Source organism: Paenibacillus sp. CFBP13512, assembly GCF_005233705.1.
Taxonomy (GTDB): domain Bacteria; phylum Bacillota; class Bacilli; order Paenibacillales; family Paenibacillaceae; genus Saccharibacillus; species Saccharibacillus nuruki.
The window spans coordinates 57,672-173,014 of sequence record NZ_QGAD01000009.1 but is presented as its reverse complement, the minus strand read 5'-3'; the positions used below and the strand labels follow the sequence as shown (position 1 = coordinate 173,014).

Genomic DNA, 115,343 nt, shown 5'->3' with positions numbered 1-115,343 from the left:
CAATGCACAGGATATTGTAGCGATGGCGTATATGTGTGAGCAAGAAGGTGCAGATGCGGTATCACTCGTAAATACCTTTTCGGCGATGAAGATTGATATTTATCAGCGACGCAGTGCTTTTCATAATATGTATGCAGGTCTATCTGGCCCTGCGATCAAGCCGATTGCTTTGCGGATGGTGCATCAAGTCTCCCATGCTGTATCGATTCCAGTCGTAGGGATGGGCGGTATTAGCTCTGTAGAAGATATCGTTGAATACATTATGGCTGGAGCGGAAGCTGTGCAGATCGGGACGTATAATTTTGTGAATTTGCATGCAGGCGAAGAATTAGTCGCAGGTCTTACCGCTTGGATGGAAAAAGAAAAGGTGCAATCGCTAGATGAGATTCGTGGAATAGTGTGATACTGTTTAGAAGTATTTTATAACTATAGTATTACAATTTACGATGTAGGAGGAGAGCAAATTGATATACATTTATTACATTTGGATGATGGCATCTGCTATTCTTTCTTCCTACGGAGTAATCGTGCATTGGCCAAGTAGTTCTTTGTCAAATGAGTTCTTATTATTTTATGATCTCGCCATATTGATTATATTTATGCCTGCTTTCTATATTTTATTTTTCTCTACGTTATTACAAGTTATTTTATATTTCAATTCGCATCCCAAAAGAGTGAAAATGTATATAGGTAGTGTATATATCCTTAATTTTGTAGTATTGATGATCATCTTAGGATACAAAGAATATGTGATTTCGGGTATATTTATTGTGTTTGTAGCTTCTACTATCGGGTTAGCTCATTTGTTTATCTCTGTTCTATTGAATCCTATATTGAAGCAGAAAATAATTTGAAAAAATGGTTTGTCGAAGTAGAATAGGTTATAAAAAAATGCCTTCTTATGAAAATATGAAAATTATTCTTGAAACGTTACATGAATACGTGTAGTATACATATATAATTTTATACAGATTGTGCGAGAAATCGGCAATCGACCTCATATAATATTGGGAATATGGCCCAAAAGTTTCTACCGGATCACCACTGTAATGATCTGACTATGAGTGAAGCATGTATTTGGCATTGCGATAACGTTCGCTTTGGATCAATACATTGTTATGCAGATCGTATTTTTATAATTGGACATGATGATTATAGATGATCGATACAGACAGACTTCACTTGAGAGCAATCACTCAAGGAGGTCTGTCTTTTTTTATTTCCCCCTCAAATCGCACTGTTATTCTAAAGGAGAGAAACCATATGAAAGCATTACAAGAACGAATTCGTCAGGAAGGACAGATTTTGTCCGAAAAAGTATTGAAAGTGGACTCATTTCTTAACCATCAGGTAGATACAGCATTAGCCGTTGAGATCGGCAAAGAATTTGCTCGGCTTTTCGCCCATGAGAAGATTACTAAAGTATTAACGATTGAAGCAAGCGGTATCCAATTTGCAATGGCAACAGGAATCGCTTTAGGTGTCCCTTTTGTATATGCCAAAAAGAAAAAAGCAATTACTCAAGGAGATGTGGTCTACGCGGCATCTGTACATTCTTTTACCAAGCAAGAAACGTATCAGGTCACGATTGTACAAAGTTATCTCAATAAAGAAGATCGCATCTTAATCGTTGATGATTTCTTAGCAACAGGAGCAGCACTAGTGGGCTTGGCTGATATCGTAGAAGCTTCAGGAGCGACACTGGTTGGTGTGGGTTGTGTGATTGAGAAGACGTTCCAGGAAGGACGAGGATTACTGGAAGAACGCCAGATTCCGATTCAATCGTTAGCACGTATTTCATCAATGTCCCCAGAGCATGTTGATTTTATTGATGAGACACCACTGGTACCTGATCTGGTAACGGTAGCCTCTAGAAATGAGGAGTCTTCATGTTAAGTAGACGCAAAATATTTACATTAGGGCTTCAGCACGTCATGGCGATGTATGCAGGAGCGATTGCTGTACCGCTTATTGTGGGTGGAGCACTTCATCTGACTGCTGAACAAATGGCATATCTGATCGCCGCCGATTTATTTACGTGCGGGATTGCTACATTATTACAAGTGCTGGGTACACGTTATTTTGGTAGTGGATTACCTGTTGTTTTGGGATGTACATTTACTGCTGTAGGCCCGATTATTGCGATTGCTTCAACCTCTAATCTCGCCACCGCCTATGGAGCGATTATTTTATCTGGACTGTTCGTGGTCTTGATCGCTCCACTGTATGGTCGATTGCTTCGCTTTTTCCCAAAAATCGTAACCGGTTCGGTAGTAACGATTATCGGATTGTCTTTGATTCCAGTTGCGATGAACAATGTAGCAGGCGGACAAGGAAGCAGTGACTTTGGTGCACCTCGCAATCTGATGCTGGCCCTGATAACGTTATTAGTGATTTTATTGGTGAATCGTTTGGCTAAAGGATTTTTACGCTCGATTTCGGTATTGGTTGGATTATTTGTTGGTACTGTGGTCGCTTACAGTATGGGCATGGTGCATTTCGGATCAGTCGGCGAAGCTTCGTGGGTACGGGTTGCTCAACCTTTCTACTTCGGCATACCGGAATTTAGCTTAACCGCGATTGTCACGATGGTGATTGTGAATATTGTAAGTATGGTGGAATCGACAGGAGTATATATTGCTGTTGGTAAAGCGATTGAACAGAAAGTGGAGCAAAAGCAGATCGTCAATGGACTACGTTCTGAAGGTCTTGCGATTATGCTAGGCGGATTTTTCAATGCTTTCCCTTATACAGCATTCTCTCAAAATGTAGGTCTGATATCGCTCACGAAAGTCAAAACACGTAATGTGATTTTTGCGGCATCGGGTATTATGATCGTACTTGGTTTATTGCCTAAATTAGCAGCACTCACGACGGTTATTCCAAATGCTGTATTAGGCGGAGCCATGATCGTGATGTTCGGATCGGTAGCGGCATCGGGGATCTCGATTCTGTCTGAAGTGAATCTGCGTAATGATCGTAATCTGATGATCGTGGCATGTAGTATTGCTGTCGGATTAGGTTCAGCAGTATTGCCAGATATGTTCGGACAACTGCCAAGCTTTGCACAGACATTATTGCAAAATGGAATCGTGACCGGTTCGATCACAGCAGTACTGCTAAATATTATTTTATCGCGCAAAGGCGAAATGTTTGACAACGCTGAAGAAGATGAAACAACCAGTGGAATGGCTTCAGATGCAGGAGATAGCACGCAGATGAAAACAGGAATTTCTTCACAAACCACCTAAACGATAAATATAACAAGATATCAACCGTTACTGTGCAAAAGGCAGTAACGGTTTTTTGTTGTTGTTCGGTCATCGTTGAAAATACATAGGTTCTCAGCTAACAGTTGGTCAAAGCAAGCAAATACAGTATAGTATCTGTAGCCATTATATTGTGAGCGGATGAGGTGAAGCAGATGAATAAAACAGAACGCATGTTAGCGATTGTATTGGAGCTTCAGCGTAGATCATGGATACGTGCGGAAGATTTGGCAGCTACTTTTGAAATGAGTGTCCGAACGATCTATCGGGATATGCAAGCACTGAGTGAAGCGGGTGTGCCGTTGCTGGGATCTCCGGGACAAGGATACTCGTTAAGCGAAGGGTACTTTTTGCCACCGATTCACTTTACCGCAGAAGAAGCAGTTACATTATTGCTAGGTACCGATTTTGTAGAACAGCAATTCGGACAACATTATCGTCATAATGCAGAGTCTGCTCGTCGTAAGATCGAATCGATTTTGCCAGAAAGAGTACGGGAACAATCAGACCCGATTCGTGAAGGAATTCGGTTATTAGGGCAACGTCAAACTTTATATACCGTCGATGATCGGCAATATGTAGAACCGATAGGACAAGCGATCGTACAAAAGCGTAAGTTGCAGTTCGGATATAGCAAACCACATCAGCAGTCTATTACAAGAACCGTCTGTCCTTATGGATTAGCGTTAAATATGAATCATTGGGTATTGGTAGCTTACTGTGAATTAAGGCAGGATATTCGCCATTTTCGGCTATCTCGTCTATCGAATTTGGTTGAATTAGATGAACATTTTGTGATGCCTGAAGATTTCAAATTGGCAGAATATCGACCACCAGATCATCGTCATATGGTCATACGTCTACAATTTGAATCTCATATGACAGAACGTATTCAGGAAGTCGGTCACTTTTATATGGAAACGATCGAACCGCAAGAGCAATATACTATAGTGACGATGCGTGTACGCCACTTTGAAGATGTGCTTTATTGGATATTAAGCTGGGGAGATTCGGTGACAGTGTTAGAACCTGAATCGCTGCGCCAACATATGATTGAAAAAATAAATAATATGCTAAAACGCTACTGACAATATGGTGTCAGTAGTATTTTTGTATAGTAGATACAAATGAGTCGCTTAGATCAATCGCTAAGCGCACAAGGAGGATATTAGATGAACACCCAAACCATATTGCAACAATTTGAACAAGAGGTAGAGCGGTATATTCAAGCGTTGGAACCGTACAGTATCGAACAACTAACCTTACAACCCGATCCACAGCAGTGGTCACTCGGGCAAATGTATAATCATTTGATACAATCTGCACAACGTATGCATCTGGCGAATATTGATACGTGTATCAAGCGTCAGCAAGCAGGAGAAGCCATCACAGAGACAACGTACAAAACACATGCAGGCGAACATATTATAGCAATGGGAAGCTTTCCACCGATTCGTGTTCAAGTGCCTGCTTCGCCTATGTACACACCTACACAACCGCATACCAAAGCTGAATTGCTAGAAGGATTAGAGCAAGTGCGATTACGCATAAGAGCAATAGAACCTTTGTTAGCGACAACCGATCCGCAGTATACAGTAGCTCATCCAAGATTCGGGCAATTAAATGCTACAGAATGGTTTGCGATTATTGAGATGCATTATCGTCATCACTGGCTTCAGAAAGATCGGTTAGATGAATTTCTAGGGATGACCGTATAAGCAAACAATCTTCATAGATGAATAGCAAAACAACACGACAGCATCAATTCACAGTCGTGTTGTTTACATTTTCCAGCAAAGGCACAACAAAGTCACGGAATACATCAAGTGGTGTGCGTTTTCGCTTAAAGCGGTCTGCGGAGACGGTGACGACTAATTCATAAGAAGGAACAACGACAATATATTGTCCACCGAATCCTAAAGCATAATAATAGGGAATATCGACTTTAGGCTGACTGTCCAATGTAAAAGAAGAGTGCCACCAATGCCAACCATAATGCGCTTTTTGCGGGCTATCTACAGCGATAAGCGGACTTGTAGCATGTCTTACAGTGGATGATTGAATCAAGGGCTGCCCGTTCACTTTGCCCTCATGCAAATACAATAGCCCAAATTGTAGCATAGCCGATGGAGGCAATTGCAATCCAAATCCACCTGTGTGTACACCTTGAGGATCAGTCTCCCAGACATATTGAGTAATACCCAGTGGTGTAAACAGATGCTGTTCAGCAAACGAAGCAACCGATTGACCGGAAGTCTGTGTCAGAATAGTCGCCAACAGTTGAGAACAACCGGAATTGTATTCCATCACAGTACCCGGCTCATGCACAAGTGGTTGAGAAAGCACAAAGTCGATCCAGTTGGACGTTTTGCTCATCGTGGGAAAAGAATGCTGTCCTCCAAATTCCGTCCAGTTGAACCCAGCAGACATCGTCAGTAACTGCTCAATCGTGATCTGAGCTTTACGTGGATCAGGGTCTGTATGCAGCTGTGGGAAAAAGGCAGAAATCGCTGTATCTGGAGCAGGCATAATCCCTTGGTCGATAGCGATACTGACCAAGCTAGAAAGAATACTTTTGGTACACGAATTGATTTTGAGTGGAATCTCTTTCTTGTCAGGTTCACGGTAGTAATCTAAAATCTGTACGCCATGTTGGACGATCAGACAACTATATAATTCACGCTCAACCAGTTGATTGACGAGCGGTGCAGTATCGATAAATGGCATAGAAAAGGACCCTCCTTTGAGATCATTGTTCTTCTCATCATAAAACAAAAATAAGCGTTGTGAAGCGATAACAGAATCGTTACGGCTTCACAACGCTTATTCTATCGTACTATTTGTTTATGAATAATCGAGTATACTTTATTAATTTTATCTGCTTAAAGTCTATTTATTGAGCAGTTTTATTCAACAGCTCCGCTTCAGCCATTGCCAGAATAAAAGCACCGATTCCTTTCGGATCATTACAGATAATCGGTTCGCTAATATAGTAAGCATACGTACCGTCACGCTTATCTTTGCCACCTAGACCAGCCACCTGACAGGTTTTGTTGAGGTTAATCAGACCTTCTTCTGTAATCGTGATAAATTCCTCGATAATCCCTTTGCGAATCTGCTCGGCTTTGACTTGATAGCGCTCGGGTAGATATCCTTTACGCAGACCTTTAGCAACGGCGTACAGAATCATACACGAAGCTGAAGCTTCTAGATAATTGCCTTTGGCATCAGGTAGATTCAGCACTTGATAAAAGACACCACTTGCCTGATCCTGCACCTTCATCAGTGCTTCCATCGTTTCGCTCAGCATCTGGATAATCGTTGCCCGATCTTCCTGATCTTCTGGCAAAATATCCAGTACATCCACCAGTGCCATCACAAACCAGCCCATCGAACGTCCCCAGAAGTTTTTGGATAGACCGGTTGTAGGATCACACCACGGTTGTTCCTTTTTCTCATCCCATGCGTGATAAAGCAGTCCTGTCTGCGCATCACGGGTATGCTGATAACATAATTTGAATTGTTGCGTAACATCGCTATAGTCTTTGATATCTGCAAATTCACGAATATACTCCGCGTAAAAAGGAGCACCCATATACAGTCCATCTAACCAGATCTGGTAAGGATAAATTTGCTTATGCCAGAAAGCCCCTTCACTGGTACGAGGATGCTTCATTAACTGTTGACGTAGCAAATCAGCAGCTTGGCGATATCGCTCTTCTCCTGTTTCACGATAAAGAGGAAATAATAACTTTCCATTATTCACATGATCGATATTGTATTCATCTACACGATAACTGCGAATACCGCCTGATTCTTCAATAAAGAAATCCATATTAGTACGAATATAATCTAAGTATTTGCGATCTTGAGTCAATGCATAGACTAATTCCATGCCTTTGAAAATAACACCATTATCATATTCCCATTTATGCTTCAATTCAGGATTACGCTTTATTACGGAATCACTCATTTGTGCCGCCCAATTCTGGATCGTATCTACATCATATACTGTGCTTGTCATTCCATCATTCACCTCGATCATCAATTTGTGTTCTATACGGTTTCCATATCCATCTACAAAGAGTATTCTCCGACAAAATGTTAACGTGAACAAAAATGATCTACAACCTTTTGATTCTTAAGGAAAAATATAATTGCTTTGATCTGCTTCATATAAAGAACGATAAACATGTAGCTAACATTATTTTACATCATTTATGAAAAGGCTTACAACATTTTTTTACAGCAGATCTTTTTGAATTGGTATATGATATGTCTTTCAAATAGAAAACGAGCCTGATGCAAGGTGTATTTTGCGAATAAAGATGAAGGTTTACAAAGAGGATATAATCATCTAAAATACGTTCAGACTCATTCACATTACCGCATAAAAGGAGTAAAACATGAACCCTATACAATATATTTTGCAACACTTTCCGTTTATGGTGCTGGATGGAGCGATGGCAACCGAATTAGAACGCAGAGGTGCTGACCTCAATAATAGTCTGTGGTCGGCTCAATTATTACTAGAAAATCCGGAATGGATTGCTGATGTACATCGTGAATATTTTGAGGTAGGTGCTGACTGTGCGATCACAGCTAGCTATCAAGCTACGATTGAAGGTTTTGTCCAAAAAGGATTAACAGAACAAGAAGCGATTCATCTTATTCAACAATCGGTTCAGCTTGCGGTAGAAGCACGTGATCAATTCTGGGCACATTATGTACAGAAATATCGTACCGAGCAACCGATCGAAGGTTCAGCAGATACGTTACAACCGACTGATGAATATGATCGTCCTAAGCCAATAGTTGCCGCTTCGGTAGGGCCTTATGGTGCTTTTCTAGCCGATGGTTCTGAATATCGAGGAGATTATGATCTGAATGAACAGCAATTGATCGATTTTCATCGTCCACGTATTCAGTTATTGATCGAAGCCGGTGCAGACATTCTAGCTTGCGAAACGATTCCGTGTCTGGTCGAAGCCCGTGCGATTGTCAAAGTATTGGAAGAGTTCCCGGGTTCGTATGCATGGATAAGCTTTAGTGCTAAAGACGGACAGCATATTAGTAGTGGCGAATCTATAGCTGACTGTGCGAAATGGTTACATGCTCATGAGCAAGTAGCAGCGATAGGAGTCAATTGTACAGCATTAGAATATATTCCTTCATTGATTGAGCAGATTGCGACAAGCACAGATAAGCCGATTGTGGTCTATCCGAATTCAGGTGAGCAGTATGATCCTGTAACCAAAACATGGCATGGTGCTTCTTGTGAGCAGAATTATGGACAACAAGCACAACAATGGTATGCCAAAGGCGCACGTCTAATCGGTGGTTGTTGTCGTACTACGCCGAATGATATTGCTCAAATTAAAGAAAGTATGTTGTATTAATCTATACTTATCTGTCAAAGGTTTGATATTTGGTCGCTATACCATGTCTCAAGTGATCTCTATATAGATAAGGTGATGAAAGGTCGGGGTACGATGGCATTAGAGCAAGAGCGAGTGGAAGAAACAGGTACAGAAGAAGGTACATTTCAGCGCAAAATGAAAAGTCGCCACCTTGTGATGCTGTCATTAGGTGGAGTAATCGGAACAGGGTTATTTCTAAGTTCGGGTTATACGATTAACCAGGCAGGACCGCTAGGAACGATTCTTGCTTATCTAGTCGGCGCTGTCATCGTATATCTAGTGATGCTTTGTCTAGGAGAACTATCGGTACATATGCCTGTCACAGGAGCTTTTCATGCGTATGCCGCCAAGTTTATCGGACCGGGTACAGGTTATATGGTCGCATGGATGTACTGGTTAACATGGACAGTCGCACTGGGGTCTGAATTTACAGCAGCAGGGTTATTGATGCAACGCTGGTTCCCGGATACCTCGGTATGGATGTGGAGTGGTGTATTTGCACTGCTTGTGTTTTTATTAAATGCCTTTTCGGTACGCTTTTTTGCAGAAGCCGAATTCTGGTTTTCAGGCATCAAAGTAGCGATTATTTTACTGTTTATTATACTGGGCGGAGCCGCTGTTTTTGGAGTGATTCCGATGCGAGAAGCAGGCGCAAGTGCACCGCTATTCAGCAATTTCACCAGTGATGGAGGTCTTTTCCCGAATGGCATTTTGCCGATCTTTATGGCGATGTTATCCGTTAACTTTGCTTTTTCCGGTACTGAACTGATCGGGATAGCCGCAGGGGAAAGTGTAGACCCTGACAAAACAATTCCGCGTGCGATTAAAGCTACGGTAGGAAGATTGATTATCTTTTTTGTAGGAACGATTTTTGTATTATCAGCATTGATCCCGTGGAGAGATGCAGGAGTCATTGAGAGCCCGTTTGTAGTTGTATTTGATCGAATAGGGATTCCTTATGCGGCAGACATTATGAATTTTGTCATTATTACAGCGCTACTGTCTGCGGCTAATTCAGGATTATATGCTTCTTCACGGATGTTATGGTCATTATCCAAAGAAAAAATGTTACCTTCATTATTCTCACGTCTCACTTCATCAGGGATTCCACTGAATGCGATGATTATTAGTATGGTGGGCGGTGGATTATCACTGTTATCGAGCGTTGTCGCACCAGATACAATCTATATTTTCTTGGTCTCGGTATCCGGATTTGCTGTCGTGGTGGTCTGGATGGGGATCGCTGCTTCTCAATTTATGTTCCGGAGGCAATTTATACGTGAAGGGCATCAGTTAAGTGAACTGAAGTACCGGACACCGCTGTATCCAATTGTGCCGATTGCTGCTTTTGTACTGTGTCTAGCTTCGTGTATCGGGATTGCATTTGACCCGAATCAAAGTCTTGCTTTTTATTGCGGAATTGCCTTTATGGTTCTGTGTTATGTAGCGTATTATATCCAGAATAGAAGAGGAAAAAAGGCAGTTTGAGTGATATACTGAAAACAGAAAGCAAGGCTAATGGAGCGGTACAAGAACAGCGAAGGGACTTACAATAATGAAAAATATTTTGTTTATTAATACAGGCGGTACTATCTCTTCTTCAGGCGAACAAGGTGGGGGACTTACACCCACTCAATCCGCAGAACATATCGTTGCCGCTGTACCTGAACTGAAAGATATTTGTACAATTGAAGCGATGACACTCATGAGCGTCGATAGTACCAATATTCAACCTGAAGAATGGGTGACTATCGCGCAGACGGTACATGAACATTTGCCTCATTATGATGGGATTGTGATTGCGCATGGTACCGATACGATGGCATATACAGCAAGTGCACTTAGCTTTATGTTAGGGGCACTGGATAAGCCTGTAGTCATTACAGGGTCTCAGGTGTCTGTACTGGCAGAGCATAGTGATTCACGGATCAATATCAAAGATGCGTTCCGTACAGCAGCTACCGCATTATCTGGCGTGTTTGTCGTGTTCAATGGCAAAATTATTAACGGCGCTCGTGCTTCCAAAGTCAGAACCAAAAGTTACAATGCATTTGAAAGTATTAACCATCCGTATATCGGCTATCTGGAAGAAGATACGATTGTATATAATGAGATTCCTGAGAGTATTCGTCCAACCGGGCATGTGTACAATGATCATTATTCACCGAATGTATTTCTAATCAAATTAATTCCGGGGATGCAACCAGATATTTTCGATGCGGTCAAAGCATTAGGTTATAAAGGTATTATTGTCGAAGGATTCGGAATGGGCGGTGTGCCGTTCAAAGAAATCAATCTGATCGACAAGATCGAAGAATTGGTCAAAAGTGGAATAAGTATCGTAGTTACCACTCAATGTCTATATGAAGGTGGCGACCTGACGATCTATGAAGTCGGGCAGAAAGTGCTCGAAAAAGGCGTTATTCCTTGCTACGATATGACGACAGAAGCACTGACCACCAAAATGATGTGGGTACTGGGTCAGACCAACACTCCAGCTGAAGTAGAGCGCATGATGGCGACCAATTATGTAGATGAAATTACAATTCCTCAATAATATCAATATGTATAAAAAATACCTGCTTCCTTCTATTAAAGGAAACAGGTATTTTCTATTCTATAATCTTCTCACTTTACATCTGTAACGCAAATCAGTCATCGTTACGTTGTTTCGCGCGCGCTTCTCCGCCTTTACGGCCTGCTTCTTCACGGCTCATTTTGCCATCGTTACCGTCGGAATCACTACGAGCTTCTCCACCCTTTTGCCCGATCTCTTGATAGAACTCTTTATCATGAGAATCTGAAGTAGCTTCTCCGCCTTTTTTACCGATTTCTTCATAGAACTCTTTGCCATGCGATTCCGAGGTGGCTTCTCCACCCTTTTGCCCAATCTCTTGATAAAATTCTTTGTCATGATTGTTAGAAGTGGCTTCTCCACCTTTGCGACCTGCTTCTTCACGACTCATGTTGTTGTTGTCGTTGTTGCTCTTGTTGTTTGCCATTTTCTAATTCACTCCTCTGAAATTTTTTAAGATATATGGTGCTACGATATTATATTAACCAGCTTATTTAATGTTAAACATTGCATTTTATTCTTTTTATTGGTAAATAAATAAATGGATATCATCAGCTTACTTGGTGACTATATACGACTAGAAATGCGGTGATATCAAGCTTTTATACATTATTATTAACCGTTTTTTTTGCACTGGTTTCAGTTTTTCTTCAAAAAAATAAAAAAATAATTCTTAAATTATATTTTCGGTGGAAACCAGATGTGACGAAGGTCAACCCAACCCTGACTATTGAATGTAACACCACGAACAGAAGGTAAATAGGTCGTCTGAAAAGGCTTTTCGTATAAAATATGCAATTGATATTCAGAAATTAATCGATCTTCAATGTGCTGAAAATATTGAGTACGTATTAACGGATCCGGTTGACGCTGAATCTGTTCTAACAGTGTCTCAATATCAATAACCGTATGATGTTCTACATGACCTGCTAACGTGCGATATAGATCGAATAGTCGCAATTGTTCATCTTGATCCCGTGTCAGTGAGAAGACAATTAGATCAGATTCCATCCGCACACTGCCTTTAAATTGCTCAACAGGTGTAGACACGACAGTACATTGGTATCCTGCTTGCTGTAACGTATTTGCGATCCAGCGTGCATCTTTGCGATATTGTGGAATTGTCAAAATACGTAATGATGTAGTGGATATCTGCGCTATCGTTTCAGGATTCAGTTCCGGTAGAAGGGCGGTAGGATTAGCACTACTTTGCAGAGTCCAAAGATCATCAGACAAGGTAGAAGAACTATCGTTAGCGATTGGATGAGTGAGAGCTTCAGACTCTGTTTCACGTGCTAATTGTAGACACTGGCTAATATGAGCACGAATATGCGGATCACGAAGCAGTCCTTCTTTGCGCGTATTATACGTAACAAATTTGCGTACCGTGACCGGTGAATGCATCTGACTCCATGCACCTTGTTCTGAGGACGATCTGGATGTATGCTGATGCATCATATGAAAAGGAGATTGGCGATCCGGCTGTTCTAGTTGATCGGGTGCGACATTCCAAGGAATATGAATAATTTCTACCTGATCCAGATGCGCTCGACCTTGGAAATGAGGCTTAAACACTTCCAGTACGCAGTTATCTTTACTCATTTCGATCATACGAAAAGGCCCTGTACCGCTTGGCTTTACACCAAATAATTCTTCTCCTCGTCGATTCAATCCGTTAGGCACGATAGCCGCTCGACTGGTGCATAAAAAAGGCAAAAACAATTCGCTTGGTTGCTTCAAAATGATCTGTACCGTATTGTTGTTGAGCGCTCGCACCGATTCTATTTGTTTGGCGATAAAGCGATATAACATCGGTTGCGAAGTCTGTCTTAATCGCTGAAAAGTATAGACCACATCATCGGCTGTCATCATTTGCCCATGATGGAACATGACTTCTTTGCGGAGAAAAAACGTCCATTCTGTCCGTAATTCGTTGACTTCCCAATCATGTGCCAGATGCGGAATAATCTGCTGTGTATGCGAAGCTTGCCGTACCAATCCATCAAAGATATGGCTAGAGACAAAAGACTCTGCCAGCAAATTCATATATAACGGATCAACGGTATGAATCTGTTGACGAATTGGCAAGCGCAACGTATCCACCTGACGATTACGTTGCATTTCTGAATGAGGGCCGAAATATCCAAACAACCAATCCTGCACTTTATTTTCCAATGTTGAAGATTGGGCATATTGACGGATCTCGGTTAAGGTCTGCTGAATATCTTTGCGCTGAATGGTCTGCATCATAGACTCAATCGCAATTTCTTCGGGTTGAATTAAAAAGGTAAGTGTCGATCGTCGTCCGCGTCCACGTTGTGAATTCCACTTGATCCAACCTTGCTCTGCCATCCGTGTGATCAAATTTAGAGCATTACGATGTGTACATTCAAAGGTTGTGGCTAGCTCATCTAATGTGATCTGTACTTCGATATGTTGACCATACTGCGAATGTAACAACAAAAACTGATGATGTAATTTCATAGGGATAACACTCCTTGGGTTACATGCTGAAAGTACGCTCCGTGAAAGGAATCGTCCTGCCGATCGCTGTTGTAGCCGGATTTTTTGAACAACCGCTCCAGCGGTCAAAATCCGTTTACAAAGGCGAGCGCTTCGCTTCTTACGTACGATTTCTTTCCCTCCGCTCCGAGCATGGAGACACTCTAATAATTGTACATTGGGGTGGGCAGGGGGGAACTTTTAAAAGCAATAGGGAGAATAATTACATTAAGAATAGTAAGCACATTATGAAGGAATAGGTACTTTTAGAGATTTAGGATTAGCATTTTATTTTTAGGATTTAAGTGTTTCTGAATATATATGGATGTACGAATGGGCGATTTATTTAGTCATTAATTTATAAGTAGAACGATATTGAAATAAAATAGGAAATTTTATAGAATTATTCTTCTCTTTATCTTCGTATTTTATCATCTACAATAAATATAACAACAGAGCTAACTCGTCTTAGAAAAAGGGCTAGAGGAATAGATGGATGATAGGAGCAACAAAAAACACATAACGAAACATTACAGAACATCATAGAACATAACGGGGTTGCTAGTAAGCTAACAAATGACAAACTGTGGAGCGCAAGGCTATTGCTCCAAAAAAGGAGATTTAACATGTATGAGAAATTGATTGTGGCGAAGCATCGGACTTGGATAGCATTACTTAGTGCTTTGGGGCTTGCTACAGTGCATCAGTATTTATTTTATGGACATCAGCTAGGGATTTCGTATCCAGTCTTTATTATTTTGTTTTACTTGTATATGTATACTTATGCAGGCAATAAGTTACGGCAAGGGACATGGTTTAGCCGTTTTTCGATGACGGTGATTATTTTGCTGTCTTTGACGTATGGATTATTTACGAATCCGGTCTTTATGGTGCTGAACGCATTGATGATACCCGGTCTGATCTTTCTTCATCTGGCGTATATGCTTAGTCATCGTCGATTAACATGGTATCAACCGATGCTGATTGTTGATGCACTGGATCATCTAATTCCGCAATCGGTAAGACATTGGGTCACCCCTTTTCGAATACTCAAAAATGTCGCTATAAGCAAAATGGAAAATGAAAAAAAGAAAATTATTACCAAGATCCTAATCGGTCTGGTGATCGCATTACCGTTACTTTTGATTATTATCAGTCTGCTAACATCCGCTGATCGCATTTTTGGTGATCTATTATCAACATTACCGAACTGGATCGATAGCTTGTCTTTTGGTGAAGGAAGTTTCCGTTTACTCTGGATTGTTATTGGTGGGTTTATCTTTTTCGGATATTTATGGGGGTTTGTTCAACCTTATCTGTATCCACCTGTAGCGAATTACAGACCACATCCTTTACCTGCTTCAGCCGCCACTCCAACAGGGGCAGTTCTATCGACACCGACCGTATACGGACCTCAACCGCTGTCTGCGTATCCTTCGGTTCAGCGTAAGCCTGTACGTATTGATCCTATAATTATGGCAACAATATTGATCTTGATTAATATCGTGTATGTGCTGTTTGTAGTGATCCAATTCTCGTATTTATTTGGTGCAGGACAAGGGCAGATTCCTGATGGAAGTTCGTATGCAGAATATGCTCGTAGTGGATTTGTCGAATTGGTGATGGTCACTTCGCTCAACTTTATAATTATGGTATGTGTACTGCTCTATATGGCAGAAAGTCATCGCATTTTGCGTCATATCAATAATAGTATGTTGTACATTTTGGTTATTTGCTCTGGAGTGATGTTATATTCAGCCTTTACTCGTCTTATTGTATATGAACAAGCGTATGGCTATACGTATATACGGTTTCTTGTTCATGCGTTTATGATCTTTCTCGGGGTACTGTTGTTGGTGGCTGGTCTGCGTATTTATTGGAAAAAGCTACCGCTTGCTAAATGCTATATCGTGCTTGCGCTTACTGCTTATGTCGTAGTCAATTATGTAGGCATGGATCGAATCATCGCTGTTCAGAATCTAGATCGGTATGAGCAGACAGGGCAGATTGATTTCGAATATCTAAATGGACTATCCAGTGATGCGATTCCTGTATTGTTACAGCGAGGAGCTACATTATTACCTGAGACGTATCAGACATTCCGTCAGGATAAAGCTTATTTATTTGAAAAAGAACAATCATGGCAATCCATTAATTGGGCAGACTATCGGGCGATACGTGCACTTCGTAACGATGTACATTCATAAATTTAATATAGAACAGAACAAAAGGAGCCGAATAACATGGTGACTCAAGCATTGATCGAATGGAATATAGATCCGACGTCGTTGCCACAGCAGAAATGGTTAACTGATCAACAACTTAATCTCGATCTATCGCATACAAAAGTCGATCTTACAGAAGAAGGATGGACAATTCAGATACGTATTACCGAATCGCTACCTGATTCATGGGATACTTATGCAGAAGTCCAGTTTCTTACTGATCCTGATGATCCGTTAGAAGAAGGGTTTACCTTTTTATTATGGGCAGGTTCATATGTTGCTGATGTGACGATTGTCGGTATAACACATTAATAGATCACGTCCAAAAAGCTCTCCAGAGAATAAGGAGAGCTTTTTGCTATGTCTGGTTCTAATGTTATATCAAAATATATATCTATAGTATAAGTCTAATTTTGGGCTTAAGGAGCACATAGTAGAACTGATTTAACTTTGCTGTTGAGTGGGAGCTAGTGCAATCTCACGAATATTAATACTTTGTGGCTGGCTAAATGCAAAATAGATCGTATCTGCAATCGTTTGAGGCATTAAGTTAAGTTTGGCTTTTTCGCCTGTGGTCTGATCGTTCCATTCAGTCTCAATCAATCCTGGAGAGATCGTTACAACACGTACATTGTGCGGAGCTACTTCTTCACGTACATTTTCACTAATTGAATGAACAGCAAATTTAGTCCCACCATAAGCGACATGATCTGCAAATGTTTTTTTACCTGCTATTGAGCTGATATTGATAATCGTACCTGACTTTTGTTCGATCATAGACGGTAGTACTGCCTGCATACCGTTAAGAAGTCCAATCACATTCGTATTGTACATTTCTTGCCATTCAGCAGGATCTTGAGTCGTAATATCTCCAAGCAACATCCGACCTGCATTATTCACTATTCCTTTGACAGGCCCAAAATGTTCTTCAGCTTCAGCAATCGCTTGATCGAGTGCCGGACGATCTGTAATATCAATAATCGCTTTCATCACCTGACGACCAGCAAAAGCTTTTAAACGGTCTTCTCGGCGAGAAAGTAACAACACATTATGTCCTTTAGCAATAAAAAGTTGAGCTGTGGCTTCTCCTATACTTGACGATGCACCTGTAATGACAACGAATCCTGTTTTCATAATTCAATAAACTCCTTTATTGATATGAGATAGTGGAAGGGAATACGTCAACATTATCATGTCTATGTAGGAAGCACAGTGAGAAAGCTTATACTTTGAAAAGAATATTTTAAAATAAATAATAATATCTTTTTAAGGTTTAAAAAGGGGATTTCAAGTCTTTCTCATCCGGTTTGTATGGTATAGTGTGCTTAAGTCATGAAGCAACATTGGCAGGAGGATTTGAAAATGTGGCAAGTATTTGATCCAGATGATGAGGTATTGAAGCAAGAGTTTTTTCTGGCAGATGAGGTTCCTTACAATCTGATTCATCATATTATCGATTCACCTGAGGCTATGCTGCTCAAAACAGAAGATCATCGGGCGATATTTGCTCAGTCACCCGGTCATAATGCATGGTTATGGATTTCTCCTATACCTGCAATACAAGCCAGACGTCTATTAATACAGGAATTAGTTCATCATTTATATCGCAATCAGCATCCTGTTCTCTGCGGAATTACTGGCGATCCAGCGGTTGCTGAATTATTCGCAGCATCGTATCAAGATGTGAATAAGATCTATAGTCGTTTTCATGCCAGTATTGAGTCACATAGTTGTACCAAAGTCAGATCGCTTAGTCATATTGCTGGTGAAATGATCAAGCCTGCTTTTGAGCATATAGATGTGATTGCACAATATATGTGCGAATTTGCAGATGAAGAATTCGGTGTTGAGATTGCAGCCAAAGATTATGCACATGCAGCGGCTCGTGCAGTAGGAAGTGGAAATACATACTTGTGGATAGTCGATGGGCAACCTGTGGCTACTGCAAGTATTGCGCATCGTTCTCCTCGTTATGCACGAATTAATGGTGTCTATACGCCACCTCATCATAGAGATCAAGGTTATGCCGAAGCGATTATTGCAGCGATATGCGGTGTACTGCATGAAGAGGGAAGACGAGCGATGTTATATACAGATCAGACGCAAGTTTCTTCGAATCAGACCTATGGTAATGTTGGCTTTGCGATCAAAGGAAAAGTGATTGATATTCGCTTTCGCGATGTGTTAGATCCTCCTTTAATCTCAAAATAAACATGCTTTTCTTATAGCAATAGTGTCAAATAACCTGCAACCCCTTCTTTTTAGAGGGCTACAGGTTATTTTCGGTAGGCATTATCCTGTTGGACTAGATCACAGCGATTGTGGTTCTAGCACAAGTTCATCCATTAATTTGCCTTTAAATACTTTCAGATACTGATATTCTCCGTTAATACATAGCTTCAATAATCCATTATCAAAGTCAGTATGCATGTCTTTGAAAAAGATACCTTCGATCACGATCGGTCGACCATATGTCTCATAGGCGATTTCATAGCCGCGTGTGGTCTGAACGACTTCTACATCTACACCTTCTTCATGCGTTTCTTCTAACTGCGCTTGCATCCGCTGTACGGCTACAATATGTAGATCAATCGCTCCCAACTTTTCCAATAGATCATTCACGATAGAACCTTTCATGATTTCTTGCCAGCGTGTCTGAGCAGATTGTCCAATAATCAATTGCGTCACATCATGCTTTTGAGCAGTTGAAGCAATAATATCAGCAGCTTCTTGTCCATGACTTTCTAAAAGGACAAATGTACCTCCTGCTTCTTCGGTCAATTTGCGCCATGCCTCTACATATTTCTCTTCTTGCTGATCCATCTCATCGATCGGGTGATCAATCACACTGAGTACACAGAGTGGAGACTGAATCAATTGAGATAAATGAATACCACGCCTGATCAATCGTTCTCCATTAGGCCCATAATACACACACACCATAATTTTTTCAGAGTTCAAGAAAGGCACACTCCTTTATTTCGTAGTTATGATCCATTAACCAGAATTGTTCAAAAGGAATAATAAGCGATGGTGTAATCTAACAAAAAAGCATGATTAATAAGCGCATCTGACGATGTCCACACATCAGGTGAATCTTGTAGTCGAATCCGCAGTTCAGTCAATGCTTCTAAAGCAACCTGACTACGTACACTTCCCCAATTCTGTTGCTGCTGATCGATATGAGAGAGTGCTTGATCTAGAGGGCATTTTTTGAGTGATGTAAATACTCGACTCCATTTCACCAGATCCAGATGCTGAACTTGATCTGTAAATGAATATTCCGCCCAGCCTGTAACTCCATGACTTGCGATTTTTAATAGCCCACAGTGTAGATAGCCATCCATTTCAGGTAAGGCTAGACGGCGATTATCATACTGAAATACTTCAATAGAATGAATAACATGGACAGATGTGTTGCTAGTGGATACCGCATGAGTAACAGGTGAAATGGCCGATAACAGACTCATCAAAAATCTACACTCCTTTAATATGATGTTTCTTTGCCTAATCCAATAACGATCCGTGTATCTGTCTATAACGGTATACTTGATGTCAGATATTGTTAGCAATCATAGTCCGCTCAGAGAAAGAAGTAAAATCAGACCTGAGTATTAAAAAGATCATATATCTGTGAAAACCACCATGTAATCGGATTCATTCTATTCATTCATACGGTAATGTCTTGTATACTCATCAATGCGCCAGTTTATCCATTTATCCTGTAAAATAAAGTAAAACAGCGCTAGATGAAGGAAATAGAACATTAGAACCCTACAATCGACTGGATTGCTCTATATCCGAATATAGCGAGCTTCAGTACTGCTTTACAAACGAAAAGAGCGGGCGTATGATTTCTTTCAAGTTCATTACAGCTTAATGGCTGAAAAGGGTATCAATAGACCTTTCAATCAGCGGGGGAACCATAAGAATAGACACTATGCTAGTGAGCTATTCAGGGGTGAATCAGAGCAGTTGGTGAAGACCGATAACTCTGTAGGGAGACTCTTACTTCCGAATCCGTCAGCTAACCTCGTAAGCTGCAATAAGAGAGACGACAATAATCAACTACGCCATGATAAGATGCCGCAGGCACTTGTCTTAGAAGCTGATGAAGAGGTCCTCTTCTAACGGCTTTTTTTTGTTGTCTACAATGGGTGGAGGAGCGCGAACAAGGATGGAATATGAGCAGGAATTTGTACTGGTATCACCGGCTACTGTAGCAGGGGAGCAATTTATGCAATTGTTAAAAGTGAAAAAGATTCCATTTGCAGTGATCGTGAACAGTCAAGCCGATCAACTTCGATATCAGAAAATGGGGATTGAACATGTGCTAGTGATCGACACACAGCGACAAGAGTTATGGCGGATTCCAGAGTTGAAGATTGGCAAAATTTATTTATTTGAACGCAGTCTACCGCTCTGTTGTCGTTATATCCAGATCTGCCGAACATGGTCATCACAGCAACTCTATGTTATTACAGAAGGCAACCAATCCCGATTGATTTATCGTGGACTGGGCGCCGATTACATTATTCATACGAATGGGAGCAGTGCTTCCTTTTTGTTATAAAAAAGTGCTGTAGATCGATCGCTCATTTTATTTTGCAATTTGCTGATGATATCTTGATAATGAAGAAGATAGGGAATCAAGGCGATGCGCAGAAATGGAGATGATCGTGATCGGTAAAACAGCATTAGTCGCAGGAGCCACAGGTCTAGTAGGCAAAAAGTTGCTGCGCCAGTTATTAGAAAGTACAGAATACACTCAAGTGATTGCTCTTGTCCGCCAACCTGTGCAACAACTGCAACATATGAAGTTGCAACAGGTTGTGGTGGATTACAATAAATTGCAAGATTATCGAGCGGATATGAAAGCAGATGATGTATTCTGTTGTCTGGGAACAACGATTAAGCAAGCAGGAACACAGAAGCAGATGATCGAAATTGATGTTATTTATCCATTTGCGGTAGCGCAGATTGCGTATGAGCAAGGAGCCAAACAGTTTATCGTTATCAGTTCTATGGGGGCCGATCCGAAGTCCAGTATCTTTTATACACGGATCAAAGGAGAACTGGAACAGCGATTACAACAGATTGGATATACCTCGTTGTCGTTGATTCGTCCATCTTTATTGCTTGGTAAGCGTAAAGATAGCCGTGCAGGCGAGCAATTTGGTACTGTCATCTCTCAGGCATTATCTTTCCTTATGGTGGGCCCTCTTCGTAAATATCGGGGAATAGAAGCAAGTGCAGTCGCTCTAGCGATGTATCGAATTGCACAGACCGCCAAACCCGGATCGCATGTGTATCTTTCAGATCGTTTGCAGCGGATTGCCGATGAATCACAGCCTACGACTGCTTCTACTAAAAAACGGAGTTGACGTCATCATTCGTACGTATTAGTTCAATTATAGAAATGGAGAATTATAATATGCCTCAATTAGAACCTAAGCAAGCAGCTTCAACGATCGAAAAATGGATTTCTTTTTACGATATGGATAATGCCAAAGCATGGGATAAAGACGATTATCCATTTATCCAATCTTCCTGCAAAGTGATGCATAGTGCAATTCAAGCGTTACGTGGTAAAGCTCCATCACAACCGAATGAGCGCCGTAAAATAGCGACTGGATTAGAAGAATGGTTAGATGACTCTTTTATGGATGATCCAAATGAATGGGAAAAAGAAAATAAAGCGTTTGTACAAGAAGCGTTAGAAGCGATTCAGTTTACGATTCAGTTTCTACAAAAATAATGAATAATGAGCAGACATACTCTATACCAGATGGGTATATCCCTTTATCCAGCAGTGAGATTGGCGAATTTTATATCGCTTTTGAACCTCAGTCGCATAGCTTTAATATCTATGTGCGTGCAGTAGAACCTTCTGCATCTCCAGCTATAGATCAGCCTGTATCTATGGTATTGATCGGCTATTTGAAAGTGACGTATTCGCAAGCATCCAAGCCTACCGAATCAGACGATGATTCTCATGAAATCATACAAGGGCTTGATGCTGTCTATATTAGTGATTTTCAGATTTATTTTAATTATCAAGATTTGAAATTAGCAGTTCCTGTTATTACGGTATTGCGAGATACGTTAGCGACTCAAGGCTACCGTTTACTTTCTGCTCATCTATTCAAAAGCGAACGTTCCTATGCTAAATTACGTCACACCTATATCGACCGCTGTGGAGCCACTATACGGCGGGAATATAGCGATTATTTGATCATCGAATGGCGACTCAATCCAGAAGAGCATTCTGAAAGGGGAACGTAATGAGCGATAATCATACAGACCTTATCCAGATCACTCTTTGCCGTGAAGAAGAAGCGCATATCATTTGCAATATGTATCCTTATTATCTGTATGATCTGTCAGAGATTTGGGAACGATTGCCGAATTCACAAGGTGTTTTTGACGAAGAAGAATATGCGACTCTTCATCAACAAAGCGATGTTTTTCTGATCTGGTGGCGACATCCAGGCGTTCTTTATCCGTGGATTATTCGTGTGAATGGCGTACCAGCCGGCTTTGCGTTAATAGCGACGGCTCCTTATTTACCAGATGGTTCTAAGGCGCAGTATTATTTAAATGAGTTTTTTGTGATGCGTCCATTTCGTGGACAAGGCGTTGCCCGGCAAGCCGCTAGTCACATTTTTGACCAATATAAAGGGGATTGGGAGCTACAGACCAATGCATCCTCACGAAATAGCCATGCTCAATCATTCTGGAATCATGTATTGTCACAATATACAGACAACCAGTACAGTCAGCAGGAAATCACCGACGAAGATCAGCAACAATTGCTGTCTTATTGCTTTAATAATCAATGAAAAAGTAGCCCTTTTTGACTTTTTTCAAATTGTTACTTTCTTTTCATGGACAAGATATAACGTTTTGTGTAACATAGGCATAATTCACTTTATTCATAAGGAGTATACCTATGGCACAAAAAGAAGGTTCAGGTTCATCAAGTACAGGCAGCGGCAAGATCGAACGCTTTTCAACAAGCGGGTTTATTTTAGCAGCAATTGGTAGTTCAGTAGGGTTAGGAAATATGTGGAAGTTCCCGTATATCACAGGTAAATACGGTGGAGCTGCCTTTTTCCTGATGTTTATCATTTGTCTGATTGTAGTAGGTCTACCGATTTTATTAGCAGAAATGGCTATTGGTCGAAGTGGACGGGGTAATGCTGCGGCTTCGCTTTTCAACATTACAGGGAAGAAGCATTGGAAATGGATTGGTACTGTTCCTGTCGTTACGTCATTTCTAATTATGTGTTATTACGGTGTTGTTGCAGGATGGACATTACATTATACCGTTTTATCTTTTAGCGGTAGTCTATCTGATGTGAATACTGATTTTACAGCAGCCTTTACGAATTTTGCAGGTGGATATGCACCGTTATTCTGGCAAGCGGTTGTGATGCTAATTACAGGTATTGTTATTGCTAAAGGGATATCGGGCGGAATTGAGAAGTACAACAAGATTCTGATTCCGGGATTTCTGGTGATTTTGCTCATCTTAATGTTCCGTTCATTGACGTTACCTGGCGCAGGAGCAGGGGTAGAATTTTTCTTAGCACCTGATTTTTCTAAATTAAGCCGAGCTTCGATCTTAACAGCATTAGGACATGCGTTCTTCTCTTTATCTCTAGGGATGGGTTGTATGTTAACGTATGGTTCTTATGTACGAAAAGAGCAGTCTTTAGGTAAAGCAGCGCTTGCGATCGGCGCAGGCGATTTATTCTATGCACTTTTAGCAGGATTGATTATTTTCCCAACCGTATTCTCTTATGGATTAAAACCAGATCAAGGTGTAGGGCTAGCATTTATGGCTTTACCTGCTGCTTTTGCACAAATGCCTTTAGGTGCTTTTTTTGGAGGTCTATTCTTCTTATTGCTCGCGATTGCGGCAATCACTTCGTGCTTCTCTATTCTCGAAGTACCTGTAGCTTATGCGATGGGACAATGGAATTGGTCTCGTAAAAAAGCAGCTATTCTCGTCTGTGTGTTTTCTTTTATACTAGGTGTACCTGCTGCATTATCTGTAGGCGGTGTGCTTAGCTTTATTTCACTAGATGGCAAAAGTATTTTTGATCTATTCGACTTTGTGACTTCATATATTTTGATGCCTGTGGGTGGATTTATTGTCACGATCTTTACAGGATATGCATGGAAACGTGCAGGAGAAGAAGCAGGAATATCTGGCTTCTGGTACGACACATGGATGTTTATTCTACGTTATGTGGCACCGATCTTAATTATCCTGATTTTCTTATATTCGGTAGGGATTATCCAACCAGAATAACCTGAATACAACAATCAAAGGAGCACTCTCATGACTATTTCTTCACAAGAAGCTTTTTCCAAAGCGTTAGTGCAATCTTTGATCGGAGAAAGAGGGCATTTGCCGATTGCACGTGCGTTATCAGATATCGATTTAGAACTATCAGGTCGATCTTTGGAGCATTCTCCATATACCATTTACCAGTTAATTAGTCATATGAATTACTGGCAAGACTTCATGTTAACTCATCTTAAAGGTGAAAAGCCTCAAATGCCTGCGAATGTTAGTGAAAGCTGGCCGACTGAAGTACAAGCAGTAGATGAAGCGACATGGCAAGATGTTTTGGATCGTTTTCTTCAAGGGATTGATTATGCGTGTGAATTAGCGCGTACAATGAATTTGGAACAACCATTAGTCTATTTCCCGGGCGAAACGGCTGCTGGATTGTTGCGTAATATTGCTTCTCATAATACGTATCATTTGGGTGAAATTGTATTGTTACGTCGCTTGTTTGGCGCATGGCCACCACCAGGTGGAGGATATCCAGCGTAAGATTTTATTTCTGATCATATTCATCATTTTATGTAAAATTTCGTTGGGTTACTTTTTGGGGTTAATTCAAGGTGGTGTTGTACAACTTGATTACGAATGAAAATATCTTTCTTACGCAACATGATAATATTTCCAGTGATTGGTGTAATAATACATGGGAAATACATTTGCAGTAGGAAAAGGATGTGTAATCATGGCAACACCACCGAAAAAGAAATCGATTCGTTATGATTGGCCGTATCATTTTGTGGCTTTGCCTCTTTTATTAATAACGTTCGTACTTACTGTAATCTACTGGGTAGAAGCGATTCGTTATGATGAGCATGTATTGTTATCATGGTTATTATTGATATTAATGGTGTGTTTATTTTTCGCTATTCCACGGATTCGAGTCTATGCGACCAAAACGCAGGATCGAATTGTACGCATTGAGGAGCAATTCCGCTATTTCCGTCTAACTGGAAAAGAATTGGATTCTCGTCTATCCAAATCTCAAATTATAGCGCTTCGTTATGCAAGTGATGAAGAATTTCCTGCCTTATGCGAACGTGCAGCCAGTCAGAATCTATCTGGTTCAGATATCGAAAATGCGATTACGAATTGGCGTCCAGATACGATGCGTATCTAACTTACACTGAATCAGATGCATATCCACATACGATATAGTTCTAAATCATATGAAATACAGACCAGAAGTCGCTCGATATAGAGCGGCTTTTTTTGTACATGCAAGTGAAGTATATATCTACAGTTTGGGGCTAGAAAAACACTAAAAAGCCAAGTACCTACACATAATGCAGGTACTTGACTTCGATTATAATGATATCTATTTAGCTAAAAATCGAATCGATATGCTCTATTTCTTGCGGTGTTAATTGGACTTCTAGTGTTTTGAGATTGTCTTTGACTTGATCTGAACGCTTCGCACCCGGAATGACTGCATCTATCGAATCGCGTGTCAGATACCATGCCAGTACAATATGAGCGACATCCACACCTTTAGACTGTGCAATCGGACGAAGTTGATCTACTTTTGCCAGATTTTCTATAAATGCATCCCCTGTAAAGAGTGGATCTTTGGCACGAATATCATCAAACTTGGTGTCTTTGGTATATTTACCACCCAGTAGACCGGAAGCGAGTGGGAAATAAGGAATAAACGTGATTCCATTTGCAGCCGTATACGGTAACAGATCTTTTTCAGCATCCCGATGGAATAAATTATAGTGACCTTGAAGGACGTCCACATCGCCGTTTGTGTTCGCTTCTTTCAACTGTTCTAACGAGAAGTTAGACACACCAATAGCTCGAATTTTGCCTTCGTCTTTTAGCTTTTTCAGTTCAGCTACAGCTTGATCTTTCGGTGTATGTTCGTCTGGAAAATGAATATAAAATAAGTCGATATAATCGGTTTGTAGGCGTTTGAGACTGTCTTCTACACTTGAACGTAGAAATTCAGGTGAGTTATCAATCACAACGTCACCGCTATCTGTGAATTTGTGAGCGCCTTTGGTCGCAATAATGACTTCGCTACGTTTACCTGTTTCTTGCAGCACTTCACCAATCAATTCTTCAGAGCGCTTAGGCCCATAAATGAATGCAGTGTCTAGAAAATTGATACCTTCTGCGATTGCAGTACGGATCATTTCTTTACCGACTTCTTCATCCAAATTAGGATAAAGATTATGTCCACCAACTGCATTTGTACCCAGTCCGATTGGATTTACCCATAGATCGCTTTTACCTAATTGTTGTTTTTCAGTCATGATTCATTCAGCTCCTTTGATCGCTTTGCTTGATTACTCTTTTTATTTTAACAGAATATCATGTGGAGTTAAAATATCGGAATAATTGGATTATGGTTTTAGGGACAGCGCTCCAGAAAATAATTTGTTCTTGCCGTCGCTGGTGAAGTCTAATCCCTTGAATGACTGACAAGCAGTCGGGATTTGACTTCAAAGGCGACTTTCAGAATAAATTATTTTCTTGCGCTCTGTGCTAGGAGGCATGGGGGTGGGTAATTTAAAACAGATGCTTTTGATTCCTCTTTTTGAAGGGGCGGGGCAGTAAGGAAAAGAGTAGATGAAAAGAATGGATATAGAAGTGAGTATATTTATAGATGGTATAAAGTAAAAATAAAAGTATGTATAGGGTAAGTTAGATAAATAGATTGTAAGAAGATAGTTGTGAAATATGTTCATTGATCCGTATAGAGAATGAAAATGTAGTGAGAAAAGAGGATGAGTGATCTATGAAAACGGCTAAGGTGTTGAGTTTGGTTTTATTTCTTGTGATGATTTGTAGCAATGTTTATGGGGCTGTGTTTGGGGATGTTTTGCTAGAAGGGCAAATGTTGTTGTCCTTGTTATGGGGTCGGTTGGTTTTGGTCGATTTTTATGTAGGGATGATTTTGTTTATTTCTTGGATGATTTTTCGCAAAGAATCGGGTTGGAGATTGCTTCTTTGGATCGTGTTATGTATTTGTTTGGGTAACTTCTCTACGTCGCTATATATTTATCTAGCATTGCGTCATAGTGGTGGGGATTGGAATCGATTCTTTTATGGCAAACGAGTGATAGGACACTAATAGGCAATGAAGTGAAATGCACAGCCAAATGGTAGAGCAACTGTAGAAAAAAAGCATATTCTACCGCCAAATTGCTAACGAAAAAGATCATTAAAAAAAGGGCAACTTCCTACGAATAGGAGGTTGCCCTTTTTGGGTTATACCATAATCATGTCTTCTTCTTTTTCTTATTTCAATGTGTAAGAGTTAGAAGCGTCCATGATGTCTGCATATGCCCAGTGGCTAGCAGGAACGTCTTTCCATGCTTTGTTGCCAGCTGTTAAGTTAGCTGTTTTTTCTAGAATTTTGTTCAAAATCGTTACAGCTTGAGCACGAGTCAACGGTTGATTTGGTTGGAAGCTAGATGGAGATACACCTTGCATCAATCCAGCAGTCGTTACACGCTTGATATCGTTCGCTGCCCAGTGTCCGTTAATATCGTTAGCAAATGAGCTTCCTGCGCCTGTCAGACCCTGCCAGCGGCTTACGATTGCAGCCATCTCCGCACGAGTGATCGGTTGAGCAGGAGCAAATTTACCGTTAGTTAGACCTTTCATCAATCCAGTGGATTGCATAGAAGCAATCGCTTGGTGTGCCCAGAACGTAGTAGATACATCTGAATAGCTTCCGTTGCCACTAGCTGATGCATTTGGTGCGCTAGCTTGTAAACGATACAATAGTGAAGCCATTTCAGCACGAGTAATACTGTTGTTCGGACGGAATGTTTGATCAGGGTAACCTTGGATATAAGCAGGTTTTACTACACCCGCTGTTGTATCTGTATTGACGTTATTATTGTCAGGTGTTGAATTGTTTGTTGTAGACGCTGCTAGATTCTGCATATCTACAATTGTAAACGTACTGAATTTGGTCACTGTAAATTGTAGACCTGTTTTGCCATTACCATAATCAACTACACTTGGTTGTACCAATTCACGATCGCCATCACTATGCTCGATAAAGATACGCAATTGATTTAACCATTGTTGTTTAGCTGTTGCATCTTGTGGAATCGCACTGTTCTCAATCGGCATGACCAATTGAACCGGTTGGTTTTGTAAATTCGTTTCGATCGTCATCGGACGACCTACTACAGAGATATCACCATTGCCTAAAGATTGTTTAACGATCTCTTCTTGTTTTGCACGATTCGCCACTGCATTTTGTTGTGCTACCGTTTTAAGAGGTACAAAGTGGAAGTAAAGATCGTTAGTGATATTGTTCAATGAAGTGGAAGCAACAGACAATTTCGCATCGTTAGTGCTGATTTCCAAGTTCATTGCTGCATTTTTCAAATCTTTTGCTGCTGTTAATGGTAATGTGATATCGGTTTGAGCCACTTCATCACTGCTATCTGGAACAACCAGACGAACGGTTTGTTGAGCTGCTTCTTTTAATTTCGTAATCGCTTCGATCACTTTATCGGTGGAGAAAGTAATCTGATCTTGTTTTTGACCACTTGCTTGTGTAGTACGGTTAACGACTGCTGTAGCAGGAATCGTTGTTTTGCCTTTACCATCATCTACGTTAAGGGTGATTTTTTGGGAGCCACCTGAAGATGACGTTTTATCATCGGATTCTTTAACGGTTACTGTTGCACTTGCAAATAATTCTTGTTGAGATACAGAGTAAGCACTGATGATCGCTGTACCTTTACCAATTGGAGTAACAACACCATCGGTTACTGTAGCTACACTTGGATTGCTGCTGATCCATAATACCGTAGAATCTGTAGCATTATCAGGAGTTACAGTCGCTTTCAATGTTTGAGCAGCGCCTTTTTTCTTGAACTCTAATGTTGATTTGTCTAACGTAACACTTGTTACTGGAAATACTTCTGCTTCATCCAAGAAGTCTAGTTTAGTCAATGTACCTGATTTTGCAGAACTTACATACCCTGTATGGTCTGGTAAGAATGCAACACCATAAGCAAAGTTTGTTTCACCCATCATTTCAAAATTCTGTGTTGCAACAGGAAGATTTTGAAGTAAAGAAGCTTTGGCTTTGTACAAGTAGGCATATCCCACATTTACATATAAATTACCAAATTGGCTAATCGTAATACCGCGAATGACTGTTGGATAAGATGCAACCAATTCAGGATTCAGATTGGCACCAGATAGACGAACAATATTAGAAGTCGATGTTTCGCTAAAATAATCATTTGTAGTAGTAGCAATATACAAACGATCTTGTTGATCTAAAGCAAGTCCAGTAATAGATGTAGCATTTTTCATACCTTGAGTAGAAATGAGATTAATAGGTTCACTGGATGGATTAAACACTTGACTAGGCGCAGTGTAATAAAGAGTGCTATATTCTTCTAAATCTGAAGTTGTATAAGGCAGTAATTCACTGTCTTGCAGATACTTATGATCTAGAACCCATACACGATTATCACCAGATTTGGAGTAGTACAGGTCTCCAGCTTTGTTTAATGTTACAGCAACGATATCATCGCCTTTAGAAAGGTAAGTCACTTTTAATGTTTTGGTAGAAACTTTGTAAAGTCCACGATCATAATCAGCATAATATACATCACCATTGAAATACGCTAATTCAAATGGACGATTAAGTTCAACTTGTGTAAGATCGGTCGGAATAGCTTTCACTGATACATAACGAGTCATTTGGTTTGCACTTAAACCAGAGCTATTTTGTACATTGTAATAAATAATGTATTCACCCACAACAGAAGTATCAATAGCATTTACAGGTTCACCATTTAACGTATAAGTGATCGTTGCTTGTAGATTACTATCTACTGCGTCGCTAATCGAGAATCCTGGATCAACATAAGCATCACCTTGAGTCAATTGAATATAAGAGTCACCAGTCAATGTGATAACAGGAGGAGCGACTTTTTTGAATGGTTGAATAGAACCACCAGTACTATAATATCCTTTACCATTCGGTAGAATAACCAGCCCTAATGCAGAATAAACATCACTTTGATAAGACTCGATGAGTGAATTATCTACAGGTAAATTTTGCAAATGATCAGAACTTATCTTTTTAAGTCCCATGCTACCCATGCCTAAAAATCCGTTAGTGCTATAAAATAAATTTCCTTTGGCATCTGTAGTGACTCCCAGAACACCATTATAATAATAATTAGAATTTGTATTATTTATGATTACATTTTGTCTTGCTTTTGTTGTCAGGTTTACTTTGATAAGGCTACTGTCAGAATTGAAATTGGAATTGGGATTGTAGCTGTTGTTTCCAATGTACATATTGTCATTGTTATCAATAGCCAACCCATACATAGTGCTATTATTATATGAATCGAAAGCCTCGGATACTTCATTAAGTGTTGTTGAATCTAATGGAAGATCTTTAAGATATTTTGCAGGTATTTTGTAAACATGCGTATCCATGTTTTTGGTATAGAATAGATCGCCTGCTTTATTTAAAGCAACACCGAAAAAATAATTTTGTGATTGACTTTGTGATAGAACTACATGTTCTACTACACCTGTAGTTGCTGATATACGATCAATCCCTTGTTGATAGGAGGATACATATACATATCCGTTGTGATAAGCCATACCATAAGGTCTTAGAATATTCGCTTTAGCAAGATCAAAATAACCACTAGCTGCTTTCACAATAACTGTACGAGTGACTTGCTCAGCAGAAAGATTTGCAGGATTAGTAACATTGTAATAAATGGTATACGTACCAGTAATATTGGTGTCTATACTAGAAACAGGAGTATCATTTAACGTATAGCTCATTTTTGCAACTAGATCAGGATAGTTAGCATCTGTAATCACTACACCAGGTTCTACAAAAGTATCACCTACACTTAATGTGATTGTAGAACTACCGACAAGTTCAATGGTTGGAGCTGTAGGTTGTAAAGGTGATTTTTGCATAGATCCACCACTACCAATGTAAGAATCGCCATTAGGAAGAAAAACTATTCCATATGCACTTACATAAGAGTTCGGATTTAAATTAACTAAACTACTTGATTGTAAAGGAGTAGTAGTCAAATCCTGTGAAGAAATGCGATACACTTTTTCATTACCTCCAGCTACATAAAGATTTCCAGATAGGTCGAAGGAAAAGCTTGTGAAGGAGGTAGCAAAATTTTCAATTACGACCTTAGCACTGTTTGTACCTGCTGGAATTTTTAAAATAGCTTTTGTCGAATAATCAGAGAAATATACATTATCTTTCGCATCAATAGCTAAACCATAAATATAATTATATTTTTCAGAAAAGAATACAGTACTCTTCTCACTAAAATCTGTATTAGTTAAAGGCAGTTGAGCTATATCTTGGTGAGACAACTTATAAATACGTGAGTCACTATCAATGGTATAAAACAAGTCCCCAGAAGAATTTAGAGCAACACCCATAAAAGAACGAGAAGTTTCTACAATAGGAGTTACTTTACCTGTATAAAGATCTACGCGAGATATGCCTTTACCACGTTGAGCGACATAAACATAATCTCCGTAATATGCCATACCATAAGCGTTAGAAAGAGTAACGCTTGATAAATCGATATATTTTTTGGAACTTGTAACAAGAACTGTGCGGATAACCTCATCAGCAGCTACATTATCACCATTAGTTACATTGTAGTGAATCTTGAATATACCTTCTATACTCGTATCAACTTTAGTTACAGGAGAACCGTTGTACTCGTAAGTGATATTAGCTGTTTTGAGATCAGGGTATACATCGTCTTGTACGGTTACACCTGGATCAGAAAAGGTACTCCCTACTTTAATTTGAATCTGTGCATCACCAATCAACGTAATCACAGGTTTATTGACTTGATTAGAAGTAACGCCAGTATTTGTACTTTCGACATGAGTGACAGGAGTGCCAGAAGAGTAAGTGTCATTGCTAACTGTGCTTGTGTTGCTACTTGTTGTACTGGTTGAATCGCTCTCAGCAAAAACATTTGTTGTTGCTGTCCCCGGCAATGCAATCAGTGCAGCTAAGCATAAAATCATCCATTTTTTCATGCTGTAAATATCCCCTTTGTTTTTAAATCATGTGACATGGATTTACTATATCGAACAGTACTGAACAATTTCTGAACATTAATTTTAAATAATCATAAGTTGATTTTTATACATTACATATATGTTAATAATTTACTGGAATATATCGTACAGATAAGGGTAAATTTAAATTATTTTCATTGATGAAAATAACTCTTGCTTATGTATCAATCATGTCCTAAAATGAGGTTGCAGATGTATGCAAGCGTTTGCAAAGAGGCGTATAAGTACATTTATAGATGTAGTGCATCTCTTTCAGCCATGCTACTTTTTACTGCATAACAGGAATTTGAAAATATTTTGATAGCGTTATCAGATTCCTATTTACTTTTCACCCAATACATAAGAAAATGGGTAAGAAGTAAAAAATATCTAATTTTGTTATTTACGTTCTTTTTATTGCTTTTTTATTACAGGTGTAATCAAAAAAAAGGGGCTGAGTACATGAAGCGTAAGTTGAAAAAAAGCAGCACAATGTCACTGATGATGGTTTTGTTATTTTCAGTTGTCATGAGTGCATGCGGAGGAACAACAAGTAATACGGCTACACCAGAACCCGCTGCAACAGGAACAGATACAACAGCTACAGCAACAACAGGCGCAGATATGATCAAAACAGCTAAAGTTCCAGCTGGATCTGAATTAGAGAAAGCCTTAAAAGGTGAATATAAAGGAACCAAAGTAACGATGTATGGTCCATTCGTAGATGCGGATGAGCAGAAATTCAATGCAAGTATCAAAGCATTTGAAGATCAGACTGGTATTGATATCGCTTATGAAGGTTCTAAAGAATTTGAAGCTACTATTAATGTACGTGTAAACGGTGGTAATGCACCGGATATCGCTGACTTCCCACAACCAGGATTGTTAGAAGGATTCGCTAACTCTGGTAAAGTGGTCGATATATCTAGCTTTATGGACGAAAGCTATTTGAAAGAGCAATACAAAGATAGCTGGCTAGATATGGCGAAAATGAAAGGTGAAGGCGGTAAAGAATTGACTGCGGGCGTATGGGCACGTAGTAGTGTGAAAAGCTTAGTCTGGTACAACAAAAAAGCGTTCGCAGATGCTGGTTATGAAGTACCTAAGACTTGGGACGAAATGATGGCATTAACAGAGCAAATCGCTAAAGATGGCGATCCTGCTTGGAGTATCGGTATTGAAAGTGGTACAGCAACAGGCTGGCCTGCAACAGACTGGATCGAAGATATTATGCTTCGTACAACCACTCCTGAAAACTATGACAAATGGTTAACAGGTGAATTGCCATTTACAGATCCAATTGTTAAAAATGCAGTGAAAAAAATGTCTGATATCTGGTTTAACAAAGATTATGTATATGGTGGACGTAGTTCAATCGTAACAACGAACTTCGGGGATTCTATTCAACCGTTGTTCACAGACCCTCCTAAAGCTTGGTTTAACCGTCAAGCAGGATTTATCGTATCCTTTATTCCTGAAGGCGTAACAGCAGATGAGTATGACTGGTTCCCGTTCCCATCGATCGATGAGCAATATGGTACACCTGCTATGATCTCTGGTGATATCTATGCTATGTTCAATGACCGCCCAGAAGTACGTGCAGTTATGGAATTCTTCACAACAGCAGAATCTCTACAAAGCTGGATTCAATCCGGTGGGGTAACACCTCCAATGAACGGTACTCCTGATGATTGGTTCGCTAATGATCAAGAACGTCGTATGTCTCAGTTTGTACAAGAAGCCAAAACAATCCGCTTTGACGGTTCTGACTTGATGCCAAGTTCTGTAGGCGCAGGAACGTTCTGGAAAGGTATGACGGATTATGTGAGTGGTACAGCTAGTCTAGATGAAGCGATGGCTGAAATTCAATCAGGCTTCAAAAAACAATAGTATTGCACTTCAGATACTATAGGTATGGATAGCAGGTATACATTGACATGAGTCAGAACGGGCCGATGCTATCGGTCCGATTTTGGCTTGATTAAGGGGGAAAGCCGATGGACGTGCGAGCCAATCAAGGGTCTATGTTGAAGTTGATTTTATTATCGATACTTGTGCCTGCTGTAAACTTAGGCTTGCATTTCTCGATCTTTTTATTTTTTAGAAGCTCGGATCTTCCACCAGTTTTAAATGCTGTGCTTGCTGTAATCTGGGGAATATTTGGGATCTATTCGATTTACTGGTCCCTGAACTGGGTGGTTGAGCAATACTCGGATAAATGGAAAGAACGTATAATTCCTTATGTATTTGTAGGACCTGCTGTATTGTTGCTAGGTTGGTTGCTCTTTTTACCGACACTACGCACATTATACTTAAGCTTTTTTAATGCTGATTCTACCCGCTTTGTAGGGCTGGCTAACTTTGGGGCTGTATTTACAGACCGACTATTGTTAACAGCGCTACGTAATAACTTGCTCTGGGTGGTATTCGGTACATTAGCATGCGTAATTTTGGGTATGTTGGTCGCTGTACTGGCTGACCGCAGTAGCTTTGAGCGTCTTGCCAAAGCAATTGTATTTATGCCAATGGCGATTTCATTCGTAGCCGCAGGCGTTATCTGGAAATTCATTTATTACTATCAACCAGGCGATGACCAGATCGGTCTACTTAACGCAATTATGGTGCAGTTAGGACTCCAGCCGCAGGGCTGGCTCAGTATGGTGCAACCCTGGAATAACCTCTTCTTGATTGTCATATTGGTCTGGATGCAGACCGGGTTTGCAATGGTTATCTTTTCCGCTTCGATCAAAGGAATACCGGAAGATATGTTGGAAGCGGCACGTATGGATGGTGCAGGCGAAGTGCGTATCTTTTTCAAAATCATGTTGCCTGTGATCTCCAGTACCGTTCTAGCAGTAACCACAACCATTATTGTATTCACACTGAAAATATTCGATGTCGTTATGATTATGACGGGCGGACAGTATGGAACAGAAGTGGTTGCGACTGAGTTCTACCGTCAATTATTTATGTATCAAAATGCAGGCTATGGTTCTACGCTTGCGATTGTGTTGCTGATTGCAGTTATTCCGGTTATTATCCTGAATCTGCGCCAGCTTCAGAAGGAGGGAAGCTTCTGATGGCTAAACGAAAACATAAAGCACCCAAACGCAAAGCGAGTTGGTTGGTTAATACGATTCTAGCGATTATCTGTATTATCTGGTTTATTCCTACGCTAGGGCTATTAATCTCATCTGTACGTCCAGCCGCCGATATTTTACAAACCGGATGGTGGACAGTATTCCCTCATCGCCAGTGGGCAACTGAAGAACAAGTCAAGCTTCCAAAAGATACCGACCTTCGTCAGCCGATTACAGTTAACGGACAGACATTCAGCGATGATCAGCTCAAAGCGGGTGTAATGCAAGGCGACAAACGTCTGGTCTGGGAAAATCGCCGTTCACGTACGGTCGATGTTCAGGACAAAAAATGGAGCGGAATGACGCTTAATTTCACCACTCAGAACTATGAAACGGTTCTAGGGGGGAAACAGTACAAAATCACGCAACCGGATGGCACGGTCAAAACCGAGCAAGGTAGCGGCATGGGTAGATCGTTCTGGAATACGATTGCTGTTGTTATTCCATCGACCGTGATTCCGATCTTTATCGCTTCTTTTGCCGCTTATGCGTTTGCCTGGTTGAAATTTAAAGGACGACGATTCTTTTTCGTTATTGTGATCGCATTGCTCGTCGTACCTTTACAAGTTGCTTTGATTCCTATTTTGCGCGATTATACAGCACTCGGACTGAACGGAACATACTTTGGTATATGGTTAGCCCATACTGCTTTCGGGTTACCGCTAATCACCTACTTTATGTATAATTCGATCAGTCAGCTTCCTCGTGATCTGTTTGAATCAGCTTATATGGATGGAGCAACTAACTTTACCATCTTCTCCAAATTGATTCTTCCATTATCTGTACCGGCACTGGCTTCGATCAGTATCTTCCAGTTCTTATGGGTATGGAATGATTATCTGGTGTCGCTTATCTTCCTCGGTTCTCAACCGGAAGTGCAAGTACTGTCAATGAATATTGCGAATATGGTTGGTTCGCGTGGTAGTGACTGGCATTTGTTAACGGCAGCTGCTTTTGTCTCCATGTTAACACCACTTGCTGTATTCTTTGCTCTACAGAAGTACTTTGTACGTGGTCTATTGGGTGGATCGATCAAAGGATAATAATCTTACAAAGAACAACTATAAAAACCACTTTCCTATCTACAGGGAAGTGGTTTTATGGTTGAGGATAAATATAGAAGAAACTGGTATTTCATAGCTGGGAATTGTATCATAAATAGACTACCATTTACAAAGGAGTAGAGCATCTATGGATACTGGATCGTTGGTCGTATCGACTGTATTGCTGGTTGTTGTATTGATTGCTGTATTGTCGATCGTGTATTATAGCTGGCGTAATGGTATCTCTCCATTGCCTGCTTCTGCATTGATCCGAAGCAAGATTGCTGAAGAAGTATTACGCTTATCCAAAATACAAGAATTGGATCGTCCACTATTCAAGTTAAAGACCGATGATCCAGTTGAGCGATATTCAACTATCCAACAACATATGGACTACAAAACACGTCCCAAAACTATTATCGAAACCGGGTCAGGTTGGGGAACATTAGCGATATTTCTAGCGAAGCATTGCCCTGAATATAAAGTCACAGGCATTGAGAACTCGTTTATACCGTTCTGGATTTCGAAGCTTTGGGCACGATTTGAAAAAGTATCGGTGAACTGGATTCGTGGCGATATGTATCAGTATCCGTATGAAGAAGCCAATATGATTATCTGCTATTTGTTTCCGGGAGCCATGAAGCGATTAAATCCTATTTTGCGTGAACGTGCCACAACCTATACATATATTATTAGCGTGTATTTTGCATTACCGGATTGGACACCTGAGAAAGTCGTTCAGTGCGTTGATATCCATCGCACCAAAATCTATATCTATAAAGTATAAGCAACCAAAAAACACATGTAGCTTAATGCCTACATGTGTTTTTTTGGATATATTTCGTTCAGTATGCTGTTGTATTAGTTGTGATCTTTGAAAATACCGAAAGGCTTACCGATTGGTAAAAAGGTTTTGCCGAAATGCGTATTCAATACCAATGCGCCTGTACCGTATAAAGATACAATGCCGATACCCATTTCTGCATAAGCCGCAAGCGTATGGAAAATATGAGGAGCTACACCAAACGCATCAAAAGTCAGCCCTAAAAATAATAGATCGATCAAGCAGAAAATAATAAACAATACTTTGTGTGTTTCCATAGCACCAATCGTCATAAAGAGAACAAACACTAGATAACCGGCAAAAGCAAAACCTAACTGTTTACCATCTACATCACTCGCAAGAGCTGTTCCGAATACACCCATTTTGATCATCCAGTTGCCTGCCATAGCGAACCAGAAGAAAGCAAATGCTCCAAATGCAGTCGTACCAAATGTATTGTTTCGCTTGGAATCTTGAATACAAGCGAATAATTGAGCGCAAGCACCTAGAAAGATCGCCCAGGGAATAGCATAACTTAGACCTGTAGTCAGACCTAGCTTTTGAGAAGAAGCTACCAGAGTAACAATAGCCAGACCGAATAGGCCGAGTGCGCTAGGATCAGCATTAATGATCTTAACTTGAGTTTGCGAAGAAGTTTGCATAAGGATTTTAGCCTCCAATAATTGTTAGGTATCTCTAACGTTTCGTCAGACATACCTCAAGCATTGTACCTGAAAAGACGCAGATAGAAAAGAAATATTATTATTTACATATAAATTGCAGTAAAGTGTATGTCACTACAATTTATTTATTCCAATTCGGGTAATGATTTGACTATTTCCGTTACTCAAAACTTGTTATACTGATACATAATTAAATATCATCGATTAAGGTGTGTGAATAAGACAGATGGATTTCAATCTGGATATGAAGACAGTATTCATTTCGCTTGTATTTGGACATATCTTTACAGTTATTTTGATCCGAGCGTATCGTCAGAATTATACAAAAGATCGTGCTGTGAATATGTTCTATGCCTCTAAGTGGGTACAAGCGATTGCATGGTTTATGTTACTTTTTCAAAATACAGCACCGGACTTTTTCTCAATAGTGGCAGCTAATTCATTGTTGTTTATCGGGGCTGCATTTGAGCCTGCATCATTTCTGGTATTGCAAAAAGCATTTTCTAGAAAAGTCCGCCATTTGTATATCGGATGGATGGTCATCATCATTATCGGTTTTGTATCTATATACCTCTTGAATGTGACAGAGACGACTCGCATTATTTACGCTTCTATAGCTACATCTCTATTTATCCTCTATCCCGCCTATCGTATGATTTCAGATCGCCAAGCGTCCTCGCTTCAACACTTAATGGGGTATTTGTATAGTATTGTTGCAATCAGTCTATGGTGTAGAGCTATTTCTGCTATTTATTTAGGGAATGAGGTTGGATTATTTACAACAGGCATGTATCAAACGTTTACGTTTCTTTCACTTTATTTAATTATGATCTTGGGAAATACCGGATTTGTGCTGTTATCCAAAGAACAGGCGGATGTTGAGCTGTTACGAATTGCTAGCTATGATGAGCTGACTGGTATTTTGAATCGGCGTACATTTATGATCCAAAGCAAAAACTGTATTCATACATTAGCCAAAAAACAACAATCGATTTCTTATCTTTTATTCGATATTGATCATTATAAAAATATTAATGATACATATGGTCATCATGTAGGAGATCGCGTATTACGAGATATGGCAATACTTATTGCAAATAGTTTAGAAGAGCAAGCTATATTTGGAAGATATGGTGGAGACGAATTTGCTATTCTTCTACCAGATACAGATGAACAACAATCGAGCCAAATAGCAGAACAGATACGTTCTACTATTGAAAATCATCGCTTTCATGCTTTACCGTTGTCCTATACGATTAGTATCGGTATTGTCACTGTACTCGCTACTTCAGATACTCATCTGAGTATGTTATATCAGCGCAGTGATTATGCATTATACCAAGCAAAGCATGCAGGACGTAACCGAATCGAACGAAGTGTTGTGACGATATAAGAAGATAGGAGATAATCGTTACTTGTGATCAACGAATACAGCATCGCTATAGTAGATAGTAGAAATAGATCGACAAAAAAGCGCCACAATCGCTGTTACGGATTGTAGCGCTTTTTGCTATTTATAGAAGCACAATAGATTATTTTTGCTGACTGTTATAGTAGTAGATATTTTTAGTGATATCTTTCATCGATTCGCCTGTAGCTTGTAGACGGTCGATAACTTCGGTAAAGGAACCTACAAGAGTAGCTTGTTCTTGAGAAGAAGTGGTAATTTGAGTGATCTCGTTTTCCATTTGACGAATAGATTCTTGTACATCACGTAGAGCGGTTTCGATATCGCCTGTAGCTTTTTTAGAGTTGACAGACAATTTACGTACTTCTGTAGCTACGACACCGAATCCTGCACCAAGTTCTCCTACACGAGCCGCTTCAATCGCAGCATTCAGACCAAGCAAGTTGGTTTGTTCTGAGATATCTTTGATCAAGATCGCTACTTCATTGATTTTGCTTGATTTTTCAACCGTTGTTTTGGTGTTTTGCAAAATTTGTTCGCTAGTTGCTTGCAATTGTTGAGCATGAGCAGCGATATGTTGTACCATGTCGACAAGATTTTCAGATACAGCAACGTTTTCTGTCATAACGCCTTGTAGATCTTCTTGCGTTCTTTGGTCATAACTGATTGTCATCACACCAACGATTTGACCATTATCATGAATAGGCACATTAATACCTTCTAAAGACACACCGAACATTTCTTTAGGAAAAGGAGTGATGGATGGATTCACTTTATCTTTAATTCCAGCAAAGTTTTCAAAGCCAGGAGCTAAAGGGCCATTAGAGACGAATCCTAGATCAATGCCTCCAAATTGTTCATAATAGAGAATTTTCTCATGATCATAAAGACAGATCGTAGCTCGCTCGCGTAAAAGTTTTCCGATGAACGGCAAAGCGGTTAATAGTGCATCCATTACTGGCATAATTCTAATCATCCTTTTCGTACTCAATTTTTGATAGTATCTATATGTATTACTATCGGATAGAAGCGCCTTATAGTAAAGGCTAATGTTTTTAAGGGACAACAACTAGAGACAGGTATGAGTGAAAAAAGCTCTATCATCATAGAGCTTCTATCTTTAAATAACTCTAGTAGGTGGATTAAAATAGGTAAATGAAGATTATTTTTTGAGAGGAACACTGTAGCGATAAAGGTTGTCTGTTATCAATTTCATGGAGGTACTTGCTGCTTGCAGACGTTCAATAACATCAGTAAAGGAGCCAACCAGAGAAGATTGTTCTTGAGAAGAAGTGGTAATTTGAGCAATTTCATTTTCCATATGACGAATTGATTGTTGTACATCACGCAGAGCGGTTTCGATATCACCGGTCGCTTGTTTGGCATTAACTGACAATTTTCGCACTTCAGTCGCAACAACGCCAAATCCAGCTCCAAGCTCGCCTACACGAGCCGCTTCAATCGCTGCGTTTAGACCAAGCAAGTTGGTTTGTTCTGAGATGTCTTTGATCAATGTAGCCACTTCGTTAATTTTGCCTGATTTTTCAACAGTGATTTTACTGTTTTGCAAAATTTGTTCACTGGTTGCTTGTAATTGCTGAGCATGAGCAGCAACATGTTGTACCATATCGACAAGACCATCAGCAGCAGAGACATTTTCTTGTAAAACAGAATCTAAGTTTTCTTGCGTCGTCTTATCGTAACTTACAGAAAGAACAGCGATAAGTGTACTGCCATCATAAATAGGTACGTTAATTCCTTCTAAAGGAACGCCAAACACTTCTTTAGGATAATAGCTGATTGAAGGATTAATTTTATCGGTTAAGGAAGCGTAATGATCGAATCCCGCTGGAAGAGCATCCCCTGTTTTGAATCCAAGATCGATTCCATCTAGTTCTTCATAATAAAGCATATGAGTCTCGTTATAGAGACAGATGGTTGCGCGTTCTCTCAAAATTTTACCGATGTAAGGAACAAACTTTAATAAGGAATCCGTCGTACTCATTCATTCATCACCCTTTGATCACAATTTTATAGTGTGCATACTTCTATAATATCGGAATTTCAGATCGTGAAATTAAGGCTGAAACGGCGAGAAAGTCTGATAAACCGTGCTAAATACGCAACTAAATTTAAAATTTTAACTTTTTCATACAGTAAAATATATTTATTTATATATATAGAAATAATTACATTGTTGGGACAATATAAAGACTGTTTTGCTTAGTTAATAAGGCTTCAAAACTGTTTTGTAAATAGCTTTTCTATTTTTTTCTAATCAGAGACTCTCTTGCTATACTGAGAAAAAGGTTATATTGAGATGTAAATAAAGGTTGGTAAGGATGGCACGATATCAAAAAGATGAAGGTGAGAAGACGATCATGAACAACGAGATAGAGCAGAACGCATTAATTACCGAAGTTATCGATCATATGGCTGCGATTCAACAGCGGTTTCAAGCTGAAGGGGAAGATGAAGAAAAGAAATGGATGATGATGCATACGTCTGACTCGGATGTCATCGATTTTTTAAAAGTAGCGACTGTACAGATGCTTCATGTGATTGATGCGATTGGAGAGTTAGAGCCTGTAAATGGGATTACTATTTCCAAGCAATATAGCATTCCTAGAGGCAGTGTATCCAAAATTACACGCCGATTAGCAGATATCTACATGATTCAGTTCGAGCCTGTACCAGATAATAAAAAAGAAGTGCTGTTTCGATTAACGCCTTTGGGCAAAAAAATATTTATATTACATCAACAATTACACCAGCATATCCATCACAATATGAGTCATTTTCTTCATCAATATAAGCTAGAAGATATCCGCTTTCTTGTATCTTTGATGAAAGATGTGATAAGCACTTCATGGGTTCAGATTGAAGAAAAGGCCATACAGATCAATGAACCAGCTCGCATACTTCCTTCTAAAGTGGAAACTTCGAGTGAGTCCGCAGAAAAGAATGATATTGTTGCGATGTTACAACAATTGGACGCCAAAAAATTAAACCGTGCCAAGCAGTTAATCCAGCTTGCCTTTTTTGAAGATTAAGATCAGGAGTAGACACAAAAATCCCTTTTACAGACCAGATATACGTCAGCAGAAAAGATGCTTGTATTCTGATCGTCTGTAAAAGGGAAATGGTTAAAGCGATGATGGATGATGCTATGATCTATACTTGGTAGGAGCTGTTGCTTGTTCTAAGGCTTCTAGATAAGCAAAAGCTTCTTCATTTGTTGTACCGCACATCTCTAAAGAAGCTGGTAATCCACCACATACGTCTGGACGCTCCGGTCGACCGAATAATCCGCAACGGCGCTCTGTAGTTAGTTGGGGACAAGGAACTCCAGCAGGTTTACCTTCCGGCATCCCCGGGATCGGTGAAGAAATAGAGATTGCGATACAACAGGCGGCACAGCCAACCCGACATTCCATAATGATTCACTCCAATATTTAATGCACACATGCGATATTTATTTCCAGACCTCTTGCGAGATTTGGATAACATGACGTAGTTTATCCCATTGTTGCTCTTCGGTTAATAAATTACCTTCTTCTGTTGAAGCAAATCCACATTGTGGACTCAAGCATAATTGATCTAGATTCACGAATTTGGATGCGGCATCAATCCGACGCTTAATCTCATCAGGATGTTCCAATTCTCCATATTTGGAAGTGACCAGACCCAGTACAATTTGTAGATTCGGACGTTTCACAAAGCGAAGCGCATCAAATGATCCTGAACGTTCGTCATCATATTCCATAAATAATCCATCCAGATCCAGTCCATCCAAAATGGTCTCGGCTGCGCCATCATAACCACCAGATGCTGCCCATGTCGAGCGGAAATTCCCCCGGCAAATATGCATTGTAATCATCATATCTGCTGGACGATTAGCAATCGATTCATTGATTAATTTAGCCGCATCTGCAAGCATTTGATCTGGATCTTTGCCATCGTTACGCAACTTGGCTTTGGCTTCTTCTGAAAAGAATGCTGCCCATGACGTATCATCCAATTGCAGATAACGGCAACCTGCGTCGTAAAAAGCACGAATAGCTTTTTGATACGCTTGTGCCAAATCATGCAAAAGAACATCACGATCCTCATACAAATCCGTTTCAATTTGACCACGGAACAACAACATATTCGGACTTGGAATCGTCATTTTCGCAGTACGACCTTGACTGACGATGCTATGCAGAAATGCGTAATCATCCACATGCGAATGAGTAGTGAAGTCGATTTTGTCTGTGACTTTGACTCCATGTGCTTTGGTCGTTGTATTGTGAAATTGAATACCACCTTCAGTGTCGTACCCCTCAACTCCATCCAAACGCTCTAAAAAGTCAAAGTGCCACCATGCCCGGCGAAATTCACCATCTGTAATCGATAATAAACCGATTTCTTCTTGCTTCGCTACGATTCGGCGAATTTCTTCATTTTCAATCTCACGTAGCTGATCTGCATGAAGTTCACCGCTTGTGTATTGAAGACGAGCTTGCTTGATCGTATCGGTGCGCAGTAGACTACCTACCTGATCTGCACGAAAAGGAGCTACTGTGCGTTGAAGAGAAGTCGAAAATGTCATAGAGTTATACCTGCTTTCTATCGTATTTAGATGGATTATAAGTTATTCGATCCAGACGGAATATTACGCTTGATTGGGTTTGGCAAATAATTGAGCAATTTCAACAATCACTTCTGTGGCTTTGACCATATTATTTACAGACACGTACTCGTATTTACCATGATAATTTTCGCCACCTGTAAAAATATTCGGGGTAGGTAGACCCATATAAGACAATTGAGCACCATCAGTTCCTCCGCGAACAGGAGTAATATGAGGTTCAACACCTACATTTTTCATCGCTTGTCCTGCTATATCGACGATATGTTTTACAGGCTCTATTTTTTCACGCATATTGTAATATTGATCTTTCATTTCGATCAAAATATTGTTTTCACCATACGTTTGTCCAAATTCTTCGACAATGCTAGTTAATAGATTTTTTCTATGTTCAAAATTTTCACGGTTAAAATCACGAATAATATAAGATAATTGCGTTTCTTCTACATCTCCTTGAATAGAAGAAAGATGGAAGAATCCTTCATAACCATCTGTAAATTCAGGAGCTTCACCTGCTGGAAGACGACGATGCAGTTCCATCGCAATTTTCGCTGCATTCACCATTTTGTTTTTAGCTGTACCGGGATGCACATTACTGCCTTTGCAAGTGACTTTAGCGGCAGCGGCATTGAATGTCTCATATTCAAGTTCTCCCAGTGGACCGCCATCTACGGTATACGCATATTCTGCACCGAACTTCGCTACATCGAATAAATGCGGGCCGCGACCAATTTCTTCATCCGGTGTAAAAGCTACTCTGATTTTGCCATGCTTGATTTCGGGATGATCGATCAAGTAGTGCATCGCTGTCATAATCTCAGCAATCCCTGCTTTGTTATCCGCACCAAGTAGTGTAGTTCCATCGGTAGTCATCAGTGTATGACCTTTATATTGCTCCAATTCCGGGAAATCTTTTGGTGAAAGCACAACGCCTACATCAGCATTCAGTAGAATATCGCCACCATTATAATTTTCAAGAAGCTTTGGTTTTACATTCTTGCCTGTAAAGTCAGTCGCTGTATCAACATGAGCTAGAAAGCCGATCACAGGTGCTTGTTGATCTGTATTCGAAGGCAAAGTTGCCATGACATAACCGTTGCCGTCTAGAGTGACATCTTCCATACCAATCTGTTCTAATTCTTCAACCAATTGGTGAAGAAGCGTCCATTGTCCCGGAGTAGAAGGGCAAGTCTCACTATCCTCGTTGGATTGGGTATCAATTTGCACGTAAGAAGTTAAGCGTTCAATCAGTTCGTTTTTCACAGTATAATAAGCTCCCTTCGGCTTGTGGTATCTATCGTATTTATTTATTTTATCATGAATATACAGATCATCCCAAAAGGAGATTCAGATCCTTGTTTATACATGTATTAATCGACGATATAAAAAGGTCTGAATCTATTCATCATGACAATGAATGTTCAGACCTGTGAAATCCTATGATGCGTTCTATCCTAACTTATCGACAAAGATATTAAGGCGTACTGTGGGTACCGCTTATCGCATGCGTAGGGGCATGTTGCGAATCTTGAGATTGTTGACCACCCGGGAATTCATGTTGCTTGCCTGTTTTGATCATTCGTTTCAAATGACGACGGAAAGCATACATGACCCATAGATGTACTTTGGCTTGAGTGAATTTATAGATAAACCACGGTAAAGAAGGAAGGTAATCATGGATAGCAATAACACAATCCTGTGTACCCGGAACTTGTAAAAATTCCAATCGTCCTTCGTGATTTTCTTTGGTTTTGGTAAAAGCGCCGCCTGTAATATGGTAAACTGCACTATCTTTACTGCTTAATTCAGGAGAATAGGTTAACTCCAAAATAGGCTGACGGGAAGGGCGAATATAGACACGGTAAATACTGCTACCATCATATTCAGTACGAATCAAGAATTTGGCTATGCCGCCTAACCACTCCATATAATACTTACCTGCCCAGTCTGCATTTTTACCGTCAGGTAAAACGACACGCTGGATAGAGCGTACATCTGACACTGATTCCGTTGCAGGAGCGGGGGCAGAAGCAGAAGAAGCACTAGCCTGTTCTTTTTTCTCTTTGGCTTTTTCTTTTTCCTTCGCTTCTTCTTCCAGTGCAGATTTGGCAGACTCTTCAAATGTAATCTGTCCATCGCTGATGCCTTCGACTTTGCGTTCAGGATTCGCTACCATGGGATGCGCTAGACTTTCAACGAGTGGATATACCATCTCTTTGGGCATTCCTGTCACCAGTGTAACCCAGAGACGGGATAGATGAATCGTTAGAAAAGGAACGTCATGGAAGGCACGTTTTTTCTCCATCACATCTGCGGTTTTCATCATCATTTGTTTGTATGTCATGATATCAGGGCCACCGACATCTATCGCACGATTATATAATTCGGTACTACCGATACTTTTTTTCAAAGCTTGCAGTACATCAGATAAAGCAATAGGATGCGTCTCTGTACGTGTCCATGTCGGTAATGTCATTACGGGTAAACGTTGTACCAACTTGGCAAGGATCGGGAACGAAGAACCTTGAGGTCCGACGATCAGTCCTGCACGAATAGTTGTTACAGGCACTCCATAAGAGCCTAGAATCTGCTCCACTTCCAGACGACTACGTAAATGACGTGATAATTTGTCCCGTGGAACTCCTTCAGGAATAATACCACTTAGATAAACGATTTGTTTGATTCCATTTTTTTTGGCTGCCCGTGCAAAATGATCTGCTAAAATAACGTCCATATCTTCAAAATGAGCCTGGGTTAGCTTGGCAGTTGGCATCATAGAATGTACAAGATAGATCGCATAGTCTGCACCTTCTAACGCTTTTTCTGCATCAGATATCGAGAACAATTCACAAGAACGCCATTCAACATGTTCACTGTTTTCTTTATCATCGCCATGTCTGGACAAAGCAATGACATCGTAATGATCGGTTAGTCGCTTCAATAGATTGTGCCCGATATAACCACTTGCTCCTGTCAACGCAATTCTTGGACGATGTGGTATAGTCGTTTCTTCGCTTGTTGTTGTCTCCATATCCATTGTCTCCACCCCTGTTCATTTTAAAGTCTGTAGCTGTTAAATACCCTTTTCTCTAGAACTTCAACCTCATGTTAATAGATTAACATAGCGACCAAAGTCCTATATTGTTGACAGTAGAACACTTTAAAAAGTATACTCTGAAATATTAAGTATAAGCGCTTATACTTTTGGTATAGATAAGTATATAGTTACTTAATCTCTATCACAATGAACAGACTATCGTTGGAATCAAGCAACACACACATGAATAAGACATAGTTTATAGCCTTATTCACAAGGAGGAAATGAATATGAATACTCAAAAATCGATCAAACAAGTCATGCTTACAGCTACACTTACAGGTGTATTGGCTGTCGGAACGCTTGGACTCACCAGTGGATTCGCTTCTGTACAGACGGTATCTGCGGCTACACCTAGCAAAGTTACGGCTAGCGATAGCCAAATGGCTTTGAAAACGCTAAATAGCTTCTACAAACCAGCTTTAAAAGGGCAACTTCCGGGCAATGCCAGTGCATTTACAGTCGGCAAAACGACTAGAGATCAAGTGGTGAAAGCTTTTGGTAAACCGGACAAAGCGATGACCGATGCTGACGGATTCGATACGTATCATGCAGAGATGGGGAATCCGGGTTATGCATTTAACTATAAATTGACCAAAATTCGTGAGATGCGTTACTTCGGTACTAATGTTGAACGTCAGACCAATATCGGTGGGATCACGATGAAAATGTTACTCAAAAACTGGTACACACCAAGTGCTACAACAACAATCAAAAATGGCAAAATGAAGCAAACGAAAGTTACGTATGTGCGCGGAGCTTATCAGTTAGAATTTATTTTTAATAGCAGTACAGAGCTAGATCATATCAATTTACGTGAAAAAGGGTTGTAAATGAACCTGAAAATATAGTAGCTTGAAGATACGTATTCTTCACAACAAAAGCACTGAACATTAGTTCAGTGCTTCTTCTCATTTCCAATCCTAATCAAGCCATCTCGATCAACGAATCCCGAGTCTCATCCGATAACTGAACATGGCATTGGTGACTCCACCACGGAAATAATCATCTGCCATCGCTTGGAAAATATTAATCTCGGATTCTAAATAATCAGATTTTAATTGAAGTGCTGCTTGAATTCCCCCCTGACTGAGCAAAATCCCTACATACCGTTCTGCACTACATGCTTCGATATTGTGAAATACAATTTCTTTGGTAAATCGGAAGTAGCCACTTTGCTCAATCTGTTGAAGATGGTTGTCTTTATTGCGCTTATGAGCAACTTTGTGAGGGTCTGCTTGTTCTGCAATAATACGCTCTGAGATCGCTAATAAGTTGTTGTATTCGCGTTCCAGTTGCCAGTTGACTGTAGGTGGCCAGTCGCAATCGTATGTCGCAAAAATACCACCGGGTACCAGCACACGAGCGATTTCTTTGAGTGTACTGACAGGTTCCATCCAATGGAACGACTGAGAGCATGTGACGATATCGGTGCTATTCGAATCCAGAGAAAGCTGATTCGAGTAGCCTTGTTCAAATGATAAATGATCGGCTTGTGTCGTCAGACTGAGCTTATACCGAGCTTTATTTAACATATCCAGATTCGGTTCTACCCCAATAATTCGGTCTGCCCGATCCCGCCATATAAAAGAAGATAACCCTGTACCACAGCCCACATCGACCACAAGTCCGGGTTTCTTTTGCAAATAATTTGAAAGGATATCAACTACAAGACTAGGCGCCACTGGACGATGCTGATCATAGACATCTTCAAAACCGGAAAACCGCTCGATATTGTTGATCGAATTATTTTCAGGAATAGTCATAACAGATCTTGCCTCCTTGTTTGAATGTACTGTGATTTATTATAAAGGAAAAAGAGGCATTGAGTAGAGGCTAAAGTTGCTTTGACAGCTTACCTATCAACTTATTGTTTTTAAGTATTTTCGATTTGGGATAAGAAGTGATATGATTTAGGGAATAATTTGTTTAAGGAGATATAGACTATGAGTATAGAGATCACTGTTGAGCATACAAAGAATAAAAAAGAGAAACCGTCATCAATGGATGGGGTAGTATTTGGTACACAATTTACAGATCATATGTTTATTTTGGATTATGATGCAGGGCAAGGTTGGCATGATGCACGTATCGTTCCCTATCAACCCATTATGATGGACCCGGCGGCAAAAGTATTCCATTATGGACAAACGATTTTTGAAGGGCTTAAAGCATATGCAACCGAAGATGGACGTGTCCTCATGTTCCGTCCTACCAAAAATATAGAGCGTCTAAATATTTCAAATGAGCGTATGAGTATTCCAGAAGTTGATCCTGAATTGGCACTTGAAGCTTTGCGTCAGTTGATTCTAACGGATCGTGAATGGATTCCAGAAGGTGAAGGTAATTCACTGTATGTGCGTCCATTTGTTATCGCAACTGAACCAACTCTTGGTGTATCTCCTTCTCGTCAGTATAAATTTATGATTATTCTTTCACCTGTAGGTGCTTATTATGCAGAAGGCATCAATCCGGTTAAAATTTTCGTTGAATCTAAATATGTACGTGCTGTTCCCGGCGGTGTAGGTATGGCGAAAACAGCAGGTAACTATGCAGCAGGACTTAAAGCACAAGAAGGCGCTACAGAATTGGGTTACTCTCAAGTGCTATGGTTAGATGGCGTGCACCGTAAATACATCGAAGAAGTCGGTAGTATGAACGTCTTTTTCAAAATCAACGGTATCGTGGTAACACCTGCACTAAACGGTAGTATTCTTAGCGGAATTACGCGCGATTCGATTATTCAATTGCTGAAGCACTGGGATATTCCTGTGGAAGAACGCATTCTTTCAATTGATGAATTAGAAGAAGCGCACAAAGAAGGCAAATTGGAAGAAGCGTTCGGTACAGGTACCGCAGCGGTTATTTCTCCAATGGGTGAACTGAACTGGCAAGGCGAAAAAATGATCATCAACGAAGGCAAAACAGGCGAATTGTCTGCCAAGTTGTATGAGACATTAACAGGCATCCAAAAAGGCGTAGCCGAAGATCCATTTGGTTGGACGATGGAAGTTAAAGCGTAAGCCGAATATTATTGTTATAAAGAAGCGTATCCTGTGAGCAGGATGCGCTTTTATTTTTCATATATTTTCTATAAGTAATTTAGCGTAATTCGTAGACAAAGCCCTGTGCTATCGCTATGATAAATACGACAATTACATATATTCTATTGTCCAAGGTGCAGATACGAATATGGTTTTGTATCCGCTTAAAAGGGAAGTCCGGTGTATTCCGGCGCGGTCCCGCCACTGTAAATGCTGAACAACTCCAGTAGTACGCCACTGTTGCATGAAGCGATGGGAAGGTAGGAGGATGTGATGAAGCAGAGCCAGGAGACCTGCCTTGCGAGCAATCGTTTCTATCATCTTCGGAGCAAAGAGGAGAAACAGTCATATCATTCTAAGCCTACACTATAGATAGGCGATGAAATGCTGTACTGTTATGCCTTTTAAGTCACTTCCGCTGAAGTGGCTTTTTTATGTTGTACTGTCGTTATGACCATTTTATTAAAACAAGAAAGAAGGTCTCATATGAAATCATCTCTATCCCGTCAGTGGATCGCTACGATCTTAACACTGGTTCTTACGATCGCTACATTAGTACCGTCTGGTATATTTTCTGCTTCTGCGTATGCAGCAGATGAATCGAATCCTACGAAAACCACCGTATCTCAAGCGGTCTACACTTCGAATGATTCTTCTACTAACGATTCAACCGTCAATACGAACGTCACCCAATCTGTATATGGTCAGGCTATCACGCAAGCGATGCAATATATCGATGCTAATGGTGGAGTAGATGGCGATTGGATCGCTGTGAGCTATGCACGTACAGGCAAAGCGTTACCGGCTAGCTACTATACCAGTCTGAGAACAGAAGTAACCAACTTATGTGCTCAAGCCAAGCCTTCGGTAACAGAACTGGCACGTATGGTGATTGCTGGAACATCCGCAGGCTTGAATGCGACGAACATTTCTAACTGTAATTTGATCGACAAATTAGTGAATCATGACAATATTAATCAACAAGGTGTTAATGGACCGATGTTTGCCTTGATTGCTCTGGATTCAGGCACTTACCAAGTATCTAATGGTGCGAAGCAAGGGCGCGATACACTAATTAATAGTGTAGTAGCAGCGATCAATGGACCCGAAATGGCAACAGATTATTATGGTATGGCACTTAGTGCATTAGCACCTTACAAAGATCGTACTGATGTACAGACAGCAGGACAAAAAGCCGTCAATTGGTTGATCCAGAAGTCAGACGATTCGAGCAGTGAATCGATTGCTCAGACGATTATTGGTCTAGCTTCATTTGGACTCAATCCAACTGACCTTCAATTTGAGAAAAATGGAAAATCGTTAATCGATCGTTTACTTGCTTTTCAAAATAGTGATGGTGGTTTCCGTCATGAACTCAAAGCAAGCGCATCAGATAAAGCTTTTTCAACGGATCAAGCATTACGAGCATTAATTGCTTATGATCTATATACACAAAATGCAGGGGTACTATACACGAATCCTAATCCTCCTGTAGCACCACAACCTGAGCCAGACCCAACGCCTACTCCTGAACCCGGACAAGGCAATAAAGTACAAGCTTCTGTAACCGTAGAAGGGCCTGCTGCACCTGTAACAACAGGAGTAACAGATGCTGTCTATGCATTGGATGCTCTTCAAAATGTAGCTTCGCAAAACGGAATCAAGTTAACAATTGCCAGTGCTTCTTTTGGTAAATATGTGACTGGTATTGCAGGCATTAACAGTGGTGATCTAGACCCATCCAGTGGTTGGTTATTTGCGGTCAAACGTAATGGTCAATGGATATCTCCAGATGTAGGTATGGACGCATTTGTATTAGAACCTTCGGATCAAGTGTATGTGTATTTTGGAGCTTATGGCATCTCATTAGTAGAGTCTGTCACGACATCACCTGCGTTACCGAAATCAAGTAGTGGCTTCAACGTTACGGTACAAAAAGCAGATTGGGTATGGAATAATGATACCTTTACCAGCGATAAAGTAGTAAGCCCTGCGGCAAATGTACAAGTACAAGTCGGTAACCAAACGGTGACGACTAATGCACAAGGGATCGCTTCATTTAACAAAATGAGTGCAGGATCATATACCGTAGCTGTCACAGGATATCGGAGTAATAATGTACCCGTCATTGTTCGCAATACGTCTACATTAATTGTGGCTAACGATAACAGTACAGGTGGAAGCACAACGACACCGACTGCCAATACAATAACGATGTCTGTTACAGGTGACAGTACTATCTTGCCTACGACTTCGATTACATTGCAAAATAGAGATACCGCTTTTAGCGTATTACTACGTCAGTTAGGTTCAAGTCGTGTGAGTTATAGAGGTAGCGGAGGTACAGCTTACGTTACAGCTATTGATGGACTCAGTGAATTTGATAAAGGACCTTTAAGTGGTTGGGTATATACGGTCAATGGACAACAACCGAATACAGGAGCAGGAGCGTATACGTTAAAAGCAGGAGACAATTTAGCATGGCGTTATAGCGATGGTACTTCGACTGTTTCTGGCGGTGGTGGAAGTGCTACTAACAGTCTAGGTATTGCTTTCCCGGCAACGATTCCTTCTCAAGTCGAAAGTGAATTGTCTCAATTGAAAGTGAAATCGACTAACCAATTGCCTGTCCAAGAAGCAGGGCAGACGACGACAGTGCTTAATTCAGGTTCACCGATGACAGCAAGCACAGCCACTTCGATTGCTAAAGCATTAGAATCTGCGCCCAAAGTCAGTGTGAGTACAGAAGTAAAAGCAGATCAGAAAGCAACACTTGCTGATCCAGCAGGTAAAGTACAATTTATCGTGCCAGCAAATAGTGTGAAAAGCAACACTACGATTGGCATTGAAGAAGAAATGGGTAGTCGTCCAGAGCTAGTATCCAGTCTGTACGAATTTACACCAAATGGACAGCAGTTTGAGAAACCGGTCTATCTTTCATTCAAAATTCCTGTCTACAATAATACAATGTCCAAGCTAACGATTGCATGGCTCAATGAAGCTACCAATCAATGGATTCCTGTTCCAACTGCATTGGATGCCAAAACAGGTATTATTACAGGAACCGTTTCTCATTTTACTAAATATGCCGTTATTAATAGTGATGTATTAGCCAGTTCTGCTGATCTTCAACAATTAACAACAGATATTAATACAACAGTCAAAAATGTATTAACACATGACTCGTTAACTGAATGGGAAGCTGTCGGTATTGCACGCGCAGGAGGAACATTACCTGCAAGTTATTTAACTGGGGCGACTGTTCAGGTGAAAGAATCCGCAGGTTCGTTCCGTAAAGTGACCGATCTGGAACGATTGATTCTAGGGATCAAAGCAGCAGGTGGCAATCCGACCGCTGTAAATGGTGTGAACTTAATCGACAAAATGGTCAACCATGAGAAAATGACAGCTCAAGGAACCAATGGGCCGATCTTTGCTCTAATTGCACTTAACAGCGACAACTATAACGTAGCTTCTACAGCAACATGGAACAAAGACAAGTTAGTGACATGGTTGTTAAGCGCGCAAAATAGTGATGGTGGATTCCCGCTCGCAACAGGTGAAGCTAGCAGTGTCGATATGACCGCTATGGCAGTTGCTGCGCTTGCACCTGAACGCACACAGATTCAAGTACAGACAGCGATCGACAAAGCAGTCCAGTATCTATCTACACAACAACAAGCGAATGGTGGATATTCTGCTTATAACGATGATAGTAGTGAAAGTGTATCTCAAGTGATTGTTGCACTGGCTTCAGCAGGCATTAATCCTAAAGACGCACGCTTTACCAAATCAAACGGTGATCTGATGACACGTCTTAGCCAATTCCGTCAAAATAATGGTGCATATAGCCATACAGTAGGCGGTGCAGGCGACAATATTGCAACAGAACAAGCATTGCTTGCTTTGGTGGCGTATCAACAGTATTTGAGTAGTGGTAATACGATCTATAATCTAGCAAATTCATCGACTTCACCTGTAGATACAGGCACAACAACAGCGGTGACATTTACAGATGAAAATACGATTTCAGCATGGGCTTCTGATTCGGTACATCGTGCTTATGATGCAGGGCTAATGCTAGGGGTAAGTGATCAGGAACTTCGTTTCGCGCCGAAACAACAATTAACACGCGCTCAATTTGCAGCCTTGGTGGTGCGTTTGACGGGAGCAACAGAGTCTAGTAATACGCTTTCAAATGGTACAGCATTCAAAGATGTATCATCGAACCAGTGGTATTACAATGCGATTATGACAGCGAAGAGTAAAGGAATCATTACAGGTATCAACGCTACATCTTTCCAACCGAATCAACCGGTATCCCGTCAGGATATGGCAGTCATGTTGACTCGTGCATTTGCACTCAAAGGGACATCCAATACTTCTTTTGCTGATCAAGCGAAAATCGGCAGCTATGCACGTCCTGCTGTTAGTGCTGTTGTGAGCAATGGAATTATGGTGGGTGCAAACAATACATTTGATCCACAAGCTAAAGTAACACGTGAAATGGCAGCAGTTGTAGCGATCAATGTACAAAAGATGGCACAAGCGAACTAATTTTACGGTAAAATAAAAGATATCACTCATTACACACATAGCGGAACGGGGATCATAGTGTCCAGCGTTCCGTTTTGTGTATTTAAGGAGGCTTAATGCAAGATGAACCAGACAGATACAGAGAAAGATACCTGTACAGAGCGCAAGCAACTGAATGATAAAAATTCGCGATCCCAAGCTCTTTTCAACCGATCAGGCAAAAGATATAGCTTGTCGCTAGCGATTACAGCTATGGTGTTGACGTTGTTATTAGTCAGTGGTTGTTCTTCTACAGCACCAACGAATCCTTCGTCTGCGATCGATTCTCAGACAACCGCAACGACAGACTCTCCAGCCACTTCGGATTCAGCATCATCTCAAGAGGCTACGATAGACAAAGGTACAGACTCACAAGATTCTTCTACAGAATCAACGCCTAAAGATGCTACAGGTACTCAAGTTCCGACTGAAGCAGACACGACCCATGCAGCTAACGATCAAAAAGAGAATACCAATGATTCTTCATCCAGTGCATCGACAGAACCATCAAGTCATAAGTCCAGTGCTTCAAGTTCAGCATCAACAAAAGAGTCAACCGAAAATGCTAAAGAACAGACTCCGAAGACCAACAAAGAAAGTACAACCAAAAACACGACAGATACCACCAAAGATAAAAGTACTGCTACAGATAAACCATCAAGCAAGCCAAGTACCAGTACAACCAAGCCTTCTACAACAACACCGAAAGAGTCAGGTTCATCTGCACCAGCTAAGACACCACCGGTCTCTACACCACAGCCTCAAGCATCGACAGCGACATTATCGATCACTGGAGACAGCAATATTCTAGGTGCTACAGCAGTGCCTGTAGAAGCAGGTGAGAGCGCTCTTGATTTACTCAAGCGAGTGACTCGTAGCAAAGGCATTCCGATGGAGTATCAAGGATCTAGTGGGTTCGCTTATGTAGAAGGGATCGACAATCTGTATGAATTTGACGAAGGACCTACCAGTGGATGGATGTTCAAAGTGAATGGCAATTTCCCTAATATGAGTGCAGGCGCGTATAAAGTTCAAGTCGGTGATCGAATCGACTGGTTATACACCACAGATCTTGGTAAAGATGTAGGAGCCAAAAATTGACTAGCGGATTCCGTGCTCTTCATCCAGTGACTTTGTTTTTATTTTACGGAGGACTGTTATTGTGCGGGATGCTTTTGTTTCATCCTGTATTTTTGCTGACAGGGATTGTATTGCTGGTGAGTTTGATTGTGATGCAAAAGCATGGAGGTACAATAGTCAAAATGCTTCCGTTGTATCTGTTGATCGGTATAGCGATCGTTGTTATTAATCCGTTGATTTCTCATCGAGGTCGTCACATTTTATTTTACTTTATGGATCAGCCGATCACGTTAGAATCGGTATTGTACGGAGTGACCATGTTGTTATCGCTAACACTGATTTTGTTGACCAGCTTATCGTATAACTACAATGTGACGACCGATAAATTTATGTATTTGTTTGCAAGACTTGTTCCTCAAAGTGCATTGGTGGTGATGATGGCATTACGATTTGTCCCTTTATTACGCAGACGATTAAGCCAGATTACGTTAGTGCAACGTACACGAGGGATCAGTGTCCACGAAGGTTCACTCACCAAGCGAATGAGGGATGGAATGACACTTGTCAAAGTACTGCTGGTCTGGTCGCTAGAAGAAGCTCTACAAAGCGCAGACTCGATGAAAGCACGCGGATACGGTACAACCAAGCGTACCGCTTATGTCGTGCATCGGATGGATCGTAGAGATCGCTGGCTTACTGGATGTCTATCTGTATTGATCCTCGTTATCATGGTCGGCAGTGCGCTCGGTTGGGGACGAGCAGTGATCTATCCACGAATGCAATCGATGGTATTCAGTATGCAGGATTGGATACTGTATGTATGTTTTGGCATCTATATGCTGATTCCTGTGATTGTAGAAGGAAAGGAATGGCTATCATGGAAATACTCCAAGTAAAACAACTTTCATTTGCCTATCCTGACGAACAGCATCAGGTATTAAGTGATATCACGTTTACAGTGAATGAAGGCGATTTTGTTGTATTGTGCGGAGCTTCAGGTTGTGGCAAAACGACATTACTCCGACAACTCAAACCTGAATTAACACCTGTCGGGCAGAACCATGGAACCATTTATTATAACGGTAATCTATTGAACGAATTACCAGCCCAGCAGTCTGCGCAAGAGATAGGCATGGTGTTCCAAAATCCAGATAACAGTATTGTGATGGATGTGGTCTGGCATGAATTATCTTTTGGTATGGAAAATCTGGGGTATTCGCTTCCTGTGATGCGTAGTCGATTAGCAGAGATTGCGCAATTTTTTGGATTAGAACCTTTATTATACAAGCCGATCCATGAATTATCCGGCGGGCAAAAGCAATTGCTTAATCTTGCTTCGGTGTTGCTATTACAGCCGAAGTTGCTTCTACTTGATGAACCAACATCTCAATTAGATCCAGTCGCCGCGCGTGAATTTATTTCGATGGTCTATCGGTTAAATCGAGAATTTTCAATGACTGTGATTATCAGTGAACATCGCTTAGAAGAAGTAATTCCGCTAGCCGATCAGATGATTATGTTGGAAAAAGGGAAATTGAAATATAGCGGTTCTCCGCGTGAAGTCAGTCAGCAGATACAGACACGTCGTATACATGATCTGAAGTCACATGATGATCTATCCGATGATTTCAAATATTTGCCTTCAGTGACACAGTTATTCTGGACGATGCAGACAGAAGAAGCTTATTCAGATCTACATATTCCGTTAACCGTACGAGAAGGCAAGCAGTGGCTACAGACATTAGATTGGAACGATGGGGCAGTACATGCTATAGCCAATCAGTCTAATCCTTTATCTATGCAAAAGGTGCAATCACCTGAACGATCCAAAGAATCGATATTATTAGAATGTCGTGAAGTCACTTTTCAATATGAAAAGAAAAGCGCTGAAGTATTGAAAAAGTTAGATTTGCAGATCTATAAGGGGGAAATGTTAGCGATTCTTGGAGGCAATGGAGCAGGGAAATCGACACTGCTTCAACTGCTGGCAGGGCTACTGAAACCAAGGCGAGGAACAGTCAAACAAGCTGATCATGTGAAAATCGGCTATCTGGCACAAAATCCATTACTCTATTTCAGCCATGATACGGTTGTAGAAGAATTGTATACAGCGGCTCACTATGCAGGGGTCGCTGAACCAGAAGTTGTGATTGCCAAGCTGATCAAGCAACTGCAATTAGAAGGATTGGAACAGAAGCATCCGCATGATATTAGCGGTGGACAACAGCAGAAAACGGCTTTAGCGATTGTGTTGTTGCTTAATCCAGATATTTTACTATTGGATGAACCGACCAAAGGGCTTGATCCAATTGCCAAAATCGCTTTAGCCCGGCAGTTACTGGAGCTTCGTCAGGCTGGACATACGATTGTAATCGTAACTCATGATGTAGAATTTGCAGCGAGTTATAGTAGTCGATGCGCCATGTTGTTCGATGGTATGATTACAGCTACAGATGTTCCTTCTACCTTTTTTAGTGAAAATGTATTCTATACGACAGCAGTCAATCGAGTAGTACGGGATTGGTTACCCGGTATCTTAACCGCAGAGGAGGTACTGAAGTTATGGCGCGTTCCCGCCTCTGGCTGATGATCGCTGTAGGGCTGAGTATTCTAGTATTAGCATTGTCTAATGCGGTGCTGAGTGATCATTATATGTTATTAAGCTTTGTATTGTTAATGGCGGTGATGTTGCCGTTATTTGTTCGCTTTGAACGGCGGAAGTTAGAAGCACGTGAACTGGTCTTACTGGCGATGCTGGCGGCGATTGCGGCGGTTAGCCGGATTCCTTTTGCTGCTTTACCGAGTGTAAAGCCTGTCTCGGCGATTGTGATTTTATCTGCGCTTGTGTTCGGCTCTGAAGCAGGGTTTATTGTAGGGGCGATGGCTGCGCTTGTTTCTAATATTTATTTTGGACAAGGCCCGTGGACACCATGGCAAATGTTTGCGTGGGGAATGATGGGTGTAAGCGCAGGGTTACTTCGCAATACCTGGTGGATGCGTAAAAGACTGGGCTTGCTGACGTTCGGGCTAATCTGGGGATTCCTATTCGGCTGGATTATGAACCTATGGGTTGTGATTGATCTTGCGGTGGCATTGGAATGGAAAGCAGTACTGGCAGTATACGCACAAAGCTTTTATTTTGATCTGGCACATGCATTGTCGAATGTCTTTTTCTTAGCGATTCTAGCAGGTGGATGGATCAAAGTCTTGGAACGTTTTCGTAAAAAATATGGATTACTTGATAGCGGTTAGATCTGGGGGAGAAGTGCGTTTGTACTTCTTCTCTATTTTTTTGTATCTTTTGCGGATTAAGGGGAACTTATAGAGTGCATATGGTATAGTTAATTCCATACGTAGTGAACATTTAACCAGATAGTGTCCATTGCGACTGCACCTTTGATTATGCTATAAAGGATGTAGTTCAAACCTTTGGGTCTGATAAATAATTTAAAAATACATGTAGTTATATAAAAGGAGCCTCTATATATGTCCACGGAAATGAATACACACGAAATTATTAACTTAATCAAAACAAGCAAAAAGAAAACACCGGTAAAAGTATACCTTAAAGGTGAATTGGACAGCATTACATTCCCTGAAGATGTGCAAACATTTATCACAGGCAATACAGGTGTTATTTTCGGCGACTGGGCAGATATTCAAGGCGTTTTGACTGAAAATGCAAGCAAAATTGCAGACCAAGTGATCGAAAGCGACCGTCGTAACTCCGCGATTCCTTTGTTAGATATGAAAAATATCAATGCACGTATTGAGCCGGGCGCATTTATCCGTGAAATGGTATCCATCGGCGACAATGCTGTCATTATGATGGGTGCTGTAATCAATATTGGTGTCGTTATTGGAGCAGGTACAATGATCGATATGGGTGCTGTTCTAGGTGGACGTGTACAAGTCGGTAAAATGTGTCATATCGGAGCAGGTTCTGTACTTGCAGGCGTTATTGAACCACCTTCTGCACAACCTGTAACGGTTGAAGATGATGTATTGATCGGTGCTAACGTTGTGGTACTTGAAGGCGTACGTATCGGTGAAGGTGCTGTTGTAGCGGCTGGTGCTGTTGTGACGCAAGACGTTCCTCCATTCTCTGTTGTAGCAGGTACTCCTGCACGTGTTATCAAGCAAGTAGATGACAAAACAAAGTCTAAAACAGAAATTTTGCAAGACCTACGTACACTATAATTTAGACTTAAGTATGACTATATATATTGATCTGGAGACCCCGCACATGCTGGGTCTTTCTTTCATCCTTCAAGCTTAGAATGAGAAATAAAAAGGAGATTCAGATGACTACTTTTACTCAGATTCGTCGTGATCTACATCGTATTCCTGAACCGGGATTTCAAGAATTCAAAACACAGCAGTATTTGCTCGATTATATGGCTACTCTTCCGCAACAACATTTGGAGATTCGTACATGGCGTACGGGTATTCTGGTCTATATCCATGGAAGCGCACCGAAGCGCCGTTTTGGTTATCGTGCCGATATGGATGGATTGCCGATTGTCGAGCAGACGTCTTATGATTTTCAAAGTGAACATGAAGGATACATGCATGCTTGCGGACACGATCTACATATGACGATCGGACTTGGAGTGGTGACTCATTTTGCGACAACACAGATGACCGATGATCTTGTGGTTATTTTCCAACCCGCAGAAGAAGGACCCGGTGGAGCCAAGCCGATGTTAGCAAGTGCAGAATTAGCCGATTGGATGCCGGATCAGATGATCGGACTCCATGTGGCTCCTGAATATCCTGTCGGTACGATTGCGACCCGTGCAGGAATTTTATTTGCCAATACATCAGAATTATTTATTGATCTAATCGGTACCGGTGGACATGCCGCTTATCCGCACAAAGCAAATGATATGGTGGTTGCAGGCTGTCAGTTGGTGGGTCAGTTGCAGACGATTATTGCACGTAATATCAATCCACTGGATTCAGCTGTAGTGACCATCGGTAAAGTTGAAGGCGGTACGAAGCAAAATATTATCGCAGAGCGTGCACGTCTGGAAGGAACGATTCGTACATTGTCAGCAGACACGATGATCGCTGTCAAATCGCGAATCGAAGCACTGGTTAAAGGAATCGAAGCAGGATTTGAATGTCAGGCAGAGATCGATTGGGGATCAAATTATTTGCAGGTATTTAACGAAGCGACTTTAACGCATGAATTTATGGGTTGGGTAGAGCAACGTTCAGATGTGAATCTAGTGGAGTGTACGGAAGCGATGACTGGCGAAGATTTTGGATATTTTCTGGAGGCAATTCCGGGATTTATGTTCTGGTTGGGTGTCGATACGCCTTACGGATTGCATCATGCGAAGCTAGAGCCTAGTGAAGATGCGATTGAGGTAGCGATCACCACAATTACTGATTATTTAAGCTGGAAATCAGAGCAGAGAGCAGTGTAAAGTTAGCTTATGGTGTAGAGTGAACGATAGAGGATGTGAAATATAGTGGCACGTACCAAAGCTTTTGATACGACTGTGGTGTTGCACCGTGCAATGAAAACATTTGGTAGTCGGGGATATGAAGGCACCACTTTACCTGATCTATTGCAAGAATTAGGGATTGCCCGTCAAAGTCTGTATGATACGTATGGAACCAAGCGAGATCTATTTATTCTAGCGGTAAAGCATTATATGGATCACAAAAAAGAAGACTTACTGGCTGTACTGGAGCAACCCGGTGCAACGATTCCGTTGATCGAACAGCTTTTTCAAAAAATGATTGATGTGCTTGTCGATCCCGAATTGGCACAAGAGTGTTTTATTATTGCTAGTGCGCTTGAATATGCTCCACATGATCATGAATTGAATGTGTATTTACAGGATAATAATGCACAAATTGAAGCGGGCTTTTACCGTTTGTTAAAGCGTGCAGTAGAGCAAGAGGAGATCCAAAGTGATCTGAATCTAACTGCCATGTCGCAGTATCTAGTGCATGAACGAACAGGATTGATTTTTACAACCAAACTGGGTGCTGATCGGGCAAAGTTACAAGCGATTATCGAGATTTCGTTATCGGTGTTGAAAACAAAAAGGCAGCGTTAAACGCTGCCTTTTGCTGTATTTACAAATAGATGTCGGTGATTCTGGATATGCTGTCTAAGTGATTTGGGCGGTTTCCCTGTGACTTTTTCTATACAGTCGCTGACTCTATCTTCTATACCTTCTACAGCGATTTGGGTATCCAAATGTGCTAAAAAGCTAGCATATTCTGAATCTAGACCTGCGTTAAGCAAATGTTGTTCTAACTGAGATTCACTGATCGGGTGATACGTCACAGGCAATCCAGTTACTTCTGTAATCAGAGTAGCGACTTCTTGATAGGTCAGCGATTGAGGACCTGTCAGGATATGTTCGGTATTATGAGGTACTACGTCAGTTAGTGCATGTACTGCTACTGAAGCGATATCATCAGCATCTACGAACCCAATCTTACCGTCACCTGTAGCACTACTTACAATACCTTGCTCCAAAATAAATTGGGCTTGCTGTGCTTCGGTAAAATTTTGCATAAAATAAGAAGGGCGTAATACAGCCCACTGCGGTACATGTTCACTGATCCAGCGATGTAGATATCCAAAAACAGGTTGGTCGATCGAGATCGAAGCACTGGATAGTAACACGATACGTTGTATGCCTTGTGTCAACGCTTGCTCGATAAAAGGAATAACCAGAATTTCAGGATTCATCATAACAGGCACAACGATATAGACCGCATCCATATTCTGCAAAGCTTGAGCGTACGTCGACGTATTATTCCAATCAAAAAAGATAGATTCAGCTTGAGGATGTTGCAGAGAATGAGCACTTCTTCCTGCTCTTCGTACGTGATAACCTTCTGTCAGCAGAATTTTAGCTATTCGAGATGAGGTTTTGCCTTGTCCGCCGGTGAGTAAAATATGTTGAATAGTTTTCATAAATAGCTCCTTTATCTATAGATCGAATAGTCGTATCTAATCTAAAATGATTAACCTAACACCAATGGATTCCAATAATCTTGATAACGAGTGATTTTGCCATCACAGGTGGTGACTACAGAAATATAATCTTGCTCATAAGGAAGTCCTGTAGCAACGAAAGTACCTACTCCTTGAAATTGAGCAATAAATGTATGGGAGTCAGTAGCGAGATGGATCATAGGCGTGCTGAAATGAGTGAACGCAATAATTCCTTGCAGCGATTCCAAATGTTGTCGTAGAGCATGGATACCCTCTAGCTGTTTGGCGTATCCTTCAGGGGCATAAGGAAATTCAAAAATCACTTGTTCTGCAAAAAGGCTGAGAAACAGTTCTATATCTTCAACCAACATTGCTTTGCTAAATGTGTTCATCATCTGTGTAGCTTGAGCATCTTGAGTCTGAATATCGATAGGAGATAAACCAGTGGGAACATGATTTTGCATACGAAAAACCTGCCTTTCGAATAAGAAATTTGAAGTTGATTTATTGGATAAAAAATAAGTGCTGTCTTCACTATAACTATTCCAGACTAAATAGTCAATTATATTCGGACTAATTGGTCTATAATTTTAAAATAAACGCATATACTGTATTTCACCTAGAGCGATATACAACAGATATACAAGATTTTGTTAAAAATAAACATAATATTCTCCTTTCCAGCATAAATATACACCGTCTATCCAGAAGGCAAAATTGTTCTCCTAACAACGTGCTTTTTGACGGTACTGAACTACCGAAATAGCAGAGGACAGTAACTTAAAAAAGCTTTGACTTGTCAAGGTTTTATCGCTTACAATACTCATTTGTTAGGGTTGGATAAAAGGGGAGTATAAACAGATGAAAAAAAGGATTATTGATATTGCTTTTATAGCACTTGGTGCGTTTATTTTTGCGTTAGCGATTAACTTATTTGTCATCCCGAATGAACTGGGTGAAGGTGGCGTAACCGGGGTTACGATTATCTTATTTTATGTATGGCAATTGTCTCCTGGACTAATGAACTTGGTGATCAATGCATTTTTATTGATTGTCGGGTACAAATTTCTGGATAAAACAACGACCATTTATACGATTCTGGCAGTAGCGTTCAATTCGTTTTTCTTGCATTTGACCGCAGACTGGCGAATTGATTCTAGTGAAATTATGATTAATACGATATTTGGTGGATTGTTTACCGGAGTAGGGATTGGGCTGATTATTCGTGCAGGTGGAACAACAGCAGGGACTGTCATTCTCGCGCGGATCGCCAACAAGTATCTGGACTGGAATATTAGTTATGGCTTACTCTTTTTCGATCTGATTGTAGCGTTCTCGTCTTACTTTATTATTGGTGCACAAAGTCTGATGTTAACGATTGTCATGTTGTATATTGGAACCAAAACGATGGACTTTATTATCGAAGGACTGAATCCGAAAAAAGCCGTTATGATTATATCTGCACAGCAAGATAAGATTGCCGAAAAAGTCATTACAGTGATGGATCGCGGAGTCACCGTATTATCTGGTCATGGATACTATACAAAGACACCGAAAGAAGTATTGTATATCGTGATTAGCAAGCAAGAAGTCTCTGTACTGAAAAAGATCGTCAAAGCCGCTGACCCGAATGCATTTATTACGATTCATGATGTACGTGATGTATTTGGCGAAGGGTTCCTTGAATTGTCTAAATAACCACATGGATACTGTATAACTATCAAAAGCAGTAGATACCCATAAAAAAAGCCTTACCGTCTATGCAATCATAGAAGCGGTAAGGCTTTTTTATACTTATTTTATTCAAATCAGATTGTAATAGCTGTTACTTTACACTATCATTCTCAGGGTTCGTTGTAACATGAGTAGATGGTGAATGGTTTACAGAATCATTCGTTTTGAAGCGTTGAATTTCTTGTTGTAGATTTTCTGCAAGAGAAGCCAGAGCATGAGCGGAAGAAGTAATCTCTTCCATCGCTGCCAATTGTTCTTCTGCGGAAGCCGCAATCTCATGGGTAGAAGCCGTATTTACATTCGAAATTTCACTAATTTCATGAACCGATTGAGCCACTTCTACAGCATTACCATTCACTTCTTGTACCAATGAATTCATTTCGGTCAGACTTGATGAAATCTGATGTGAAGATGTTCTTAGCTGTTGGAACTGATCTGCCGCTTGTTGAACAGTCATCATCCCTTCTGCCACAGAACCATGAATATCGGTAAAGGTAGACAATGAACGTCCAATCTCATCGGTAATCTCTTTTAACAAGTTCTCAATATGTTGGGACGAAGCGCGCGATTGATCGGCTAACTTCTGCACTTCACCTGCAACCACATTAAACCCTTTACCATGTTCGCCAGCACGTGCTGCTTCGATAGCTGCATTCAGAGACAATAGATTGGTCTGCTTCGCGATATCATTGATCGTTTGTAAAATGACTGAAATTTCTTCGGATTTGCGAGATAAGTTCGTTACCACTTCATTGGCTTGATGAACCGATTGATCGATCTGCTGAATCTGACCGACGGTTTGTTGCATTAAGCGATCTCCGCTATCTGCTAGATAATTAGACGATTCGGATAAAGAAAGCAATGAGTTCGAATTGGTCTGTACCGTCTGTAACCAATCGGCAACTTGAGTTAATTGATCTGCACTTTGGCTTACATTTTTATTTTGACGTTCATTTCCGACAGAGAATTGTTCGATCGCTGTTGTGATCTGTTCAGTAGCATGACTGGTCTGTTCAGAACTTGCATTCAATTGCTCTGAAGAAGAGACCACATCACTAACAGAATCGTTAATAGAGCCAATCAATGAGCTTAAAGAGGCGTTCATATTATTAAAGGCATGTGATAATCTGCCGATCTCGTCTTTGCTACGGTCTACAAGATGATGGGTAAGATCACCATCGCTAATCGCTTCTGCAACAACAACAATTTTACTGAGACGCTTGGTGATCGAACGAGTCACCAGTGCAACAACAATACCACCTATAATTAAAGATAATAGCAAAACAATAATCATTCTGTATAAAATAGGCTGAGTCGCTTCATTGATCTCATCTTGATAAAAGCTTCCTGCAATACGCCATCCAGTCAGATCACTTGTTGTATAAACTAATTGTTTTTGTTTATTTTCGTAAAGGTAGGTGTAGCTCCCTTTGGAATCTGCTCGAGCCATGAGTTCTTCAGAAGATGAATTTTTTTCACCAATAGCTGTAGGATGAGAAATAAAATTGCTGTCTTTACCTACAATAAAAGCATAGCCTTCTTTACCAATTTTAACCGTCGCTGTTGTTGCTTGTAGTGCTTCTAAATTAATATCTAATCCGATAACTCCACTTTGATCGGCTGTTTGCTTGGCAATCGTCACCGTTAATTTCTGAGTAGAAGCCGAAATATAAGGATTCGTTATAATTGCTTTTCCTGATGAAGCAACAGCTTGCTTGTACCAATCACGTTCACGAGGATCATATCCGGCAGGGCTAGGTTTATCAGAAGAAGTGAAAAACTGACCTGTCGTACTTCCCACATAAAGCGACTCTACTTTTTTAAGAGAGGTAGAATAGCTTTTGAATTCAGTAACTAAATTATCTCCATTTGCATAATTGGCTTGAGATACCTGACCTGCGAAATAATCAACAATATCTATATTTTGTTGCATTTCCGTATTAACTGTAGAATTTAGCGTTTCTACACTAGATGAAGCGCTATTGATCATTTCATTACTTAATGTTTTTTGGGCTAACCAGTATGATGTGAAGCTAGAAGTACCCAAAGCAACAATCATAACGATAAAGAAAGAAATAATTAATTTGCTGCCTATCGTTTGACAGCTGAGAAAACGTATAATATTTTTCATAACTCCACTCCTATATATCTGCATATTTATTCTCCTATTAACATCGGCAAAAGAACAGAAAAGAAATAGAGCAGATTATGAAAATATTCAAAATGTTTCATGAAACAAAATTGAGTGTATCATTTTTCACATGTTATTTCGGGTATCAGCCTATTGAAGAATGAATTTGAAGCCATTTGATTTGTAAATACAAACACAAAAAAGTATCTCTATTAAATGATCAATAGAGATACTTTCTTCTATTTATACTTTTAACTGCATATTATAATGTGTTGATAAATTGCTCTAAACGATCCAATCCTTGGGTTAATACCTCTTGCGAATAAGCATAAGAGATTCGAATATACCCTTCTCCATACTCGGAAAAAGCATCCCCCGGAACTACAGCAACACCTGCTTCATCCAGTAAACGCAAAGCAAATTCCATCGAACCTATATTCAAATGAGCGATCGAAGGAAATAGATAAAAAGCACCTTCTGGCTTGGTTAATGTCAGCCCCATATTCATCAAGCGATCATATACATAATCACGTCGTTGTTGGTATTCCTTTTTCATCGGAATGGCGTCGTCTATACCTTGGGTAAGAGCTTCTAAAGCAGCATATTGACTGACTGAACTTGCACAAGTGACATTGTATTGATGTACTTTGATCATATGCTGGGTGAGTGCAGCAGGTGCAAAAGTAAAGCCAATCCTCCAACCAGTCATCGAGTGAGATTTGGATAAGCCGTTAATCACAATCGTTTTGTCACGCATACCGTCACATAAAGAAATCGATTGATGAGGGGTGTCATAGATCAATTCACTGTAGATTTCATCGGAAATCACAAATACTTCACGTGCTTGCAATAAAGTAGCGATCTCCTGTAATTCGGTAGCACTCATTACCCGTCCGGTAGGGTTAGAAGGATAACCTAAAATAATCGCTTTCGTACGTGTAGATAGATGTTTTTCGATCAAATCGGCTGTTAATTTGAAATCGGTTGAACGGGTGTCTACATAGATAGGAACACCACCCGATAAGCGAATAAGCGGTTCATAGCCTGGATAGATGGGCCCCGGTAAAATCACTTCATCGCCCGGTGTAATCAGCGTTCGTAACGTAATATCCAATGCTTCACTAGCTCCATTGGTAACAATCACTTCATCATTAGGATTATAATCTTGTCCGTATTTCTGTCTAACAAAATCAGCTGCTGCTTGTCGTAACGCAGGTAGACCGGCATTAGGTGTATAGACTGTTTTGCCATCGTTCATAGCCACGCCAGCGGCATCAATAATATGTTGAGGGGTTGGAAAGTCAGGTTGACCGATAGTCAGTGAGATCGCATTGGGGTATTGCGCAGCGGCATTAGCAATTTTACGAATACCACTGATTTGAATATCTTTGACCGATGCATTCAATAAATGTTCCATAATAAGATTCCTTTCATCAACCATAATATGTATATCATACTCTATCTAAATCATAGACGAAAAGAGGATCAGCGAACAGCAAAAACACCTAATAGAATGTTCTATTAGGTGCTTGGCTGGGATGAGTTAATTTAAAGTATATGTGTAGTGAGTCGAATCATATTGAGGGCCTGATTTCTCATAAGTGAACCAGTACTCCACTTTTGTGCCTGTGCTAAGTCCAGTGACACTCTGTTTCCATGTGCCTGAACTGTTGGTCATACGGTAATTTTGCTGTGATCCACCATTGATTTTGTAGTGGATATCGACATATTTGGCAGTCGTTACAGGCTTGATATTAATACTGATTGCTGTAGCAGACACTTTGGTCACACCTGCTGTGTAGTCTGCGGTCGTGTGATCACCAGTCCCTGTTCCTGGATCAGGAGTCGGTGTAGTTGGGTCTGTAGGCGTTGGTGGATTGGTTGGATTGCCGCCTGTTAGATATTGCCCTGTGAATGGATTGAAATGGGCAAGTGATAAGATTAACCAACCTGTACTGGATACACAGTTTTGCTGCGCCATTACCCAGTAGCTATTGCTTGTGCCTTTAAGAGAATACGGAATACCGCCAAGTGAAGCTCCGCTTGTTCCTTGTTTTTTAATAATTTCAGTATTGATAGCGTTCGCTTTGGAGACATCGCCTTTCATATAATAAGCCAGCGACATAAAGGCTGATCCTTCAAACCACACGTCTGCTCCTGTATTACCAATCTGATTACCATTATCGTCATAAGCAGGCTTCACTTCATCGGTCCAATCGAAATCATAACCGGTTAATGTATTGCCAGCGTCATTATACGTTAATGTCTGTTTGTAACGTGGATTCGCCAGTGTACCGGGAACACCATTTGCATTTTCAACATAATCTAGACTTGCTCCATAATTGTGAGTCCCTGTGGTTCCAAGTGCTAATACAGCCCACGGATTTACATCTAGCGGAAGCTTAGGATCGATCAGATTGGTGTCATTTTTCCAACCACCGGTAAAGCGTTTGTTGGCATCATCCCATACTTTATTATCAAGGAAGCTTTTGACTTTAGTCGCAGCTGCATTATATTTGGCTGCTTTGGTCGAATCGACAGACGCATAATATTGCAACACACGATAGATATCAATATTGTGCTCGGTAGAGCTCCACGGTTCATTGGAATTGCTCCATGCACTCCAACCGCCTGCTACACCGCCATTGGCTTGTTGATACTGTAGAGACCAATCTAGCGCTTTGATTGCCATAGGGCGATAGCGAGTATCATTGTATTGTTTTTCATACGCCATTGCCGCCATTGCCATCCATACAACAGGTCCTACATGTTCGCGAATTTCTTCGCCTGCACCGTTATTATACCAATATGAATTCAGCCAGTAGCCTGTAGGATCTTGAATATCTCGCATTTTGTTGAGTACTTTCTCAGCACGAACCCGTTCCCCTTTGACGATAAAAGCTATTGCGGCTACCGCCTGATCATATGTGTATACGATCTGTTTCGGATTGTTAGGTCCCCAGAAATCTTCAAAACTATCTACTAATCCGTCAAAAGCCAGTCCTGCTGTAGCATCTTGTTGCGTTTCTAACCATGTTAATGCCCGGTTAGAAGCATCACTTGCCGCATCTGCTCTCACAATGCCTGCTGATGGTAAAGTCGCCCCTACAACCAGTACTGCTGTGAGCAACAAGTGAGTGAATTTCTTTTTCATCAATATTCCTCCTCAAGGATAGTAGATAAATGAATCATAAAATGGGAAAAGGAAGGTTTGAATAGGCTATTTAAATTTCAACAGAATAAAGTTCCAAAACCATCACTATTTTCCAGTATGTAACATTTATCTCACTCATTTTTACTTATGGAAGCGCTTACGTCAATATGGATAATCAAGGACTTAAGAAAGAGATTCTTGAAAAAGCAAAACTCCTACTCAAATAACATTGGCGTAGGAGTAGCTTGAAAAGGATAAGGGTTATACAAGAGGGCTAGGATAGATAGAGTAGCAAATAGATACCTTTTTTAAGGCAAACGTATGATATCAGTGATCAACGTAGTGCCAACCAATTTATTTTTATACATCGTATTTTTTCCTTGAGTGGGGGAGAAGCGAATACCAAAGTCACTTTTTCCATTGGATGTGATCGTGTTATAGGTCATCTTAGTTGCTGTTACTGTATTTTCGAGATCGATTCCGCCACTGTTACCTGTCCAATGATGAAGACGACCACGAATACGATAATAGGCGTTGTGAGACAGCTGGTTATTGTGGATTCGTAGATCCGAAGAACGAAGCACAATCATACCGGAAAAGTCGGTCTGACTAATATTATTACGCTGAATCCGTGTACGACTACCCACTTGATCAAGTTCAATCCCAAAAGAACGTGTATCTTTAATGAGGTTATGATCGATCAATAATCCTGTGTACAGAGTAGTTGTAGGCACAGGATGTTCTAGATTAGCAGATGCTCTTATACCTGATCCCAATGAACGATAGATCTGGTTATCTCGAATGATATTGTCATACGCAGGCATGGAATAATGAATCCCTACACCGGGCGAATCGTTAATGATATTGGTAGACACTTCACTATTTCTGCACATATAAAAAGCCAACACCGCATGATGAAGAATATTGTCTTGTACTAATCCATTCTTTTGTAATGAAAAGGATAATCCGTCACCTGCATAATGAGAATAGACTTCATTGCGCAAAAATTGATTACCTTGATCGAGTGTACCTGATTCGACAGCGGCAAGTGTATCTTCACCTGCTTTCACCGAAGGACCTGCAAAATACACAGCAAAAATCGTCTTGGAACCTTGAAAAAGGGAATCTTGAATCATCACTTCATTGGCATCGGCAACCACCAGTGCGGCTCCTGCATTGTTCGTATATGTATCAAGGGTAAGGTTGGAAATATGAACATGATCTGCACGAATCACCAGTAGATCACGTGGGGCTTGATTCTGGCGAATAATCACACCATCTCGTGATTGTCCACGTATCGTCATTCCGTCCAGCTCAATTTGAAGAGTTGTATTTACATTATAGATTCCGTTACGTACAAAAATATGAAGGGCTTGCGCATCAATCGCTTGTTGTAGAGATACATAATCCCCTTCTCCTGAAGCATCTACAATACTTTCATAACTTTCATTGGCAAAAGGAATAGAAGAATCCGCATAGGAGTACGGAGTAGGTATAGATAGTAGAAATAATGTAAGCAGACAAAGGATGAATACCTTAATCCGTTGATGTATAAAAGTTGTATGCAGATGAATTCCTCCTTGTGATATTGTATAGTCGCTGTAATACATAGATGGATCAAATAAAGTGTAAGGATAGAATCAGTATGACTTAGGAGCTATTATTTCTTTTATTGTAAGGCTTTTGACTGATAATGTAATTGCAATTCTGGTGGTTTTCTTTATAATTGCATTGAACCTTTATTTTATAGGTATATGGATAGAGTATTCGGAATGGCAAATAGTACCGATCTATACGATGGTATTTGGTCTATTGGATAGCTGGTTAGGTAGAAAACGTAAATTATGAAGTATATCGTAATCCAATCTTAAGAATTGCGGATTGGATTTTATTTATGTTCAGCAGATATATATTTAACATTGCGTATACAATACTTTAATCGTTACAACATCTATTGGTTATAATAAAGAATAGAGGTTATTAAAGGAGGCTGTTATGGGGGACAATACAATTATTCGTTTTGATGGAGTATCGAAGCGCTATGAAGATGGAACAGTAGTGCTCGAAAATATAGAATTTGAGGTAGAACGAGGTAAATTTTATACCTTACTCGGTCCTTCCGGTTGCGGGAAAACCACGATTTTGCGTATGATCGCTGGCTTTACTGAACCGACAGGAGGTTCGATTTATTTTAACGGACAGGTCATCAATAAAGTGCCTGCCAATAAACGTCAAGTGAATACGGTATTTCAAGATTATGCACTCTTCCCCCATTTGAATGTATTTGAGAATGTGGCTTTTGGATTGCGGATCAAAAAAATGAAAAAAGATGCAGTAACCGCCAAAGTGAAAGAAGCTCTTCAGTTCGTCAATTTAGAAGGATATGAGCAACGTTCGATTAGCGAAATGTCAGGTGGACAAAAGCAACGGGTAGCGATTGCGCGTGCACTGGTGAATGAACCGGAAGTCTTACTACTGGATGAGCCATTGTCTGCATTGGATCTCAAATTGCGTACTGAAATGCAGTATGAACTGCGTGAAATTCAGCAACGTTTGGGGATTACGTTTATCTTTGTTACCCATGATCAAGAAGAAGCGCTGGCGATGTCTGATGAGATTTTTGTTATGAACAAAGGGAAAATCGAACAAAGTGGAACGCCAAATGATATCTACGATGAGCCGATTAACCGCTTTGTCGCTGACTTTATCGGAGAATCGAATATTGTTCCAGGACGTATGATCGAAGATTTCTTAGTGGAATTTAACGGCAAAAGATTCCATTGTGTCGATCAGGGGCTACGTGATAATGAAAGTATTGAAGTCGTGATTCGCCCTGAAGATCTGGAACTCACAACTGTGGAAAAAGGCAAGCTTAAAGTGCGTGTCGATACCCAATTATTCCGTGGCGTTCACTATGAGATTAGTTGTTATGATGATTCCGGTCATGAATGGTTAGTTCATTCAACTCGTAAAGCCGATCCGGGCAGTGAAATTGGGCTGGATTTTGAGCCGGAAGCGATTCATGTTATGCGTTTTGGAGAAAGTGAAGAAGACTTTGATCGTCGCCTTGAAGGTTATGAAGAAGGTGGGGTCTATGCAGGCTAATACACGCAGCATCTATATGCTGCCTTATTATATCTGGATCGTGTTATTTGTTATCGCACCGGTGGTGCTTGTAGGGTATTATTCTTTTTTTGATGTCGATGGTAATCTGACACTTCAGAATTATCGGACCTTTTTTACACCAACGTATTTGCAAATGACGATTAGCTCGTTCTGGTATGCGTTTTTAGTGACGTTGTTTTCACTATTAGTAGCGTATCCTGCGGCGTATCTGTTAACTCGCACCAAGCATCGGCAATTATGGATTTTGCTGATTATTTTGCCAACATGGATTAATCTATTGCTCAAAACGTATGCGTTTATCGGGATTTTTGGAACGTATGGCCCGATCAATGCATTACTAGGTACACTTGGATTTGGAGAACAGCAATTATTGTTTAATGCGTCTAGTTTTGTTTTTGTATCCGTATATATTTTTATTCCATTTATGATTTTGCCGATCTACAATGCACTGGAAGAAATGAATCCTACACTGGTATCTGCGGCACGTGATCTGGGTGCATCGGGTTGGATGACCTTTAGACGGGTGATTTTGCCGTTAACGATGGCTGGTGTGAAATCAGGCTGTATGGCGGTCTTTATTCCATCACTATCCTTATTTATGATTACACGTCTGATTGCAGGGAATAAAGTGATTACACTGGGTACAGCGATTGAACAGCATTTCCTTGTCACACAAGACTGGGGTATGGGTTCTACTGTAGCAGTAGTCTTAATTATTGCGATGGCTGTGATTATGATTCTAAGTGGCGGCTTCGGCAAGGAGGTACGTCATGACTAATAAAAATGGTTGGGGTAATCTGTATCTTGTTTTTGTATTTGCTCTATTATATGCACCGATTCTATATCTGATGTATTACTCGTTCAACAGTGCAGGTAATATGCATGAATTTGAAGGATTTACATGGGAATGGTATGCCGAAGTATTTCAAGATACACGATTGATTATTATTGTCATTAATACGCTGGTGATTGCGTTGTTATCTTCAACAATTGCCACGATGATCGGGATTATCGGAGCGCTAGCCATCGACCGGATTCGTCGTCGCCGTCTCAAAGATACGGTGTTGTCGCTGAATAATGTACTCATTGTGAGTCCTGATGTGATTATTGGTGCGTCTTTTCTAATCTTATTTACGATGATTGGGATCAAATTAGGATTTGCTTCAGTATTGATCTCTCATATCGCATTCAGTATTCCGATTACCGTACTGATGATTCTGCCAAGATTGCAAGAAATGAGCCCTTCTTTGATTGATGCGGCTCGTGATCTAGGAGCAAGTCGTCGTGATGTGTTAAGTAAAGTTATTTTGCCATTTATTAAGCCGGGTATTTTTGCAGGATTTTTTATGGCATTTACGTATTCGTTAGATGATTTTGCTGTGACCTTTTTTGTAACAGGGAATGGATATTCGACACTATCGGTTGAAATTTATTCTCGTGCAAGGCAAGGGGTTGCGTTATCAATCAATGCGTTATCTACGCTGATCTTCTTATTTACAGTGATGTTGGTGGTTGGTTATTATATGATCAATCGCCGGGCTACCAATAAGCCACGCCGCGAAGAACCGATCGCAGTAGGAGGTCCAAGATGAAGACTCTTACACGGATGTTTCTCAGTATTATCGTGGTCGCTCTGATCTTGATGTATACCGCATCACGCTTGAATGTGAGCGAAGGCTACTCCAGTGGAAATACGCTCACGATCTACAACTGGGGTGACTATATTGACCCAGATATTCTAGATCAATTTCAAAAAGAAACAGGCATTACCGTAATCTATCAGACGTTTGATTCTAATGAAGCGATGTTGACGAAGATTGAGCAAGGCGGAACGACATTCGATGTAGCGATTCCGTCAGATTATGCGATTTCCAAAATGCGTGAAGAAAATCTATTAATTCCGCTCGATCATAGCAAATTGCCGAATTTGAAAAATATTGATCCTAAATTTATGAATCAATCGTTCGATCCTAATAACAAGTATTCTGCACCTTACTTCTGGGGAACCGTTGGAATTGTCTACAATCCCAAGTTAGCCCAAGGGATCAAGTTCGATAGCTGGGACGATCTCTGGGATACTAAGCTACGTAATAATGTATTGCTAACAGATGGTGCTCGTGAAGTGATCGGGATGTCGCTTAACAGTCTGGGGTATTCGCTTAATGATACGAATGAGCAACATTTACAACAAGCATTAACCAAGCTCAAAAAGTTGACCCCTAACGTCAAAGCGATTGTAGGCGATGAGATCAAAATGTTGCTGGCAAACAACGAAGCCGCGGCAGGTCTAGTCTTTTCGGGAGATGCGTCTGAGATTATGGATCAGAATGCTGATTTGGATTTTGTCGTTCCCAAAGAAGGTACAAACTTATGGTTCGATAATATGGTTATTCCCAAAACAGCCGCCAATGTCGATGCTGCACACAAATTTATCAACTTTATGCTAGATCCCAAAATCGCCGAGCAAAATACAGAGTATGTAGGCTATTCTACACCGAATGCCAAAGCACTCAAGTTATTGCCGGAAGACATTTCGAGTGACGAACGCTTTTACCCGCCACAAGAACTAACAGATAAGCTTGAAGTGTATGATAATCTGGGCAAAAAAATGCTGGTACATTATAATGAGTTGTTTTTGCAGTTTAAAATGAATAAGTAATGATATCACTGAGCTGTCCTTTAAAGGGCAGCTTTTTTAATTATTTAAACGTAAAAAAGTTGTTAATATAATAAAGATACTTTATTGCGAATGTGATATATTTAAAAAGAGCAAACCAAACAGTAGGATTTAAACTTACATATTAAAAGGAGTTAAATATATGGAAAATAATATAAATATTCTTATATATCAGACAGAAGATGGGCATACAAAAGTTGATGTGAAATTAGAACAAGGTACGGTTTGGATGACCCAAAAAGCTATGGCAGAATTATTTCAAAAAAGTATTAGTACTATAAATGAACATATTAAAAATATCTATGAGGAAAATGAATTAACAGAAGAAGCAACTATTCGGAAAAACCGAATAGTTCAAAATGAAGGAGTACGAGAAGTTGAACGAGAAGTCTCTTTTTACAATCTTGAACTTATCATTGCAGTTGGATATCGTGTTCGTTCGCATAGAGGAACACAATTTAGACGTTGGGCAACGGATCGTTTAAATGAATATTTAGTCAAAGGATTTGCAATGGACGATGAACGACTTAAAGAAATGAAAAACTTTGGAAAAGATTATTTTGATGAATTATTGGAACGTATTCGTGATATACGTGCTTCAGAAAAAAGATTTTATCGTAAAATTACAGATATTTATGCGACTTCTATAGACTATGATCCTAAAGAGATAGTCTCACAAGATTTTTTTGCAACTGTACAAAATAAACTACATTTTGCTATCCATGGACATACCGCAGCAGAACTTATCGCAGAACGTGCAGATGCAGAAAAGGATAACATGGGCTTAACGAGCTGGAAAGGCATTAAAGTGAGAAAAGGTGATATTATAGTAGCTAAAAACTATATGAGTAATGAAGAAATTCAATCTTTGAATCGTATTGTTACGATGTATCTCGATTATGCAGAAGATCAAGCTATGCGAAAAGCACCTATGTATATGAAAGATTGGATTGAAAAGTTGAATTCTTTTTTACAATTTAATGAACGAGATATTTTAATGAATGCAGGTAAAATTTCTCAAGAAATCGCTGAGAAGCTAGCACTTAGCGAATATGAAAAATATAATCAAAAACGTATAGAAAAAAATGACGATTTTGACGAATTTCTTAAACAACAAAAACTTAAATGATACAAGCTTTAAAAGCTTCCTCTTATTACAAAAGAGAGAAGCTTTTTTGATGTTGGCAAAATAAAGAAATACATAAGAAAAGTGAATACCTTGAAAATACAAACTATAAACCTTAATTTCACACATTGTTAAAAGTAAGCGCTAACATCATAATAAAGTCATAAACCGTACGTTTTGTACAAATTATCCAATAAGGGGGATATTAAAAGATATGAAAATGCCAAGCAAAACAGTTGCTCTGTTATTAGCAGGTGCACTGGCGTTCGGACTTGCAGGTTGTGGTAACAGCGATTCAAGTTCAAGCGGTTCAGGAGCAAGTGGAGACAGTGGGGACAAAACAAAAATCACGTTCCAAAATATTTATCCTGATCCAACCACACCAACGTACAAAATGATTCACCAGATCGTCGATCAATATGAGAAAGAACATCCAAATATTGATATCGAACTGGATACGCTAAATACAGATCAACAAAAATTAAAACTTAAAACGCAAGCGGCTTCTAAAGAAATCCCTGATATCACGATTGTGAATCCAGCGGCTCAGATGAAACCGTATATCGATGCAGGCTTGCTTGCTCCATTGAATGATGTCGTTGACAAAGGCGGTCTAAAAGATACATATCAAGAAGGACTGCTTGATTATTACAGCAAAGATGGAAATGTGTATGCACTTCCAGATGGTAATAATATCGAAGTCGGTTTTTATAACAAAGCTTTATTTGCCAAAGCAGGCATTGCTGCTCCGCCAACGACATTCGATGAGCTACTTGCAGATGTGAAAAAGCTTAAAGATGCAGGTATCACGCCTATCGCAATCGGTGAGAAAGATTCATGGACAGGGTCATTCCTATTTATGAACATCTTGCTTCGTACTAACGGTGGACCTGGATTCTTGCAAGATGTAGCAGATGGCAAAAAAACATTTAATGATCCTGCATTCGTAGAAGCTGTCGATGCTTTCCAAAAATTAGTTCAAGCAGGCGCTTTCCCTGAAGGTGCAACATCAATTGATGCTACAGCAGGCGGTAACATGTTCCGTACAGGTCAAGCGGCTATGTTCTTTATCGGAACATGGGAAACAGGCGCTAACGACGGTTCAACGATCGGTAAAGACGTGAGCGTATTCAAATTCCCTACGGTTAATGGTAAAGGAAATCCAGATGAGTTCATGTTAGCTCCAGGTAGTGCATTTGCCGTATCTGCGAACAGTGAACATTTAAAAGAAACCAAAGATTTCTTAAATTACTTTGCACTGAACTTACCTAAAGTATCGTTCGAATTGAAAAATGCGGTCGGTCTAGGTCAAAAAGTAGACGGTGACTTCAAAGCCGCTGGATATTCTCCACTTGCGATTGATGTACTGGATCTGTTCAAAAATGTAAAAGGTGGCGACTTGTCATTCGATAACACGATGAACCCAGCCGTATCTCAAGTCCATTTAAGCAGTATTCAAAGTCTATTTGTACAACAAGTGGATCCAAAACAAATTGCCCAAGAGCATCAAGCTGCATTTGAAGCGAATCCTTAAACTAACCTAGAGATAGATATGTGATATGTAGCAGCGAGGGGGCGTCAACAGCGTCCCCTTCGCTATGAGTAGAATAGACCAAAGAGAGAAAATAAACTTTAGAGTTGGAAGGAGGGAGAAGCCATGAATGTACTAAAAGTACCTGCTCGCACGATTGCTATTTTTGTACTTCCTTGTCTGATCCTTTACATAGGAACAGTGTTTATTCCTATTCTGGTTTCTTTTTACACAGCGATGTTGGACTGGAATGGTATTTCAGATGCCAAGTTTGTCGGTCTGGCGAATTTCAAAACATTACTGTTTGATGATCCTAACTTCTGGATGTCTGTGAAGCGTACGATTATGTATGCTGTCTTTTCCATTATTGAGATTCCAATTTGTTTGTTGTTCGCTATCTTGTTGAATCGTTATATTCGCAAAGGAAATCGTTTGGTGACGATCTATTTTGTTCCTGTTATTTTGTCTAACGTTATTTTGGGACAATTGTGGAAAACGATCTACAATCCGGCTTCGATGGGCGGTATGTTAAATGGCGTATTGATCAAGCTAGGTCTGGATAGCTGGACACATAGCTGGTTGACGGAGCCTGCGATTGCGATGTATGCAATCTACTTTGTATCGTTGTGGCAGTACTTTGGTTACCATCTGTTGATCCAATTTACAGGGGTACAGAATATTCCGGACGAAATCTATGAAGCTGCCAAAATTGATGGAGCCGATGGATTCAAAGCAGACCGTTATATTACATTCCCGATGGTAGTGCCTATTTTCAAAATCTCGGTGGTGCTTGCCTTTATCGGTTCACTGCAAGCTTTCGAGCTAGTCATGGTTATGACCGGCGGTGGCCCTGCACATGCGACCGATACGATAGCGACGCATATGTATAATATGTCGTTCTTATCTCAGAAGTACGGGTATGGTAGTGCGGTAGCGACATTCCTTGTTATTTTCTGTCTGGTCATCACCGTAGTGATCAATGGTGTATTTAACAAAATCGAACGTAAAGTGACGTAGAGGAGGAGAGCACGATATGAATAATGTGAAAAAATGGTTCGTGTATCTACTCTTCGCGATCCTGATCGTTACGCAATTGTATCCACTATTATGGCTAGTGATGTATTCACTCAAAACCAACGAAGAAATTCTAGGAGGTAGCTTTTTCGCTCTTCCGAATATTCCGCAGTGGCATAACTATGCAGATGCTTATACTTCAGGTAGCTATCTCAAGTATTTAGGCAACAGTGTCATCGTTACAGCGATTAGTTTGTTTGCTGTTATTATTTTCAGCTCAATGACTGCATATGCGATTACTCGCTTTAAATGGAAATATGGTCAATATGTGATGTTGCTGTTTTTACTAGGCATGATGATTCCACTACAAGCGACATTATTGCCACTAATGATTATTTTCAAAAACTTAGACCTGCTTAATACACGCTGGTCGATTATTATTCCGTACACAGCGTTTGCTTTACCGATTGCGGTATTTATTTTAAGTGGATTTATGCGATCTATTCCGACGGATATCGAAGAATCTGCTTTTATGGATGGAGCAAGTGTGTACCGGATTTTCCGTAGTATTATTTTGCCGATCTCTGTACCGCCTGTGATGACGGTATGTATTCTAACCTTTATCAATATCTGGAATGAGTATATTGTAGCGGCGACTTTTATTTCATCCGAAGAACTCAAAACGTTGCCGTTCGGGGTGTATACCTTTGTCAGTCAGTATTCAGTCAATTACGGAAATATCGGAGCATTTCTTGTCATGGGTGCGTTACCGGTTATTATTTTCTACTTTATTCTGTCTGAACGTATCACAAAAGGAATGGTTGCAGGAGCAGTAAAAGGATAATTACCAAAAGCTACACAAAACTATTTTGCCAGAAGCTACCTTTATTGGTACTATCTCTGTATAGGGACTTGGCGGTAATCATGAAGAGGAACCAATCCTTTTTATGGTTACCGCCCTTTGGCTTTTTAGCGAACCTTGTAGAAAGGAGCATTCCACCGTGTCACGAAGCTTACATTCGATTCATAATCGGTTATTTATTTTGTTTTTGTTCTGTATGGCTGGGATCGTGTTGTTAGTGAGCATCCTTTTTTATAATCGTACAACGACTCAATTTCATGAAAAGCTAGGCGAGATTGCACAGAAAAATGTATCACAAACGGTGGGATTGCTTGATCTTCTGCTGGGTAGTTATGATAGCCTTTCCAAATCGATTAGTGCCAATGTAGATATTGTGCGTCTGCTCGGTCAGAAGTCAGCAAGTTCGCCGCAAGTGGAGTACATTAATCAGAATTACATTACAACGATTATGGGTGCGATTTACTTTTCACGGGATGATCTAGTAGGAATTCATGTGATCGGTGAAAATGGCAAAATCTACGATTATAGCAATTCGATGAATGTGATCGATCCTGAATATACAAAATCGTCATGGTATCAGCAGATTAGCGGGTCGTCCGGTCAGATGGTATGGCTAGGCGTGTTTCCTCATTCGATTATCGATCAGGTGGAAGATCAGCCTGTGTTTGCTTTCGGTCGCCCTATTTTCAATCTCAACGAGCAACATCAGATAGGAATTGTATTGATCGAAGCACGAGCAGATACGTTTTTAACAGCAATGAATAATCTGAAATTAGGGCCTCATAGTGAAGTGAATATTGTAACAGGCGATGGCAAACATATCCCAACTTCGATAGAACCGAACAGTAAGCCTGGAACGATACCACCTCATATTTCACTTCCTCAGATTCCCGGTCAGGTCAATGTACAGCAAAATAATAGCCGTCTGATTGCCGCTTCCAAGCTGGGAACCACCAATTGGACAATCGTCAGCTCCACACCAGATCGTGATCTCAATGTCGAACTGACTCAGACCAAGCGTTATCTATTTATTGTGGTCACGGTGCTGATTGTGGTCTCTGCACTGATCGCTTTTATCGTTTCACGTACGATCTCTTCACCACTCAAGCGATTGATTCGAGAAATGAAGCAAGTGGAAAATGGGAATTTTCGTGGCATGGTGACCGTTACCTCTTACGAAGAAATCAATTCACTTGTATTATCGTTCAACCATATGGTCGCGCGTATCGAAGAACTGATCGAACGGGTGAAAGTCTCTTCAGTCAGTGAAAAGAATGCCGAGCTTCATGCGCTTCAATCACAGGTTAATCCTCACTTTCTCTATAACACACTGGATATGATCTACTGGATGCTCGATGAAAAAGGAAATGATGAGCTAGGCGATGTGGTGTTATCGTTATCGCATATGTTCCGTTATAGCAGTCATTGGGAAGACCATGCACTGGTTACGTTACGAGAAGAAATCGAACAGATCAATCATTATCTGACGATTATTCTGATCCGACTGGATGGTCGGTTAAGCGTAGAGATTGATGTCGAAGAGCAGTGGATGGATCTTCATGTGCCAAAGATGTTGCTACAACCGATTATCGAAAATGCAGTCAAACATGGTTTAGAAGCATTAGATCGACCGGGCATTTTGCGAGTGAGAGCGATACCGGATCGCAAATACCTCAATATTATTATTTCAGATAATGGCAAAGGCATGAATGAGTCTACTTTAGAACGACTGCGAGATTCATTACTTCGTCCAACCGATCCTGTACATCGTGAACGGAAAAGTATTGGCTTGCAAAATCTACATCAGCGGCTGTCTCATATGTTCGGGATCACTCATGGTATACAGATCGAGAGTTCTCTTGGAACAGGGACAGCGGTCAAATTAGTGCTACCGTTATCCGATCAATCTTCTCCTCTATCCTTGTCTGCGCAGACGATAGAGTCTGAATATTCAGATCAACCTATTTCGATCCATAAAGGAGGTATTGTTCGTGCACATTCTGATTACAGACGATGAAAGTTATATCCGTGAAGGGATCAAGCGTACCATCGAAAGTGTTTTTCCTAATTATCATGTTCATCTAGCATCTTCTGCGGAAGAAGCGGTATTGATGATGAGCCAGCATCGGATCGATATTATTTTGACCGATATTCTTATGCCCGGTATTAACGGTCTCGAATTGATGCGTATCTCCCGTCACAGTCAGCCTCAAGCGAAATGGATTGTCATCTCGGCGCATTCCGAGTTCTCTTATGCGCAACAAGCATTGCATCTAGGAGCAAGAGATTATCTACTGAAACCGATCGGCAAAAAGAAACTAGTCGAATTGATGGAATCGCTTACGATTGAGATCCGTCAGGAAAGAGTCGTCTCCAAAGGAGAAGAAGCGCTCAAAGATGGATTAAATTACTTACGAGAAGCAGTGTTTCAACGGTTAGCGGCAGGACTCAGTATGGGCAAAATCAGTCTGGATACTTTTATCGCCGATTATCCTGAATTTCATCTGATTCTGGTCAAAATGGAACAAGATGAGCGCAGTACCCATCTGGAACATTTTATCGTGGAAAATGTATTAAATGAATTGATCGATCAGTCAGGTCAGGGGTTCGTCGTGAGCTTTGATCGCAATAGTCTGCTGGGCTTAGTCACCTTGCATGCTCATGTACAGATCGAGCATTTGTTAGAGCCATTGCAAGGGCATTTGCATAAGTATTTGAAAGTTCCTTTTTCCACCCGACACTCGGGTCCTCACCATGAGATTGAACATGTGGCTGTTGAAGTCAATCGACTTCGTGAAGAGAAAATTCAGCAAATCGATGCGCCAGAAGAAGGAAGCAGTAGCGATCAGGCGATTCAGGTGGCGCTACAGTATATTCGCGCTCATTTTAACGAAGAATTATCTTTAGAAAAGGTAGCGGCTGTTGTATTTCTGAATCCGATCTATTTCAGCCAGTTGTTCAAGCAGAAAACAGGGCAAGGTTACAAAGATTATGTGATCTGTCTGCGGATGGAACAAGCCAAAGTGCTATTGCACAATCCCAAGCTTAAGCTTGCTGATATTGCAGAGCAGATCGGCTACACCAATGTAGGGCATTTCACTCAAGTATTCCGCAAGAAGTTTATGGTGACCCCGACAGAGTATCGGATGCAGGAGAAAATCTTGAATACGTGAGTGTGATTTGATCACTAAACAAAGATTAATTAGGATATAAAGGGGGTGAATGATGTCTACTTCAGAAAAGAATACGTTGAATATTGTTCTGCTGATTGTGTTGTTTGTAGCACTGATCTATTTTTCACAACCGTTGAATGATGTTTCGATAGGTCCTGTGATCACTATGGGGATGGTTACATTACAAGCGATGATCTATTATATACATGGTTATAAGAATCCGACAGGTATTGAACAAACATGGTTTCAAGTGTTTACGGTAGTATCGTCTTTGATTATAATTGTGTATTTATTTTGGGTGCATCAATGGATCATTATTAAATTATTGTATTGGGTATTAGAAGGCTCTCTTTTCTATGGATATGCAAAAAAACTAATCATTAGTAAACTACACGCTAAACCTAAGTAACATGATATCCATAGTAATTTACATAAATAATCCGTTCGGTTTTGTGCTTTTAAAGTTAGTTTCATTTGTATGAATATTGGAGTAGAAAGGATGCAATGATTATCAATAAATATACTATTGGTTTGGCATTTTATATGCTTTTCTCTATTTGTGTCATTATCGGCTGTAGTAACCAAGAGGATTATAATAAGGTTCCAGCGTTAAATGCACAATGGAGTGATTCTATTCAGACAAGAAGTATTCCTGTCACAGTGGCTACATACAATTGGAATGGACAAATGACGTATGGAGGACCTTGGGAAGCTACAGAAAAGCAAGAACCTACTCTTGTAGAAGGAAATGCCACTATTCAACTTTCTTTTAATGGGACAAGTCCTGATGAAATTCGAATTCGTGAATATCCGAGTAAAACAGAATTTAAAAATATAGATAAAGCATCCAATCAAATCATCGTACCGAACAAACTGGGTGTATATGTATTTGGCGTAGATGGTACATGGGGAAATGATGGTGTAATATATGCTTTAAAAGTCAAAGTGAAATAAATAAGAATGCTCGTGAACCAAATATAGAGTACACAAAACCCTAACTTCGTATAGAAATTAGGGTTTTTATGTATAGCACTTTTATTTATCTTATACTTAAAGCTGCCAATGGAATACCGCCTAATCTAATAAGCCAATCCTACTCGATATCCAATATACCGAGGGTCGCTTAACTGCTTATACGTGAAATAAGCTGTATCTCCTGTTGAAATCGATGCTCCACCTTCAGGCAAAACATCTTGCTCATCACGATAGACACCGGTGTAATCTCCATCGGGCAAGTACGTCGGACAGACCACTGTCCAGTCGAGCTTGGAATCGCGCAAAGTCTCATACATCATCCGGTGTTCTTCCGCAGCACGGGTGCTTTTGCGCTTGGATTCAGAAGATTCATAGCGATACTTATCGGCTTCAATACGGCTTTGTAAAATACCTGCTGTACCGACTGTAATAATGCGCGCAATCAACTGCTTCTGCATCAGATCAGCAATCATCGGCGTGCTGACAGATAACGTATTTGTTTTATCGGTATTCAGTGTACTTATGACAGCTTGTACCCCGTCCAACGCCGTATAAAGGTCACTACTGTTCAATACATCACCGACGATAACACGCAGACTTGGAATCTGTTCGTGGATAGGTAAAGAGTGATTGATCGCTGACATATTTTTAGGAGAGTCTACCAAATCCTCTGCATATTCTGCCAATTGCACATTTAACTTATCCAGAGAACGCACTAATACGGTAACCTCATGTCCATCTTGAAGTGCATATTGCAAAACGAATCGTCCGACACGTCCGGTAGCACCAAGCAGTAGAATACGCATTAGTTACTCTCAGCGTTTTTCCAGTTTTGCTCACAAAATGCTGCTAATTCTTGTTCTTCCTCTTCTTCCAGGTCGAAATCCAGTACACGTTCTGTGCCTTTTTCCATAATATCGTAGCTCACAATACCATTGCCTGTTTCTTGGACTTTATAGATTGCACGAATATATAGACCATTTACGGAGTAAATATCATCTTCTTCATCCACTTCAAAATCGATAAAAAATTCATAGCGTTTGCCTACCAAAATCTCAAAAGGGTCTTTAATCATCTCTACTTGATAACTGGTAATATCCATAATTCTATTCCTCCTGCATCCTTAGCGATGCGATTATATTATTCTAGTGATGTGGTATACATATAAAGTGCACTGTCATTGCTCAGTGCCGTCTTATTATAGCACGATTGCCGGAAAGTAGAGGATAGGGATGATCAAGACTATAATAAGAAGAAGGATTCAACGTATTTTACGTTAGTATTTCCTATCCGTACTTTCATCACATACAAATTATGTATACCTGTGTAAAGTAAGTATTTAACGTATCCATCGATAGGAGGAATTAGATGAATCAAGTGATTACAATACCCTATGGCGAAGGAAGCCGATGGGTTGTAGTCGATGAACATCACCCGATGATTAATCCTATCATGAAGTATATTAAATACTTGGATCAGATTGGTCGTTCAGCGAATACCTTGAAGTCATATGCTTACCAATTGAAGGTATATTGGGACTTCCTAAAGGATATTCAGCAGAGCTATGAAAACATGGATCTTAATCTACTGGCTAAGTTCATGGCTTGGTTAAGAAATCCTATACCAATCGATAAAGTGTCTTATATCGAAGCTACTACAGCAAAAAGAAGAGAACGAACCATTAATCTAATGATCCAATGCGTGATTAATTTTTATGATTACCTACACCGTATAGACGAATTCGAAAAGAATATAAAAGTATCTTTGATGAAGCAAATCAAACGGTTTAGACACTCCTATCGTCCCTTTTTAAACCATGTTTCACAGGATCATACTGTACGAAAAAATATTCTTAAAGTGAAAGAACCACGACGAGCGCATAAAACACTAACTAAACAGCAACTCCATCATCTTGAAAGGCAGGAGTTGCATATTCGTGATCGATTAATCATCCAGATTTTGTTATATAGACTATGAAACAGTAAACGCTTTAGATTCAGATGCAGAACTTATTGTGATTGGTACTCCTTTAAAAAATTTCGATGATCGCGAACATGTAGTTACAAATTTTGATGATGGAGCTGTACAAGATTTTTATACACTTACTGACATACAAGTGGATAAAAATCTTGTACAGCTACTGAAAGTTCAACGCTTAAAACTGATGAAGATCTGACTATTATTGAACCAATTTCTTATATTGAAAGCGATCAAGGCAAGAGAAAAATAACTTATGAAGATTATACAGAGTTGAAACAAAATGAAAAAAGTATTATCTTTCTCAAACAGAATACACAGGGAGTATATAGTGTAATTAATATGGATTTAGGCAAGTTTCCTTTAAGCGATACATCTGAAATTTCAAGATCTTTGACTTCAGAAGAACATAACTCAAAAGAAGAATTCCGAAAAGAAGTATTGGAGAAATATGACTTAGAATCTTAATCAAATAAAGCAGTAAGCAACAATACTAAGGATTTAGTATTGTTGCTTACTGCTTTTTAAGTTTTATAGATCACTTCTTGATCTTATTTAAAAATTTTATAAGTGAATTAGTCTTGTCAGTTGTTATCTTGTATCCTGTATTTGTATTACCTTTGTTCATATACATTGCATTACTTTTCTTCGTTTTGTCATTAATATTAATCCATAGATAATATGAACTTTCATTACCATCTTCCTTAATGGTAACTTCATAATTAGGAGGAGCTACGTTGCCTACTCCTTGTATTTTTTCTGAGTCCTTCATAGCGTTAGTAAATTTTTTTATGACATCAGAATCATCCACTTTAACAATTACACTCTTATCTTTTTGAACTTGAAGTTCGTCTTCCTGAAGGGTATTTTTTTTCTGCAGTTCAGTGATTGTTATTTGACTTTGAACTGGTTTTTGAGAAGTAGAATTCCCTTCTTTTTTTTCACTTTTCGTATTGCAAGCGACACTTACTAGCACCAAAATAATACATACACACAAAAATCCTAATTTTCGCATGTGATTAAGACTCCTTTCGTCATTTACCTTTATTATCATAATAGACGCGTAATAACGTGGAAATGTTTTTAAATAAAAAGATATTTTTGTAAATTATTTGAATATAGCTTTATTCTTCTTCCACTAGATGCCCCAGCTCCTCAAACAGATGTTCAAGGCTCTGCTTCTTCTGATGCAGATGATCTCCAACTTTTTAGTATATTACCAGACTGGTCAGCTAGCTGCTGGGGATGTGTAATTGGTAGATATGGGAGAAGAGAAACCATATCTTATTTCGTTATAGATATGCATACAAAGAATGAAATTAACTAAATCAGGATTATTTTAAAAAAAGTCTTGATAAACATAAAAAGTGTGCTTCTTTTAGAGTGAACAAATGTTTAATGTCTATTGAACAATTGTAAAAAGCATTGTATACTCAAAAGATACATGACATGTCAGCTTTTTCGCAAGTGATCGTCATCCAGATTGGCTTAGAGGAGAGAAATGGAATGAAGGCTTTATCCAAAGGGCAGACTGCTCTGTTTTTAGCATTTTTGATCTTAATGTGGGGTGTGAACTGGCCCTTATCCAAGTTCGCATTAAATTATGCACCTCCTATTTTATTTTCCGGTATTCGGACATTGATTGCAGGGTTATTGCTATTGGTTGTCGCTTTACCACGTTTGCGTGACTTACGTTGGAAGCAGACTTGGAAAATCTATGCGATATCTGCAATTCTAAATATTATTTTGTTTTATGGTTGTCAGACCATTGGGATCGCTTATATGCCAGCTGGATTATTTTCAGCAATTGTCTTTTTACAACCGGTATTGGTAGGATTCTTATCCTGGTTATGGGTGGGCGAATCGATGAATCCGCTCAAAGCTGTCGGACTAATCTTAGGTTGCGCAGGCGTAGCTACGATTAGCGCAGGGGGCTTCTCAGGTTCTATTTCAGTGATCGGTATCGTGTTGGCTTTGGCATCGGCAGTGAGCTGGGGTGTCGGAACTGTGTATGTGAAAAAAGTAGGCGACCGTGTTGATCCAATCTGGTTGGTGACTATTCAGTTGATTATGGGTGGAGTCGTGATGACTGCTGTCGGCACAGGAACCGAAAGCTGGGGAGACATTACGTGGAACGCTACGTTTATTGGTGTATTGCTGTTTATCTGTATTTTCGCAATCGCATTAAGCTGGTTATGCTTCTTCCGTCTTGTCGGTTCAGGTGAAGCAAGCACAGTGGGTTCATACACGTTCTTGATTCCATTAGTATCCATTATTCTTAGTGTGCTCTTTATGGGTGAGTCGGTAACGGTTAACCTGATTATTGGACTGGTATTGATCGTCATTAGTATTTTACTGGTCAATCGTACACCGAAAGAAAAATCAGGTCATACACCTGTTGTGAATATCGACACCAAAGAAGTACATTCTTAATCCAATAGAAATATAAAAATAAAAAGACTCTTTGATTGAAGCTCATTCGATCAAGGAGTCTTTTTTGTATAGCCTTCTGTATTTAGCTAGAGGATTCTAAAGGTTCGGTCTGCAACTGTTGTTGTTTGTTAAACAGACTAGGAGCGATAAATAGACTAAGTAAAATACTTGTAATAATCGCTGAAGTCATCGTTGTAAAAACAATTAATAATTGAAAACGCACTGCTGTGATCGGATCTGCACCTGCGATAATCTGTCCGGTCATCATACCCGGTAATTGGACTAATCCCAGTGTTTTCTGACCATCAATAGTAGGGATCATACTAGAACGGACTGCGCTTTTGAGTACAGGCATTATCGCTTGTCTTGGCGTTCCTCCGAGTGATAGAAGGAGAATGATTTCCCGTTGTCGTAGTGTCACTTCAGAACGAAGTCGAGTGACTAACAAGCTCCCCAGTATCATCGAATTTCCGATAATCATACCGCTGATCGGTATAATATAACGGGCAGTTGCTGGAATAATGTTGAAGCCTAACAATAATGCTTGTGTGACAATCTCGACAATCACTAATGTAATAAATACTTTGATCGTCATATACGGAACCGATTTTCCTTTTTTGGAAACATTCAGTGAAGCAACTGTAATCATCAACAATAAGAATAGACCGACGACCCATAATTGCTCTAAGCCGAAAATAAAATTCAACACATAGCCGATAATTAACAGTTGGATAGTAGCTCGTAATGTAGCGATCAGTACATCTTTTTCTAGCCCTAATTTGAAAGAACGAGATAACACAACAGCAAAAAGTACAAAACATAAAGATAGCGTTAAAGCGATAATCGTCATTGGAGTTCACCTTTGATAAATTGCCGGGCTTCTTCTGTCTGTGGATATGCAAAAAAGTCAGCGGTTGATCGCTGTTCTAACAATTGCCCGTTCATCAAAAACCATGTTTCTTGTCCAACACGTTGTGCTTGTTCCATCTGGTGAGTCACCCAGATCAAAGTGATCCTTGATTCTCGATTGATCTCTAATAATAATTGTTCCACTTCCCGTACAGAAGAAGGATCAAGTGCAGAAGTGATCTCATCAAGCAATAAAATTTGTGGTTGATTAGCAAGTGTACGTGCGAGTGCTAAGCGCTGTTTTTGCCCACCAGACAGGTCTTGTACATGTTGTGTGAGTAGACTTGAAGATAACCCTACTTGTTCCATAAGAGTCTCAGGATTGCCGATATCGATCCCGTGTAAGCGCTGAGCGGTCTGCAAATTATAAAGAGCAGTACCTTGTACCATTGGAGCATCTTGAAATACAATGCCTACATTGCGACGTAGTTCAGTAATAGGCCAGCTATGTATATCTTTGCCTTGAATATATAATTGTCCGGTGTCTGGAGTGATCAATAGATTGCAAAGCGATAGCAATGTGCTTTTGCCAGAACCAGAAGGCCCTACCAGTGTAGTAATCGAGCCTTGCTTGATATCCCCATCAATACGATCTAATACAGTCACCGTATGATTAGCATGTGCAAACGATTTGGTGATATGTTGAAATTGAACCGCACAAGCAGATGGATGTGATAATGTCATTCGTCGCTCCAACATCCTTTCGTAATCTTTCTAACGTATTCTTTTATTATAAATAGTTCTGCAACAATAGAAACATCCTCAGGTGTATCTTTTGGTATACTGATTTTACAGAAAATAAGAGTAAGTGTTGAAGGAGGATTGAAATGTCATTTTCAATCGTTGTTTTTCAGGGACCTAGTGCATCAGGTAAAAGCACATTACAAGCAAGACTGGGTGTACCCAAAATTGTAACATGGACATCCCGCCAACCTAGAGCGGGCGAACAAGATGGTGTTGATTACCATTTTGCGACTAGAGAGCAGATTGAACTCATGTTTCGTCAAGGATTGATGTTAGAAATGAGTGAATATCGCAATAACCTATATGGAACATCAATTAGCTCGATTGAAGATGCAGGCAAAGATGGACAGGTACGTTCAACTGTAATGGATGCACCCGGAGCCAAGCTAGTCAAAGACAAATGGGGCGACCGTGTATTGTTAATTGGTGTACTGGCCGATCGGGAGCAACTGGCAAAGCGATTATTTGATCGTAAAGTTAGTATTGCTGAACAGGAACAACGGCTACTTAGTTATGATCAAGAAAAATCAGCATTATCTGCATGTGATCTGATTATTCATAACTCGGAAGGACAATTACGTACAGCTGAAAAGGTGATCGACTTTATTCGTGAAGGCATCACTCATGCTACACGTCAATAAGTAGATAACAGATAAACAGAAAGCCCCAAAACCATTACTCATGATTTTGGAGCTTTCTATCAAAAAAATTATTTAAGGTTGTCTTCAGGCAATGAATTGTGAGATTGTGGCGGTGCCGGTTTTAGTTCTGGCTTCACGCTAAACGGTTCTGGCTTGCTGATTTTAAATTCATGACCATCTGGTGCTGGCCCGTTTATCCATTTCAGTTCTTTGCTACTTTCAGAATTCGTATAAAGAGTATGAGAAAATTCGGTTGCTTCCCATTCTGGCGGAAGCGTTCCAGGTACAATTGGACCTTCTTTTGCTTCTAGTTCTTTAATAGCCGCAAGCCACTGGTTTTGGTGCATGGTGTCGCGGGCTAATAAGAATGAAAACAAGTCTTTTACGCCTTTATCATCTGTCATGCTATAGAGACGGGCTACCTGCAAACGCCCTTGTGATTCTGCATTAACGTTGGCACGAAAATCAGCCAGCAAGTTTCCGCTTGCTACGATATATCCTGCGTTCCAAGGAACACCATTGCTATCTTTTGGAGAAGCGCCTAGACCGTGAACAATGGCGTGCTGAGGATTCATGCCGCCCATGATGGCTCCAACTATTGGATCACTTGCAGCTTTTTCCTGTTCATGAACAGGTGCCCCTTCAAGGAGTCTTGCCACCATCGTTGCGAGCATTTCAATATGCCCCAATTCCTCTGTTCCTGTATCCATCAGCAGATCTTTATATTTTTCGTTTCCTCTTGTACTCCACCCTTGGAATAAATATTGCATGGCAACTGACATTTCGCCGTATTGACCGCCGATCAGTTCCTGCACTTTTTTAGCAAAGACTGGATCTGGAGCATCCGGTTTTGCATGATATTGAAGTTCTCCTGTGCGAAAAAACATAAATAAAACCTCCAATTTGATTTTAGTTTTTATCCTTAGAGCTCACTTGCCTTTGTTCTTTGGAATGGCATTTTTTGGATGCCTACTATCATCATTAGAGTCACTTCTACTTGCATGGAGTTATCGATTTTTAGTATTCAAATGTGCAGGAACGGATTCATTTTCTACAACATTCTGTTACTGTTTTAGAGGGTTACCCATTCGCCTCAATCATTGATAACTCTGCAATTTATTTTTACCCAAATCATTCTTTTTAAAACCCATATTCTGTATTTTTTAGCTCATCTCAGCATTCTTTTTTATTGTTAGGTATGCTCCATAGATTCTACTCATATTTAATAATTCAAATAGAGCGTTCACAGATAAAAAGAGAAATTCGTCGTGAATAACACGGCTTCACCTTTTAGTGTTGTGCTATTAACACAGCTGTTACTTCTGGTAATAACTCATATATAAACGAAAATAAGCGCTCTTTTACTTATTACTCCTTTGGCTCCAACAATAAGATGATGTAGCTTACATCGTTTTCGAAATTCCAATCCAGCAAGATATCCTTTGTTTCAGCTACTCGTTTATAACCGAATATTGTAGCCATAGAAAAAAAACACCTCAGCATTGATTTACTGGTATTTTCATACCTGTTTTTCAACGAAAGGTGTTTTTACATATATCATGTATAACGCAAATTTATTCCGATTTCGGATGGCGTTCTTGCAATTCAAGCCAGATAGCAGCTAGATCGAGTTCACCTTTACCATTATTATTCGCTTCACGATACGTGCGATCAGCGGCTTCTGCAAGTGGCAATTGTAGGTTTAACCGCTTCGCTTCAGTAGTGAGTAAGCCCAAGTCTTTGGAAATTAGACTTAACATAAATGCCGCAGGGAATTCGTTATGGATAAACATCTCTTTTTTACCCGCTAATAGCGGAGTTGCTACAGCAGATTCACCGAACATTTCTAATACTTGTTCGCGTTGTAATCCAGAACGTTCAGCGATTAATAACGATTCTGCAATCGCTTGTGTAGAGATACCTAGCAATAAATTGATCGATAATTTGGCAGCACTACCGTTACCCACTTCACCGAAATGGATCGTTTTCTTCCCTAAAATATCAAAAAACGGTTGGCAAGCTTCGATCTCTGCCGTCTGACCGCCTGCGAGAATAACGAGAGTGCCTTGCTCTGCTGGCGCAACAGAACCAGATACCGGAGCATCGACATAGATTGCTCCTTGGGCTGATATCTGCTCGGCAAATTCTTTTGCTTCTTCTGGGCTGATCGTGCTCATATTGATCACATACGTACCTGCGCGAAGCTGACTCAGAATACCTTGTTCTCCGCTCAGCACATCGTCTATCGCTTCTTTTTTGGTCAGCATTATAAAGACGGCTTCTGCTTGAGCGATGGCTTCTACAGGGGAAGCGTATAGTGTTGCTCCTGCTTCGGCTAAAGGTTGAGCACGCTCTATTGTACGATTGTATACCTGTACGTTATATCCTTCTTTGAGCAAATTGTGAGCCATAGGCAAGCCCATATGACCTGTGCCGATCCACGCTATATTCTTCATTATTGCCACTCCTTTGATGAGTATAAAATGATCTAATCGTGATGCTGATTTGTTTAAAGCTATTCTTTTGATGGTACTCATGTATGAATACCCAAATGATGTTCAACTTATGCTTTATTATAAATGGTTCTTCTTTATCCGACCATAACAGTTGACATTATCGCAACCTGTAACTATAATTGTTACATGTAAGGGTAATGCATATTACAGCTTGATAGCTACACATATAGCAAGTACGTATTTCGTCGAATCATACACATTAAATGGAGGTTTTAGATATGAAAATCGCAGTTATTGGTGCAACAGGTAAAGCAGGATCATTGATCGTTGAAGAGGCTTTGAGCAGAGGACACGAAGTAACAGCAATCGTCCGTAACGCTTCTAAAGTACAACAAGATAAAGTGAATGTAGTTGAAAAAGAAGTATTGGATCTAACAACAGAAGATATCAAAGGCTATGATGTTGTAGTGAATGCATATGGTGCTCCGCAAGGACAAGAAGAATCTCATGTGACTGTAGGTCAATCGTTGATTGAGATTTTGAAAGGTGCTCCTGATACTCGTTTAATCGTAGTTGGTGGTGCAGGTAGCTTGTATGTAGATGATGCTCAATCAGTACGCTTAATCGATACACCAGACTTCCCGGAAGCTTACAAAGCAACCGCATCTAATCAAGGCAAAAACTTGGATGATTTGAAAGCATCTAGCGGTATCCAATGGACATTTTTAAGTCCTGCTGCCTTTTTTGATGCATCAGGTCCACGTACAGGTTCATACACAGCCGGTCAAGAAAAAATGATCGTTAATAATGAAGGCAACAGCTACATTAGCTATGCTGATTATGCGATTGCAATCGTAGACGAAGCAGAGCAAGCTGCACATGTGAACCAACGCTTTAGTGTAGTAGGCGAAGCGAAGTAATATTCTTTTCAAATAAAATAGATGTATGAAAATCTATAGATAGATTCAATCATCTGTACAATCACAAAAAACCTTTTTCCTAATCATAGGGAAGAGGTTTTTTGTGATTGTATTTCTCTATATTGATGCAACAAATACATAGCATTCCCTGTAAAAACCATATATAATAGGTGAAAAAACAATTCCGATCAGAATTGTAGGGAAAACGGTGGGATATTATGGGTAAGCATATCAAAGGCGTAACCTCCATCAAAAAAGCAGTCTATGACCGAATTGCGATGCAGGACGATATATCCAAAGCAGAAATTATGAATGAATTTCAGATGACTAGCAGTAGCCTTACTCGTCTGCTTGAAGAAATGACCAATGAAGGCTGGATTATGGAGTCTGGATTCGGTCAATCGACAGGTGGAAGACGACCGATTTTGTATCGGATCAATGCGAATTTTCGCTATATTTTTGGCTTAGATATTTCACGTATTTATTCCGTATTGGGGCTTTATGATATGCGGATGCAACCGTTAGCGATGGTGCGCTGGTCTATGGATGAGAGCATGACACCTGAGCGATTAGTCCAGCATGTACAGCAACAAGTAGAACAGATGTTATCTGAGCAAGGCATAGCCCATAACTTGGTGATCGGAATGGGTGTAGGTGCAGTAGGACCTCTTAGTCGTGAGCAAGGAAAAATACTTAATCCGCTTTACTTTGCAGCACCGGGTTGGAAAGACATTCCACTACGACGCTGGTTAGAAGAAGCGACAGGCTTATCAGTTACGCTTGAAAATGGAGCGAACACCGCACTTACAGGCGAGCACTGGATGGTGCGTGATGAACATATCCAACATATGTTGTATGTGCATGTTGGTACAGGTCTACGGTCTGCAATGATGTCTAATGGACACGTGGTGCATGGAGCAGTCGATATGGAAGGTTCGATCGGACAAATGATTATCCAGACGGATGGACCACGGCTTCATGGAACAGGTAATTATGGAGCTTTAGAAGCTTTTGCATCCGTACAAGCATTAGAACAACAAGTCCGTGCTCGTAGCAAAATGGGGCGTTCTGTGTGGGACAGTCAGGTCGCCGTGAAGCCAGAAGCAATTAATTTCACAACATTAGTGCAGTCGTTAGAAACAGGCAATGATCATATCAAAGAAATCTTTGCTCAATCAGCGGCGTATATGGGAATTGGATTAGCGAATCTAATCAATATTCTGCATCCGGAAAAGATTATTCTGGGTGGTGTGCTGATCAATTCACATGATCTGTTCTACAATACAGCGATTGCGGTCGCTGAGCAGAATATCTATTACTCCAATAGCTATCGACCTGTATTTTCAAAAGGATTGTTAGAAGAAAATGCAGTAGCTACTGGAGCCGCTGTTATGGTCTGGCACGAGATGGATCTGTAACAAACACGAGAACATACAAAAATAACCCCTAGCTTTCTTGGAAATATCTCAAGAAGATAGGGGTTATTTTTGATATTTATTGCGGTTTGAGTTGTGCTAGAATCTGTGGATCTTTGATCTTGTGATCTTGAGCAAGCATAACGATTTTAGATAAAATCTCTGCTGTTCTCGGATCTTCATCCATAAATGGTAAAAATAATCGTCCACGATGCTGAGAATGGACAGGGATAATATGCAGAGCACTAGCGGCTTGTTGATACACGATGGCACTACCTAGATGCACACTGTAATTCCCTAAACTTCCTTCAATACGAGCATGATTGCCTTCTACTTTTACATTGTCGATATGAAGTAGACGTAACGATTCTTCCACAATCACACGACGCATTTCGATCGTGGTTAAGCTACTTTCAGGATCAACACCACCTACATGAGCTACACTGACCACCAGATCCACATCACGCATGATTTCAGAGAAAATCAGTGGAGATACTTGATCAAAAGGCAACCGTTCATAGTTAGAACGATTATAAAATTGTACCGTTTCCAGTGTAGGTGCTTCTGTATCCGCAGGGGAGAACCAATCTGCTAGCGCATAGAGATTGGCAATAATATTTTCTTTGTAATAGACTTTCTGCAAGCCTTCTTCGTAACTGACAGTCCAACCTCTTCCACGTAGTAAAGCGACCGCTTTGTTCGGTTGAATCTGGTATCCAGCATAACGACGAGAAAGGTTACCACTAGCACGTTCATCTTCGTTAGGTAGATACAATTCACGGAATACTTGCTTGAACGGTTGACGTTGCTGACGCTCAAATAGATCCCGTTGATACAGACTCCATTGCCCACTTTCATACAGATGGACAGGGTGAGCAATAATCACTTGATCTTCTAATTGCAAAGGATGCTCGGTACCGTCTGGACTGCGCAACAGACTAGCTTCCCCATCAAGATAACCGAGTGCTTGATCTGCCTGTAATACCAATGTATTGACCAGTGGAGCAAGAACAGGATTATGTGATAATTTGATCAATTCATCTGCTGTAAAAGTAGTGCTGTTGGTCATCGAACGTTCCAATTCCTGACGGGCACGACGATATTGATCGGTTAGTTCGGATTTTACTTCTTTCAGACGAATAATATATTCATTTTTATTCAGACGTGCTGGAACCGATTTGAGTGGTTTCGCTTGCTTGATCGCTGTTAAGCTAGTCTGCCCTTCATGATCAATCACTAGCGAGACGTTCAGACCTTCTTCAATCGCGTGTGGTTCAAAATAAGCCAGTAAATCATCTAACTTGCGTGATTCCATATCCCATTGCAGACGGGTGACATCGGTATAACCAGCATTACGAGCCAGGTTATCCAGTGCGATTGCCGAGACCGCGCCTTCACTAGCACGACGCTGTGCACCGAACGTTTTACTTTGCTTGAGGAACAATTGAATAAATTCATACCGCTGACGAATATCAGCATCACGCTTGGTACCTGAAGCCAGTGGAATCAAGCTATAAGCAAGCAACTGATCTTTGTTACGCTTATCTGCTACAGACTGTTGAATCGATGCTAGATCAAGCTTACCAAGTACCGCATCGGCGAATAATTGACTGCGACGATGATTCGAGCCTGCTGAGATATATTTAGCACACTCATATAAGATATCAAATCGTTCTGTACCTAATTCATCATAGGCTTGACGGAACCAGACGATATCGAACGCACCATCATTGAACTCTTGTGGAGAGATCGGTGAATAATGTGCTACAATCGTTTCTTTTTCCGCTGAGAAAGTCTCATTAATATGGGCATGGAAATACCATGCTGCACTACGTAGACCTTTCCAACCTAGATGTTTGGCGATGATTTCGATCCATTGCGGAGCATACATCGCTGCTTCTAATAATTTCTTGTCATCTATCGGATATTGCTGAAGTAACGATTCTAATTTGTGCTCATCTTCTCCTTCTAAAGGATACGTGTTTTTGAGCAAATAACTGAATGTTTCTTTCTTCGTAATACTATTGCCATACCCGTAAATATATCCGCGTACAAACGTTTCTTTTTGCAGATTCGAAAGAATACGTACAAATACATCAGTGCCTTCTACACGTTCAATATTCATCGCCAGTGAAGTCACTTCAGTAACCAGTTCTCCACGACTAAGTTCAATTTCCAAAATGCGAGCAAGCACAGTATCACGAATCGGAATCATTTTAGGATATTCTTTTACATTAATATGAGTAGCATATCGAATATTCTGAGATGTTAATTCCCGAATAAACTGGCGACTGAGATCACTGCTCATAATTTTGGAATAGATTTCATTATCGCTGATTTTGCCCCACTCATAAGCACGTGCATAATCCGTTGTGCCCAGTAGACCATCCTGACCATAATAAAATTCCAATGTATAAAAGATATGGAACATTTGCATGGACGATTCTTGATCGTAGAGACGACTGCGCACTAACGAACGCCACGGTGAAATCAAAAATTTAAAGAGACCACTTTCTTCTTTTAACTTTTCTTGTGGGAATGTATAGATCATTGTAATCAGCGCATCCCGAACCATAGCGAAAGTAGCCTGTTTATCACTATCTTCCAAATAAGCTCGGATCAGCTCATCCAATTGTTGGCGATGAATCAGCTCATCTAATTGCTGACGATATGGAAGTGTTTGGTAGAATGTCTGTATTTCTAAGATTTGTTCTAACGGATAAATAGACTCGATAAATGTTTTTCGCCAACCTTCTAACAATCTATGTTTTCCGAGCTCCATATAATCCATTTGATCGATAAAATAGCTGTATAGATCATCTAAAGTTTGATCATACATTTCGGATTGGGTATACAGATACAACTGTATCATTCCTTCAACCGGAAGATCGCTTTGTTGTAAATAGTGTTGCCACACTTCAGGCAAAGGATATTGCTCTATTTGCAGAGTCTTACTATCTGCATTCGGATTTTGCCAATTCCCCCTGAGTCGATTACCAATTAACAGCGTTTCTTTATAACCACTATAGTATTCGACTGTATATTCATGATCTCGATGTTCATGTATTAGATCGTTTAATCCTTGTAGAAAATCGGTGATGCGCTTCAGTTCAATTGTAAATACATCACGTTGCAATAGGAAATCTGGATGTGCTGGTTTTTCTTTTAACCATTCATCCATCATTCGAGGATCAAATAATCCAAATCCATTGTTTTCATTGTATTTATCAGTTGATCCTAATTTATCAATCAAGACTTGTTCTTTGGCAGTTGGCTTGGCTATGGTATCTAGCAACGGTAATAAACGTTCATACTGTTCAGACCGTTCAGGTTTGCTTTGTAATTCACTGATCGTTTCTAAGCCAGCCAAACGTTGCAATTCGCTTTTACTTTGTATTAAACGATGAACTGTAGTGTCTAGTGAATCAACAGGTTGATTAAGAAGCAATTGAATCGCACCTTGACGCAATGAACCTGTTTTGAGTTTGAGTAGATTTTCGATATCTTGTAATTCCGTATCGTTCAATATAAGCTTATTAGCTTGTTTCAGAGCTAATTCACGATTAGACATACTTTTATCTGACAGTGAAGCAAATACAAACTGTCGTTGTTCCGGCATATCTGTATTTGAAAGATAATGTTGTAGTATGGTTCCACGTAGATCAGGGCTTAATTTATCTTTTAACTGTAAAATTTCACTGATCCATTGTTCATCCATATCATATGCAGCTAGATACAGCATTTTTTTGATAGGCAGATCAGCAGAATAGCTCACCTGTACAAAATCAAGCACGCTCGACTGGAATGAAATCTCACGTCCATTCAGACTTGAAAATAGATTGCGGAAATGTTCAAAGTCTTGTCTACGTACCTGTTTATCTTCTAACAAAGGAGTGCGAGGAACTACCAGTTGAAGTGCTGCCATATCGTGTATCGTTTCCCATGAGTAGTAGCATTCATAATCGTAGTTCACAAGTACCCAATAGCGGATTTCATCATCCTCTTCTGCCAGATGAGGTTGTGCAATACGTAGACGCAAATCTTTATTTTGACTATTACGAAGGACATAAAGCGCTACAATCTTCTGATAACGTGCTCCTGTATCCATTAGATGTTGAATCCGTTCATAGACATCTTGCTCTTCATGCACAGCAGTTGCCCACAGGCTTATATAGATATGATTAGCATTCTCACTGCTTAACCATTCTTCTCGTACGGAGCTGTCTGTTAATGCTTCATACGCTTGTGTGATGAGTTGCTTGGATAGGCGTGGATTGGTCGCTTCCAGATTAATACCTGTCCATGTGCCTAATGCACGCACGATAGAACTATAACGAATGAGATCATTTTCAATAATAGTACGCAGTAAAGTCATTGTGGCTTCCAAAGTACCTTCGTCCAGTTGCTCGACAATACTTTGACGTAGACCTTCTTGCAGACGAGCGGCTATCAGCAATTCGCTGATCATGTTGTATGCTTCCGGTTGATGACTCATCAGCATCCCTTCAATCATTGAGCGATCGAATAGAGCCGTCTGATTGTCTCCATAAATGATCTCATGCAAAGCTTTTTTCACTTCAGGTTGATCATGATCCCATGCGTAAGCGATATGAATAGCAATCGCTTCTTTTTGTACCCGGTAATCTTTGCTGAGCGGATAATCACGTTCAGTCAAATACGTATGCAGATCAAATTCATACGCATTTAGGAAAAAGAGAGAGATTAATTGAGATAAGATTGGTGCTATATGTAAAGAAATATCGGATGTGCGATAAGGACGGCGAGTATAACCAACACTATACGGGTACTCGGTTGCATGTTCTGTCACATAGCGGAAAAGATCAGCAGTAGCTTTATCGGATAAACGTTCCACAACTTCAATCAAAGGTTCAAAAGATACCGACTTGGTATCGGTTTTTACCCCTAATATCTGCTTCAGTTGATCCACTTCATCGTCACTGTTCGTGATATAAGTATGCTCATAGAGATGTACACAATACTGAGCGATCTGCTGCTGTTGTTCTGTCAGTTCAGCAGTCCTCTTCTTCAAATGTTCAAGATATTCATCATAATAATTGCGTTCACTCATGATTTGTAATCCCCTTTCTTACCATTGGCTTCCTGCAAGCATTGTAAAACGGATAAAAGCCACATCATCTCCATCAGTCAAATGAACTGCATCATCCAGATGATCGATTTCCTGTTCCCGAATAAATACTTTGTACAATCCATCTTCAAAAGCCAATAAAGCCGCTTCAATCGCCGTAGATTCATCGGGTGTACGATCATCGTGTATAACTCCAAAGCCTACTTTGCCGGCTTCTCCTTGTTCATTAACTTGATCAGGTGTTAAGTAGGAGAGTAGTGAAGAATGCTGTTGGCGCTCGGTAAATGCACGTACATTTTCTTTGACCACTTCGGTTAGAAAATCACGTAAGGTAGCCGGAGCAACAGGGATATCCAAAGGTTCGCGTGTCAGCGCATTTTTGCGTTTACCAAGACTTTTGACAGTAACATAGATACGCATAAGTGTATTTCCTCCTTGCTCTGGATCGTCATATATATACACAATAGATAAACGTTATATCTACGTTGTTAAAAGATGAAGTATCTTTTAAGTGTATACGAAATCCAACTGTTAAATCCACCATACCACAAAATTTAAATTAGAACAAATGTTCCTATTTTTATTTACTAAAAAAGCCCTCTATCGACGGCTTACAAACCACCAAATAGAGGGCTGTTATTTTCACTATCACATATCTTATTAACAGATTGTTATATTAGGATTGAAGCACGGCATAAGCTTCTTGTAACACTTCACGCGACTTCATATTATTTAAGTTTTTGGGAACAATATGAATAGACGTTGTAGTATGAAGAGCTTCTTTGACATGAGAAGCAGCAGCTTTTTCACCACTTAGAATAATTTCTTGCCACTGTTTTTCCTGTGCCATACGTTCGATAATAGGAGTTAAACGTTTGACCCAACGAGCTTGATCGACTTCCCAACGTTCTTTGTAATCTTCCCGCTGTTTGTTCACCGTTGACTTCAGATCACTTGTGCTCTGACTTGGACGTTCACGCCACTCATCATTAACAATATCCCATTCAAAGTAATACTCATTGTTAATCTCACAAAGTAAGCTGTCAATAATAGTCACTGAATCACTGCTTAATTGCACGATTCCAGCAGCAGGGCATTTGGAAGTGATCGCATGCAATTCTTCCAATCGTGGTTCAGCTTCGTAATAGAACGCATTGGATAATCCAACCTGTACTTTTTCACAAAAGAATAATCCACCTGATGAATCCGCTACGATAATCAGACCTTTTTTCATATCGTTCCGACTGTTTTCTACGCGTTCTTCGACTTTGGACTGTAGAGCAAGTAAGCTGTCTAAATGTCTACGTTCGTCACCGGCTTCAGTGTATTCAGCAAGCTTCTTAAAACCGTTCTTGAGGTGTAGCTTCCATTCCGGCTGGGTGTTGGCAGTTGGTTCGGTGTTCAGATAGATGGTCAAAAACCGTTCTGCTGCATGAGCAGAGTACTTCTGAAGTGCTTTCCAATTTTCCATAAATCCCATTAGTTTGTACCTCCTCAAAGAGAGTTCCTTTGTATTTACCCGTTCCCAGTTAAATTAAACACTAAATGGGAATTATGAGTCAAATTTCGCCTTCAAAATAGAGTCATATCAAGCAAATAGGAAGTATAATATGCAAGATTAGGAATAGGAAGTATTTACTAAAAGTAGAAATCATAAGGATATATTTGGAAAAATAGATTATAATGTAATCAATATTAAACATTTGTACGTAGTATAAAGTATCATCTCTCAAGGAGGTCAACGGTATGAAGGTGCAATTACTTTTCCAAAAACTCAAAAGAACGATTTCTACGCCTACAGCTATCGTGGCTTCCATATCAATTGTAGCCATTACAACGACTTCTTTTCTTCCTGTACACTCACATTCTACAGACCCACAACAGGATAATATAGCATATGCGATGCTTAATACCGATGAATCTGGCAATCTTACAGAAGTTCAAGATGAATATAAATCAGAACCTGTTGTTACGATTCCTACAGAATCTCCTAGCGCAACCGATATTATGCCTGAAGATAAGGCGGTAGAAACTTCTCCCTATGAATCGATTGTCGCAACAATTGTATCAGAAACATTGATGCATACCGATCAAAAAGGTCATCCCGTTAGCATGCAAGTCAAACGCCAAATCAATGGAAATACCTCTATGCAAGATACAGCCAAAATCGATGTCAAAGAAGCCGCTCTAACGGTGGATATGTTGCGCCGAGATACAGGAAATATGGCGTACTTGAGTATGCCAGCTCCTCCTGAAATGCCACCTGCTGCACAGCTTGAATTAACATTTACAGCTCGTGCACAACAATTGTTTGCTAATTCACAACTGGGTATTAGTATTCAAGCCTGGCACGGTAGAATGACGATGCCTAGTGCATCTTTACAATCGGACAAAGAAGATGTCACGATCAGTTTGGGTACCGACGAGAAGAAAGTTGCGCCTCAAGGTGCACTTAGTAAGTCTTTGGAATTTGTCGTCTCCGAATGGGACCAATCACAAGATGTGTGGATTGTTCTTCCATTGCCGAAAGAGAAACTTTCCAAATCAGAGCTTAGTCATCTAGCAATCTATGCAGAATATCCAGATGGAACCCACAAGTATCTAAAAGGTAAAATAACGGACTATACTGCTACATCTAAAGGAATACAGTTCGCTACCAACCAATCAGGCAAATATACGATTGTAAAAACCAAAGAGATTTTGTGAAAATAAAGAAAAGACTGGTTCTTCGGACAAAAACTTGTTAAACTATTTAATAGTAATCATTACTATTAATAAAGTGGAGCAAGGAGTTGTTGATTGTATGAATAAAACAAACAAAAATAACAGCCGTCTGCCCAAAGCAAAAGGAACAGATATGGCTACCGTATATATGCCTAAAGAATGTGCTCGTAAAGTAAGACATATCGTTTTGAATGAATGCAATCAACGTATTATAGATGAGTTTATGATGATTTTGGATATGAAAGAAAAGTTTATTGAACAAGATGTACCTATGCCTAACAAATTAGTAATGTCTGGCCCACCCGGAACAGGCAAAACGCTGACTGCTTTTTACATCGCAGAACGTCTGCAATTGCCACTGGTACTGGTTCGTCTGGATACCATTATTCATAGTCATCTAGGAGAAACCGCTTCTAATATTCGCAAAATATTTGATTTTGCACGTCTTTCTCCATGCGTGCTTTTTTTAGATGAATTCGATGCGATTGCTCGTACACGCGATAATAATGATGAAGTGAAAGAGATGTCACGGGTTGTGAATACATTATTGCAATGTATGGATGAGTTTGAAGGTGAAAGTATTTTAGTAGCGGCTACCAATCTAGCCGATGAATTGGATCATGCGGTCTGGCGTCGTTTTGATACGAAGATGGATTATGCTATGCCTTCCGATCAAGATCGTCAGCATTATATTCAATTGCTAATCGGTTCGTTTGCCACAAGCGGTACGTTAGAACATACAGCATCTACGATACTCAGTGGTTGTAGCTTTGCAGATATTGAACAGATTGTACTCAAAGCAAAGCGTAAAGCGATTATCGAGGATAGTGCGTTGACATTACATCAATTACAGACTGCCTATGAAGAATATAATCCTAAAGTTCATGCGTATGTATAAATAAAAAAAGCACAGGGATCATCAAGTGACCTGTGCTTTTTCTTATGGTATTTATAGAGAATATACAAGTGATAATGAATTCTAATCATACATTTCTGGGCAGCTATTTCTCAATCTGTACGCGGTTTAGGTGGACGGGTACACCATAGAATCCACCAGATCATCAACGGTTGAAAAATCAGTCGAATCCATAAAGCGGCTGGATCGGTATACGCTTGTCCTGGTGCTGGAATCTGGTAAAAAGCAGCATAAATATTCGCAGGAAAAATAAGCACTAGATACCAAGCTGTCCATATTCCTGCACGTCTGCGCCAAGCTGGAATAAGAATCATAATCGCTAACGCTAATTCGATCACTCCTGTCAGGATGATCAGTGCATTTTTGAAAGGTACAAATTCAGGTAATAGCTTAGCAAATCCATCCACTTCTATAAAGTGAGCCACACAAGCTCCAATAAAAAAGAGTGCAAAGATATAGCGTGCAATCGTACGAGGGACGGTTGTTGGATATGTATTCATAAGTCATCTCCTTGAAGTATCATCTGACTTGTAGAATAACAAGCTTATGTATATATTAAACCAATCGTTACAAATTGAATGTGATCCAATTGACTACAACGCATATAAACGGTATACTATCTTTGGTATTTAAAAGTAAGTATGTTATATAACGTGCATATTATTATAGATAATCAATAACATCCATAGGGGAGAGATATCCATGAATAAAGAACAACGCAAACAAGAGATTCTACAAGCATATGAAGCAAGACATGCGACAAAAGCATTTGATCCTGAACAAAAAATTTCAGAAGATGATTTTGAGTTTATTTTGGAAACAGGTCGCCTATCACCAAGTTCTGTCGGTTCAGAGCCGTGGAAATTCCTTGTGATCCAAAACCAAGAATTACGTGAGCAATTGCGTGAATTTACTTGGGGTGCACAAGGTCAATTACCAACAGCAAGTCACTTTGTTGTCATTTTGGCACGTAACGATGTTCGTTATGATTCAGCTTATTTGCGTGATCAAATGATCGAAGTGAAGCAAATGCCAGCAGAAATGTTCGAGACGATTCTTCCTCGTTATAAAGAGTTCCAAGAAAGAGACTTGAACTTGCTTGAAAGCGAACGTGCTTTATTTGACTGGGCTTCCAAACAAACCTATATTGCACTAGGTAATATGATGACAGCTGCGGCAGAGATCGGTATCGATTCTTGCCCGATCGAAGGCTTCCAAAAAGAAGCGGTAGAACAAATTTTGAGCAATGCAGGTCTAATGGGTAACGGCGAATACGGCGTCAGTGTAATGGCTGCTTTCGGTTACCGTACCGAAAAAGAATTGCGTCCTAAAGCAAGAAGAGGCTTAGACGAAATCGTACAATGGGTTAAATAAGAACTTCAATATAGATAGAAACAAAAAAAGACTCGGATTCCCGGGTCTTTTTTGTTTATTCAGGTATTTGATTTACATAAGCGATAAGTTTAGAATGAACACTTCAAGAAACTAGAAGAAAGGGCATCCAATCATAACAATCAGATCGTAATATAACAATATGGATGCAAACGTTATTTATGAAAAAAAAGATCGTAAGCTTTATTTTTGTCTATGGTTGTATCAGGTATTTTGATTGTGCTGTATCGCTTTTTTACAGGTACGTTAAGTAAAATGGATTGGATTGAAAATATGTATTTTGTTTTGATTGCTTTAGTTGTATTTGTGCTTCTTTTACTTTTAGATCGTAAAGAAAAATCGTAAAAATCTTATTATGAAACGACAGTTAATTTTTAAATTATTTGATTATTTTCTAATAAATGTTAAATTTAGAAAGTACATATCAAGAAAGTTGGTGATCTATTGATGATTGCAATCAAGAAACTGAGTTGTATTGCTGTAGCAAGTATAGTGGTTTTGACGGCTGGAGTGGCTGTTCATAGCTTTGCAAGCACTAATGATTTTAAAGACCCACAAGTAGTTAGTTCTTCACAAATGCAAGAACTTCAAAACCGTGTAGGTACAATCTATAACGAATATGGTGTGTTTTATCGAGTAGATGCTGATCATCCGCTTCCATCGGCGGATACGATTCATACCGTATATGATGATCAAGATGTAGATGCTTCTACACATGTGATTGTGATGGACTCGGGCACCTTTGTAAAAGAGAACGAATAAGACCAATTAAAGATCAACAAAAAAACTCACCTCATATGAAATGGGGTGAGTTTTTATATAAAAATGTATTTGTTCATGTATATGCTATAGGGGATTGTTCTAAAAAATAATCTTAGTGGCGGTTATGATCGTCTTTTGCTTCGCCGACTTTTTGTTGTACTGCGCCTTTAGCTTTATCTACTTTACCTTCAGCTTGTAGAGAAGAGTTATTTGTAGCATTACCTACTTGATCTTTCACTTCGCCTTTAGCTTTAGATACTGCACCTTTTACTTTATCGCCCAAACCGTTATCGTTACTCATCATTAACATCTCCTGTTCAAATAGAATGAATTTGTATTTAATATAAAGGAATGATTTTTAAATGATCAACAAGTCGTCTATGCTTTAGCTCGAACTCGCTGATAGTTAACATTACCCGACAGCATTACCATTTAAACAATCGCTACAAATCGTTTGACAAAAGATTACACCAACAGACAAAATGTTTAAGAACAAAAGAGCATGCCCTTATAGCACAATTGACCAACAAAAACGTTGTGTGTATAGATAAAAATAGATACGTATACTCAAGGAGGAAGAACAGATGATTAAAGCCGTAGTGTTTGATTTTGATGGATTGATTTTGGATACAGAAAGTGTATGGTTTGAATGTTATCAGGAGGTGCTTCGCGGCTATAAGATGGAGCTTGCGTTAGAACAATTCGCTCCAAGTATCGGCACGCATGGCACAGAGTTTCTTGATTATATCGATCTAACGTTGAAGCAACCGGGCATTTCAGTAGAAATCGACAAAGCAGTAGGTCTTTTGCATCAACAGAAGATGGAGAATTTGGAAGCTCGTGCAGGGGTAAAAGAATATTTAGAAGAAGCACAGCAATTGGGATTGAACATAGGGCTTGCTACCAGTTCCAATCGAGCATGGATCGAACGCTTTTTGACAAGATTGGGATTGGTCGATTATTTTCAAGTGATTCGCACCAGTGATGATGTGACCCGGGTGAAGCCTGATCCTGAATTGTATACACAAGTGGTAACAGCTATGGGTATTGCACCTGCTGAAGCACTGGCTTTTGAAGATTCGTTAAATGGATTAACCGCAGCCAAAGCAGCTGGATTACGCTGTACGATTGTGCCCAATCCAGTGACTTCATTTTTACCCTTTGAACATCATGATCTACGATTGGTATCGATGACAGATATGACGTTGTCTGAAATCCTTGATCGCATGAATGAAAGTACGCCAAAAGGGTAATGCCTAATAAAGAGTAGCAGAAGTACATTATAGGAGGAATTCCTTTTGAAATTATTTATTCATCGCAAAGACCTGCGTATACACGATTTGGTCGGATTTAATTATATTCATGAAGCTGAAGCACAAAGTGTACATCTACTCATTATCGATCCTTTTTTATTGCGAAAAGGAAGAGAAAAAGAGCATAGTGGGGTTAATTTTCTTCGTCATGTCCATCGTTTGCAGAAGTTGTATCAAAGTCAGCATAAAACACTACATATCGTTTATGGACAGCCTGAAGTGGTATTGGAGCATGTGTTGAATAAGTTCGATATTGACGAAGTGGTGACCCACCGCGATTTTACTCCGTATGCTAAAGACCGTGATCGCAAATTAAAAGCCGTCGCAGATCAAGCCAATGTTGCGTTTACTTTATTGGTGGATCATATGTTAATCGATGTCGAGCAGTTTACTGATTTTACAGGCAAAGATGGCTTTTATAAAGTATTTGCTCCTTTTCACCGCAAATGGTTAGACTTTCTCGATCAGCATCCGAATCATGCGTCGAGTATCAGTCTCAAAGACTTAAATGTCTCTCGTGCTGAACTCACATTACCGGCAGAATTTGAGTTGCCTTTTGCATTGGAAGAGTATGAGCCAGCCGAAGATCCTGAACCGATCTTGCAGACGTTTATCAAAAGCAAAATGGTGAATTATGGCGAAGAACGGGACTATTACAGTATTGATCCGTCCAGTGACCTGAATCCGCATGTGACCATCGGGGCAATATCGATTCGGCAGATGTTGGATGATGCGCTACGAGCACAAGGGCATGAAGAATGGGTACGCCAGATTTCGTTCCGTGATTTCTATTTGTATCAGGCGATCTATGATGAGCATTATTTCAAATATGAACACAAGTATGATCTATCTGAATTAACCGATCAGCACTTTGAAGCATGGTACAAAGGGAAGACGGGTATTCCAGTTATTGATGCTTCGATGAGACAGTTAAATGAAACAGGTCGGATACACAACCGTTTGCGAATTTTATCAGGTATGTTTTTGACCAAAAATCTACAATGTCCGTTTACACTGGGAGAGCAATATTTCCGTCGTAAATTATTGGATTATGATAATGTGATTAATCGAGGGAACTGGATGTGGTGTGCTTCATTAGGAATTAATTCGGCTCCTTATTTCCGTGTCGTGAATCCAGTGACTCAGTCGACTAAATATGATCCAGAAGGCGAATATATTCGAGAGTGGATGCCAGAGTTAAATGACTTATCTGCGAAAGAAATTCATCAACCTCAAAAAAATGCGATTGTAGATCTTAAAATATCTCGCGCAAGTGCTATCGAAACCTACAAAAAAATCGTGAATAATGTGTAAATAGTGTCTGTATAAAAGGTTTTATAAGGTATATTTGAATAATGACATATAATTTAAAATATTTAATATAGAGCGAATGATTGAGTCTGATTTTAACACAAATCACACGTAATAAAGATTTTCTATTGATAATTGATTGCTACAATCATCCTGTTGACCAAGAAAAAAGGGGATGATTGTTATTTTTAAGATGATCAAAAAACATCAATGGAACCACCTTCAAGTTACGATTACAGCAGGTACACTGGCTGTTTCATTATTGCTAGGTCTTTCGGGAGGAACTGTCAGCGCAGCAACCAAAGAACAGCCAGAGATTCGTGCCAAAAATGTAATCATGCTGATTCCAGATGGTATGAGTATGGATGGTACTACGTTAACTCGCTGGTATAACGGAGGCAAAGCATTAGCATTGGATGAAATGGCAAGTGGACTTGTGCGTACATATTCTGCGGATGCGGCGATTGCCGATTCAGCTCCAGCAGGAACTGCTTTTGCAACAGGATTCAAATCACATACCGGTTATGTAGGCGTATTGCCTGATCAAAATACAATGCCGGGTCTTCCCAAATTAGCACCTGGTGATGCTAAAAAGCCTGTCGCTAATATTGTAGAAGCCGCACGATTGGCAGGGAAATCCACAGGCATTATCGCTACTTCTGAGATTATGCATGCGACTCCAGCAGACTTCAGTGCTCACTATCCAGATCGTAGCAATTATGATGCACTGAGCGAACAGCAAGTGTATGCAGGCATGGATGTGGTGCTTGGAGGTGGAGCGACGTACTTTACACCAGCAGGTCGTGAAGATGGTGAGGATTTGACTAAAGTGATTGCGAATTCTGGCTACAACATCGTTAAAAACACAGCAGAATTGAAAGCTTCCACGTCAGGCAAATTATGGGGCATGTTCGCAGACAAAGCGATGGCAAACGATATGGATCGTGATCCTGTGAAGCAACCGAGTATTGCTGAAATGACAGACAAAGCGATTCAAGTACTTTCCCAAAATGAAGAAGGATTCTTCTTGATGGTAGAAGGTAGTAAAGTCGATTGGGCTGCTCATGCGAATGATCCGATCGGGATTATTAGTGAAGTCAATGCGTTTGATGATGCGGTTGCCAAAGCACTTGCATTTGCCAAAGCCGATCAGAATACACTCGTGATTGCAGCGACCGATCATGGTAACGGCGGAATTACGATTGGTGATGCAGGCACAACAGGAACGTATGATGAAGAACCTTTGTCTACTTTTATCGCTCCTTTGAAAAAAGCGAAAGCGACAGGAGAAGGGCTGGAATCGAAGTTCAATAGTAAACGTACCAATATCAAAGCAGTCATGAAACAATACTACGGGATCACTGATCTCACAGCAGAAGAAATCGCTACGATCAAAGCAGCAGAAAAAGGTAAAATGAATTATGCTGTAGGTCCAATGATTAGCAAACGTGCTCATATCGGCTGGACAACAGGCGGTCATACAGGTGGCGAAGTGGCTCTGTATTCGTATGCACCGGGCGGAGTACAATTAACAGGTGTTGTTGAAAATAGCGACATCGCAGGTTATATGGCTTCTGCATTGCAAGTGGATCTTGCTAACATATCGAAACAATTATTTGTTCCTGCCAAAACAGCATTTGCTGCTAAAGGCGCTACCGTCAAATGGGATGCTACGGATGCGCGTAACCCGGTTGTCGTAGTAACCAAAGGAAATGATACCTTACGCTTGCCTGTATTTAAAAATACAGCAGACTGGAACGGCAAAACGGTGAAGCTCAAAGGAAATGTAATTCATAATGGTGTACAGACATATGTACCGCAAGATGCTGTTGATTTATTTTCATAAGTGATACCCAACAAAAAGTCATATCTCTTATGAAGAGATATGACTTTTTTACGTTAATTATGATATACTCCAAATAACAACAGAATAGCAGAGATAGGCGGTCGGCTAATCTCCTTTGTAATCAGACTTTTGTAACTAATGATGTTGCAAGTTTGAAAGGAGGTGATGCTTGTGGAGGTTAAAGATACACTCACATTAATGATTCAGTTCGGTATATTTATTGTTACATTACTGGGCTTAGTTGTTAGTATAGCTATGGCAATTAACCAAAACAAAAAGAAATAGACCGCCTTCCCCAAGGTATGGGTCTATTTCTTTTGTAAGTAGATCACTATGTTGGAGTTGCTGACCGCTCTTCAATGCGGGTCTGTTGCCAGATTGTGCAGGTGCTACCAACATCTGTACAATCTTTTTTATACTTTGATTATACGCTTTGTTTGTTAGGGGTTCAAGCCATTTATTGAAAATAATACTTTTTTACGTATGCAGAATAGGGATACAAACTACATTAAAATATATTATGATGAAGAACTTCCAATATCATGCTTTTCAGACAACACGTTGTGATCAGCTAATAGTTCAATTAACTCTTTGGCATTAGGAGTCGCATCGCCAGCAGAGTTGTTGTTGAACACGACATAGACATGTTCTGACTGATTTTGAATCTCTAGCAGTCGATCCCGCCATTCGATTAATTCTTCTGTGCTGTACTTATACAGATATCTGAGCTTGCGCCAGTTAGGATCACTGCTCTTATGCCAACCATCTACATTGCGTCCATGCATACGTACATAGGTCGCTTGCTTCGAGGTGGCTGCTGTAATGATCGGAATCGAGCCCATGCCAGCTTGCGGTTCATCGACAATCGTATGAATCCAATCTTCTTTACGCATAAAGTCCAGTGTCTTTTCTCGGAATTCGGGCATATACCAAGTCTGATTACGGAATTCTAAAGCACAAGGAATATCACCCATTAATTCACGCGTTTCGCGTAGCGTATCTACATTTTCCCGATTACATTCAAACCACGGTGGATATTGAAATAACGCCATCCTTAACTTCCCTGCATCAATCGCAGGTTGCAAAGACACATGGAATGCTTGGAACATTTCTTCTTTCGTATCGAAATAATTCTTTTTCCCTCGTAAATGTCCGGTCATGCCTTGATACGCTTTAAATACAAACCCGAAATGATCCGGCGTTTGTTCGACCCATTTGGTTACATTTTTGACAGGTTGAACTGCATAAAATGAACTGTCTATTTCAACGATAGGAAAATGTTCACTATACGTAGGTAATCGTTCAGGGGCTTTGATTTTGCCATAGAGTTCAGGATGATCTCCAAATCCTGTAAGTCCGATTTCAATCACAATCGTCATCCTCCTGTCTGTACGCTTGATGTTGTTCTATGTATATAAACGAATCAAAGTCGTTGTTAAACAAATAGAGACTCTAATGCTATCTATAAATAGTTAAAAAATACATAATAAGTTATATTTTTTTCGTTATTTAATTAATAAAGTGAATGTTATAAATGAAAACCTATAATTATACAATTTATTTTAGATTTAGGATAAAATTTGATACTTTTTCTAGTCGATATCGTTTACACTGAGATAAAGTGAAAGGTTACGAAATGTATACATCATAAGGCAAGTAACAGGCAGTAAACACACTTTCGAATATGAGAAACGTAGGGGATGAATTAGTGGGGATAACGTTAAGTAAAAAAGTAATTATGGTGTGGATGATTATCGTTTTAGTCATCAGTAGTGTTCCAGCCCAGCTTGGAATCAATCAAAGTGCACATGCAGCTGCAACAATCCCTTATGTAGGAGAAATCCAATTATTCCCTTATGACCGGGCTCCAAAAGGTTGGGTGTATGCAGCGGGACAATCATTACCAATTAATCAAAATTCAGCTTTATTCGCTTTGCTCGGTACAACATTTGGTGGAGATGGGCGGACGACCTTCCAAGTACCCAACTTAACAGGCAAAGCACCCGTAGGAATGGGTTATTATATCGCACTAAATGGTCTTTTTCCAAGTCGTGATGAAGGTCTAAGTGGATCATCTAATTCCACATTAGGTGAAGTGAGACTTTTCCCTTATTATTTTGTTCCAACAGGTTGGAAAGCTCTACAAGGGCAAACGCTATCTATTCAATCCTATACTGATTTGTATAATATGATCGGTACAAAATTTGGTGGAGATGCAACGAATACTTTCCAATTGCCGGTGCTTACGGATCTAATACCCAATGTAAAGTATGCTATATCTACAGATCCTTCATTTCAAGCCGAAAATGGTACAGGTGATGAATATGTAGGAGAAGTTATTCCCTACCTCGTACCTGTAGTTGGTAATAATTTATTATCTGCAACAGGCAATCTTTTATCTATGAATCAGAATAATGTATTATATTCTCTTTTAGAGTACCGATTTGGTGGTAATAATCAGACTGTATTTGCCGTGCCTGATTTAAGAGGTTATCAAGCACAATTAAATTATTATATAGTTCCAGAAGGCCTGTATCCTTCACTGACAACAGACCAGCCTCAGCCGGTCGTTAATAATGACTCTTACTCTGTGTCACAAAATAAGAGTCAGACCGGAAATGTATTAACAAATGATCAAAATGTTATCAGTGTAGGTCTTCAGCAACCACCTGCACATGGACAAGTGACAATGTCTCCAAATGGATCTTTTGTATATACACCCACTATTGGTTATGTAGGAAATGATTCCTTTCTTTATACAGGTGCGAATGCAAGTAGTGGTAGACAAGCACGAGTAGATATTACAGTGTTACAAGGATATACTCCAGTTATTGATGGAGTCACGAACAACAGTGTATACGCAAATACGGTTACACCAACTTTTAATGAAGGGACAGCCACATTAAATGGGGTTAACTTTGGCAAAGGTACGTCTATAACTACAGACGGTATATATACTCTTATTGTTACGAATGAAATAGGTAGTACTACCGTGAAATTCACAATAGATCAGACCAAGCCTGTTATTACCGGTGTAGCCTCTAATATGTCCTATTCTACGGCTCCTCAGATTCAATTCAATGAAGGAACAGCCACATTAGACAACATCGCTTTTAATAATGGAGATACAGTAAGTACCGAAGGAGATCATACATTAGTCGTAACTGATCTTGCAGGTAACCAAACCACGATCACCTTTAAAGTCTATTTTAAGCGTACATTGACCTTTAATAGTGACGGCGGCTCAGCGATTGCTGATATGGCAGTTGATTATCAAAGTCTAGCTTCTGCGCCTTCTGATCCGACCAAATCAGGATACACATTTATTGGATGGTATACGGATGAAGCCAAAACAAAGCCTTTTTCTTTTACTACTACACCAATCAATACAGATATCACTTTATATGCTAAATGGTCAGTCAATGCGTATAAGCTCTCTTTTGAGACTAACGGCGGAACAGTCGTAACCGATCAAATGATCAATTATAAAGAATTAGCGATACCACCTGTAGCACCTGAACGTACAGGATATACTTTTGCAGGCTGGTATACAGATAATCAACTTCAATCGGTATTTGATTTTACAAGTATGCCGATCACGACGGATATGATCTTGTATGCAAAATGGCTTATTAAGCCGTATACAGGTACATTTGATACCGATGGTGGATCACTGATTAGCGATCAACTGGTGAATTATCAATCATTAGTGAAATCGCCTACCGATCCAATCAAGTCAGGCTATACCTTTGCAGGTTGGTATAGTGATGCAGCTCGAACAACATTGTACGATTGGAATACAGCGATAACCGACAATATCACTTTGTACGGTAAATGGAGCAAAAATGCGTATACTGTAAGCTTTGATACGTATGGAGGCAGTGCTGTAGCGAATATCAATGTGGATTATGGAGACAGGATCATCGCTCCTGCTTCTCCAACCAAATTTGGATATGCTTTTGTTGGCTGGTATACCGACGCTACATTAACAACGTTATTCGATTTCGGTCAGACACCAATTACGTCGAATATGACATTGTATGCAGACTGGTCAGATCAGG

Annotated in this window: 101 protein-coding genes and 3 riboswitches (2 of these 104 cut by a window edge); of the genes, 65 read left to right on the top strand and 36 right to left on the bottom strand. The window is 40.1% G+C overall.

All coding sequences use genetic code 11. From position 1 onward, the window contains the following. The 5 genes from PaeCFBP13512_RS14740 to PaeCFBP13512_RS14715 all read left to right on the top strand — a co-directional run. Positions 1 to 403, top strand: the end of a protein-coding gene (locus PaeCFBP13512_RS14740; protein ID WP_137224050.1) for a dihydroorotate dehydrogenase. 530 nt of this gene lie to the left of the window's left edge; the window shows 403 of its 933 coding nt (coding positions 531-933); its start codon lies off the left edge, out of view; its stop codon occupies positions 401 to 403. 574 nt (positions 404 to 977) lie between these two features. Continuing rightward, positions 978 to 1,081, top strand: a riboswitch (purine riboswitch). 182 nt (positions 1,082 to 1,263) lie between these two features. Continuing rightward, positions 1,264 to 1,896 carry a xanthine phosphoribosyltransferase gene (locus PaeCFBP13512_RS14730; RefSeq protein ID WP_137224046.1) on the top strand — a complete coding sequence of 211 codons (633 nt, stop codon included), beginning with the start codon at positions 1,264 to 1,266 and terminating at the stop codon, positions 1,894 to 1,896. Then, complete coding sequence (locus PaeCFBP13512_RS14725; RefSeq protein ID WP_137224044.1) at positions 1,890 to 3,251, top strand: nucleobase:cation symporter-2 family protein; 1,362 nt, start codon at positions 1,890 to 1,892, stop codon at positions 3,249 to 3,251. The genes PaeCFBP13512_RS14730 and PaeCFBP13512_RS14725 overlap by 7 nt, the downstream gene beginning before the upstream one ends. A gap of 173 nt (positions 3,252 to 3,424) precedes the next feature. Further along, positions 3,425 to 4,357, top strand: a complete 933-nt coding sequence (locus PaeCFBP13512_RS14720; RefSeq protein ID WP_137224041.1) for a helix-turn-helix transcriptional regulator — start codon at positions 3,425 to 3,427, stop codon at positions 4,355 to 4,357. An 84-nt stretch (positions 4,358 to 4,441) separates the two neighbouring features. Further along, positions 4,442 to 4,987 (top strand): DinB family protein, encoded by a 546-nt coding sequence (locus PaeCFBP13512_RS14715; RefSeq protein WP_137224039.1) that lies wholly within the window; start codon positions 4,442 to 4,444, stop codon positions 4,985 to 4,987. Between the two features lie 43 nt (positions 4,988 to 5,030). Here the strand turns inward: PaeCFBP13512_RS14715 and PaeCFBP13512_RS14710 are convergent, their stop codons facing one another. Then, entirely contained in the window at positions 5,031 to 5,996 is a 966-nt protein-coding gene (locus PaeCFBP13512_RS14710; protein ID WP_137224037.1) for a serine hydrolase domain-containing protein, read from the bottom strand. 166 nt (positions 5,997 to 6,162) lie between these two features. After that, the gene (locus PaeCFBP13512_RS14705) at positions 6,163 to 7,293 is read right to left on the bottom strand and encodes a glycoside hydrolase family 88/105 protein (protein ID WP_241669389.1); all 1,131 of its coding nucleotides are present in this window, start codon (positions 7,291 to 7,293) and stop codon (positions 6,163 to 6,165) included. A 382-nt stretch (positions 7,294 to 7,675) separates the two neighbouring features. Here PaeCFBP13512_RS14705 and mmuM point away from each other — a divergent pair, with 382 nt between their 5' ends. The 3 genes from mmuM to PaeCFBP13512_RS14690 all read left to right on the top strand — a co-directional run bounded on the left by mmuM (position 7,676) and on the right by PaeCFBP13512_RS14690 (position 11,246). Further along, positions 7,676 to 8,668 carry a homocysteine S-methyltransferase gene (mmuM, locus tag PaeCFBP13512_RS14700; RefSeq protein ID WP_137224033.1) on the top strand — a complete coding sequence of 331 codons (993 nt, stop codon included), beginning with the start codon at positions 7,676 to 7,678 and terminating at the stop codon, positions 8,666 to 8,668. Positions 8,669 to 8,761: 93 nt separating this feature from the next. Further along, positions 8,762 to 10,177, top strand: coding sequence for an amino acid permease (locus tag PaeCFBP13512_RS14695; protein WP_137224123.1), 1,416 nt, complete (start codon positions 8,762 to 8,764; stop codon positions 10,175 to 10,177). A gap of 67 nt (positions 10,178 to 10,244) precedes the next feature. Next, complete coding sequence (locus PaeCFBP13512_RS14690; RefSeq protein WP_137224031.1) at positions 10,245 to 11,246, top strand: asparaginase; 1,002 nt, start codon at positions 10,245 to 10,247, stop codon at positions 11,244 to 11,246. A 94-nt stretch (positions 11,247 to 11,340) separates the two neighbouring features. Here the strand turns inward: PaeCFBP13512_RS14690 and PaeCFBP13512_RS14685 are convergent, their stop codons facing one another. After that, entirely contained in the window at positions 11,341 to 11,691 is a 351-nt protein-coding gene (locus PaeCFBP13512_RS14685; RefSeq protein ID WP_069326554.1) for a KGG domain-containing protein, read from the bottom strand. A gap of 251 nt (positions 11,692 to 11,942) precedes the next feature. Beyond that, positions 11,943 to 13,748 (bottom strand): ABC transporter substrate-binding protein, encoded by a 1,806-nt coding sequence (locus tag PaeCFBP13512_RS14680; RefSeq protein WP_137224029.1) that lies wholly within the window; start codon positions 13,746 to 13,748, stop codon positions 11,943 to 11,945. A 644-nt stretch (positions 13,749 to 14,392) separates the two neighbouring features. On the opposite strand from PaeCFBP13512_RS14680, the gene PaeCFBP13512_RS14675 reads away from it, so the two are divergent. Beyond that, complete coding sequence (locus PaeCFBP13512_RS14675; RefSeq protein WP_137224027.1) at positions 14,393 to 15,973, top strand: DUF4153 domain-containing protein; 1,581 nt, start codon at positions 14,393 to 14,395, stop codon at positions 15,971 to 15,973. A 36-nt stretch (positions 15,974 to 16,009) separates the two neighbouring features. Continuing rightward, on the top strand, positions 16,010 to 16,303 hold the full coding sequence (locus PaeCFBP13512_RS14670) for a hypothetical protein (RefSeq protein ID WP_069326557.1): 294 nt from the start codon (positions 16,010 to 16,012) through the stop codon (positions 16,301 to 16,303). A 132-nt stretch (positions 16,304 to 16,435) separates the two neighbouring features. Here the strand turns inward: PaeCFBP13512_RS14670 and PaeCFBP13512_RS14665 are convergent, their stop codons facing one another. After that, on the bottom strand, positions 16,436 to 17,125 hold the full coding sequence (locus tag PaeCFBP13512_RS14665) for an SDR family oxidoreductase (protein WP_137224025.1): 690 nt from the start codon (positions 17,123 to 17,125) through the stop codon (positions 16,436 to 16,438). A 228-nt stretch (positions 17,126 to 17,353) separates the two neighbouring features. Between PaeCFBP13512_RS14665 and PaeCFBP13512_RS14660 the strand changes: the two genes are divergently transcribed. Beyond that, a complete protein-coding gene (locus tag PaeCFBP13512_RS14660; protein WP_161594279.1) occupies positions 17,354 to 18,202 on the top strand; it encodes a GNAT family N-acetyltransferase in 849 nt (282 codons plus the stop codon). Between the two features lie 99 nt (positions 18,203 to 18,301). Here PaeCFBP13512_RS14660 and PaeCFBP13512_RS14655 read toward each other — a convergent pair whose 3' ends face one another. Next, positions 18,302 to 18,961 carry a universal stress protein gene (locus tag PaeCFBP13512_RS14655; RefSeq protein WP_441343332.1) on the bottom strand — a complete coding sequence of 220 codons (660 nt, stop codon included), beginning with the start codon at positions 18,959 to 18,961 and terminating at the stop codon, positions 18,302 to 18,304. 41 nt (positions 18,962 to 19,002) lie between these two features. Beyond that, positions 19,003 to 19,461 (bottom strand): hypothetical protein, encoded by a 459-nt coding sequence (locus tag PaeCFBP13512_RS14650; protein ID WP_137224019.1) that lies wholly within the window; start codon positions 19,459 to 19,461, stop codon positions 19,003 to 19,005. A gap of 393 nt (positions 19,462 to 19,854) precedes the next feature. Further along, positions 19,855 to 20,048, top strand: a riboswitch (cyclic di-AMP (ydaO/yuaA leader). Between the two features lie 120 nt (positions 20,049 to 20,168). Here PaeCFBP13512_RS14650 and PaeCFBP13512_RS14645 point away from each other — a divergent pair. The 8 genes from PaeCFBP13512_RS14645 (at position 20,169) to PaeCFBP13512_RS14610 (ending at position 25,470) form a co-directional block, all read left to right on the top strand. Next, the gene (locus tag PaeCFBP13512_RS14645; protein ID WP_069326562.1) at positions 20,169 to 20,564 is read left to right on the top strand and encodes a hypothetical protein; all 396 of its coding nucleotides are present in this window, start codon (positions 20,169 to 20,171) and stop codon (positions 20,562 to 20,564) included. A gap of 94 nt (positions 20,565 to 20,658) precedes the next feature. Continuing rightward, on the top strand, positions 20,659 to 21,375 hold the full coding sequence (locus PaeCFBP13512_RS14640) for an oxidoreductase (protein ID WP_241669388.1): 717 nt from the start codon (positions 20,659 to 20,661) through the stop codon (positions 21,373 to 21,375). Positions 21,376 to 21,425: 50 nt separating this feature from the next. Continuing rightward, positions 21,426 to 21,749 carry a hypothetical protein gene (locus PaeCFBP13512_RS14635; RefSeq protein WP_161594278.1) on the top strand — a complete coding sequence of 108 codons (324 nt, stop codon included), beginning with the start codon at positions 21,426 to 21,428 and terminating at the stop codon, positions 21,747 to 21,749. After that, positions 21,749 to 22,276 carry a hypothetical protein gene (locus tag PaeCFBP13512_RS14630; RefSeq protein ID WP_137224015.1) on the top strand — a complete coding sequence of 176 codons (528 nt, stop codon included), beginning with the start codon at positions 21,749 to 21,751 and terminating at the stop codon, positions 22,274 to 22,276. Before PaeCFBP13512_RS14635 ends, PaeCFBP13512_RS14630 begins: the two co-directional genes overlap by 1 nt. Continuing rightward, entirely contained in the window at positions 22,276 to 22,833 is a 558-nt protein-coding gene (locus PaeCFBP13512_RS14625) for a GNAT family N-acetyltransferase (protein ID WP_137224013.1), read from the top strand. The genes PaeCFBP13512_RS14630 and PaeCFBP13512_RS14625 overlap by 1 nt, the downstream gene beginning before the upstream one ends. Before the next feature lie 110 nt (positions 22,834 to 22,943). After that, positions 22,944 to 24,311, top strand: a complete 1,368-nt coding sequence (locus PaeCFBP13512_RS14620; RefSeq protein WP_069326566.1) for a sodium-dependent transporter — start codon at positions 22,944 to 22,946, stop codon at positions 24,309 to 24,311. A gap of 30 nt (positions 24,312 to 24,341) precedes the next feature. Beyond that, positions 24,342 to 24,842, top strand: a complete 501-nt coding sequence (locus PaeCFBP13512_RS14615; protein WP_137224011.1) for a DinB family protein — start codon at positions 24,342 to 24,344, stop codon at positions 24,840 to 24,842. Positions 24,843 to 25,035: 193 nt separating this feature from the next. After that, positions 25,036 to 25,470, top strand: a complete 435-nt coding sequence (locus PaeCFBP13512_RS14610) for a DUF6526 family protein (RefSeq protein WP_137224009.1) — start codon at positions 25,036 to 25,038, stop codon at positions 25,468 to 25,470. A gap of 202 nt (positions 25,471 to 25,672) precedes the next feature. Here the strand turns inward: PaeCFBP13512_RS14610 and PaeCFBP13512_RS14605 are convergent, their stop codons facing one another. Then, complete coding sequence (locus PaeCFBP13512_RS14605) at positions 25,673 to 26,608, bottom strand: aldo/keto reductase (RefSeq protein ID WP_137224007.1); 936 nt, start codon at positions 26,606 to 26,608, stop codon at positions 25,673 to 25,675. A gap of 485 nt (positions 26,609 to 27,093) precedes the next feature. Between PaeCFBP13512_RS14605 and PaeCFBP13512_RS14600 the strand changes: the two genes are divergently transcribed. Continuing rightward, positions 27,094 to 27,429 (top strand): DUF1475 family protein, encoded by a 336-nt coding sequence (locus PaeCFBP13512_RS14600; RefSeq protein WP_069326569.1) that lies wholly within the window; start codon positions 27,094 to 27,096, stop codon positions 27,427 to 27,429. A gap of 167 nt (positions 27,430 to 27,596) precedes the next feature. Here the strand turns inward: PaeCFBP13512_RS14600 and PaeCFBP13512_RS14595 are convergent, their stop codons facing one another. Continuing rightward, positions 27,597 to 32,396, bottom strand: a complete 4,800-nt coding sequence (locus tag PaeCFBP13512_RS14595; protein ID WP_137224005.1) for an immunoglobulin-like domain-containing protein — start codon at positions 32,394 to 32,396, stop codon at positions 27,597 to 27,599. 483 nt (positions 32,397 to 32,879) lie between these two features. Here PaeCFBP13512_RS14595 and PaeCFBP13512_RS14590 point away from each other — a divergent pair, with 483 nt between their 5' ends. The 4 genes from PaeCFBP13512_RS14590 to PaeCFBP13512_RS14575 all read left to right on the top strand — a co-directional run bounded on the left by PaeCFBP13512_RS14590 (position 32,880) and on the right by PaeCFBP13512_RS14575 (position 37,387). Continuing rightward, positions 32,880 to 34,307: an ABC transporter substrate-binding protein gene (locus tag PaeCFBP13512_RS14590; RefSeq protein WP_137224003.1), complete on the top strand. Its 1,428-nt coding sequence runs from the start codon at positions 32,880 to 32,882 to the stop codon at positions 34,305 to 34,307. A 107-nt stretch (positions 34,308 to 34,414) separates the two neighbouring features. Continuing rightward, positions 34,415 to 35,497 (top strand): carbohydrate ABC transporter permease, encoded by a 1,083-nt coding sequence (locus tag PaeCFBP13512_RS14585; RefSeq protein WP_069326572.1) that lies wholly within the window; start codon positions 34,415 to 34,417, stop codon positions 35,495 to 35,497. Then, positions 35,497 to 36,600: a carbohydrate ABC transporter permease gene (locus tag PaeCFBP13512_RS14580; protein ID WP_069326573.1), complete on the top strand. Its 1,104-nt coding sequence runs from the start codon at positions 35,497 to 35,499 to the stop codon at positions 36,598 to 36,600. Before PaeCFBP13512_RS14585 ends, PaeCFBP13512_RS14580 begins: the two co-directional genes overlap by 1 nt. A 148-nt stretch (positions 36,601 to 36,748) precedes the next feature. Next, a complete protein-coding gene (locus PaeCFBP13512_RS14575) occupies positions 36,749 to 37,387 on the top strand; it encodes a methyltransferase domain-containing protein (protein ID WP_069326574.1) in 639 nt (212 codons plus the stop codon). Between the two features lie 74 nt (positions 37,388 to 37,461). On the opposite strand, the gene PaeCFBP13512_RS14570 is transcribed toward PaeCFBP13512_RS14575, so the two are convergent. Further along, positions 37,462 to 38,085 (bottom strand): acetate uptake transporter, encoded by a 624-nt coding sequence (locus PaeCFBP13512_RS14570; RefSeq protein ID WP_069326575.1) that lies wholly within the window; start codon positions 38,083 to 38,085, stop codon positions 37,462 to 37,464. A 265-nt stretch (positions 38,086 to 38,350) separates the two neighbouring features. Here PaeCFBP13512_RS14570 and PaeCFBP13512_RS14565 point away from each other — a divergent pair, with 265 nt between their 5' ends. Further along, complete coding sequence (locus PaeCFBP13512_RS14565) at positions 38,351 to 39,499, top strand: GGDEF domain-containing protein (protein WP_161594277.1); 1,149 nt, start codon at positions 38,351 to 38,353, stop codon at positions 39,497 to 39,499. Positions 39,500 to 39,638: 139 nt separating this feature from the next. On the opposite strand, the gene PaeCFBP13512_RS23590 is transcribed toward PaeCFBP13512_RS14565, so the two are convergent. Next, positions 39,639 to 40,478 (bottom strand): methyl-accepting chemotaxis protein, encoded by an 840-nt coding sequence (locus tag PaeCFBP13512_RS23590; protein ID WP_193555955.1) that lies wholly within the window; start codon positions 40,476 to 40,478, stop codon positions 39,639 to 39,641. Positions 40,479 to 40,676: 198 nt separating this feature from the next. Next, positions 40,677 to 41,519 carry a methyl-accepting chemotaxis protein gene (locus tag PaeCFBP13512_RS14555; protein ID WP_137223999.1) on the bottom strand — a complete coding sequence of 281 codons (843 nt, stop codon included), beginning with the start codon at positions 41,517 to 41,519 and terminating at the stop codon, positions 40,677 to 40,679. Positions 41,520 to 41,856: 337 nt separating this feature from the next. Between PaeCFBP13512_RS14555 and PaeCFBP13512_RS14550 the strand changes: the two genes are divergently transcribed. Next, complete coding sequence (locus PaeCFBP13512_RS14550; protein ID WP_137223997.1) at positions 41,857 to 42,567, top strand: MarR family transcriptional regulator; 711 nt, start codon at positions 41,857 to 41,859, stop codon at positions 42,565 to 42,567. A 114-nt stretch (positions 42,568 to 42,681) separates the two neighbouring features. On the opposite strand, the gene PaeCFBP13512_RS14545 is transcribed toward PaeCFBP13512_RS14550, so the two are convergent. The 4 genes from PaeCFBP13512_RS14545 to PaeCFBP13512_RS14530 all read right to left on the bottom strand — a co-directional run bounded on the left by PaeCFBP13512_RS14545 (position 42,682) and on the right by PaeCFBP13512_RS14530 (position 47,184). Beyond that, the gene (locus tag PaeCFBP13512_RS14545; RefSeq protein WP_069326579.1) at positions 42,682 to 42,951 is read right to left on the bottom strand and encodes a YkgJ family cysteine cluster protein; all 270 of its coding nucleotides are present in this window, start codon (positions 42,949 to 42,951) and stop codon (positions 42,682 to 42,684) included. 38 nt (positions 42,952 to 42,989) lie between these two features. Then, a complete protein-coding gene (locus tag PaeCFBP13512_RS14540; protein ID WP_137223995.1) occupies positions 42,990 to 44,108 on the bottom strand; it encodes a 5-methyltetrahydropteroyltriglutamate--homocysteine S-methyltransferase in 1,119 nt (372 codons plus the stop codon). Between the two features lie 63 nt (positions 44,109 to 44,171). Then, positions 44,172 to 45,410 carry a peptidase T gene (gene pepT / locus PaeCFBP13512_RS14535; protein ID WP_137223993.1) on the bottom strand — a complete coding sequence of 413 codons (1,239 nt, stop codon included), beginning with the start codon at positions 45,408 to 45,410 and terminating at the stop codon, positions 44,172 to 44,174. Between the two features lie 211 nt (positions 45,411 to 45,621). Continuing rightward, complete coding sequence (locus PaeCFBP13512_RS14530) at positions 45,622 to 47,184, bottom strand: NAD(P)H-binding protein (RefSeq protein ID WP_241669387.1); 1,563 nt, start codon at positions 47,182 to 47,184, stop codon at positions 45,622 to 45,624. Between the two features lie 290 nt (positions 47,185 to 47,474). Here PaeCFBP13512_RS14530 and PaeCFBP13512_RS14525 point away from each other — a divergent pair, with 290 nt between their 5' ends. Beyond that, positions 47,475 to 48,077, top strand: coding sequence for a YjgB family protein (locus PaeCFBP13512_RS14525; protein WP_137223991.1), 603 nt, complete (start codon positions 47,475 to 47,477; stop codon positions 48,075 to 48,077). A 108-nt stretch (positions 48,078 to 48,185) separates the two neighbouring features. Here the strand turns inward: PaeCFBP13512_RS14525 and PaeCFBP13512_RS14520 are convergent, their stop codons facing one another. Beyond that, a complete protein-coding gene (locus PaeCFBP13512_RS14520; protein WP_069326583.1) occupies positions 48,186 to 49,010 on the bottom strand; it encodes a class I SAM-dependent methyltransferase in 825 nt (274 codons plus the stop codon). Positions 49,011 to 49,190: 180 nt separating this feature from the next. Here PaeCFBP13512_RS14520 and PaeCFBP13512_RS14515 point away from each other — a divergent pair, with 180 nt between their 5' ends. The 9 genes from PaeCFBP13512_RS14515 to PaeCFBP13512_RS14475 all read left to right on the top strand — a co-directional run bounded on the left by PaeCFBP13512_RS14515 (position 49,191) and on the right by PaeCFBP13512_RS14475 (position 62,020). Then, positions 49,191 to 50,267, top strand: a complete 1,077-nt coding sequence (locus PaeCFBP13512_RS14515) for a branched-chain amino acid aminotransferase (protein ID WP_137223989.1) — start codon at positions 49,191 to 49,193, stop codon at positions 50,265 to 50,267. A 136-nt stretch (positions 50,268 to 50,403) separates the two neighbouring features. Beyond that, positions 50,404 to 50,603, top strand: a riboswitch (cobalamin riboswitch). 171 nt (positions 50,604 to 50,774) lie between these two features. Then, on the top strand, positions 50,775 to 54,845 hold the full coding sequence (locus tag PaeCFBP13512_RS14510) for an S-layer homology domain-containing protein (protein WP_161594276.1): 4,071 nt from the start codon (positions 50,775 to 50,777) through the stop codon (positions 54,843 to 54,845). Positions 54,846 to 54,947: 102 nt separating this feature from the next. Next, the gene (locus PaeCFBP13512_RS14505) at positions 54,948 to 55,964 is read left to right on the top strand and encodes a DUF4430 domain-containing protein (RefSeq protein WP_137223985.1); all 1,017 of its coding nucleotides are present in this window, start codon (positions 54,948 to 54,950) and stop codon (positions 55,962 to 55,964) included. Continuing rightward, a complete protein-coding gene (locus tag PaeCFBP13512_RS14500) occupies positions 55,961 to 56,839 on the top strand; it encodes an energy-coupling factor transporter transmembrane component T (RefSeq protein WP_137223983.1) in 879 nt (292 codons plus the stop codon). The genes PaeCFBP13512_RS14505 and PaeCFBP13512_RS14500 overlap by 4 nt, the downstream gene beginning before the upstream one ends. Further along, positions 56,812 to 58,530 (top strand): ABC transporter ATP-binding protein, encoded by a 1,719-nt coding sequence (locus PaeCFBP13512_RS14495; RefSeq protein ID WP_241669386.1) that lies wholly within the window; start codon positions 56,812 to 56,814, stop codon positions 58,528 to 58,530. Before PaeCFBP13512_RS14500 ends, PaeCFBP13512_RS14495 begins: the two co-directional genes overlap by 28 nt. Beyond that, on the top strand, positions 58,506 to 59,195 hold the full coding sequence (locus tag PaeCFBP13512_RS14490) for an ECF transporter S component (RefSeq protein ID WP_069326588.1): 690 nt from the start codon (positions 58,506 to 58,508) through the stop codon (positions 59,193 to 59,195). The genes PaeCFBP13512_RS14495 and PaeCFBP13512_RS14490 overlap by 25 nt, the downstream gene beginning before the upstream one ends. 234 nt (positions 59,196 to 59,429) lie before the next feature. Next, positions 59,430 to 60,143 carry a 2,3,4,5-tetrahydropyridine-2,6-dicarboxylate N-acetyltransferase gene (gene dapD / locus PaeCFBP13512_RS14485; RefSeq protein ID WP_069326589.1) on the top strand — a complete coding sequence of 238 codons (714 nt, stop codon included), beginning with the start codon at positions 59,430 to 59,432 and terminating at the stop codon, positions 60,141 to 60,143. 104 nt (positions 60,144 to 60,247) lie between these two features. Beyond that, a complete protein-coding gene (locus tag PaeCFBP13512_RS14480; protein WP_137223981.1) occupies positions 60,248 to 61,378 on the top strand; it encodes an N-acetyldiaminopimelate deacetylase in 1,131 nt (376 codons plus the stop codon). Between the two features lie 45 nt (positions 61,379 to 61,423). Continuing rightward, positions 61,424 to 62,020 (top strand): TetR/AcrR family transcriptional regulator, encoded by a 597-nt coding sequence (locus PaeCFBP13512_RS14475; protein ID WP_069326591.1) that lies wholly within the window; start codon positions 61,424 to 61,426, stop codon positions 62,018 to 62,020. On the opposite strand, the gene PaeCFBP13512_RS14470 is transcribed toward PaeCFBP13512_RS14475, so the two are convergent. Further along, positions 62,017 to 62,892 carry an NmrA family NAD(P)-binding protein gene (locus PaeCFBP13512_RS14470; protein WP_137223979.1) on the bottom strand — a complete coding sequence of 292 codons (876 nt, stop codon included), beginning with the start codon at positions 62,890 to 62,892 and terminating at the stop codon, positions 62,017 to 62,019. The two genes, PaeCFBP13512_RS14475 and PaeCFBP13512_RS14470, sit on opposite strands and share 4 nt — an antisense overlap. Before the next feature lie 50 nt (positions 62,893 to 62,942). Beyond that, on the bottom strand, positions 62,943 to 63,377 hold the full coding sequence (locus PaeCFBP13512_RS14465) for a nuclear transport factor 2 family protein (protein WP_137223977.1): 435 nt from the start codon (positions 63,375 to 63,377) through the stop codon (positions 62,943 to 62,945). A 397-nt stretch (positions 63,378 to 63,774) separates the two neighbouring features. Here PaeCFBP13512_RS14465 and PaeCFBP13512_RS14460 point away from each other — a divergent pair, with 397 nt between their 5' ends. Further along, positions 63,775 to 64,611: a YitT family protein gene (locus PaeCFBP13512_RS14460; protein WP_137223975.1), complete on the top strand. Its 837-nt coding sequence runs from the start codon at positions 63,775 to 63,777 to the stop codon at positions 64,609 to 64,611. A 127-nt stretch (positions 64,612 to 64,738) separates the two neighbouring features. On the opposite strand, the gene PaeCFBP13512_RS14455 is transcribed toward PaeCFBP13512_RS14460, so the two are convergent. The 4 genes from PaeCFBP13512_RS14455 to PaeCFBP13512_RS14440 form a co-directional block, all read right to left on the bottom strand. Next, positions 64,739 to 66,778: a methyl-accepting chemotaxis protein gene (locus PaeCFBP13512_RS14455; RefSeq protein ID WP_161594275.1), complete on the bottom strand. Its 2,040-nt coding sequence runs from the start codon at positions 66,776 to 66,778 to the stop codon at positions 64,739 to 64,741. 262 nt (positions 66,779 to 67,040) lie between these two features. Further along, positions 67,041 to 68,195, bottom strand: a complete 1,155-nt coding sequence (locus tag PaeCFBP13512_RS14450) for an aminotransferase A (RefSeq protein ID WP_137223971.1) — start codon at positions 68,193 to 68,195, stop codon at positions 67,041 to 67,043. A gap of 126 nt (positions 68,196 to 68,321) precedes the next feature. Further along, complete coding sequence (locus PaeCFBP13512_RS14445) at positions 68,322 to 69,932, bottom strand: hypothetical protein (RefSeq protein ID WP_137223969.1); 1,611 nt, start codon at positions 69,930 to 69,932, stop codon at positions 68,322 to 68,324. 308 nt (positions 69,933 to 70,240) lie between these two features. After that, positions 70,241 to 71,542, bottom strand: coding sequence for a right-handed parallel beta-helix repeat-containing protein (locus PaeCFBP13512_RS14440; RefSeq protein WP_137223967.1), 1,302 nt, complete (start codon positions 71,540 to 71,542; stop codon positions 70,241 to 70,243). 385 nt (positions 71,543 to 71,927) lie between these two features. Between PaeCFBP13512_RS14440 and PaeCFBP13512_RS14435 the strand changes: the two genes are divergently transcribed. The 12 genes from PaeCFBP13512_RS14435 to PaeCFBP13512_RS14380 all read left to right on the top strand — a co-directional run bounded on the left by PaeCFBP13512_RS14435 (position 71,928) and on the right by PaeCFBP13512_RS14380 (position 84,395). Next, positions 71,928 to 73,037: an ABC transporter ATP-binding protein gene (locus PaeCFBP13512_RS14435; RefSeq protein ID WP_069325772.1), complete on the top strand. Its 1,110-nt coding sequence runs from the start codon at positions 71,928 to 71,930 to the stop codon at positions 73,035 to 73,037. Continuing rightward, the gene (locus tag PaeCFBP13512_RS14430) at positions 73,027 to 73,836 is read left to right on the top strand and encodes an ABC transporter permease (protein ID WP_069325771.1); all 810 of its coding nucleotides are present in this window, start codon (positions 73,027 to 73,029) and stop codon (positions 73,834 to 73,836) included. The genes PaeCFBP13512_RS14435 and PaeCFBP13512_RS14430 overlap by 11 nt, the downstream gene beginning before the upstream one ends. Beyond that, complete coding sequence (locus PaeCFBP13512_RS14425) at positions 73,829 to 74,650, top strand: ABC transporter permease (protein ID WP_069325770.1); 822 nt, start codon at positions 73,829 to 73,831, stop codon at positions 74,648 to 74,650. The genes PaeCFBP13512_RS14430 and PaeCFBP13512_RS14425 overlap by 8 nt, the downstream gene beginning before the upstream one ends. Further along, on the top strand, positions 74,647 to 75,717 hold the full coding sequence (locus tag PaeCFBP13512_RS14420; protein ID WP_069325769.1) for an ABC transporter substrate-binding protein: 1,071 nt from the start codon (positions 74,647 to 74,649) through the stop codon (positions 75,715 to 75,717). The genes PaeCFBP13512_RS14425 and PaeCFBP13512_RS14420 overlap by 4 nt, the downstream gene beginning before the upstream one ends. A gap of 160 nt (positions 75,718 to 75,877) precedes the next feature. Next, positions 75,878 to 76,864: a virulence RhuM family protein gene (locus PaeCFBP13512_RS14415; protein ID WP_069325768.1), complete on the top strand. Its 987-nt coding sequence runs from the start codon at positions 75,878 to 75,880 to the stop codon at positions 76,862 to 76,864. Positions 76,865 to 77,075: 211 nt separating this feature from the next. Next, positions 77,076 to 78,395 carry an extracellular solute-binding protein gene (locus PaeCFBP13512_RS14410; protein WP_137223965.1) on the top strand — a complete coding sequence of 440 codons (1,320 nt, stop codon included), beginning with the start codon at positions 77,076 to 77,078 and terminating at the stop codon, positions 78,393 to 78,395. Positions 78,396 to 78,518: 123 nt separating this feature from the next. After that, positions 78,519 to 79,409, top strand: a complete 891-nt coding sequence (locus PaeCFBP13512_RS14405) for a carbohydrate ABC transporter permease (protein ID WP_069325767.1) — start codon at positions 78,519 to 78,521, stop codon at positions 79,407 to 79,409. A 16-nt stretch (positions 79,410 to 79,425) separates the two neighbouring features. Further along, positions 79,426 to 80,250 carry a carbohydrate ABC transporter permease gene (locus tag PaeCFBP13512_RS14400; RefSeq protein WP_069325766.1) on the top strand — a complete coding sequence of 275 codons (825 nt, stop codon included), beginning with the start codon at positions 79,426 to 79,428 and terminating at the stop codon, positions 80,248 to 80,250. 157 nt (positions 80,251 to 80,407) lie between these two features. Beyond that, positions 80,408 to 82,285, top strand: a complete 1,878-nt coding sequence (locus PaeCFBP13512_RS14395; protein ID WP_441343331.1) for a cache domain-containing sensor histidine kinase — start codon at positions 80,408 to 80,410, stop codon at positions 82,283 to 82,285. Beyond that, positions 82,260 to 83,441 carry a response regulator gene (locus PaeCFBP13512_RS14390; protein ID WP_137223961.1) on the top strand — a complete coding sequence of 394 codons (1,182 nt, stop codon included), beginning with the start codon at positions 82,260 to 82,262 and terminating at the stop codon, positions 83,439 to 83,441. Before PaeCFBP13512_RS14395 ends, PaeCFBP13512_RS14390 begins: the two co-directional genes overlap by 26 nt. A 52-nt stretch (positions 83,442 to 83,493) precedes the next feature. After that, positions 83,494 to 83,850 (top strand): hypothetical protein, encoded by a 357-nt coding sequence (locus PaeCFBP13512_RS14385; protein WP_137223959.1) that lies wholly within the window; start codon positions 83,494 to 83,496, stop codon positions 83,848 to 83,850. A gap of 95 nt (positions 83,851 to 83,945) precedes the next feature. Next, the gene (locus tag PaeCFBP13512_RS14380; protein ID WP_137223957.1) at positions 83,946 to 84,395 is read left to right on the top strand and encodes a hypothetical protein; all 450 of its coding nucleotides are present in this window, start codon (positions 83,946 to 83,948) and stop codon (positions 84,393 to 84,395) included. Positions 84,396 to 84,520: 125 nt separating this feature from the next. On the opposite strand, the gene PaeCFBP13512_RS14375 is transcribed toward PaeCFBP13512_RS14380, so the two are convergent. Next, positions 84,521 to 85,222 carry an NAD(P)-dependent oxidoreductase gene (locus tag PaeCFBP13512_RS14375; RefSeq protein ID WP_137223955.1) on the bottom strand — a complete coding sequence of 234 codons (702 nt, stop codon included), beginning with the start codon at positions 85,220 to 85,222 and terminating at the stop codon, positions 84,521 to 84,523. After that, a complete protein-coding gene (locus tag PaeCFBP13512_RS14370; protein WP_069325761.1) occupies positions 85,222 to 85,518 on the bottom strand; it encodes a DUF6509 family protein in 297 nt (98 codons plus the stop codon). Before PaeCFBP13512_RS14370 ends, PaeCFBP13512_RS14375 begins: the two co-directional genes overlap by 1 nt. A gap of 266 nt (positions 85,519 to 85,784) precedes the next feature. Between PaeCFBP13512_RS14370 and PaeCFBP13512_RS14365 the strand changes: the two genes are divergently transcribed. After that, positions 85,785 to 86,393 carry a site-specific integrase gene (locus PaeCFBP13512_RS14365; protein WP_137223945.1) on the top strand — a complete coding sequence of 203 codons (609 nt, stop codon included), beginning with the start codon at positions 85,785 to 85,787 and terminating at the stop codon, positions 86,391 to 86,393. Between the two features lie 273 nt (positions 86,394 to 86,666). Next, positions 86,667 to 86,861 (top strand): hypothetical protein, encoded by a 195-nt coding sequence (locus tag PaeCFBP13512_RS23245; RefSeq protein ID WP_161594274.1) that lies wholly within the window; start codon positions 86,667 to 86,669, stop codon positions 86,859 to 86,861. A 70-nt stretch (positions 86,862 to 86,931) separates the two neighbouring features. On the opposite strand, the gene PaeCFBP13512_RS14360 is transcribed toward PaeCFBP13512_RS23245, so the two are convergent. Then, positions 86,932 to 87,408, bottom strand: a complete 477-nt coding sequence (locus tag PaeCFBP13512_RS14360) for a hypothetical protein (protein WP_137223943.1) — start codon at positions 87,406 to 87,408, stop codon at positions 86,932 to 86,934. A 491-nt stretch (positions 87,409 to 87,899) separates the two neighbouring features. Here PaeCFBP13512_RS14360 and PaeCFBP13512_RS14355 point away from each other — a divergent pair, with 491 nt between their 5' ends. Further along, a complete protein-coding gene (locus PaeCFBP13512_RS14355; protein ID WP_069325760.1) occupies positions 87,900 to 88,826 on the top strand; it encodes a DMT family transporter in 927 nt (308 codons plus the stop codon). An 82-nt stretch (positions 88,827 to 88,908) separates the two neighbouring features. Here PaeCFBP13512_RS14355 and PaeCFBP13512_RS14350 read toward each other — a convergent pair whose 3' ends face one another. Both PaeCFBP13512_RS14350 and PaeCFBP13512_RS14345 read right to left on the bottom strand, forming a co-directional pair. Then, positions 88,909 to 89,676, bottom strand: a complete 768-nt coding sequence (locus tag PaeCFBP13512_RS14350; protein ID WP_069325759.1) for an ABC transporter permease — start codon at positions 89,674 to 89,676, stop codon at positions 88,909 to 88,911. Next, positions 89,673 to 90,419 (bottom strand): ABC transporter ATP-binding protein, encoded by a 747-nt coding sequence (locus PaeCFBP13512_RS14345; RefSeq protein ID WP_241669385.1) that lies wholly within the window; start codon positions 90,417 to 90,419, stop codon positions 89,673 to 89,675. Before PaeCFBP13512_RS14345 ends, PaeCFBP13512_RS14350 begins: the two co-directional genes overlap by 4 nt. Before the next feature lie 143 nt (positions 90,420 to 90,562). Between PaeCFBP13512_RS14345 and PaeCFBP13512_RS14340 the strand changes: the two genes are divergently transcribed. Beyond that, on the top strand, positions 90,563 to 91,120 hold the full coding sequence (locus PaeCFBP13512_RS14340) for a guanylate kinase (protein WP_137223938.1): 558 nt from the start codon (positions 90,563 to 90,565) through the stop codon (positions 91,118 to 91,120). Between the two features lie 68 nt (positions 91,121 to 91,188). Here PaeCFBP13512_RS14340 and PaeCFBP13512_RS14335 read toward each other — a convergent pair whose 3' ends face one another. Both PaeCFBP13512_RS14335 and PaeCFBP13512_RS14330 read right to left on the bottom strand, forming a co-directional pair. After that, complete coding sequence (locus PaeCFBP13512_RS14335) at positions 91,189 to 92,007, bottom strand: manganese catalase family protein (RefSeq protein WP_137223936.1); 819 nt, start codon at positions 92,005 to 92,007, stop codon at positions 91,189 to 91,191. A 687-nt stretch (positions 92,008 to 92,694) separates the two neighbouring features. Next, entirely contained in the window at positions 92,695 to 93,576 is an 882-nt protein-coding gene (locus PaeCFBP13512_RS14330; protein ID WP_137223934.1) for an NAD(P)-dependent oxidoreductase, read from the bottom strand. Between the two features lie 278 nt (positions 93,577 to 93,854). On the opposite strand from PaeCFBP13512_RS14330, the gene PaeCFBP13512_RS14325 reads away from it, so the two are divergent. Together PaeCFBP13512_RS14325 and PaeCFBP13512_RS14320 are read left to right on the top strand one after the other, a co-directional pair. After that, a complete protein-coding gene (locus PaeCFBP13512_RS14325) occupies positions 93,855 to 94,496 on the top strand; it encodes an NAD(P)-dependent oxidoreductase (protein WP_069325754.1) in 642 nt (213 codons plus the stop codon). Positions 94,497 to 94,714: 218 nt separating this feature from the next. Next, on the top strand, positions 94,715 to 95,914 hold the full coding sequence (locus PaeCFBP13512_RS14320) for an ROK family protein (protein WP_137223932.1): 1,200 nt from the start codon (positions 94,715 to 94,717) through the stop codon (positions 95,912 to 95,914). Positions 95,915 to 95,990: 76 nt separating this feature from the next. On the opposite strand, the gene PaeCFBP13512_RS14315 is transcribed toward PaeCFBP13512_RS14320, so the two are convergent. From PaeCFBP13512_RS14315 to PaeCFBP13512_RS14305, 3 genes are all read right to left on the bottom strand, one after another. Then, positions 95,991 to 101,000: a DUF4132 domain-containing protein gene (locus tag PaeCFBP13512_RS14315; RefSeq protein ID WP_137223930.1), complete on the bottom strand. Its 5,010-nt coding sequence runs from the start codon at positions 100,998 to 101,000 to the stop codon at positions 95,991 to 95,993. Positions 101,001 to 101,018: 18 nt separating this feature from the next. Further along, on the bottom strand, positions 101,019 to 101,438 hold the full coding sequence (locus tag PaeCFBP13512_RS14310; protein WP_137223928.1) for a hypothetical protein: 420 nt from the start codon (positions 101,436 to 101,438) through the stop codon (positions 101,019 to 101,021). A gap of 256 nt (positions 101,439 to 101,694) precedes the next feature. Further along, a complete protein-coding gene (locus PaeCFBP13512_RS14305; RefSeq protein WP_069325750.1) occupies positions 101,695 to 102,498 on the bottom strand; it encodes a VLRF1 family aeRF1-type release factor in 804 nt (267 codons plus the stop codon). Between the two features lie 266 nt (positions 102,499 to 102,764). Between PaeCFBP13512_RS14305 and PaeCFBP13512_RS14300 the strand changes: the two genes are divergently transcribed. Together PaeCFBP13512_RS14300 and PaeCFBP13512_RS14295 are read left to right on the top strand one after the other, a co-directional pair. Then, positions 102,765 to 103,724 (top strand): hypothetical protein, encoded by a 960-nt coding sequence (locus PaeCFBP13512_RS14300; RefSeq protein WP_137223926.1) that lies wholly within the window; start codon positions 102,765 to 102,767, stop codon positions 103,722 to 103,724. Positions 103,725 to 103,821: 97 nt separating this feature from the next. Further along, positions 103,822 to 104,640: an AAA family ATPase gene (locus PaeCFBP13512_RS14295; protein ID WP_137223924.1), complete on the top strand. Its 819-nt coding sequence runs from the start codon at positions 103,822 to 103,824 to the stop codon at positions 104,638 to 104,640. Between the two features lie 110 nt (positions 104,641 to 104,750). On the opposite strand, the gene PaeCFBP13512_RS14290 is transcribed toward PaeCFBP13512_RS14295, so the two are convergent. After that, entirely contained in the window at positions 104,751 to 105,158 is a 408-nt protein-coding gene (locus PaeCFBP13512_RS14290) for a DoxX family protein (protein ID WP_069325747.1), read from the bottom strand. Between the two features lie 202 nt (positions 105,159 to 105,360). Here PaeCFBP13512_RS14290 and PaeCFBP13512_RS14285 point away from each other — a divergent pair, with 202 nt between their 5' ends. The 3 genes from PaeCFBP13512_RS14285 (at position 105,361) to PaeCFBP13512_RS14280 (ending at position 106,812) form a co-directional block, all read left to right on the top strand. Further along, positions 105,361 to 106,032 (top strand): NAD(P)H-dependent oxidoreductase, encoded by a 672-nt coding sequence (locus PaeCFBP13512_RS14285; RefSeq protein ID WP_069325746.1) that lies wholly within the window; start codon positions 105,361 to 105,363, stop codon positions 106,030 to 106,032. Between the two features lie 213 nt (positions 106,033 to 106,245). Next, a complete protein-coding gene (locus tag PaeCFBP13512_RS23240; protein WP_161594273.1) occupies positions 106,246 to 106,395 on the top strand; it encodes a hypothetical protein in 150 nt (49 codons plus the stop codon). A gap of 102 nt (positions 106,396 to 106,497) precedes the next feature. Then, positions 106,498 to 106,812, top strand: coding sequence for a hypothetical protein (locus PaeCFBP13512_RS14280; RefSeq protein ID WP_137223922.1), 315 nt, complete (start codon positions 106,498 to 106,500; stop codon positions 106,810 to 106,812). Positions 106,813 to 106,924: 112 nt separating this feature from the next. Here PaeCFBP13512_RS14280 and PaeCFBP13512_RS14275 read toward each other — a convergent pair whose 3' ends face one another. After that, positions 106,925 to 107,113 carry a CsbD family protein gene (locus PaeCFBP13512_RS14275; protein WP_069325743.1) on the bottom strand — a complete coding sequence of 63 codons (189 nt, stop codon included), beginning with the start codon at positions 107,111 to 107,113 and terminating at the stop codon, positions 106,925 to 106,927. Positions 107,114 to 107,396: 283 nt separating this feature from the next. Here PaeCFBP13512_RS14275 and PaeCFBP13512_RS14270 point away from each other — a divergent pair, with 283 nt between their 5' ends. From PaeCFBP13512_RS14270 to PaeCFBP13512_RS23495, 4 genes are all read left to right on the top strand, one after another. Further along, positions 107,397 to 108,065 carry an HAD family hydrolase gene (locus tag PaeCFBP13512_RS14270; RefSeq protein WP_137223920.1) on the top strand — a complete coding sequence of 223 codons (669 nt, stop codon included), beginning with the start codon at positions 107,397 to 107,399 and terminating at the stop codon, positions 108,063 to 108,065. 45 nt (positions 108,066 to 108,110) lie between these two features. Beyond that, a complete protein-coding gene (locus PaeCFBP13512_RS14265) occupies positions 108,111 to 109,439 on the top strand; it encodes a cryptochrome/photolyase family protein (RefSeq protein ID WP_137223918.1) in 1,329 nt (442 codons plus the stop codon). A gap of 190 nt (positions 109,440 to 109,629) precedes the next feature. After that, positions 109,630 to 111,282, top strand: coding sequence for an alkaline phosphatase (locus PaeCFBP13512_RS14260; RefSeq protein WP_137223916.1), 1,653 nt, complete (start codon positions 109,630 to 109,632; stop codon positions 111,280 to 111,282). Between the two features lie 171 nt (positions 111,283 to 111,453). Further along, positions 111,454 to 111,567, top strand: a complete 114-nt coding sequence (locus tag PaeCFBP13512_RS23495; protein ID WP_241669384.1) for a putative holin-like toxin — start codon at positions 111,454 to 111,456, stop codon at positions 111,565 to 111,567. A gap of 233 nt (positions 111,568 to 111,800) precedes the next feature. Here PaeCFBP13512_RS23495 and PaeCFBP13512_RS14255 read toward each other — a convergent pair whose 3' ends face one another. After that, positions 111,801 to 112,652, bottom strand: a complete 852-nt coding sequence (locus tag PaeCFBP13512_RS14255; protein ID WP_137223914.1) for a DUF72 domain-containing protein — start codon at positions 112,650 to 112,652, stop codon at positions 111,801 to 111,803. A gap of 314 nt (positions 112,653 to 112,966) precedes the next feature. On the opposite strand from PaeCFBP13512_RS14255, the gene PaeCFBP13512_RS14250 reads away from it, so the two are divergent. Further along, positions 112,967 to 115,343, top strand: the 5' portion of a protein-coding gene (locus tag PaeCFBP13512_RS14250) for an InlB B-repeat-containing protein (protein WP_137223912.1). The gene runs 1,268 nt beyond the window's last position; the window shows 2,377 of its 3,645 coding nt (coding positions 1-2,377); its start codon is at positions 112,967 to 112,969; its stop codon lies beyond the right edge, outside the window.

What these genes read in the sequence shown, in the direction of transcription:
- mmuM (WP_137224033.1), top strand. Translation starts at nt 7,676, where the DNA reads ATGAACCCTATACAATATATTTTGCAACACTTTCCGTTTATGGTGCTG.
- PaeCFBP13512_RS14305 (WP_069325750.1), bottom strand. Translation starts at nt 102,498, where the DNA reads ATGGGATTTATGGAAAATTGGAAAGCACTTCAGAAGTACTCTGCTCAT.
- PaeCFBP13512_RS14345 (WP_241669385.1), bottom strand. Translation starts at nt 90,419, where the DNA reads ATGACATTATCACATCCATCTGCTTGTGCGGTTCAATTTCAACATATC.
- PaeCFBP13512_RS14575 (WP_069326574.1), top strand. Translation starts at nt 36,749, where the DNA reads ATGGATACTGGATCGTTGGTCGTATCGACTGTATTGCTGGTTGTTGTA.
- PaeCFBP13512_RS14695 (WP_137224123.1), top strand. Translation starts at nt 8,762, where the DNA reads ATGGCATTAGAGCAAGAGCGAGTGGAAGAAACAGGTACAGAAGAAGGT.
- PaeCFBP13512_RS23590 (WP_193555955.1), bottom strand. Translation starts at nt 40,478, where the DNA reads ATGCCAGTAATGGATGCACTATTAACCGCTTTGCCGTTCATCGGAAAA.
- PaeCFBP13512_RS14705 (WP_241669389.1), bottom strand. Translation starts at nt 7,293, where the DNA reads ATGACAAGCACAGTATATGATGTAGATACGATCCAGAATTGGGCGGCA.
- PaeCFBP13512_RS14275 (WP_069325743.1), bottom strand. Translation starts at nt 107,113, where the DNA reads ATGAGTAACGATAACGGTTTGGGCGATAAAGTAAAAGGTGCAGTATCT.
- PaeCFBP13512_RS14540 (WP_137223995.1), bottom strand. Translation starts at nt 44,108, where the DNA reads ATGACATTTTCGACTTCTCTTCAACGCACAGTAGCTCCTTTTCGTGCA.
- PaeCFBP13512_RS14455 (WP_161594275.1), bottom strand. Translation starts at nt 66,778, where the DNA reads ATGAAAAATATTATACGTTTTCTCAGCTGTCAAACGATAGGCAGCAAA.
- PaeCFBP13512_RS14605 (WP_137224007.1), bottom strand. Translation starts at nt 26,608, where the DNA reads ATGACTGAAAAACAACAATTAGGTAAAAGCGATCTATGGGTAAATCCA.
- PaeCFBP13512_RS14315 (WP_137223930.1), bottom strand. Translation starts at nt 101,000, where the DNA reads ATGAGTGAACGCAATTATTATGATGAATATCTTGAACATTTGAAGAAG.
- PaeCFBP13512_RS14565 (WP_161594277.1), top strand. Translation starts at nt 38,351, where the DNA reads ATGAAGACAGTATTCATTTCGCTTGTATTTGGACATATCTTTACAGTT.
- PaeCFBP13512_RS14495 (WP_241669386.1), top strand. Translation starts at nt 56,812, where the DNA reads ATGGCTATCATGGAAATACTCCAAGTAAAACAACTTTCATTTGCCTAT.
- PaeCFBP13512_RS23240 (WP_161594273.1), top strand. Translation starts at nt 106,246, where the DNA reads ATGGTTGTATCAGGTATTTTGATTGTGCTGTATCGCTTTTTTACAGGT.
- PaeCFBP13512_RS14440 (WP_137223967.1), bottom strand. Translation starts at nt 71,542, where the DNA reads ATGTATTACAGCGACTATACAATATCACAAGGAGGAATTCATCTGCAT.
- PaeCFBP13512_RS14480 (WP_137223981.1), top strand. Translation starts at nt 60,248, where the DNA reads ATGACTACTTTTACTCAGATTCGTCGTGATCTACATCGTATTCCTGAA.
- PaeCFBP13512_RS14545 (WP_069326579.1), bottom strand. Translation starts at nt 42,951, where the DNA reads ATGGAATGTCGGGTTGGCTGTGCCGCCTGTTGTATCGCAATCTCTATT.
- PaeCFBP13512_RS14505 (WP_137223985.1), top strand. Translation starts at nt 54,948, where the DNA reads ATGAACCAGACAGATACAGAGAAAGATACCTGTACAGAGCGCAAGCAA.
- PaeCFBP13512_RS14635 (WP_161594278.1), top strand. Translation starts at nt 21,426, where the DNA reads ATGCCTCAATTAGAACCTAAGCAAGCAGCTTCAACGATCGAAAAATGG.
- PaeCFBP13512_RS14270 (WP_137223920.1), top strand. Translation starts at nt 107,397, where the DNA reads ATGATTAAAGCCGTAGTGTTTGATTTTGATGGATTGATTTTGGATACA.
- PaeCFBP13512_RS14420 (WP_069325769.1), top strand. Translation starts at nt 74,647, where the DNA reads ATGAAGACTCTTACACGGATGTTTCTCAGTATTATCGTGGTCGCTCTG.
- PaeCFBP13512_RS14530 (WP_241669387.1), bottom strand. Translation starts at nt 47,184, where the DNA reads ATGGATATGGAGACAACAACAAGCGAAGAAACGACTATACCACATCGT.
- PaeCFBP13512_RS14295 (WP_137223924.1), top strand. Translation starts at nt 103,822, where the DNA reads ATGAATAAAACAAACAAAAATAACAGCCGTCTGCCCAAAGCAAAAGGA.
- PaeCFBP13512_RS14490 (WP_069326588.1), top strand. Translation starts at nt 58,506, where the DNA reads ATGGCGCGTTCCCGCCTCTGGCTGATGATCGCTGTAGGGCTGAGTATT.
- PaeCFBP13512_RS14465 (WP_137223977.1), bottom strand. Translation starts at nt 63,377, where the DNA reads ATGCAAAATCATGTTCCCACTGGTTTATCTCCTATCGATATTCAGACT.
- PaeCFBP13512_RS14360 (WP_137223943.1), bottom strand. Translation starts at nt 87,408, where the DNA reads ATGCGAAAATTAGGATTTTTGTGTGTATGTATTATTTTGGTGCTAGTA.
- PaeCFBP13512_RS14280 (WP_137223922.1), top strand. Translation starts at nt 106,498, where the DNA reads ATGATTGCAATCAAGAAACTGAGTTGTATTGCTGTAGCAAGTATAGTG.
- PaeCFBP13512_RS14285 (WP_069325746.1), top strand. Translation starts at nt 105,361, where the DNA reads ATGAATAAAGAACAACGCAAACAAGAGATTCTACAAGCATATGAAGCA.
- PaeCFBP13512_RS14385 (WP_137223959.1), top strand. Translation starts at nt 83,494, where the DNA reads ATGTCTACTTCAGAAAAGAATACGTTGAATATTGTTCTGCTGATTGTG.
- PaeCFBP13512_RS14435 (WP_069325772.1), top strand. Translation starts at nt 71,928, where the DNA reads ATGGGGGACAATACAATTATTCGTTTTGATGGAGTATCGAAGCGCTAT.
- PaeCFBP13512_RS14645 (WP_069326562.1), top strand. Translation starts at nt 20,169, where the DNA reads ATGGAATATGAGCAGGAATTTGTACTGGTATCACCGGCTACTGTAGCA.
- PaeCFBP13512_RS14400 (WP_069325766.1), top strand. Translation starts at nt 79,426, where the DNA reads ATGAATAATGTGAAAAAATGGTTCGTGTATCTACTCTTCGCGATCCTG.
- PaeCFBP13512_RS14555 (WP_137223999.1), bottom strand. Translation starts at nt 41,519, where the DNA reads ATGAGTACGACGGATTCCTTATTAAAGTTTGTTCCTTACATCGGTAAA.
- PaeCFBP13512_RS14415 (WP_069325768.1), top strand. Translation starts at nt 75,878, where the DNA reads ATGGAAAATAATATAAATATTCTTATATATCAGACAGAAGATGGGCAT.
- PaeCFBP13512_RS14450 (WP_137223971.1), bottom strand. Translation starts at nt 68,195, where the DNA reads ATGGAACATTTATTGAATGCATCGGTCAAAGATATTCAAATCAGTGGT.
- PaeCFBP13512_RS14470 (WP_137223979.1), bottom strand. Translation starts at nt 62,892, where the DNA reads ATGAAAACTATTCAACATATTTTACTCACCGGCGGACAAGGCAAAACC.
- PaeCFBP13512_RS14300 (WP_137223926.1), top strand. Translation starts at nt 102,765, where the DNA reads ATGAAGGTGCAATTACTTTTCCAAAAACTCAAAAGAACGATTTCTACG.
- PaeCFBP13512_RS14425 (WP_069325770.1), top strand. Translation starts at nt 73,829, where the DNA reads ATGACTAATAAAAATGGTTGGGGTAATCTGTATCTTGTTTTTGTATTT.
- PaeCFBP13512_RS14710 (WP_137224037.1), bottom strand. Translation starts at nt 5,996, where the DNA reads ATGCCATTTATCGATACTGCACCGCTCGTCAATCAACTGGTTGAGCGT.
- dapD (WP_069326589.1), top strand. Translation starts at nt 59,430, where the DNA reads ATGTCCACGGAAATGAATACACACGAAATTATTAACTTAATCAAAACA.
- PaeCFBP13512_RS14510 (WP_161594276.1), top strand. Translation starts at nt 50,775, where the DNA reads ATGAAATCATCTCTATCCCGTCAGTGGATCGCTACGATCTTAACACTG.
- PaeCFBP13512_RS14590 (WP_137224003.1), top strand. Translation starts at nt 32,880, where the DNA reads ATGAAGCGTAAGTTGAAAAAAAGCAGCACAATGTCACTGATGATGGTT.
- PaeCFBP13512_RS14650 (WP_137224019.1), bottom strand. Translation starts at nt 19,461, where the DNA reads ATGAGTCTGTTATCGGCCATTTCACCTGTTACTCATGCGGTATCCACT.
- PaeCFBP13512_RS14730 (WP_137224046.1), top strand. Translation starts at nt 1,264, where the DNA reads ATGAAAGCATTACAAGAACGAATTCGTCAGGAAGGACAGATTTTGTCC.
- PaeCFBP13512_RS14410 (WP_137223965.1), top strand. Translation starts at nt 77,076, where the DNA reads ATGAAAATGCCAAGCAAAACAGTTGCTCTGTTATTAGCAGGTGCACTG.
- PaeCFBP13512_RS14675 (WP_137224027.1), top strand. Translation starts at nt 14,393, where the DNA reads ATGTATGAGAAATTGATTGTGGCGAAGCATCGGACTTGGATAGCATTA.
- PaeCFBP13512_RS14355 (WP_069325760.1), top strand. Translation starts at nt 87,900, where the DNA reads ATGAAGGCTTTATCCAAAGGGCAGACTGCTCTGTTTTTAGCATTTTTG.
- PaeCFBP13512_RS14580 (WP_069326573.1), top strand. Translation starts at nt 35,497, where the DNA reads ATGGCTAAACGAAAACATAAAGCACCCAAACGCAAAGCGAGTTGGTTG.
- PaeCFBP13512_RS14550 (WP_137223997.1), top strand. Translation starts at nt 41,857, where the DNA reads ATGGCACGATATCAAAAAGATGAAGGTGAGAAGACGATCATGAACAAC.
- PaeCFBP13512_RS14405 (WP_069325767.1), top strand. Translation starts at nt 78,519, where the DNA reads ATGAATGTACTAAAAGTACCTGCTCGCACGATTGCTATTTTTGTACTT.
- PaeCFBP13512_RS14340 (WP_137223938.1), top strand. Translation starts at nt 90,563, where the DNA reads ATGTCATTTTCAATCGTTGTTTTTCAGGGACCTAGTGCATCAGGTAAA.
- PaeCFBP13512_RS14620 (WP_069326566.1), top strand. Translation starts at nt 22,944, where the DNA reads ATGGCACAAAAAGAAGGTTCAGGTTCATCAAGTACAGGCAGCGGCAAG.
- PaeCFBP13512_RS14520 (WP_069326583.1), bottom strand. Translation starts at nt 49,010, where the DNA reads ATGACTATTCCTGAAAATAATTCGATCAACAATATCGAGCGGTTTTCC.
- PaeCFBP13512_RS14665 (WP_137224025.1), bottom strand. Translation starts at nt 17,125, where the DNA reads ATGAAAACAGGATTCGTTGTCATTACAGGTGCATCGTCAAGTATAGGA.
- PaeCFBP13512_RS14370 (WP_069325761.1), bottom strand. Translation starts at nt 85,518, where the DNA reads ATGGATATTACCAGTTATCAAGTAGAGATGATTAAAGACCCTTTTGAG.
- PaeCFBP13512_RS14615 (WP_137224011.1), top strand. Translation starts at nt 24,342, where the DNA reads ATGACTATTTCTTCACAAGAAGCTTTTTCCAAAGCGTTAGTGCAATCT.
- PaeCFBP13512_RS14515 (WP_137223989.1), top strand. Translation starts at nt 49,191, where the DNA reads ATGAGTATAGAGATCACTGTTGAGCATACAAAGAATAAAAAAGAGAAA.
- PaeCFBP13512_RS14310 (WP_137223928.1), bottom strand. Translation starts at nt 101,438, where the DNA reads ATGCGTATCTATGTTACTGTCAAAAGTCTTGGTAAACGCAAAAATGCG.
- PaeCFBP13512_RS14595 (WP_137224005.1), bottom strand. Translation starts at nt 32,396, where the DNA reads ATGAAAAAATGGATGATTTTATGCTTAGCTGCACTGATTGCATTGCCG.
- PaeCFBP13512_RS14680 (WP_137224029.1), bottom strand. Translation starts at nt 13,748, where the DNA reads ATGAAATTACATCATCAGTTTTTGTTGTTACATTCGCAGTATGGTCAA.
- PaeCFBP13512_RS14670 (WP_069326557.1), top strand. Translation starts at nt 16,010, where the DNA reads ATGGTGACTCAAGCATTGATCGAATGGAATATAGATCCGACGTCGTTG.
- PaeCFBP13512_RS14690 (WP_137224031.1), top strand. Translation starts at nt 10,245, where the DNA reads ATGAAAAATATTTTGTTTATTAATACAGGCGGTACTATCTCTTCTTCA.
- PaeCFBP13512_RS14325 (WP_069325754.1), top strand. Translation starts at nt 93,855, where the DNA reads ATGAAAATCGCAGTTATTGGTGCAACAGGTAAAGCAGGATCATTGATC.
- PaeCFBP13512_RS14330 (WP_137223934.1), bottom strand. Translation starts at nt 93,576, where the DNA reads ATGAAGAATATAGCGTGGATCGGCACAGGTCATATGGGCTTGCCTATG.
- PaeCFBP13512_RS14720 (WP_137224041.1), top strand. Translation starts at nt 3,425, where the DNA reads ATGAATAAAACAGAACGCATGTTAGCGATTGTATTGGAGCTTCAGCGT.
- PaeCFBP13512_RS14525 (WP_137223991.1), top strand. Translation starts at nt 47,475, where the DNA reads ATGAATACTCAAAAATCGATCAAACAAGTCATGCTTACAGCTACACTT.
- PaeCFBP13512_RS14460 (WP_137223975.1), top strand. Translation starts at nt 63,775, where the DNA reads ATGAAAAAAAGGATTATTGATATTGCTTTTATAGCACTTGGTGCGTTT.
- PaeCFBP13512_RS14380 (WP_137223957.1), top strand. Translation starts at nt 83,946, where the DNA reads ATGATTATCAATAAATATACTATTGGTTTGGCATTTTATATGCTTTTC.
- PaeCFBP13512_RS14610 (WP_137224009.1), top strand. Translation starts at nt 25,036, where the DNA reads ATGGCAACACCACCGAAAAAGAAATCGATTCGTTATGATTGGCCGTAT.
- PaeCFBP13512_RS14320 (WP_137223932.1), top strand. Translation starts at nt 94,715, where the DNA reads ATGGGTAAGCATATCAAAGGCGTAACCTCCATCAAAAAAGCAGTCTAT.
- PaeCFBP13512_RS14430 (WP_069325771.1), top strand. Translation starts at nt 73,027, where the DNA reads ATGCAGGCTAATACACGCAGCATCTATATGCTGCCTTATTATATCTGG.
- PaeCFBP13512_RS14260 (WP_137223916.1), top strand. Translation starts at nt 109,630, where the DNA reads ATGATCAAAAAACATCAATGGAACCACCTTCAAGTTACGATTACAGCA.
- PaeCFBP13512_RS14585 (WP_069326572.1), top strand. Translation starts at nt 34,415, where the DNA reads ATGGACGTGCGAGCCAATCAAGGGTCTATGTTGAAGTTGATTTTATTA.
- PaeCFBP13512_RS14445 (WP_137223969.1), bottom strand. Translation starts at nt 69,932, where the DNA reads ATGAAAAAGAAATTCACTCACTTGTTGCTCACAGCAGTACTGGTTGTA.
- PaeCFBP13512_RS14350 (WP_069325759.1), bottom strand. Translation starts at nt 89,676, where the DNA reads ATGACGATTATCGCTTTAACGCTATCTTTATGTTTTGTACTTTTTGCT.
- PaeCFBP13512_RS14685 (WP_069326554.1), bottom strand. Translation starts at nt 11,691, where the DNA reads ATGGCAAACAACAAGAGCAACAACGACAACAACAACATGAGTCGTGAA.
- PaeCFBP13512_RS14625 (WP_137224013.1), top strand. Translation starts at nt 22,276, where the DNA reads ATGAGCGATAATCATACAGACCTTATCCAGATCACTCTTTGCCGTGAA.
- PaeCFBP13512_RS14640 (WP_241669388.1), top strand. Translation starts at nt 20,659, where the DNA reads ATGGAGATGATCGTGATCGGTAAAACAGCATTAGTCGCAGGAGCCACA.
- PaeCFBP13512_RS14375 (WP_137223955.1), bottom strand. Translation starts at nt 85,222, where the DNA reads ATGCGTATTCTACTGCTTGGTGCTACCGGACGTGTCGGACGATTCGTT.
- PaeCFBP13512_RS14290 (WP_069325747.1), bottom strand. Translation starts at nt 105,158, where the DNA reads ATGAATACATATCCAACAACCGTCCCTCGTACGATTGCACGCTATATC.
- PaeCFBP13512_RS14365 (WP_137223945.1), top strand. Translation starts at nt 85,785, where the DNA reads ATGAATCAAGTGATTACAATACCCTATGGCGAAGGAAGCCGATGGGTT.
- PaeCFBP13512_RS14335 (WP_137223936.1), bottom strand. Translation starts at nt 92,007, where the DNA reads ATGTTTTTTCGCACAGGAGAACTTCAATATCATGCAAAACCGGATGCT.
- PaeCFBP13512_RS14570 (WP_069326575.1), bottom strand. Translation starts at nt 38,085, where the DNA reads ATGCAAACTTCTTCGCAAACTCAAGTTAAGATCATTAATGCTGATCCT.
- PaeCFBP13512_RS14600 (WP_069326569.1), top strand. Translation starts at nt 27,094, where the DNA reads ATGAAAACGGCTAAGGTGTTGAGTTTGGTTTTATTTCTTGTGATGATT.
- PaeCFBP13512_RS14725 (WP_137224044.1), top strand. Translation starts at nt 1,890, where the DNA reads ATGTTAAGTAGACGCAAAATATTTACATTAGGGCTTCAGCACGTCATG.
- PaeCFBP13512_RS14660 (WP_161594279.1), top strand. Translation starts at nt 17,354, where the DNA reads ATGTGGCAAGTATTTGATCCAGATGATGAGGTATTGAAGCAAGAGTTT.
- PaeCFBP13512_RS14630 (WP_137224015.1), top strand. Translation starts at nt 21,749, where the DNA reads ATGAATAATGAGCAGACATACTCTATACCAGATGGGTATATCCCTTTA.
- PaeCFBP13512_RS14715 (WP_137224039.1), top strand. Translation starts at nt 4,442, where the DNA reads ATGAACACCCAAACCATATTGCAACAATTTGAACAAGAGGTAGAGCGG.